Here is a 93,542-nt window from a genome sequence, read left to right on the forward strand (position 1 = left end):
GGGGCGGCGGCAGTCGTTCCACGCGCACCGGTGCGTACCCCGCGGTCCCACGCGGGGCCCACCCCCACCCGGTTCCTCGGGCGCCGGTGGGGAGGCCGCCGCCCCGGGATCCTTCAGGTGCTGGTGGCGCGGCCGGTGCGTGGTCCCTCGGGTGCCGGCAGGACGGCCGGTGTGTGGTCCGTCCGGTGTCGGTGGCGCGGTCGGTGCGTGATCCGCGCGGCGTCGGTGGCGGCCGGTGCGTGGTCCGTCCGGCGTCGTTGGGACGGCCGGTGCGTGGTCCGTCCGGCGTCGGTGGGAACGGCCGGTTCCGGGTCCGTCAGGCGCCGGGTGCCCGGTAGTCCACCTGCTGCCGGACGGCCTCGTCCACCTCCTCGGGCGACAGCAGGACGACCGTGCTCGTGCGGACCCCGCCCGCGGCCGAGACGACCATGCCCATGGCCGCGGCGGAGGTATTGCCCGGCAGCTCCGCCGTGACATAGACGTCGTCGTCGCCGAAGGCCCAGTACATCGTCTCGACCCGGCCCCCGAGGCCCTCGACCATGCGCCCGACGACGTCACGCCGCGCGCTCCCGCCCTCCTTGAGCAGACCCTTCAGTCCGTCCGGGGTCAGCTTCACCTTGAACAGGTACTTCGGCATGGGTTGGCCTTTCACTTCCGCCCGAAAAGTCACTTTGACTCCCTCATGTTCCTCCGGGCTCGGTGTTTCGTCGCGGCGACGGGGGCCTTAAGGGGGCATATGGGTCACTCTGGATATTTTGGTAAAAAAACCCGCACAGGGGCTTCTCTTCACGGCCAGAAGTCCTAGCCTGGAATCAGGCCTACGGGACGAGTGAGGGAGTCCGACCGGAGTTGGCCGACTCTGGCAGGAAGCTTCGGCTTCCGCTGGTGCCGACTGCGACGGTAGGGCTGAGAGGCCGGAAGGTCGAAGGACCGAGAGGTCCGGCGACCGGAAGGCGACCCCCAGAACCTGATCCGGACCATGCCGGCGAAGGGAACCCGTCTCGTAGGTCATTCCCGTGCGTCGGGGGTCATTCGCGTACGTCGGGCGCCGTCAGGTCGATCAGGCGGCACACCGTCTCGATGTCGATCTTGACCTGGGCGATGGAGGCGCGGCCCGACAGCCAGGTGATGAGGGCCGAGTGCCAGGTGTGCTCGATGACCCGGACCGCCGACAACTGCTCCGGAGTGGGGTGTTCCAGCCCCATCGCGTCCAGGATGATCGCCGTCGTCTGCCGCGAGACCTGGTCGACCTCCGGGCTCACGCTGCGGTCGGCGAAGGTGAGGGCCCGGACCATCGCGTCGGCCAGATGCGGTTCGCGCTGGAGGGCGCGGAAGGCCCGCATCAGCGTCTCCGCGACCCGCTCGGCCGCCGTCTCGCCCTGCGGGGGCTTCTTGCGCAGCGTGCCGTGCATGTGCTCCAGCTGGTCCTGCATGGTGGCGACCAGCAGGTGGATCTTGGAGGGGAAGTAGCGGTACAGCGTGCCGAGCGCCACCTGTGAGGACTCCGCGACCTCCCGCATCTGCACGGCGTCGAAGCCGCCCCGGCTGGCCAGTTGCGCGCTCGCGTGCAGGATGCGGCGACGGCGGGCCTCCTGCCGCTCCGTCAGGGGCGGGGAGCCGAGGGCTGCGGCTCTGGCATCCACCTTGGCCGGCTTGTTCACCTTGGCGCTCACCTTGGCTTCCGCGGGCATGGGTCGGGCCCGTTCCGTGACCGTCCGTGAGGACGAGTGATCAGACAGCATGGCACGGTGCCGGCCGTGGCGTGAATCACCTGATCCACTGCTCACAGGGCCCCTACCTGCCGGTAGATTCAGAGCCTCCGAACGATCAAGTCTGAAACTTGTTCTAGATTAGCGTCCCGGCGTAATCTCGCGGGACAGAGCAGTCAGAAGGGGGCCCAGAGTGACCGCTGAGGCCAGGGAGGCCGGGGCTCCGGAGGACCCCGCCGCCGACGGCTTGCGACCGCTCCACATCGCGCTCCTCACCTATAAAGGGAACCCGTTCTGCGGCGGCCAGGGCGTCTACGTCCGGCACCTCTCGCGCGAACTGGCCCGCCTCGGCCACCGGGTCGAGGTCATCGGCGCCCAGCCGTACCCCGTGCTCGACGAGGGCTGCGACGGGCTGAGCCTCACCGAGCTGCCCAGCCTCGACCTCTACCGCCAGCCGGATCCTTTCCGCACGCCGAAGCGTGACGAGTACCGCGGCTGGATCGACGCCCTCGAAGTCGCGACCATGTGGACCGGCGGCTTCCCCGAACCCCTGACGTTCTCGCTGCGCGCCCGCCGCCATCTGCGCGCCCGCCGCGGCGAGTTCGACGTCGTCCACGACAACCAGACCCTCGGATACGGGTTGCTGGGCGACGTGGGCGCGCCCCTGGTGACCACGATCCACCACCCCATCACCGTCGACCGGCAGTTGGAGCTGGACGCGGCCGAGGGCTGGAAGCGGCGCCTCTCGGTGCGCCGCTGGTACGGCTTCACGCGCATGCAGAAGCGCGTCGCGCGGCGGCTGCCGTCCGTCCTCACCGTCTCCGGCACGTCCCAGCAGGAGATCGTCGACCACCTCGGCGTCCGCCAGGACCGCATCCACGTCGTCCACATCGGCGCCGACACCGACCTGTTCTCGCCGGACCCCTCGGTGCCGGTCGTGCCCGGGCGGATCGTGACGACGTCCAGCGCGGACGTCCCGCTGAAGGGTCTGGTCCATCTCGTCGAGGCCCTCGCCAAGGTGCGCACCGAGCACCCCGGCGCCCACCTCGTCGTCGTCGGAAAGCGCCCGGCCGAGGGGCCCGTCGCCCAGGCGATGGAACGCTACGGCCTCGACGGCGCCGTCGAGTTCGTCAAGGGCATCTCCGACGCCGAACTCGTCGACCTGGTGCGCTCCGCCCAGGTCGCGTGCGTGCCGTCGCTCTACGAGGGCTTCTCCCTGCCGGCCGCCGAGGCCATGGCGACCGGGACGCCCCTGCTCGCCACGACCGGCGGCGCGATCCCCGAGGTCGCCGGCCGGGACGGGGAGACCTGCCTCGCGGTCCCGCCGGGCGACTCGCAGGCACTGGCGGCCGGGCTGGTCCGGCTGCTGGGCGACGCGGAGCTGCGCGCGCGGCTCGGAGCGGCCGGGCGGGAACGGGTCCTGCGGCACTTCACCTGGGCCAGGGCGGCGGAAGGCACGGTGGCGCGCTACCGCGAGGCGATCGCCCGCACCGGAGGTGACGCCGAGAGCCGCCCCGCGCCCCGGCCCTCCGCCGGCTCAGGCGTGGGCGGCGAACGCTCGGCGCCCCTGGTCCCCACAGCCACCACAGATGTAGAAGGCGTCAACTCCGAAAGCAGGGCCACGTGCTGACCGTCGACTTCTCCCGGTTCCCGCTCGCCCCGGGCGACCGAGTCCTGGACCTCGGCTGCGGTGCCGGCCGGCACGCGTTCGAGTGCTACCGGCGCGGCGCGCAGGTCGTGGCGCTGGACCAGAACGCCGAGGAGATCCGCGAGGTCGCCAAGTGGTTCGCGGCGATGAAGGAGGCAGGCGAGGCCCCCGAGGGCGCCACCGCCACGGCCATGGAGGGCGACGCCCTCGCCCTGCCCTTCCCCGACGAGTCCTTCGACGTCGTCATCATCTCCGAGGTGATGGAGCACATCCCGGACGACAAGGGCGTCCTCGCCGAGATGGTGCGCGTGCTCAAGCCCGGCGGGCGCATCGCCGTCACCGTCCCGCGCTACGGCCCCGAGAAGGTCTGCTGGACCCTGTCCGACGCCTACCACGAGGTCGAGGGCGGCCACATCCGCATCTACAAGGCGGACGAACTGCTGGAGAAGATCCGCGAGGCCGGCCTGGAGCCGTACGGCACCCACCACGCACACGCCCTGCACTCCCCGTACTGGTGGCTGAAGTGCGCGTTCGGCGTCGACAACGACAAGGCGCTGCCCGTGCGGGCGTACCACAAGCTGCTGGTCTGGGACATCATGAAGAAACCGCTGGCCACCCGGGTCGCCGAGCAGGCGCTGAACCCGCTGATCGGCAAGAGCTTCGTGGCGTACGCGACCAAGCCGCACCTGCCCAGCCTTTCCGGCACCGGGGCGGACGCCCAGTGACCACTCCCCGGACGGAACACCTGGTCCTGCCCGGGGTCCTCACCGCCCGGCAGGCCGCCGCGACCGTCGCCGGCATCCTGGCCGTACAGCGCGAGGACGGCGCGATCCCCTGGTTCCGGGGCCACCACCTCGACCCGTGGGACCACGTCGAGGCCGCGATGGCCCTCGACGCGGCCGGTGAACACGAGGCGGCCGAACGGGCCTACCTGTGGCTGGCCCGGCACCAGAACGAGGACGGCTCCTGGTACGCGGCCTACGCGGACGGGGACTTCGCCGACGTCACCGACCGGGGCCGGGAGACCAACTTCGTCGCCTACATAGCCGTCGGCGTCTGGCACCACCACCTCTCCACCGGCGACGACGCGTTCCTGGACCGGATGTGGCCGGTGGTGTACGCGGCGGTGGAGTTCGTGCTGCGGCTCCAGCAGCCGGGCGGGCAGATCGGCTGGCGGCGCGACGACGACGGCACGGACACGGCCGACGCCCTGCTGACGGGCAGCTCCTCCATCCACCACGCGCTGCGCTGCGCGCTGGCGATCGCCGAGCAGCGGGAAGAGGCCCAGCTGGACTGGGAGTTGGCGGCAGGCGCGCTGCGGCACGCGATACGCCGGCATCCGGAGCGGTTCCTCGACAAGAACCGTTACTCGATGGACTGGTACTACCCCGTGCTCGGCGGTGCCCTGACCGGTGTGGAGGCCAAGGCCCGCATCGAGGAGGACTGGGACCGGTTCGTCGTCCCGGGGCTGGGTGTGCGGTGCGTCGTGCCCAACCCGTGGGTGACGGGGGGTGAGTCCGCGGAACTCGCCCTGGCGCTCTGGGCGATGGGGGAGTCGGACCGGGCGCTGGAAGTGCTGCAGTCGATTCAGCATCTGCGCGATCCGGAGAGCGGGCTGTACTGGACGGGGTACGTCTTCGAGGACGACGCGATCTGGCCGCGGGAGTTGACGACGTGGACCGCGGGGTCGCTGTTGCTGGCCGTGGCGGCCTTGGGTGGCCATGAGGCCACGTGCCGGGTCTTCAGCGGTGAGGGTCTGCCTGTGGGGCTGGACTCGGAGTGTTGCGCCTGAGAGCTCGGGGGTTGGCGCTGTGTGGCGGGCGCGGGTTGTTCGTGGCTTGTCGCGCAGCTCCCCGCGCCCCTAGGGCATCAATGCCGGTGTACTCGATTGGCGATGGCGTGGCCCACGAACAGGTAGACCACCGCTGCCAGGCCATAGCCGGCGACCACTCGGGCCCAGGCCTCGTCGAACGTGAAGAGGTCGTGGGACCAACCCGCCAGCCAGCGGGCCGCGTCATGGACGAACTGGACGAAGTCGTTCGCCCGGTTGGCGTCCAGCAGGTACATCAGAATCCACAGGCCCAGGATGAGGGCCATGATGTCGGCGACGACGGCGATGACCGTGCCGGCCTGATTCGCACCGTTGCGATATCGAGGGGACATGCCCTCCGGGTTGCCCTTGAAGTCTGGATGAAACCCGTACGTGCGGAAATTCGCTCAGGCGTTCAACTCCGCGAGCACGCGCAGCGTCTCCCGGTCCGGCGCCAGCGCCAGCAGGTCCGTCACCGGGCCCTTGCGCCACAACTCCAGCCGTTCGGCGATGCGTTGGCGCGGACCGACCAGCGAGATCTCGTCGGCGAAGGCGTCCGGCACGGCCAGGACGGCCTCCTCCCGGCGGCCGGACAGGAACAACTCCTGGATCCGGCGGGCCTCCTCCTCGTACCCCATGCGGGCCATGAGGTCGGCGTGGAAGTTGCGGGCCGCGTGTCCCATGCCGCCGATGTAGAAGCCGAGCATGGCCTTGACGGGCAACAGGCCCTCGGCGACGTCGTCGCAGAGCCGGACCTGGGTCAGGGGGGCGACGAGGAAGCCGTCGGGAAGGTCGCGCAGCGCGGGGCCGTACACCTCCGGCCGCGTCGGCGACCAGTACAGCGGCAGCCAGCCGTCGGCGATCCGGGTCGTCTGGGCGACGTTCTTCGGTCCTTCCGCGCCGAGCAGGACCGGCAGGTGCGGGCGGAGGGGGTGGGTGATCGGCTTGAGGGGCTTGCCGAGGCCCGTGGCGTCGGGACCCCGGTAGGGATGGGCGTGGAAACGGCCGGCCAGTTCGACCGGCGCCTCGCGCCGCAGCACCTGCCGTACGACGTCGACGTACTCGCGGGTGGCGGTCAGCGGCGACTTCGGGAACGGGCGGCCGTACCAGCCCTCCACGACCTGCGGGCCGGAAAGGCCCAGGCCCAGCATCATGCGCCCGCCGGAGAGATGGTCGAGGGTGAGGGCGTGCATGGCGGTGGTGGTCGGCGGGCGGGCCGCCATCTGGGCGACCGCCGTGCCCACCTTGATGGTGGAGGTGTGGGCGGCGATCCAGGCCAGCGGGGTGAACGCGTCCGAGCCCCACGACTCGGCCGTCCACACCGAGTCGTAGCCCAGCCGCTCGGCCTCCTGCGCAAGCGGCACATGGCCGGGGGAGGGGCCGCGACCCCAGTAACCGAGGGCGAGACCGAGCCGCACACCTGCCTCCTGACGGCTTGTCAGCTACGTGGGCGACGACTGTACGACAACGGCCCCCCACCCGGAAGGGCGAGGGGCCGTACGTCGTTCAGGGCTCAGCCGCGCTGGATGCCCGACGTGTCCTGCAGGACACCGCGGCGGCCGTCCTGCGTCTGGGCGACCAGGGCCGCGCCGCGCTGCTCGACCGCCAGGTACCAGGTACCCGGGGCGAGTTCGGCGATCGGCGTCGGCGAACCGTCCTCGGCGAACAGCGGCCGAGGCACCGGCACCGCGAACCAGAACGGCGAGAAGTCCCCGGCCGGGGGCTGCGGCGCCTGGGCCTGCTGGGGCTGAGGCTGCCCGGCGTAGGGCTGCCCCGGCTGCCCGGGCCCGGGCTGTCCCGGCTGCGGGTGCCCGTAGCCACCCGGCTGCTGGGCGCCCGGGTAGCCGTAACCGCCGGGGGGCTGGGCGCCGTAGGGCTGCGGAGCGGCCGGGCGCGGGGCGGGGATGAGGGCGCCCTTGAGGGCCGGGACGAGGGGGGTGGCGATCGCGGCGGCGGCCAGGAGCAGCGTGGCGACGAGGGCGAGGGTCAGGCCGAGGCCGGCGCTGGGACCGTCGGAGGTGCTGCCCTCGAAGTTGTCGCCTCCGCCGGCCGGGTCGAAGACGTTGCCCAGTGCGCTCCACGCGGCGAACACCGTGAGGGCGACGCCGAGCTGGGCCAGGTCGAGGCCCGCGATCTTCGGGACCTGCGGCAGACTGCGGGTGACGATGACGAGCGCGGCGCCGATGATCCCCGCGAGAACGACACTGAGAACGACCGGCCCGCTTGCCCACAGACTGGGGAGGTCGGCGCTGTCAGGGACACCATCGAGCGAGTAGAGGTCGAGAAACGACGCGATGAACAGCAACACCGCTGCTCCGATCACCACGCCGTCGCCTCGAGTGAGGGAGCGGATATTCACTTCAGGTCCTTCGTAGGTCGTCTCATCGTCGGTAGAGGCGTCGCTGCCACCATGTCGCCGTCAGGCCCCGGTGTGAAGCGCGGGGGTGACCCCTCATCGTACGAACGGACCCTATCGTCCGCCCGACCAGGGTGTCCGACCGGAACGGCCCGCCGAGAGCTACCCGTGCAGGAAACTCACGATTCCCTCAGAGATCCCTTGCGCCGCCTTCTGCCGCCACGCGCCACTGGTCAGCAGCGCCGCGTCCTTGCTATCGCGCATGTTGCCGCACTCGATGAACACCTTGGGAACCGTTGACAGATTGAGACCGCCCAGGTCCCTACGCGTGACGAGTCCCGTGCCGTCGCCGATGTAGTTGGACGGCGCGCTGCCGGTGACGGCGACGAAGCGGCCCGCGACGCGCTCGCCGAGGTCGCGGGAGGGGGCGACGATCGCGCGGGTGTCGGCGGCGCCCGCGTGGACCGCGCCGGGCAGGATGACGTGGAAGCCGCGGTTGCCGGCGCCCGAGCCGTCCGCGTGGACCGAGACCACGGCGTCGGCCTTCGCCTCGTTGCCGATCCGGGCCCGCTCGTCCACGCACGGGCCGTACGGCCGGTCGCCGTCCTGGGTCAGCTTCACCGTGGCGCCCTGCTCTTCGAGGAGCGCGCGCATCCGGTGCGCCACGTCCAGAGTGAACTTCGCCTCGGTGTAACCGTCGTTGGTGGAGGTGCCCGTGGTGTCGCACTCCTTCCAGTTCGTCCCGATGTTCACCTTGCGGTTGATCTCGGAGGCGTGCTGGAAGTTCTCCGGGTTGTGCCCGGGGTCGATGACGACGACCTTTCCCTTGAGCGGGCCGGAGGCCGGGGCGGGCGCGGAGGTCGAGGACGCCGTCGGTTTCCGCGACGGCGAGGCGCTCGGATTCTTGGTGTCGTCGGTCGGTGTGCCCGACGCGGAGGACGCGGGGGGCGGGGAGGACCGCACGGTCGCCCGGCCCGAGCCGCCGTCGTCCCCCGAGCCGCCCACCGTCTCGTACACGAGCCAGCCGAGCAGTGCCCCGGGCACCAGCGCGGCGAGCGCGACGGTCAGGGGGCCGCGGCGGGGGCGGCGGGGCTGGGGAGGTTCGAAGTCCGGGCCTACGTACGACACGTGTGCCACCCTAGCGGCCGCCGCGGGGCGGCAGCGGGTCGAGGACGGCCGGCCGGGTGGCGGCTACTCCTCGTTCCCGCGGGGCTCCCCGTGCCGTACCGCCTCCTTCGCCCGTGCCTCGATCTCCTGGCGCGGGGTGTCCTCCTGCTTCGCGTACGCGGTCACCGCCGCCTGGACGTCGCGGGCGAGGTCGCGCCAGGCGCGCCAGGCGGTCTCCCAGGTGGTGGTCTGCTGGGCGCTCCACTTGGTCTGGGTGGGCGGGCCGTACGCGTCCTGCAGTTGCCGCACGCGGGCGTACGCCTCGTCCGCCGCGCGCTGCTTCTCCACGAGCTCTGCGAAGGTGTGTGCCACGCGCCCGGATCCTTGGGCAGCGGCGGTCGCCCACCGACACGCCACGCCGCCCGTGGGCCGACCGGGAAGGGGTGGAGGGGCCGCAGTTCACCCGCCCAGCCGTTCATGACAGGCCCTAGATGCCGGGGCCGGTGCGCCGCAGGACGCGCAGGGAGTTCGTCGCCGAGATCTCGGTGAACGCGCCGGAGGCGAGGGCCCGGAGGTAGACGCGGTACGGGGCCTGGCCGGTGAACTCGTCCTCCGGCTCGGGGAAGACGTCGTGGATGACGAGCAGGCCGCCCTCGGCCACGTGCGGGGCCCAGCCCTCGTAGTCGGCGGTGGCGTGCTCGTCGGTGTGGCCGCCGTCGATGAAGACGAATCCGACAGGGGTCTGCCAGATCGCCGCGATCTGCGGGGAGCGGCCGACCAGGGCGACCACGTGCTCCTCCAGGCCCGCCTTGTGCAGGGTGCGGCGGAACGTGGGCAGCGTGTCCATCAGGCCGAGCTCGGGGTCGACCGTCTCCGGGTCGTGGTATTCCCAGCCCGGCTGCTGCTCCTCGCTGCCCCGGTGGTGGTCGACGGTGAGCGCGGTGACGCCGGCCTCGCGGGCCGCGTCGGCGAGCAGGACCGTGGAGCGGCCGCAGTACGTACCGACCTCCAGCAGCGGCAGACCGAGCCGGCCGGCCTCCACCGCCGCCGCGTACAGGGCCAGACCCTCACCCACGGGCATGAAGCCCTTCGCCGCCTCGAAGGCGGCCAGGATCTCGGGCTCGGGGGCCGTGGGCATGGGGTTCCTCTCGGTCGTACGACGGTCCGGGCGCCCATGCTGCCGGACCCCCTGCCGGGGGGTGACAGGGGGTCCGGGTGGGCGGCGGGGTCAGACGGAGACCGTCTCGCCCGGCAGCGACAGGTCCAGGTCGACCGGCCGCTCGTCGCCCGTGTGGGTCGCCGACGAGGCGAGCGGGGCGTGGCCCGTGGCGCGGGCGGCGACGACGTAGGAGCCGCCGGCCGGGACGGTGAGGGCGTAGGCGCCGTCCTCGGCGGAGAGCGTCGAGCCCGCCTGGCGGCCCCGGCGGTCGATCAGCGTGACCTTGGCGCGGGCGACCGGGGTGCCGTCAGCGGCCAGGACGCGGCCGCGGAAGCCGCGCAGCACCGCTTCGGCGCGCTCCAGGTTGGCGTCCTCCTCGCTGCTGGCGCGCAGCTGCGGCTTGTCCGACGGGCGGCGGCCCGGCAGGAAGAGGGCCAGGAGCAGGCCCACGGCGACCGCGCCGGTCGCGATCAGGAAGGAGAGCCGGAAGCCGTGCATGGTCGGGATCTCGACGCCGCCGACGTTGTGCGCGGTGTTCGCCAGCACCATGCCGATGACGGCGCTCGACACGGACGTGCCGATGGAGCGCATCAGGGTGTTGAGACCGTTCGCGGCGCCCGTCTCCGAGGCCGGGACCGCGCCCACGATCAGCGCGGGCAGCGAGGAGTAGGCCAGGCCGATGCCCGCGCCCAGCAGGACCGAGATGACCAGGCTCTGCCAGGCGGCGCTCATCAGTCCGAGGCCCGCGCCGTAGCCGATCGCGATGATCAGCAGGCCGAGGATCAGGGTGACCTTGGGGCCGAACTTCGCGGACAGCCGGGCGTAGACGGGCGCGGTGAGCATCATCGTCAGGCCGAGCGGCGCGACGAGCAGGCCCGCGACGACCATCGACTGGCCGAGGCCGTAGCCGGTGGACTTCGGCAGCTGGAGCAGCTGGGGGAGGACCAGGGAGACGACGTAGAAGGAGACGCCGACCATGATCGAGGCGAGGTTGGTGAAGAGGACGGCCGGACGGGCCGTGGTGCGCAGGTCGACCAGCGGGGCCTTGACGCGCAGTTCCATCACGCCCCACAGGAGCAGGACGACCGCGGCGGCGGCGAACAGGCCGAGCGTGGTGCCGGAGGTCCAGCCCCAGTCGCTGCCCTTGGTGATCGGCAGCAGGAAGAGCACGAGGCCGGCGGAGAGGCCGATCGCGCCCGGCAGGTCGAAGGTGCCCTCGGCGCGCATCGGCGACTCGGGCACGACGAGCAGGGTGAGGGCGATGGCGAGGACGCCGAGGCCGGCGGCGCCGTAGAACAGGGCGTGCCAGTCGCTGTGCTGCGCGACCAGGGCGGCGGCGGGCAGGGCGAGGCCGCCGCCGACGCCTATGGAGGAGCTCATCAGGGCCATCGCCGAGCCGAGCTTCTCCCGGGGCAGCATGTCGCGCATCAGGCCGATGCCGAGCGGGATGGCGCCCATCGCGAAGCCCTGGAGCGTACGGCCGGCGATCATGAGCAGCAGGTCGCTGGTGAACGCGCTGACCAGGGCGCCGACGACCATGACCGCCAGACTCGTGATCAGCATGCGCCGCTTGCCGTAGAGGTCGCCGAGGCGGCCCATGATCGGGGTGGCCACCGCGCCCGAGAGGAGGGTCGAGGTCAGGACCCAGGTGGCGTCGCTGGGGGCGGTGTCCAGCAGTTGCGGCAGATCCTTGATGACCGGGACGAGCAGGGTCTGCATCACCGCGACAACGATGCCCGCGAAGGCGAGCACCGGGACCACGGGCCCGCGCGCTCTGCCGGCGGGACGGACTGTCGTCGTCTGCGTCATTGAGGGTGGCCTCCAGGCCGGGGGGTTCGGGTGTCACGTGATTACGTGGGATGTGAACCTCGTATGCGTAGGCAACTATTCCGTTGCTTCGGCACTCTAACGAAATCTTGACCTTCTCTTGGGATGGGCTCCTGGGATGCCGTGGCCCTAGGTCGAAATCCCGATGCAAGGAGCCTGGAGTGGTTGAGAGCATGACACCCATGCTCGAAGCCGCCGAAATGACCCGTACGCCACGCCGTACCGCGCCTCCCACCTGGCTGGTGATCGCGCTCACCTGCGCCGGGCAGTTCCTCGTCGTGCTGGACGTGTCCGTCGTCAACGTGGCGCTGCCGTCCATGCGGACCGGGCTCGGACTGAGCGAGCAGGGCCTGCAGTGGGTGGTGAACGCCTACGCCATCGCCTTCGCCGGGTTCATGCTGCTCGGCGGGCGGGCCGGAGACCTCTACGGCCGCAAGCGGATGTTCCTCGTCGGGCTCGGCCTGTTCACCCTGGCCTCGCTGGCGGGCGGACTGGCGCAGGACGACTGGCAGCTGCTGGTGGCGCGGGCCGCGCAGGGGCTCGGGGCGGCGGTGCTGGCGCCCTCGACGCTGACGATCCTCACCGCCTCGGTGCCGGAGGGCGCCGCCCGGGCCCGGGCCATCGGGACCTGGACGGCGGTCGGCGCCGGCGGCGGCGCGGCGGGCGGCCTGGTCGGCGGGCTGCTGGTGGAGACGCTGTCGTGGCGGTGGGTGCTGCTGATCAACGTGCCCGTGGGCGCGGTCGTGCTGTGCGGGGCCGCCTGGTTCCTCACCGAGGGCAGGGCCGGGGACGGGCGGCGGCTCGACCTGCCGGGCGCGCTGCTCATCACGGGCGGGCTCGGCACGCTCGCCTACGGCATCTCCCAGACGGAGGCGGCGGGCTGGACGGCGGAGGCCACGCTGCTGCCGCTGCTCGCCGGGCTCGCGCTGATCGGGCTGTTCCTCACCGTCGAGGCCCGGACGCGGAGCCCGCTGATGCCGCTCGGGCTGCTGCGGCTGCGGTCGGTGTCGTCGGCGAACGTGGCGATGTTCCTGTGCGGGTCCGCGATGTTCTGCATGTGGTTCTTCATGACCCTGTACGCGCAGAACGTCCTGGGCTACACCCCGCTGGAGGCCGGACTCGCCCTGGTCCCGAGCTCGCTGGCCGTCATCTTCGCCTCCAAGCTCGCGCCCCGGCTCATGCGGAGGATGGGCCCGCGGAACGTGGCGGCGCTGGGCACGCTGGTCGCCGTGGCCGGCTTCGCCTGGCAGTCGACGATGACCCCCGAGGGCGCGTACGCGACGACGATCCTGATCCCCGGAGTCCTGATGATGCTCGGCGCGGGACTGGCGGCGACCCCGCTGGCCTCCGTGGCCACGTCCGGCGCGCCGCCCGAGGAGGCCGGACTGGTGTCCGGCCTCGTCAACACCTCCCGCACGATGGGCGGTTCACTGGGCCTTGCGGTCCTGTCGACACTGGCGGCGACCCGATCGGCGGGCAGCGGGACACCGGCGGCGCTGACGGAGGGGTATGCGCTGGCGTTCCGGGTGGGGGCCGGGGTGCTGGCGGCGGGCGTGCTGCTCATGTGGGGCTGGCTGCCTCGGACGGCGGACGAGCGGTAGGACCGGCGAACCGGAGCGTGGCGTCGGTCCGGCTGAGCTCTCACAGCCAGCCCTGGCGGCGGCCTCGCGCAGGGCCTCCGTGCGGTTGCGGGTGCCCGTCTTGCCGATGGCGGAGGAGAGGTAGTTGCGGACGGCGGACTGCGAGAGGTGGAGTCGGGCGGCGATGTCCGTGACCGTCGCGCCGTCCGCGGAGGCCTGGGCCCTGTCGTCAAATTCCCGCCTGCCCCGCGACGCCATGCACGCTCCCCCATTGTCTTAAGGGTGTGGGAGGTGTCCCCACTCGCCGCACCGGGCGGCCACCCGCGTACAACCAGTACGAGGGCCTGCGCCCGGCAACTGTCAACAACGCTCGTGATCAATACACCTAGAGGGCGTCGCTCTCGCGTGCGGTGAGGGGGTTGGGGCCGGCGCTGAGCGCGGCCGTGGCGAGGGCCGGGTCGACGACCGTCTCGCCGGCCAGGACGCGGCGGATCGCGGCGGCGAGTTCCTCCACGGGGCCGTCCTTCACGAGGAAACCGGTGGCCCCGGTTTCCAGGGCGCGGCGCAGACAGCCGGGACGGCCGAACGTGGTGAGGATCAGCACCCGGCAGTCGGGCACCCGTGCGCGCAGTTCGGCGGCCGCGTCCAGCCGCTCTTTCCCGGGAGTTCGATGTCGAGGAGCGCGACGTCGGGGCGGTGGGCGAGCGCCGTGTCCAGGATCGCGTCACCGGCCCCCACCTGGGCGACGACCTCGATGTCGTCCTCCATGCCGAGCAGCAGCGCGAGGGCACCGCGCAGCATGCCCTGGTCCTCCGCGAGCAGCACGCGGAGGGGGCTGTCGGTCACGGGCCGAGGGGAGGGCGGGGCGCGTCGAGCACCGAGGCCAGCGTCTCGGTGAACGCCGTCGCCGAGTGGTCGGCGTGAGCACGGATGCGCGCCGCCACGGCGGCGGCGCCGCCGCCCTCGAGGAGCGGGACCAGCCGGTCGAGCCGGCCGCTGCTGTGCCGGTGTCCTTCCTGGGTGGACAGGTAGAAGTCCGTCGCGTCGTAGGCCATGTGGAAGACGTGCTTCTTCACATCGCTCAGCGTCAGGTAGTCGTCGTGGGTCTTGGGGGTCGGCTCGGGCGCGCCCACGCACACCGCGGGCGTGCCGGCGCCCCAGGCGTTGACGGCCAGGTGGTAGGTGTCCGTGATGACCAGGCGGTAGCGGGGCAGGACCCGCACCAGGTCGCCGATGGTGTGCCGCCCCGGGCGCTGCGCGATGTGACCGACCGGAGCGGGGACGTCCCGGTCGAACCAGGGCAGCCATTCCAGCGGGGCGCCCAGACGCTCGGACAGGTCCTGGCAGAAGGCGGGCAGCCACTCGGGGATCGGCGTCCGCGCACCGAGGAACACACCGATCGCACCGCCGTCCGGGACCGCCCGGGACCATTCCGTCGTCGCGAGGTGGTCGAGGTCGCCCGGGCGGGACAGCAGCGCCGCGTCCGAACCGAAGTGGTCGGTCGTACGGTCCCCGCGCAGATGCGCGATCTTCGCCGCCGAGAGCGGGTCCCGCACCCAGACGCGGCGGCTTCGCGTCACCAGGCGTGAGAACAGGGGGCCGTACTCCTTGTCCTCGTAGTCGGACTGGGAGTTGTGCAGGATCGTCCCGCCGTAGCTGAGGGTGCGCGCGAGGAGGTCGTCCGGCTGGTCCGCGAACAGCAGGGTGCGGTTGAGCAGGTTGCGGGCGGCCGCCCGGTCCTCGGCGAAACCGAAGTCGAGCAGGCGGTTCGTCGCGTCCTGCTCCAGGTAGTGCCGGGTGTGGAGGAAGTCGCCCCAGAAGACGACCGCGTCGTGATCCCGGAGCGAGTCGAGGTGCTCGGCGAGGGGGTGGAAGCGGAACGGCAGCTCTGTGCCTCGCGCGCACTCGCGCAGCGGCACGGTCTCCGGCGTGTGCAGGGTGTACCAGGTGGCGTCGGTCTCGGGGGCCATCCGCCGCCGCAGGGACTCGAACGCCAAGTCGACGGTCAGCATGCCGGTGTTGCGGTACCCGATGTTCGGCGCGGTGATGACGGCGACGCGTGCCATGTGCTCCATTTTCCCTAGCCGTTGCCGGCGCCGTCGACGCGTACGGGTCTATGGGCGGTACGTGTACGTGTGGCGCGCGCGGACCACCGGCCAACGTACACGTCCCCGCGGGCCGTTGCGCGTCCCGCCCCCTGGTCGCCGGGGCGGCGGTCAACCGGCCTCCGGGCCGGGTTGCGGGCCGGCCGCCGGTTCCCGGCCCGCCGCCTCGCCGCATGATCGCCGCCGTCACCATCGTCGAGATCCACGTGGCGTACGCGGTGTGGAGGCCGCCCCAGCCGTCGTGGAACCAGGACACCGCACCTGCCAGCACCGCCACCGCCGTACCGGCGGACCGCAGGTGTGACATGCGCAGGGCCGCGCCCGTCGCGAGGCCGAGCAGGGGGAAGAGCAGCAGCCAGGTGCCGCCGTAGCCGGCGGCGAGCGAGCAGGTCACGGCCGCCAGCAGGGCGAGGGCCACCTGCGTGGAGCGGGCCTCGCGCGTCTCCCTGCGGAACGCGCGGAACGCCACGTAGATGTAGAGCGAGTTGAAGGTGAGCAGCCCCAGCGCGCCGATCCACGGGTTCGGCGTCCGGTCCTGGAAGAGGTTGGAGAAGGCGCCCATCCCCAGCAGCAGCCACGGCAGCAGGGTGAACCCGCTGGGCGGCGGACCGGGGTGCTCGGGAAACTCGCCCCCTCTCCGGGCGGCCCCCCGGGACCGCCCGCACATGGCACCTGACCTTCTGTGTCCAGGACATGTCCCCGCCACCGATCAGACGTCCGCCGCGCCGCGGCGGTACGACAGTGGTCTGCGTGTCAGGGCAGAACGCTACGGATCCGCCGGGGCCGGGCGGCAGATGCGGTTGTACGGACTTCGGCAGGACAAATGTCATGGGCCGCGTCCCACCCGGAGCGGCGATCTGACACAGTGTCAGGAGGCTTCACAAGTGCGGGGGCCTGGGCTATACAGAGGGCGCAGGACTGGAACGCGTTCCAGTTCGGCCGCAGACGGCCTCGGCGCGGCCGACGGTGCGGACGGCCGTGCCGAGGTCTTTTGCCACGGTGGTCTTTCCCACGGTGGCCTTCCCACGGCGATCAGGAGCCCCATGCCCATCGACGCAGCCAAGGCGCTCGCCGCCGAACCCCGGACCGGCGAGCTCTCCTGGGACCACAAGGACGTGCAGCTCTACCACCTCGGCATCGGCGCGGGCCTCCCCGCCACCGACCCCGACGAGCTGCGCTACACCCTGGAGTCCCGGCTGCACGTCCTGCCGAGCTTCGCCACCGTCGCCGGTGCCGGATCCCCCGGCGTGATCAGCGGCCTGTCCATGCCCGGTGTCGACGTCGACCTCGCCCGCGTCCTCCACGGCGGGCAGAGCCTCCAGGTCCACCGCCCCATCCCGGCCCGGGGCCGCGCGACCGCCACCGGCCGGATCGCCGCCGTGTACGACAAGGGCAAGGCGGCCGTCCTCGTCATGCGCACCGAAGTCGGCGACGACGACGGCCCGTTGTGGACCAACGACGCGCAGATCTACGTCCGGGGAGAGGGCGGCTGGGGCGGCGACCGGGGTCCGTCCACCCGGCTCGATCCGCCCGCGGGCGAGCCGGACCGGGTCGTCGAACGGCACGTCCGCGAGGACCAGGCCCTGCTGTACCGGCTGTCCGGGGACTGGAACCCGCTGCACGCCGACCCCGAGTTCGCCAAGCGCGCCGGATTCGACCGGCCCATCCTGCACGGGCTGTGCACCTACGGCATGACGCTCAAGGCGGTCGTGGCCACGCTGCTCGACGGGGACGTGACCCGGGTCCGCTCGTACGCCACCCGGTTCGCCGGCGTCGTGTATCCGGGCGAGACGCTGCGCATCCGCATGTGGCGCCTGGACGGCGAGGTCCGGGTCGCCGTCAGTGCCGTCGAGAGGGACGACGCGCCCGTCCTCGCCGACACCGTCGTCGCACACACCTGAGTCCCACACGCCGTACGAGGGGAGCCGCACCATGCGCGCAGCCGTACTGCACGAGATCGGCCAGGACAAGCTGGAGGTCCTCGACGACGTCGAGGCGGTGGGGTTCGGCCCCGGCAAGGTGCGGATCCGGGTGCGCGCCGCGGGGCTGTGCCACTCGGACCTGTCCGCGATGAGCGGCGTGCTGCCGCAGCCCGGGCCGTTCGTGCCCGGGCACGAAGGGGCGGGCGAGATCCTCGAAGTCGGCGAAGGGGTCGGCCACTTGGCGGCCGGTGACCGGGTCGTCGTGTGCTGGCTGCCGGCCTGCGGCGCCTGCCCCGCCTGCAAGCGCGGACAGACCGAGCTGTGCCTGGCCGGGTTCATGAACGCGGGCACCCCCAACTTCAGGCGGCCCGCCGGGGACGTCTTCGGCATGGCCGGCACGGGCACCTTCACCGAGGAGGTCGTCGTCGACGCCGGGTGCGCGGTCCCGATACCCGACGACGTGCCCTTCGACATCGCCGCCCTCATCGGCTGCGGCGTGACGACCGGACTGGGCGCCGCGCTCAACACGGCCGACGTGGAGGCCGGTTCGTCGGTGGCGGTCATCGGGTGCGGCGGGGTCGGCATCTCCGTGATCCAGGGGGCCCGGCTGCGCGGGGCCGCCGAGATCGTCGCCGTCGACCCGGTCCAAACGCGGCGCGAGGCAGCCCTGCGGTTCGGCGCCACGAAGGCCGTCTCGCCCGACGAGTTGCCCGACGCCAAGCAGCAGATCACCGGCGGCGAGGGCTTCGACTACGTCTTCGAGGTCGTCGGCAAGTCCGCCACGGCGCGCGCCGCCTACGAGAACACCCGGCGCGGCGGCACCCTCGTCGTGGTCGGCGCGGGCGCCATGGACGACGTCCTCCAGCTGAACATGTTCGAGCTGTTCTTCGACGAGAAGCGCATCCTGCCGTCCATGTACGGCGGCGGGGACATCCTGCGCTCCTACGAACGCACCATCGCCCTGTGGCGCGCGGGCCGCGTCGACCTGGCGGGCCTGATCACCCACCGGGTCCCCTTCGCCGACATCAACGAGGCCCTGGACCAGATGCGGACCGGGACCGCCCTGCGCACGTGCATCGAGATGTGAGGAGGACACAGCCATGCCGCTGCCCCTGCCGCTGCCGTTGAAGGGACTGTCCGCGATCGTCACGGGCGCGGGCCGCGGGCTCGGCCGGGCCGAGGCGCTGGAACTTGCCCGGCTCGGCGCCGCCGTCGTCGTCAACGACTACGGGCGGCCCGGCCGCGACGGCACCGGCGAGGCATCGGCCGGGCCCGCCGAGGAGGTCGTCGCCGAGATACGGGCGGCCGGCGGGACCGCACTCGCGCACACCGGCGACGTCTCCGACTTCGAGCAGGCCCGCGGGCTCGTCGAGTCGGCCGTCGCCGCGTTCGGCAAGCTCGACATCCTCGTCAACAACGCGGGCATCCTGCGCGACCGCATGGTGTTCTCGATGGCCGAGGAGGAGTGGGACGCCGTCCTCCGCGTGCACCTCAAGGGGCACTTCAACACCACCCGGTTCGCCGCCGCCCACTGGCGGGAACGGTCCAAGCGGGCCGGGGAGCCGGTGTACGGGCGGATCGTGAACACCTCCTCCGAGGCGTTCCTCGCCGGTTCCGCCGGGCAGCCCAACTACGCCGCCGCCAAGGGCGGGATCGTCGGCCTGACCACCTCCACGGCCCTCGCCCTCGGCAAGTACGGCGTCACGGCCAACGCGATCTGCCCGCGCGCCCGCACCCGGATGACCGAGGACGTCTTCGCGGGCGTCGAACAGCCCCCCGGCAGCGGCCTCGACCCGCTCGCCCCCGAGCACGTCGCCCCGCTGGTCGGCTATCTGGCCTCACCCGCCGCGGGGCACGTGAACGGACAGCTCCTCGTGGTGCACGGCGGCATGGTGGCCGTCGTCGAACGGCCGCGGGTCGCCGCCCGGTTCGACAGCAAGCAGGACACCTTCACGTACGAGGAACTGGAGGCCGTCCTCGGGCCGTACTACGCGGACCGGCCGGCGGGGGAGACGTTCGCGGCGGCGGAGGTACTGGGGCTGAAACGCGGCTGAGAACGGAAACGGCCCCACCCGTCACAGAGAGGGTGGGGCCGTTCGCTCATCCGGACACTGACGTTCCGTCAGGCCGCGGTCTCGGTGCGTTCGGTCCGCTCGGTCTCCGCCACCGGCTTGCGGTGGCGGCCGCGCGGAGCCGTCTCGCCGACCTGCGTGGAGATCTCGCCGCGGTGCCGGCCGTGGCCGGCGGCGGTCTCCTGGACGTCGGCAGTGTGCAGCTGGTTGGTGCTGGCGTCGCTCATCGGATGGAATTCACCCCGTCAACATGATCTTTCAAACAGCCGGGCGAGTTTAACCGGCCCCCCGCACCCCGGATCCAGGCGGCCACGCCAACCGGCACTAGTTCGTTACAAGCCGTCCCAACGGCGCCTCTTGCAGCGGGACCGGGCGGGGGGCGGCGGGGGCCGGGGGCGGAGCGGGATCGGCTGGTGGAGTGGGTCGTGAGGGTTGTTCGGGTGGTGCGGGCTGTGCCGGCTGCGGAGGCGTCTCAGAGGTTTCCGCGGCCGGGGGCGCCGGTTCCGGGGGATGGCCTGTCACCGGGGACGCGCCGGGCTCGGGCGGTACGGCCGCGGGCGGGCTCACCTGTGCCACGCCGCACGGCACGGCCTCCGTCGCGTACGGCAGCCGCAGCACCCCGTCCGGCGTCCACAGGCCGGCGCCCACCAGCCACCCCTCGGGCGCCGGGAGGTGGTGCACGCGGCGCTCGGCCGGCCGCCACACGCCGACCCAACTGCCGCGCGGCCCGTCGACGCGCAGCGCCACCGCACAGGTCTCCGGCGTCAGCATCTGCCCCGGCTGGATCGCGAACGGCGTGACGGTGCAGTCCGGCAGCCGCAGGCACTCCGGGAAGCGCACCGGCAGGGTGCTGCCCAGGACACCCCAGCCCAGCCGATTCCGCCCCGGCGAGGGCGCGTCCGAGCGGATCAGCAGCAGCCCGCTGTCGTGGTCGGCGAGCAGCAGCCGGTCGTCGCTGTCGGCGGCGATCTGCAGCAGGGGCGACACCTCTCCGCCGCGCTCCAGGTCCACCACGACGGCCTTGGTGCGCCCGCCGGTCTCCCGGTCCAGGGCCAGCAGCCGCCCCGTACCGTCCAGCCAGACCCCTCCCGAGCAGCGGCCGGGCACTTCGGCCAGCCGCTCGGGCCCGAAGGCACCGCCCGCCACCAGCCACACCGTCGTCGCGCGCGGGCCGACGGACAGGGCGTACGCCCGCTCGCCGCCGGGGGCGGGCGGCAGCAGCCGCAGCCGGGCCGTGTCGTCCGGGCACTCCACCACGCCCAGGGGCACCTCGCCGGTGCCGGGCCCGGTCGGGTACAGCAGCGAGAAGGCGTGCCGCCCGGCCACCAGACGGTGGATGAGGACCCGCCCGTCACCCATCGGCTGCACCTCGGTGCCGGGTTCCTCCGGCTGGTTGCGGGGCAGGGGTACCGCGTACGGCTCGGGGCCGTCCAGGGTCCAGCGCTCGGGGAACCAGGAGTCGCCGGCCGACGCGAGGCGTGCGGCGTAGGCGCCGTCCGCGGTGAATGTGCATCCTGCCGGCGCGGCCTCGTCGTCCTCGTGTCCCACCGAAGGCTCGATCGCACACGCTGTCATCGTTCGGTCACCTCCAGTGACGAACGTAGTTTTCGCACGCGCAGCCGGGGAATCCGCAGGCACCCGACTTCACACATAAGGGTGTTCCAGGAACGATTCGCCTGAGGAGGAGGGGGCGATTGTGCTGAGCGGGGCGAGGGCGGGCGGGTAGCGGCGGTGGCGGTTCAACGGCACAGATCAGACGGGTAGCCTTGCACCCGTGCCCCGTCTGTCTGAAGTCATCGCCGAGCTGGAGAGCCTGTGGCCCGCCGAGCGGGCCGAGTCCTGGGACGCGGTCGGCACCGTCGCGGGCGACCCGGACCAGCAGGTCACGCGCGTGCTGTTCGCCGTCGACCCGGTCCAGGAGATCGTCGACGAGGCGGTGAAGCTGGGCGCCGACCTGCTCGTCACCCACCACCCGCTCTATCTGCGCGGCACGACGACGGTCGCGGCCTCCCACTTCAAGGGCCGTGTCGTCCACACGCTCATCAAGAACGACATCGCGCTGCACGTCGCCCACACCAACGCCGACAGCGCCGACCCCGGCGTCTCCGACGCCCTCGCGGGCGCCCTGGACCTCAGGGTCACCGGGCCGCTCGTACCGGACCCCACCGACCCCGAGGGCCGCCGGGGCCTGGGCCGCGTCTGCGTCCTGGACCACCCCCTGACCGTCCGCGAGTTCGCCGCCCGCGCCGCCGAGCGGCTGCCCGCCACCGCGCAGGGCATCCGGGTCGCCGGCGACCCCGAGGCGCTCGTCCGCACGGTCGCCGTCAGCGGCGGCTCCGGCGACAGCCTCTTCGACCACGTACGCGCGGCGGGCGTCGACGCCTTCCTCACGGCGGACCTGCGCCACCACCCCGTCTCCGAGGCCCGCGCCCACAGCCCCCTCGCGCTGCTCGACGCGGCGCACTGGGCCACCGAGTGGCCCTGGTGCGAGCTGGCCGCGAGCCAGCTCGACGAGATCTCCGACCGCCACGGATGGGACCTGCGCGTCCACGTCTCGAAGACGGTCACCGACCCGTGGACCGCCCACGCGGCCTCTACCACTTCTGACCCCCTGGGAGCCCCGAACTGAACGCCGAGCCCGCCGACCAGATCCGACTCCTCGACGTCCAGGACCTCGACGTCCGCCTCCAGCAGCTGGCCCACCGGCGGAGGTCGCTGCCCGAGCACGCCGAGATCGAGTCGCTGACCAAGGACCACACCCAGCTGCGCGACCTGCTCGTGGCCGCGCAGACCGAGGAGAGCGACACCGCACGCGAGCAGACCAAGGCCGAGCAGGACGTGGACCAGGTGCGCCAGCGTGCCGCCCGCGACCAGCAGCGCCTGGACTCCGGTGCCGTCACCTCCCCCAAGGACCTGGAGAACCTCCAGCGCGAGATCGCCTCGCTCGCCAAGCGGCAGGGTGATCTGGAGGACGTGGTGCTGGAGGTCATGGAGCGCCGGGAGTCCGCCCAGCAGCGGGTCGCCGAGCTGACCGAGCGGGTCGGCTCCGTCGAGGCGAAGATCGACGACGCGACCGCGCGCCGTGACGCGGCCTTCGAGGAGATCGACGGCGAGATCGCCACGGTCACCAAGGAGCGCGAGGTCATCGCCGGGTCGATCCCCGCCGACCTGCTCAAGCTCTACGAGAAGCTGCGCGAGCAGCAGGGCGGCGTCGGCGCGGCGAAGCTGTACGCGCGCAGCTGCCAGGGCTGTCGGCAGGAGCTCGCCATCACGGAGCTGAGCGAGATCCGCAGCGCGGCGCCCGACACGGTGATCCGCTGCGAGAACTGCCGCCGCATCCTGGTGCGCACGTCCGAGTCCGGTATCTAGGCCGCGGGGAGCCTGTCCGGTGCGGGAGTTCATCGTCGAGGCCGACGGCGGGTCGCGGGGCAACCCGGGGCCCGCGGGCTACGGGGCCGTGGTGAGCGACGCGGCGACCGGTGAGACGCTGCGGGAGGCCGCCGAGTACCTCGGCGTCGCCACGAACAACGTCGCTGAGTACCGCGGCCTCCTCGCCGGCCTGCGCGCCGCCCACGAGCTGGACCCGGCCGCGACGGTCCACGTCCGGATGGACTCCAAGCTCGTCATCGAGCAGATGTCGGGCCGCTGGAAGATCAAACACCCCGACATGAAGCCCCTGGCGGCGGACGCGGCCCGGATCTTCCCGCCCGGGCGCGTGACGTACGAGTGGATCCCACGCGAGCGCAACAAGCACGCGGACCGGCTGGCCAACGAGGCGATGGACGCCGGGGCCAGGGGAGAACAGTGGTCGGCCTCGACTTCGACGGCGGACCTCGACACGCCCGCAGCGACTGTCGCCCCGCCGGAACCGCAGGGCCCACCGGGGGACGCGACGGCGGGCGCCGCGAGGGCACGCGAAGCCCTGGTGGCCAGCAGGGCTCCGGAATCCGGACCTTCTTCTCCCGCACCGCGTTCCGTGCCCGGGGTGACGGAGCAGCCGGACGCCGACGCCGACGCCGGCAAGGCCAAGGCCGATGCCGACGCCCGTGCCGCCAAGGCCGTTGCCGCACCGGGGTGGGCGCCCGCCGACATGGGTGCTCCCGCCACCTTCGTGCTGCTGCGGCACGGGGAGACGCCGTTGACGCCGCAGAAGCGGTTCTCCGGCAGTGGGGGCTCCGACCCCGCCCTCTCCGACATCGGCAGGGACCAGGCCGAGCGAGCCGCCGCCCTGCTCGCCCGGCGGGGCACGATCCAGGCGATCGTGTCGTCGCCGCTGGCCCGTACCCGGGAGACCGCCGGGATCGTCGCCGCCCGGCTCGGGCTGGACGTCAGCGTCGACGACGGGCTGCGCGAGACGGACTTCGGCGCGTGGGAGGGCCTCACCTTCGCCGAGGTGCGCGAGCGCCACCCCGACGACCTGAACGCCTGGCTGGCCTCCCCGGACGCCGAACCCACCGGCGGCGGCGAGAGCTTCGCGGCCACCGCCACCCGGATCGCGGCCACCCGCGACAAGCTGGTCGCGGCGTACGCGGGCCGCACGGTCCTGCTCGTCACGCACGTGACCCCGATCAAGACACTCGTCCGCCTCGCCCTCGGCGCCCCGCCGGAGTCGCTGTTCCGGATGGAACTGTCGGCGGCGTCCCTGTCGGTCGTCGCGTACTACGCGGACGGCAACGCCAGCGTCCGGCTCCTCAACGACACGTCCCACCTGCGCTGAGCGCCGCCGCCTCACGGGCCAGCACCTCGATGCGGCCCCAGTCGCGCGCCGCGACCGCGTCCTGCGGCAGCATCCAGCTCCCGCCCACGCAGGCGACATTGGGCAGGCCCAGGTAGTCCGGGGCGGAGGCCGGGCCGATCCCGCCCGTGGGACAGAACCGGGCCTGGGGGAGCGGCCCCGCCAGCGACTTCAGATACGCCGTACCGCCCGCTGCCTCGGCCGGGAAGAACTTCATCTCCCGCACCCCGCGCTCCAGCAGCGCCACGACCTCCGAGGTGGTCGACACCCCCGGCAGGAACGGCACGCCGGAGCCCCGCATCGCCTCCAGCAGCACGTCCGTCCAGCCGGGACTGACCAGGAAGCGGGCGCCCGCGGCCACCGTGTCCGCGACCTGCTCGGCGGTGATCACCGTCCCGGCACCGACCACCGCCTCCGGCACCTGCCCGGCGATCCGGCGGATCGCCTCCAGCGCCGCCGGCGTCCGCAACGTCACCTCGATCGCCGGCAGCCCGCCGGCGACCAGCGCCCGCGCCAACGGCACGGCGTCACCGGCATCCTCGATGACGACGACGGGAACGACGGGCGCGAGGTCCAGCACGGAGGCGGGCAGGGGAGAGGACATGGCCGTATCCTGCCGCCGAGCCAACAGCATGCGCAAAGGGCATTGCGCATGCTGCAACCACGTCTCCGGCGACCGTTAGTGCACCTCGGTCACCAACACGTCCAGCGACCACGCCTGCCCCGCCTTCGCAGGGGCCTCCGCCTCCACGACGTACCCGAGATCCCGCAGCGCCTCCACCAGCTCGGCCGGACCCTTCGGAGCGGCCCCGGCGGTCAGCAGGCTGCGCACGATCCGCCCCTTCGTCGCCTTGTTGAAGTGGCTGACGACCTTCCGGGTCGGCGCGTGCAGCACCCGCACGGCCGCCGTCCGCCCGGCGACCTCGCCCTTCGGCTTCCACGCGGCGGCGTACGCGGCGGACCGCAGATCCAGCACCAGACCGTCCCCGGCCACCTCGGGAAGCACCGACGCCATCGGCGTACGCCAGTGCGCGCCCAGCGCACCGAGCCCCGGCAGCCTCACCCCCATCGAGCACCGGTAGGACGGAATCCGGTCCGTCACCCGGACCGCTCCCCACAGCCCGGAGAAGACCAGCAGCGACCGTGCGGCACGCCGCTTGGCCGCCGTGTCGAGGGTGGCCAGGCCGAGGGCGTCGTACAGCACGCCCGTGTAGATCTCCCCGGCCGGCCGGGTCCGCGCGGTGAGCAGGCCGGCGTTCTTGGCGACCTCGCCCCGCAGCCCCTCGCTCAGCCCGAGCACCTCGCGTGCCTTCTCCTCGTCGCCGGAGCACAGCTCGACCAGCTCGGCGAGGACGGCCTCCCGGGCGTCGGACAGCCCCGGCAGGGACAGCGACTCGGGCTTCAGCGGGGCACCGCGGCCGGAAGAGGCCTTGCCCTCGGACGGCGGCAGCAGGACGAGCACGGGTACTCCTTCGATCGAACTCCGCCGACAGCGTACGGGGAGCTCAGACGCGGGCCCGGCCGAGGGCGCCGCCGAGGGCCCGGACCAGGCCGTCGGCGTCGTCGGCGTGGAAGCGGACGATCCGCACCTCGCGGCGCCGGCCGAGGAACGTGACGTGGGTGACCGGCTCGGTCAGTTCGAGCGTGACGGTGGTCTGCGAGCCGACCTCCACGTCCAGTTCGCCGTCGGCCCGCTCGTGCGTCATCCGCAGCTCGCGCCGCACCGAGGCGATCCGCTCCAGCGGCACGCACAGGTCGACATGGACGTACCGCCGTATCCGGAGCCGGCCGGCGTCCGTATCCAGCACGTGCGGCCGTACGACGGACGAGGCGTGCAGCGCGACGACGAGCACGATGCCGTACACGTCCAGGAAGAGCAGCACGGCGTGCGCGGTCGGCCAGTCGCGCAGCAGCACGGACATCGCGACCGTCTCGACGAGACACACGAACCCGAACCCGAACATCATCGCGCCCTGCCCGCGCGCGTACCCGAAGACCTGCCCGCCGCGCGCCCCCTGCGTGCGCCGCGCCACCCACAGCACGAGACTCACGAGCAGCCGCGCCTCGTGCCGTACGACCAGCCGCGCGACCCTCACCGCCGCTCCTCGGCGAGGAGACGCAGCGTCCGGCGGAGCGCCTCCGCCTGGGCCGGGGCCAGGTCCTCGTAGAAGGCGCGCAGCACACTGTCGTCGCCGTCGAGATCCCCGATCTCCGGGAACAGCCCCGGCGGAATGCAGTCGGCGAGGGCCCGCGCCGCCCCGGCGACGCGTGGATCGTCCGGCTCCGCGTCGGCGAGCGCGTCGAGCAGGGCGTACACCTCGTCGGCCCGCGCCGCGGCGTCGGGCCGGCCGAACACCTCACCCAGCGACGACACGAGCTGCTGCCGCGCATCGTCCGGCATGACCGTCTCAAGGAACGCGATGATCTCGCGGTCCTTGGCCGCCATCGGCGAGTCCGACAGCTGCGCGGTCCCCGCGAACAGCGCGGCCAACTCGGGCGACACCGGCCCCTCGGCCGGCAGCCCGCCCTCCGCCTCCAGCAACGCCCGCAACCGCCCCCGCCGCTCCCGGATGGCCTCCTCCTGCCGCGCCAGATCCTCGTCCAGCTCGGTCAGCACCTCGACGAGGTCCTTGGCCGCGTCGTCCGCCAGCACATCCCGCACCTCCGCGAGCCCCAGCCCCAACTCGGTCAGCCGCCGGATCCGCGCCAGCACGACGGCGTGCCGCAGCCCGTACTCCCGATACCCGTTCGCCCGCCGCTCCGGCTCCGGCAACAGCCCCTGATGGTGGTAATGCCGCACGGCCCGCGTGGTGACACCGACGACGCCGGCGAGTTCTCCGATCCGCATGGGACCAGTAGAGACGTTGACGTTGCGGCAAGGTCAAGGACCGGCTGTGGCTTCTGACGGCGGTCGTGATCCTGTGCCACGATCGAGGGAACGGTTCCCGATCTGACGGACAGGTGATCGTGCGGCAAGTGATCAAGCAGTCCCGGACCGATATGGACTTCTCCGGGAACAAGGGGCTGACGTCGCCGAGCGGCGGCGCCTGTCCCAAGAACCACCTGGTGCCGGACGTCACCTTCGGCCCCATCGAACTTCTGCTCGTCGACCGGGACACCGCTCAGGTCGCGCTGTTCAGCGAACCCAAGCAGGACGACTACCGCGAGCATTGCGCCCGCCCCTTCGGTAAGCCGATCACTCTGCCCGAGCCGTTCGCTTTCGAACTGGACACCACGGACCTCCTCTGATCCCCTGTGAGCCGGGGGTACGAGATGAGCACACAGGGGCGGATACGGGAACAGGCCCGCTGGGCCAGGGCGCGGCTGGGGCGGGGCGGGCCGCCGCTGGACCTCCTCACCGCACACTTCGACCGGCACGTCTACGCCCCGCACGCCCACCGCGAGTTCACCATCGGCGTCACGGTCGGCGGCTCGGAGGTCATCGCGTACCGGGGCGGGCAGATCCACTCCTACCCGGGCTCGATCGTCGTCCTGGAACCCGGCGAGATGCACACCGGCGGACCGGCCGCCCGCGAGGGCTACGCCTACCAGGCCCTGTACGCCGAGCCGTCCCTCCTCACCGACGGCACGCTCGGCGGTACCCCGCACTTCCGCGACCCCGTCCTGCACGACCCCGAACTGGCCACCGCCCTGCGCGCCGCCCACACCGACCTCAGCGCCTGCCCCGACCCACTGGAGGCCGAGTCCCGGCTGCCCTGGCTGCTCACGGCCCTCGCCCGCCGGCACTCCTCGGCCCGGGCGAGCGAGGACACCGTCCCCGGCGCCGGCCACATCGCCAGAGCCGTACGCGACCGCCTCGCGGACGAACTGCTGGAGCCCCCGTCCCTGACCGCCCTCGCCACCGACCTCGGCCTCTCCCGCTACCAACTCCTCCGCGCCTTCCGCACGACGATGGGCGTACCGCCCTACGCCTGGCTCGCCCAGCACCGCGTGACCAAGGCCCGCGGCCTCCTGGAGAGCGGCCTGCGCCCCGCCGAGGTCGCCGGACTCGTCGGCTTCGCCGACCAGGCGCACCTCACCCGCTGGTTCCGCCGCGTGCTGGGCGTGACCCCGGCGGCGTACCGCAACAGCGTTCAAGACGCGCCGGGGTGAGGGCACCGAAACTCGCCGCATGACTGCACGCGGCTGGTTCCTGTTCTCCCTGATGGGAGTGGTCTGGGGCGTCCCCTACCTGATGATCAAGGTGGCGGTGGACGTCGTGTCCCCGTCCATGGTGGTGTTCACGCGCTGCGCGCTGGGCGCCGCGCTCCTGCTCCCGTTCGCGCTCCGCCAAGGCGGTCTCGGCCGTACCGTCCGGACCCACTGGAAGCCGATGCTGGCCTTCGCGGTCATCGAGATCATCGGCCCTTGGTGGACCCTGACCGACGCCGAACGCCATCTGTCCAGCTCCACCGCCGGACTCCTCATCGCGGGCGTGCCGATCGTCGCCCTCATCCTGGCCCGCTTCTTCGGCGACGAGGAACGCGTGGGCGCCCGCCGTGTCGCCGGACTCGCCCTCGGTCTCGCGGGCGTCACCGTCCTCACCCTGCCCCACCTCACCGGCGGCGACGCCCGCTCCCTGGCCGAGGTGCTGGTGACGGTCGTCGGCTATGCCACCGCCCCGCTGATAGCCGCCCGGCACCTCAAGGACGTCCCGACCCTCCAGCTGATCACCCCCTGCCTCACGCTCGCCGCCGTCGTCTACGCACCAGCCGCTTACCTGACCCGGCCCGCCACCATGCCCTCGGCCGAGGTCCTGGCCGCCCTCGCCGGCCTCGGCATCGTCTGCACCGCGATCGCGTTCGTGGCCTTCCTGGAGCTGATCAAGGAGATCGGCCCGACCCGGGCCGGCGTGATCACCTACGTCAACCCGGCGGTCGCCGTCGCCGCGGGCGCCCTCTTCCTGGACGAGGAACTGACCCTCGGCATCGGCGTCGCCTTCACCCTGATCCTGGCGGGCTCGGTGCTGGCCACGGCCGCGGCGCCGAAACGGGAGATCCGCCGGGTACCATGGTCCACACGGCAGACGAGCCGGGCGGACGGCCGCGTGGAGTCCCCCTGACGGGGAGCTCCCCGAGGAACGTCCGGGCTCCACAGGGCAGGGTGGTGGCTAACGGCCACCCGGGGTGACCCGCGGGACAGTGCCACAGAAAGCAAACCGCCGAGGGCTCCGGCCCTCGGTAAGGGTGAAACGGTGGTGTAAGAGACCACCAGTGCCTGGGGTGACTCAGGCAGCTAGGTAAACCCCACCCGGAGCAAGGTCAAGAGGAGCGCCGTGAAAAGCGCTCTGCGCGGACGCTCGAGGGCTGCCCGCCCGAGTCCGCGGGTAGACCGCACGAGGCCGGTGGCAACGCCGGCCCTAGATGGATGGCCGTCGCCCCGGCTCCCGCGAGGGAACCGGGGAACAGAACCCGGCGTACAGCCCGACTCGTCTGCCGCTACCTGCGGCTTTGCCTTGGAAAGGGCCTCTGATCTGGGACGGAGGCCCTTTCCGGTCTTTCGGGGGCTTGCCGCGTTACGCGGCGGAAAGTCCCTCGGAAGTCCCTCGGACAGGGCTGAAAGTCCCTGAAAAGTCCCTGGAACGGAGGGGCGGGCGAGGCCTCTGGGCTGGGCAGTCGCGTCAGCCGTCGGAGCATGACGTAGGGCTCGCAGCCCTCGGGATGGCCCTTGGGCTGGCGGGATTACGCGGCCTCGGCGTTGGTGGTCGTGTGGGGCCGTGCGGCCCATTCGGCGCGCGCTGCGGCGAGCCGGGGGTGCATCGCGCGAAGCTCTTCCAGCTGCCCGGCCACCGTCTCGATGAACTCGGCCAGCTGGTCGGGATCCATCGGACGGGTGTACATGTCGGCGGCCACTTCCACCAGAACGTGCGGGACGCGGTAGGCCGGGCTGACTGTTGAGTCCGGACTCACGGCGAGGTGCGCGCAGAGCAGCTGCCAGGACATGTAGTCCTCGTAGCCCTCGGTGTATTCGGCGTGGGCCACAGTGCCGTACAGCTGGTGGTGGACGTCGGCCGGGTGGCGCGTTCCATCCATGTCGTCGGTGTGATCCACCGTGCACCAGGACGGACACGTGACGGTGTGCCGGGTACCGTACCTGTCGTCGTACGTCCAAGTGCGGCCGGCCGTTGCCGCGGTTTCGATGGTCTGCCCGGACATCAGGCCAGCGATCTGTGTACGTGCTGCCCGGAGCTTCGCCAGGTGCACGCTCATATCGCTGATCAGTTCGTCTATCTCCCCGAGGCTGAGCGTCGGCCAGTCGCCGCCGGCCACGAAGTCCAGTCCGGGCGCTTCGTCGTTGACCTGGGACAGGTGGAACGCCATGATGCCGTCCCTGTGCCGTCCAGCGTACGGGCGGTGGGCGCCCATGGCGGTGAACGGGCCGTGGTGAAAGTGCTCGTTCGCGTCCTCGTGGTCCGCCGGGTCTCCCGTGCAGAAAGAGACGCCGTCGGGGCAGGAGGTCGTGTCCGAACCATTTGGCGGCTCGCCATTGGTGGAGGCATCCATCGTGTCCGCGAGGGCCTCAAGGGCATCGGCGAACCTACGGAGCTCCTTCGCCTTCGCGCGGGCCTCGATCGCGTCCGTGTCCGTCTCACCCAGACCTATGACCGGGTCGGAACCCGAGAGGTCCAGCAAACGCGCGTCCAGAAGCTCGCGGTCGTCATTGCCCATGACGACATGCCTGGCTCCGAAGTGGTCGTCGTGGACACCGGTCTCAGTGCACCAGTCCGGGTGGACGGCGCAGAGCTGGCCGTCATCCTTGAGGGCGGTGAACTCCTTGGTGCTGCTGCTGTCCGTCGTCGATACGGCGATGCTCACGTTCTCGTCCCTTGTCGTAGACGGGCCGGATTCGGATGCCTGGGGCAGGGTGCGGGTGTGACCGCTGGCTTCCTGCCTTCTGTTGCCTGGCTCCTCGTTGCTCAGCCTCGCTCAGCCCGCGCACACGTTCTCCGTCCTAGCAACATCTGTCCTCAGGGCTGCCGTTCGGCGGTAAACTACGCGCCTTTTGCGGCCCGTTAGGACGACGATGTCTCGTCACGAAGTACGGCTGATCACTAGCAGGAGACACGGCGTTCCGCTTCATGCGGAACTTCGCAACGGAACAGAGCTGGCTCTGGCTGGGAAGAGCCTGCACAGTGCGGCGGACGCACACTAGTTGCCGCGTTTGACGCGTCCTCGGATTGCGAGGGCGGCGAGACCGAGCAGGACGGGTTCGGTGAACCGGGACGTCATCTCGATGTAGTCGCCGGCCGTGGTGAGGTCCTGGCCGCTGGAGCGAAATACGACGGAGTTGAGGGTCAGTTTGAGGGCCTTCTCGAACCGTTGGCTCGTGTACCGGTCGTCGGTGGGGTTCTTCGGATCCTCTTTGTCGATCTCGAAGGTGACGGTTCCTCCGCCGGCCGGGACCACACCGGTCGCCCGCTGTTTGGGCGAGTTTTGGGGCAGGCCGAAGCCCATCATCAGGACGATGGTCGTCATCATGGCGAGGGCCAGCCAGCCGAGGGCTCGTGAAGCGCGCATGCCGTATCCGGACAGCAGCCAGTACGCCCACAGCAGCCCGCGCTCGCCGTGCGGGGTGTCGGTGCGGTCGTGGCGGCGCATCTCCATCTCGCCGTAGTAGAAGTCGGCGGCGCCGGGTTCGTTCTTGCCGTCCTCGAAGGCCTTGCGAAGTTGGCGGTAGAGGGCGGCGACGGTCTCCGGGGTGGGGGTGAGGCCCGGGTCGTGGTGGTGAGGGCCGGTACGCCAGTGCCGGGGCGAGGTCGGCGGGGCCGACTGGCCGGAGGATTGCGCACGCCAGTGGTGTTCCTCCGCCAGGGTGCGACGTCGTGTCCACCAGTGAGGCCATAGGAAGCGACGGTGGAGACCCGTCGGAGTGGGGGCGAAAGTGCAGCGGCCCTCCAACCGTAGCTGGTCCAAGTGGAAGGCCCCGGAGAACACGCAGTCGCTCAGGTCTACGTCGGTGAGGACCAGGTGGGCGGCGTCCAGTCCCTGCACCGACGTCACCGCAACCGTGGGCGGAAGGTCGGCGAGTGGGCTGTCGTCCGGCTCGAAGGAGCTGGGGTCGGCGATGACCGCCAGCGGGGCGTTCAGTACCGCGCTGGTGAGATCGACCGTCGCATAGCGCACTCGCCGCTTTGCGGTCTGCTCCCAGTGCGTTCGGGCACAGGTCAGGCGGCGTGCGACGACGCGGAGTGTGAACGGGACGGTGAACAGGGCCGTGGACAGGTCCACCCAGCCCCCGCAGACCAGGGGCCCCAGATCTGGGATGCCGGGGAATCGGGCGTTCGCGAACGAGACTCCCGTGCCGATGCGCGCCCCGTGAAACCACGCGCGACCATTGAACTGCGCTCCCTGGAACAGCGCGTCCTCGGCGAATCGTGTTCTGTCGAACCTCGCGCCACCGTCGAACCGAGCCGCCATGAACCGGGCACGGCCTGCGAACCTCGCTTCCACGAAGGCGGCCTCGCCGACGATTTCGACTTCGTCGAACTGAGCCTCTCCGCCGAACTGCGTGCCGACGAACTGAGCCTCACGGCCGCAGCGCACGGCACGAAAGATGGCGTCTCCGCCAATGCGCGTCCCGTTGAATCCGGCATCCTCGGCGAATCGGGTCGCGTGGAACGAGGCGTCGCTGAACTGCGCCAACTCAAAGTGCGCGGCATCCTCGAACTGTGCTTGGAAGAACCAGCCACCGTCGTTGAAACTCGCCGCGATGAACGCGGTGTAGCCGCCGAATCGCACCCCGTTGAAGCGGGCCGCACCACGGAACTGGGTGCCCTCGAAGCGGGCGTCACCGCTGAACTCCGTGCCGTCGAAGTCTGCCGTCCCGTCGAACTGCGCCGTCTCGAAGTGCGCAGCGCCGATACTGACCCTGCCGGTGCCGGCATCGCGTAGGGCGTCGAGGAGTTCTCCGAGGAGTGCGTCGCTGAACGGAGTTCCTCGATGATCGATGTCCGAGCCGGGCCCGAGAGTCGTGAAGTAGGCGGATCGCTCGGCGTCCGTGACATGGGCAAGGCAGGCATCGTGACTGGGGATTCGAACCCCAGGGCAACCTTCTAGGGCTGTCGCGGGGGCCGCACCCTGCCCGCACTGCGGCCAGGGTTCGTCGGGGGTGACAGTCATCGCAGCTTTCTTCCGATGCACCTGAAGGGCGCCCAGACTGTCACACCTGACCCGCGGCACGTGCGCAGCAGAGGGGTACGCCTGGGACAGGGGTGATCGGAGGCAGTCGCCCGTACGGCATGAGCGTGTTCGGTAATGTGACGCGGTGCACTTCACTACGGCGCCCAATGCGCGGGAATCAGCGCGTACTCGTCCAGGCATAGCGTGGCTCGGAGACGACAACTGGGATGACTACGGGTTCAAGACAGTCTTCCAATTGCGTTGCTACAACGGCATCCGCGGCGTCAACGTCGGTGCAGTGAAGATCGGCTCCTTCGGCATGGAGGCCGGCCGGACTTCCCTGCCCGGACGCTTCGAAGCCCTTGAGCCAGGGTTTTTCTCCCTGGGAGTGGATGAGAGCTATTACGCCACGCTCCGTGACGAGTTCGATGACGAAACGCGCCTGGCCATCTTCGCCGGACTGCGTGATGTCGCCTACGACGAAGAGCTGTTCGAACAAGCACGCAACGAACCCGTCATGCGGGAATCACTGCTGCGCGGCACAGATGCCGACACGGTCTGTACGCAGTACCGCAGGATCGCCAATGGCGGGCCCACACTCTCACGCTTCCACGTCCGCTACCGGCAGGAAGCGCTGTCCGGGAGCGCTCCGACACTCACCATCGAACTGACGGTAGACCCCGACAAAAACCCTCCCAGCAACATCCATGCGGTCATTGGAAGCAACGGCGTAGGCAAGACACGCCTGCTGCACAACATCGCCCAAACCACACTCGCCTCACACGGCAGGCGGCGCCGTAGTTCTCTGGAGGACAGGCTCGACCACCGCCAGCATCCCTTCACCAACGTCGTGTACGTATCGTTCAGTGCTTTCGACCCGATGGGCCCGCATCAGGTCATTAAGACGCCGTTTCTGATGGCGTGATCGCTCGTTGAGCCGTGCATGACGGATCTGGTGGAGCGGTTGGTGCCGGACGAGTTATGGGTGCTGTTCCGTCGGGTGGTCCCGCCGACGGAGGTCATACGCCCGCAGGGCGGCGGGCGACGTCGGGCCGGTGACCGCGAATGCCTGGCAGCGATCATCTTCGTGGCCACCTCGGGCTGCACTTGGAGGCAGCTGCCGCCGGTGTTCGGGCCGGCTTGGCCCACGGTCTACCGGCGCTTCGCCCAGTGGAGCCGGGATCGGGTGTGGGCCAGGCTGCACCGGGTGATCCTCGACGAACTCGGCGCTCGGGGAGAGCTGGACTGGTCGCGGTGCGCGATCTATTCCGTCAGCATTCGGGCGGCAAAAGGGGGCCACTGACCGGACCGAATCCGACCGACCGTGGCAAGCCGGGGTCGAAAATCCACCTCATCACCGACCGAAACGGCGTGCCGCTGTCGTTGGGCATCTCCGGCGCCAACATGCACGACAGCCTCGGCCTCAAGCCGCTCGTGCGCGGGATACCGCCCATCCGCTCCCACCGCGGCCCGCGCCGCCGACGTCCGGCCAAGCTCCACGCCGACAAGGGCTACGACTACAACCACCTGCGGAAATGGCTTCGCGAGCGTCACATCCGCCACCGCATCGCCCGCAAGGGCATCGAGTCGTCCGCGCGGCTCGGCCGACACCGCTGGGTCGTCGAGAGAACGGTCTCCTGGCTGGGCGGATGCCGAAGGCTGCACCGCCGTTACGAGCGAAAGGCCGAGCACTTCCTGGCCTTCGTCGGCATCGCAGCAGCCCTCATCAGCTACCGCCGACTCACCAACTGAAACGACGTTTTTTAATACAGCTCAGCGTTGGTGTGCCTGAGTGTATCCATCACCACAGGTGTGGTGCTATCGCTGGATCGGGTGAGCTGTCGGTCCGTGGTGATGCATCCGGTACACCGGTCTCTGACATCAGTCCAGCCCGGAGGTGCGTCCGTGACGTACCTGGTGGCGGTAATACCTGATCGCGCCCACGCCGCCAATAGTTAGAGCGAGAGCTCGGGCGACCTCGATCCCAAGACTGCCTGCCACCTGCAGATCACCTCCTGCAACGCTGCGGGCTGCGCTGAGTGCGTGATATCCCGGGACCCAATGCGCGACGGTTGTTAGCCAGGACGGATATGTAGATGGCGGGATAAAGAGTCCCAAGGCCAGGGAAAGGAACCAGACGGCTAGGTTGATGACGGTGAACACGTCCCTGACATAGAGCGCGAAGACTCCTAGAAGCATCCCCAGCGCTGAAGCCGACAGAGCCCCACACAATAGGCAGCCGAGCAAGACTAGCAATTCGTTAACCGACAGGCTCACATCGAGTAGCGCCATGCCCACGGGGAGGGCGAGGGCCCCTGCTACGGCCCCGAGGAAAGAGTAGGGTATGTGCCGCAAGAAGATCGCTGGCCCGAACCCTCTCGGACTGATCAGAAGGGCATGGAGCGTGCCATAGTAGCGTTCGCTCGTCACCGACATTACTCCGCCTGAAAGTGCCGCCATGTTCGCTGCGAGCATGGCACCGCCGATCAGGTAGAAGGTCCCGTCCTCGACATCTAGGAAGCGCCCGAAGAGTCCGTAGAATAGGAGGTCGAATACGGGCGTGAAGACGAACGCCAGAAGGAAGTCGGTAGGCCGAGCCCAGTTGAATAGGCCCCGAAACGAGAGTGAATTGATCGACAGTATCCCCACAGCCATGTCGGCATATCTTTCGAGCGCTCGATTTGGCGTGTGTCGGCTATCGTGGGCTACCATAGGTGCATACCTCCATGAGACCGAGAGGACCGAGCTGCAGCGGTAACAGCCATCCATCCGATGGCCCCATAGATGAGGCTTAGTAAAAAGCAGATTCCGATGGCTTGCAGGTCCCAAACGCCTCTCGTAGCTGCACGCAGGGCTTGTGCTCCGAAGGTCATAGGTAGGAGCTTGCTGATGAGCTGCACTGAAGAAGGAAGTGTGGATACGGGGATCAGCACGCCTGACAGAAGCCAAAGGGGCGCGATGACAGCCTCAGCCACGGACTCTGCCTTCCGTACCCGAACGAATACCGCGGCGACCATGAACCCAACCGCACTCATAGCAATGACCGCAATTCCAGCGGTGACGACTAGTTCGAAAACAATACTGCTAGCCACGCTCACGTCGAAAACAAAGTAGGCCCACGCGACTGTGCCGAGCATAGCCTCGAGCCCGAACAGAGATACTGCAATTGTCATGGAAGCGATTGAGCTCGGAAAATATCCGGGTGCAGCAAGCAAAAGCTCAAGTAGCCCAAGGCGTCGTTGCTCCTTGATCAGGCCACCAGCTCCATACATAACGGTGGTCCACATGCCCATGAGGCCTGCCCCCACCGTGATCGCCAATGGGTCGATCTTGTCTGGGCTGGCCTCCGCGATTAGGTGCGCGATCGTGGCATAAAAGATCGGCAGCAAGAAATTGAGAGTCGCATCTATCCGCGACCTCGAAAGGTAAAGCAGATAAAAACGGACATTGGATACAAAGGAGCGAAGAGGCGTGAGCGGGCGAGTCATAGGGCGCCCTTTTCGTGAGACTGGCTCACCAACGCAACGTACTTGTCCTCGAGAGTTGGCTCGCGAAGTTGTAGATCCAGCACCTCGGCTCTATCGTCTCGGGCGGCAGCCTCACGGACTACGCGTGATGCTTCAATCTTCGTATCCACGGCAAAGCGCACGGTGAGTAGTTCGCGATCGCTGAGCGGCTCTAGAAGGCAATTGACCACGGCAGGGTGCCCCCGTAGGACCCTGCACAGACCTTGACCGCTTCCCTTGATCTCCGCTCGCACGACAACGCCAGTGTTGGCAAGGGCCCCGAGGTCTTTGCTTGTCCCCTCGGCGATGATGCGTCCGCCCGTGATCACGGCTAGGCGGTCGCAGAGCTCCTCGGCCTCAAACATGTAATGCGTGGTGAGGAGGATCGTCTTACCCGAATTCTTCAGCTGCCGGACGATGTCGCGTACGTCTCGCGCAGCCAAGGGATCGAGCCCATTCGTTGGCTCGTCCAGGTAGATGATGTCTGGATTATGCAGGAGGCCCCTGGCTATGTGGAGTCGCTGCTTCATTCCTCGCGAGAATGTCTCGACACGGTCGTTCTGGCGGTCCGCGAGGTTGAGTATTTCGAGGAGTTCGCCGATGCGGGTGTACTGTTGCTTTAGGGGTATTTGATAGAGATTGGCGAAGTAGCGTAGGTTATCGCGAGCGCTGAGTCGATCGTAAAGACCCTTGTCGCCGCCGAATACGTAGCCAATCCTGCTCCGAACCTGCTGCGGATGCAGCACTGCGTCCAGGCCGTTCAAATATACTTCCCCGCTCGTCGGAGCCAGGAGAGTTGTCAGGATTTTGATGGTTGTCGTCTTGCCAGCTCCGTTGGGGCCAAGGAGTCCGAACAATTGCCCTCTTGGGATGTCGAGGTTTATGCCTCGGAGAGCCTCGAACTTCTGCACCTTCCGGTTCAGACGCCAGACCATTCCTTCCGCGATGTCGAACTCGCGACGAACATCCTTTACCAGTATCGCAGACATGATGTGACTTGCACCCTCCTATTGGGCTGCGAGGAGTCCCTGACCTCGGAACCAGCTTGTGAATTCACTGAAGGGATCGGATCCTTCTTTCATCAGCAGACCGATTCCCATAGCGAGCAGGCTGTGGACGCGGCTGATCCTAGCGTCGTGATCTGACGCCAGGTAGTGGCCGGCTGCCTGCTCCCAGCGAACCAAGACCTCCGTCACCGTCGAAGTGTTATGCATGTCTGTGAAATTGTGCCTTATGGGCATGAGCGGCCCCGCGCCATCTGCCATTGTGCTCAGGTAGAGCCAACTACCGAGAACGCCCACAAACGATCCAGCGATGTCTCGTTGGGATTGCGTAGCAAAGCGAGCCGCGATCCTACGGGGGTGTAATGGACCTTCACAGGCAACCCCGCAGGCGAGTGCAGACCAGACGACAGCAGCGGATCGCTCCTCGGTGACGTCATCCGGCGCGGTCGATTCAGCGGAGTCGACGATGACGGTTAGATGAGGTCCGATACGAAAGCTCGATTTCGATGGCAGAGAGAGCTGAATCTGACCTAGGGGATTGACCAGTTGTGACGGAGAAGGGCTAAGTAGTCTGCGCGCAATAACCTGAGGTCGTGGAGCCTTTGTGCGGTAGCCGAAAAGCCGAAGAGTCGCATGCGGGACCTTATTCAGTGCCTCGTTGAGGGCTGTCGTCCCCCACTCCCAGCGATCTGTCCACACGAGTTCGACGACCGTGCGGCCATGCAACACGGTCGGCACAGCGATGATGGACGGGCCACGGACGGTGGCGGAAATACGAAAGGCGTCGTCTGCGGCCTGCATCCAATTTCCGGCTTCCAGGCCCCGTCTGATTGCGTCGGCCGTGGACGGTCGCAGCCAGTTACCGGCGACTTGCTCGAGTTGGTTAAGCTCTGTAACCCCATCTGGCTCGACACGGTGGATGGATTGCTGCAGGGACGCCAACGCTGAGGCCACGTCGGATGCGTCGGGTTCAGCGGACAGTTCGCGACTCCTCTTCTTCCTGGGCGGTACGGAACTGGCGGAGTGACAGCACAGGCCCGAGGTCTTCCACGTCCACGGCGATGGGGGCTTGGTCGGGGACGTCAACCTGGGCCAGGGTGAGCTCGAGGGACTCGGCTACCGCCTCCATGACGCCCAGAAGGTGCCCCAGGTCGAGGAAAATCGTCGAGTATGCAGTGCTCGCTCGGTATCGCCACTGCACACGACGGGCCGCAAGATGGACGGCTATCCGTGCGTGATCAATCGGGACCTGGGAAACGGGATCGGCCGGCAGCCGTACGAGGGCGTGATCCACAGGATCGTACGCGAAGAGCACAGGACCCAACTCGCGCTGGGAATACAGAGTGACGGTGAGATCGAACGGGTGGGCCGCACCGTGCGAGGGAGCAACCCGCAGACTGCGGGGCAGTGGTCCAAGCGACGCCGGCTTGATGACAGCGTGGCTGTAGTAAAGGACGCTTCCCAAGACGTAGTGGGGGCGATCGGGTGCATCATGAACCGGATGTGGTAGGCGGACGCGCCGGAGCGTCGCAGGCCACTGCCTGTATGCAGCAGGCGGAGACTCAGCGGCAGCGAACTCCTCCATCTGTTGGAGGTCACTGCTCACGATGCTCGGATCCCGGTAGTCCGCAGGAACGGTGAGGTTGGCCAGCCGCCAGTCCTGCAGTGCCGGCCCACCACAAGGCGCGGACACGCGGGAAGAGACCGGCACCAAGATTCCCGCCCGTCGAAACGAATCTAGACAGCGACCGACTACCGCTTCCGGAATGCCTATCGCGGCCGCCACATCGGCGGCTGTCTCAGGGGTGACAGATCCCAACTCGATCAGTCGGCACAGAAAGTCCCAAAGAACCCCGTTGTTGATGCTCAGCTCCCGTGCACCGCCGAGGAAGGGGTCGTCGAGGAGCCAGCCATCCGCGTAACGCAGAAGGGATGCCGTTGGTGACACGGTCAGAGCGGATGCTGGTGCAGTCATTCTCAGCCTCCCAGGAATGCAGGGGTCAACCCGCTGGGTGCGCGCGTGCCTGGGGTAAATTTAGGCATTCCGGGACAAATTACTCGCAGTACGTGCAGGCCGAGTGCGTCAGTGAGTTCGTCGCCGGTGTCGACCGTCGCGACTGGTCGGTCGATGGCCTTGAGCAGGGAGTCGACCTCGTCCCGCTCCGTGGGGTCTGTGCCAGCTTCTGCCAGTTCGAGGCAGCCTGGGGATGTGGGGAAATCCCGCAGGAAGCGTGCCCGAAAGTCGTCGTCTATCAAGGTGTGGCCGATGGCAGCCCCGAAGACGAGCTGGCCGTCTCGGGCCACGGTCAACTGGGGAGCGGTGTGCATTTGGAACGCTTCTCTCCAGGCAGCACGTACGGCTGCGTCAGCGCCGAGTGCTGCGCCAGCACCGAAGGCAGCCCTGAAGCCTTCTTTGGTCTCGGTGAAGATGAGGCATCCCGCGACCTGCCAGCGCCCAAGCCGTACATGCCATGCCTCGCAATCGCTCTGAGGCAGGGCCAAGGTTGAAGCGTGCAGCAGCGCGGTGGCCACGAGACTGTGGTCGGAGCAGCGTCGGCTGCCCTGTTGCGTCCACCACTGATGGAGTCCCGCCCGCTCCACACACTCGCGAAGTCCATGAAAGATGGCGGACTCCTTCGAGGTGTGCGCTGACATGCCTGTCGAGTCCGTAGTGCATGGTGACCCGCCCCGCCATTGGGATGCGAGGACGGTGTCCTGTAGTGGTAGCCACAAGGCGGAGCCGTCCAATGTGTGCGCTGCTGCCCACCACGTCGGAGACTCAGCTGCTTCTAGAGGCAAAGTGGGACCCGGAGGCCGCCCAGCAAAAACGAGTTGCCCACGGGGTCGCCTGAGCGAGCAGCGTCGTTCGAGTGCTTCGATCCAGCCGAGAGTTAGGGCATCGTCTGCCGTGCTAGCCACACCGCCGCCGACCATGGCGGGATAGCCCCGGGTCCCGCCCGGGACAGTGAGGACGACGTCGGAGGACCACAATCCGGCGTCCGGGTCCTCGATCACTTGTTGCCCGATGAGCGGACCGTAAGGAGCATGGACGCTTACGCCTTCGGGAGGAGACGTGAGGGAAACCCGAAGCTCGTCCCCGCGGGGATGCTCAAGGCAGTCGGGATGCACCACGGAAGCAGGCGATAGGGCAGGGATCGTGACAGCGAAGGAGCCTGCTTCTGCTGCCCACAGTCCTTTGCACGAGGGGCACTCGGCTGAGGGAGACAGGAGGGAGGGAAGACCGCAGATACTCATTAGGCCAGAGCCATTGCGTAGAGCGGAAGGTGAAGCTGATCCGGCAAGGCAAACACACGCCGAACCACATCATCGAAAAAGCCACCAAGCGGGCAGTGTGAGATGGCACGGGCCTCGAAGGCCAACGCCAGGTTCTGAGACACGTGACCGGCTTCGAGTAGTGCGTACCGGTAGCCTCGCTCACCGTAGCGAGATCCGATTCCGTGCATGTCAGCAACCAAGATAAGGACCGCCTGCACCGTGTCCGCCCGCAGGACGGTCGTACGGAGGAGTTCCGGAATCTCTCCTACAGTGGACCCATCCACGTGAACGGCCTCTAGCGGGACCAACGTTCCCTCGACGGGGGCGAAACGGTAGGCGCCGGGATCCAGCCCTTCCACATCACTGGCGTAGCAGTAGGCAGACACCGCGTAGCACCCACCGGCGCTGGGATAAGGGCGCAGGCCGGAGTCAGCGGACGGTGCCATCGCGCTGCACAGGGCACCGGTCAGCGTGTCCCGCTCGAGCCGCGATGCTCGGACCCGCCTTGAGCGGCGCCCGCGCAGAATGCGGTCCAGGTGCTCGGCGTCGCCGGGCTGAGGTGACGCGAGCGTGACCTGGGTTCCCGCGTCTTGTTCGAAAGCCTCGCCGTCGCGCTGCAGATCAGCCGGCGTCGGTTCTGGATAGCTGCCGTAGGTGGACTGCTGATGGAAGTTCAGAGCAGCCTGCACGTAGTACTCAGTCGGGACGTCCATGGCCTGCGCTGCTATCCAGCCGAAACGAGGTAGAGGCTCGATTCCTCGAACCGGTTCGTCCCGATGAGGTTGTCCGCGAGCGTCGGCAGGTGAGCCGGAGTCGGAAAGCTCGTGAAGCCGAATGCCGTCAGCGCCACAAGATACCTCTGGGCAAACTGACCGACCAAGGTCAGCAAGGTTCGATATGCCCGAGGGTCGCCCTCGTAGCGCAGCATGTGCCGTTCCCACACTGCAGACAGGAGAAGCGCGCAGGAACCGCTGCTGGCCCGTTCCTGCCCGGTAAACGCGGTGCGCACTTCTTCGCGGAGATTCCCGGCCCGGACCAGCGATAGTCGGTGCCCGGCTGGATCGTAGTGGTAGAGACCAGCGGGTATTCCGACAACATCGAAGGCGACGAAGTAAGTTTCGAGGTCTGCGTAAGCGTTCTCAAGCAGAGCGGAGGGACGCGTTTGGTACTCGTCCTCGGCACGGCGGCGCATGGCCACCAGCGGCTTGTTGGTGTCCAGCAGTATGCGACTGACCTGCCCGGCGTCCATCTGCTGTCCTGACCAGGGGATGTGGGTGCGCCTCGATAGCAGAACATCGCCCAAATCCCTTTCAGGGTATTTGGTCGGCTGTGGAAGAACGACGACCTGATCAGTATGAACCTGCTTCCAGAACGTCGGAAGGCCGTGCCTTGCGATACGCTCACGTAGGAGGTCATCAGGATCGCGTGAATCGGCTGAGTCGATGACGTCGCTGTATTTCTGCCCCTCGGAGCGGCAGTGGAGAACCAATGCGTCCAGCCACCCGTACTTCTTCCACTGCCGCACTTCTGGCATCAGCGGGTGCTCATATTCTGCGTCCTGCAGTATTCTCATGGAGATGAGCTTAGCTACGGTCTTCTCGGCCGCCGCAGGGTCGCAGTCGAACACATCAGCGCAGACCTTGACCAGTTCGGACTCGGTTACGCTCCCTTGGATTCGCCCGAAGAGTGAGAGAAAACGTGTGTCCGATACGCTGACGGACTTGTTCTCCAGGAGAAGGTCACAGATGACCGGGCTTCCCAGACGTACACGCATGAAGTCGTTGAGCCGGTACAGGGTCATACTGATCAGTCCTCCCACCCTATAGCCATGAACGACATTGCCGGGTTCATGAGTCTGTCGTTTCCAAGCATCGCGGTGACTGCCTCTTCGTTCATCGAGAACGCGCGAAATGTGGTCAGCCCGAGAGTTCGCGAAACGAGAGAGGCGGTTTCGAGCACATGCCCTGCGTCGTAGTGCAGAACTCGATAGGAATTACTCTCGTGGTAGCGGTACATGCTGGCATGAACTCTTGTTGTCAGCAGGATGACCGCCGCCGGCGCGGCGATACGCCACCGAGGCACACCGACAATATTTACTGCCACCCAATCTTCATCCAGGTTCTCTCGGATGAGCTCGAGTTCATGATTCTTTACACCATAGTGGTAGACGCCACTCGCGAGGTCGGCCACATTGAGGGCCAAGACATAAGCCTCGGTAGGGTGCCGGCTTCCCCCGGAAGGGCTAGTCTTCGTTATGTGTTCGCCAGTTACGGGCAACTTCTTGGTGCCCGTCTGACCAAAACCGAACCACAAGATGCGGGAGAGCGTCGCGACATCCAGTGCGGCACCGGTTCGGGACTCCAAAGCCTCGTCCAGCGCAGTCGAAACTGAAGCCTTGAGCTCCCTCCCGGGATCCGGGAGCTTGGTCACCTCTTGTGAGACTGCCGGCATGTAGACGGCGGGTGGCACCTCCATGGAGGTGTACTCGCGCATCAAGGCAACATCCTGGCGTTGCCCGTCCTGATGACTGTAGTCAATGCGTGGAATGGCGTCTGTGGAGGCGTGATACATGAATGCATCGGCCCAGCCGTACTTGTCCCACAACTCCTTGCCACCGAAGAGGACTTTCTGCTCATCAGATTCGTCAGTGACCAGAATGGTGACCGATATCAGTCGATCGATTTCCGATCGGGCGATGGCTTCAGATGTTCCTGTCAAAGCGGCGATGCGTTCCGTTGCCTTTTCGACGGGGGTCCACTGGTCAAGTTCGCTGAGAAACGCCATCAGATTGCTGTCACGAAGCGTTCCGCTGCCGAACGAGCGTGCCTCGCGGGGGCTTCTGAGATAGACATCACCCGCGACGCTGCGTATCTGGATATCAAGCGCACATCGAACTTGCAACTTACCGCTTCCTTATCTGAGGCAGTTGTCGAACTCTTCAGCAATCCGGGAAGGTGAGAGACATGCGATCGGGCGCATGGAGCCTCTGGTAGTGGTCATCCAATGCCGCTGGTAGGGCGTAGTCCTCACCCTTTTTCGTGAACAACCTTTGGCGAATTTGAGCTGCCTTGTTCTTGAGCAGAACAGGCGCATCGTTGGCGACACGGGCCGCCGCTTCCCCGGAATAGATTTCGGTCAGAACTTCCCGAATCGCGGCGTGTGCTTCCTTCCACGCCAGGTAAATTTCACCGTCAACGACTCGGAGAGCATCTGCTGCATGAAGCGTTGCCCCCCAAAAGCAGCCGTGCTCTCCATCGAGGGACTTCCCGATGCCATTCGCCTCCGGGGCCAATGCGTTGCCCACCCGTATAGACCTCAGCAGGCGCTCGGCAACTATGAGTTCCTGCGCCAACGTGGCACGCTCGCCCAGCTCGCCTTCCAGGATGCCCAGCGCGATGAAGGCACTCATGTCCACGCGCATTTCTTCGATAGGCCCGTAGTCCATGCCGAGGTCAAGTTTGTGGCCCGGCTCAGCGAACAGCGGCATCGGGCCACTAGCGTGCATCATCTCGTGGAGTGTGAGCCAGAGCGTGAAGGCATCCTCGAGTTCCTCGTCCGAGGCGTCACACAGAGCAGAGGGCCGGAAATCGACGTGCAGGCCGTCAACCAGAGGCCTGGTAAGACGCTCGAACCGGGAACGGACGACGTTATGCAGAAGCAAGGACCTACGATTCTCTTGCTGACGCGCAGAATCTGTCCATCCGTCGAAGTAGAACGGAGTGAAGAGTGCGATTGCACTCGCACTGGCGTCTGCGAGGGGGCCGACTGCCGCGGTCAGGTCGTAGAACTCCACATGTCGGCCCATGAAGGAGCACGGGGCTCCGAACATTGCCTTACCGATCCGCTCGGTTGCTTGCTCCAACATGGAGACCGTCTCGGCGGAGTTAGGGCGCCGTTCCAGAAGGAAGAGCCCTGTCTTCGAAGGGCCGGCCTCCGCAGCACGCATCGGACCAAGATAGAAGTTTACCTGCTGGCCTTGTGAGCGGGCGAAAGCTTCCACCGCATCGTCCCAGGAGCCGTGGCGCAAACCTGTTGCGATGCCATTAAGTAGATCCTCAGAAACCCCTACGTGAAGCAGAGCGGATCGGGCGTGGGAAAAATCCTCCAAGACCTTTGCGTGCGGGGCACTCTCTCGGACAGCGGCGCACAGACGCAGCCATTCGGGGCGCTCGGCGAGTTCTCGGGATACCTGACCGCCGAGAGCGACATGAACTGAGTTACCTGGCGCCTGCTGGTCAATAAGCAAGGTATGCCTCCTGTGTCGACTCCAGTAACAGCCCCGGTGCAGCGCAAATATTGAGAGCTGCTCCAGTCAAGTGATATTCCGGTTTACTCTTGGTTAAGCCGGTAGCGCACCTCGAGTTCGGCAGGGTTCTCCCCGATAGGACACACTCGGGGATCGAGGCGCCATCCGGACTTCTCATAGAACCTTCGCGCACGCCCGTTCTGCTCGAAGACCCAGAGCGTTGCCTCGTTGATTCTCTGCTCGGCCCAACGGCGCTGCGTCGCCGACATCAGGGCCTGACCCACCCCTGCGGCCCAGAGAGTGGGGTACACGTAGAGGGCGTAGAGTTCCATGATGGAACCGCCCTTCAAGTCGTCATCACGCGCCGGCCCAAAGGATGAGAAGCCGACGATCCCATCGTTCAATTCGGCGACGAGGAGTTGTGCCCCGGTGCTAGGTGAAGATGAAATTTGTCCGCGCCAGAAATCCGCAGACTTGTCGACGTCCAGTGCCTCTAGCTCATTCGCGGACAGGATGTGCGCATAAGCCTCACGCCAGGTTGTCACCTGGATTTGGGCAACGTTGCGCGCATCACCGGCCTCCGCTGGCCTCACTGTTGGGGTCAGAGACGGCATGTCTGTGGTTCCATTCGCTGGCGATGCACTGGAGCACGGATGAAGAAAGGCGGGTCAGTGCCGCAGTTGCGGCACTGACCCGCCGCTGCCGCTTATTTAGCGGATGCAGCCCTGCTTCAGCATGGTCTGCGCCGGCTCGACCTCGGAAACCTCGATCTCGAAGATCGGGGCAGCGAGCTTCTCCGTGTCGATGTCGTTCGTGCTCACGCCGGTCTTGGCAGTCTCTTCGATCGGAGAGGGCATTCCAAACTCCTTACGTAGTAACTGAACTGACACGTGAAGGTTATGTTGCGTCGCCCCATGGAGCAAGATCTTTACTTTCGCTCGACGCGCCTGTTATAGGGAGGGTGCAAAGCTGGACATTCTATCGAAAGTGGAGTAAATATTGCGCCCGGTTTGACCTGTTGCTATTGGCGCGAGTGGATTGCCTGGTTGTAAATCTCGCTTGTCTCCGGCGCGTAATATTGGCTGATTCTCATCGCATGGCTCGATTCATTAACAGGGGGCGGCAGATGTGGTCGCTCAGGTCTGCCGCCGTCCTTTCAGCTCGGACGAAATCTCGGCCATCCACACCTCCGATCGGCATCGAACTCGCGACCATGAGCCCGCCGCCGGAGGAGTAGCAGGGGGACGGCCGCAAGGACGCCACAGACGCAGCGGAGGCCATCCGGGAGGCGCTGGCCGGTCTGGGCCTCCCCGATCGCGTCTGGCAGCGTGCGACCGATGGTGACCCACAGCGGCAAGCCCTATGTCCACCTGGGCATGGTCCGCGCGGACGTGGCCGAGCGGATGGCGGAAGCGATGCAGGCTTCCGCCAAGGCCGTTGAGTAGCGTCAGGTGCTGCCTTGTTGCTGCGAGAGCAACTTGGCGTACTCCTGAGTCTCCGAGGCGAGGGTCTCAGCCAGATTGCTCAGATAGAGCTTGGGGGGATCTCCCCGTCAGTGATGCTGTGCTTGATCGAAACACCAAGTCCGGAAAGGGCCTCAAGGTGGCCCTGCAACTCCTTGAGCAGCACTCGGTGCCTGTCGAGCTTGGTGGTCTCCTCCAAGAGGACTTCTGGCGAAACACCCTCCGCACTGAGCAAGTTGATGAACAGCACGGATGTGTGGGTTCTGACAGTCTCGTTGGCCGTTTGCAGGGCCTTCTTAAGTTCGGTGTGAGCCCTTCGGACACGCTTACGTTCGTTGTCCCGGGCCTTCTCGGCCTGCTTGCGCTCGTCCTCGCCACGCTGCAATTCGGCACGATGCTCGTCGTCGAGCCGGGCATGCCGGAGCTGCTGTGCCTTCTCGCGGTCGGCTTGTTTCACCTTGAACCGCTGGCGTAGATCACCGGCCCAGGCCTTCGCTGCCTCGACGCTGGCGATGCACCAAGCGGCTACCATGCCGCCCAGGAAGCCGAACAGCGCGCCGCCGAGCAGCGCCGCCCAGTCGATCAACTCAGGCCCCTCCCCCGTGTTCCTGCCTGTGGGGCTGGGGCGTAGCGCGGGTTGCGGGGCTTACTCCTGGCCTTGGCTTGAACCGGTCCGCGAAGTGTCCTGTCCGTCCCCTTGCTGGGCAGGGCCGTCCTGTGAGCGACCAGCCATCGGTGGACCCACCCCATACAGCGGAGTGCTGGACACAGACAGGACACTAGGCAGCGAGAGACGACCGGCATCGACCGGAACCAACAGTGACTCATCTGCACAGCTCAGCCGCCCTTTGGTGGCATCGCCCCAGGCAGGCCACGCACCGCAATAAGTACTGGCCCTACTGCTGTCCGCGAGGCACGGGAGCTTCATCATGATCGGGGCACTCTCAGGGCACATGAGGATGGGAATCGCCGCGCATCGATGAGAGCTCCTGAGAGTGGTTTGTGCAGGTCGAGCGCCCTTTCGGTGTATCGGTGCAGGTCACAGAGTTGCGCCCAGAAGAACCCGGCGTACGGCCCGACTCGTCTGCCGCTCCACATTTCCTCAGGCCAGAGACCATGCTCTCTGGATGAACACAAACGCCTGGGGCGAAGATGGGCCGCGCCGTGGGTTGCAATGCGCGATGGACTCTCGGTTCGTATGCAGCATGTGGTCGGCCCGGCCCCGGAGCGGCGAGCCGGCACAAGCGCACGGTTTGACGGCGGGCGTCCGGGCGTTGGCAGAGAAAACAGGCGCCGTAACGTGGTAACGCCGCTAAGACCACCGGTACGACCCCCAGTGCCGCCAGGTACCCTGAAACGCATCGTCAACGCGGCCCGACGGGCTTCCGCTCCACCCTGATGGAGTCTCGAAGGACACGCCCCCACCCGCACGAGTCTTTCGTGCTGCCCGGGGGAAGTCCTTGCTGTTCCGCGCGTCTGCTAAAACGGTCGCCGCCATGGCGCTCGACAGTTCGCTCTATCTCCACCTCACCGAGCAGTTCACCCACATGCACGGTTACCGGCCCTACCCCTCGGAGGCCCGGTCCTGGGAGCGGAGTATCCCCGCACTGGCCGCCGCACTCAATGACGCGGGCCTCGGTGACGTGGAGGTCATGCTCGAGTACGCGCTCCCGATGAACAGCAAGCGAGCCGACGCGGTTCTCGCCGGAATTCACCCACGCACGGGCGACCCCTCCTATGTCGTGGTGGAGCTCAAGCAGTGGAGCGATGTAGTCCCGGACGAGGACGACCCGCTCCTCTGCCACGTTCCGTCCTACCCTCAGCCGGTCCTCAACCCCATCGAGCAGGTGCGCCGTTACTGCGAGTACCTCGTCAACTTCAACGGCGCGGTCGCCGGCCACCTGGAGAGGGTCGGGGGAGTGGCCTTCCTGCACAACGCAACCGAGTTCGATGTGGGTGCACTGCGCGAGATCGAGTCCGACCAGTGGGGCCAGTTGTTCGCGGGCGACACCCGCGGTGGGTTCATCGACTACCTCCGTGGCCGGCTCAGCCCTGAGTATCCGGGCGCCGCATCCGCTGATGCGCTGCTCGCGGGCAAGACGGTCCCGTCGAAGCAGTTGATGGCGGTCGCAGCCCAAGAAGTTCGCGAGAGGGAGCAGTTCATCCTCCTCGACGAACAACAGGTCGCCTACCGTAAGGTCCTCAACGCGGTGCGTAAGGCCCAGCAATCGGACCACAAAGAGGTCGTGGTCATCACCGGTGGTCCTGGCACCGGCAAGAGCGTCATCGCGCTCTCCCTGCTCGGCGAGTTGTACCGGCGAGGCATTCCGGCTCTGCACGCGACCGGGTCCCAGTCCTTCACCAAGACGATGCGTAAGGTCGCGGGTGCCAGGAAGCGTGAAGTGCAGGACCTGTTCAAGTACTTCAACAGCTTCATGACAACGGAGAAGAACAGTCTCGACGTCCTGGTCTGTGATGAGGCCCACCGCATCCGTGAGACATCGGCCAATCGGTACACGCCGGCCGCGCGCCGGACCGGCAAGCGGCAGATCGACGAACTGATAGACGTGGCGAAAGTGCCCGTCTTCCTCCTCGACGAGCACCAGGTCGTGCGCCCGGGTGAGATGGGCACAGTGGAGGACATCCGAGCCGCAGCGGCACGCAGGGGGCTGAACTGCCCGGTCGTAAGGCTCGAGAGCCAGTTCCGCTGCGGCGGGAGCGACGCTTACCTGCGCTGGGTGGTGCGGCTCCTGGGCCTGGAGCCCGGCGGCCCGGTGGTGTGGGACCCAGATGACCGCATGCAACTGCTGTTGGCCGACAGTCCGGAGGAGATGGAGAGCTTCCTGGACGGCCGCCGCGGCCAGCGCTACAGCGCTCGCATGTCGGCCGGCTACTGCTGGCCGTGGTCACCGGAACCCAAACCGGGACAGCCCCTTCCGGCCGACGTGAAGATCGGCGACTGGGCGCGCCCCTGGAACTTGCGGGGCGACCGCTCTGTCTCCGGTGCACCACCGTCCGCCCTGTGGGCGACGGACCCGGCGGGCTTCGGGCAGATCGGTTGCGTCTACACCGCCCAGGGCTTCGAGTACGACTGGTCCGGGGTCATCATCGGTCCCGACCTGGTGTGGCGACGCGATCGATGGGTGACGGACCGTACGGCGTCCAAGGATCCGGTATTCAACCGTTCGACACCGGATGCCGATGTGGATCGTCTGATCCGCAACACGTACAAGGTACTGCTGACCCGTGGAATGGTCGGCACGGTCGTCTACTCCACGGATCGGGAGACACAGGAAAAACTTCGCGACCTGGTGGGTGCAGGGCGGCGCGTGGCTGTCACGGCGTGAACGACCAGCCTGGACCCGCAGCTTTTCGCCAACTTGCCGCTGACATGCCATGAGTCGTCGGGAGGTAGCTCACCTGAGCTGCCGCGCTCCCTAAGATCATCCGTACCAATTGCGGCCCGACGGGCTTCCTCTACGAGAGGACACGCCCCCACCCGCACGAGTCACTCGTGCCCTGGGGGAACCACCTCGTGTCCATGCTCCTGCTGAGGTTGTCTGCGCAGGACCTGCTCACACTGAACTCGAGACGCCGGATGGTGCCGCATCTCGCCGCCAGGTACCGGTACTTCCGAGGGCGCGATGTGTCCGAGTCTCGTCGAGTTGGCGCAGGACTTGGTTGAGGCGGAGCGGGGAAACGTCGAGATGGTCGTCGAGTGCGCGGCGACGGTCGACGAACCGCAGAAGGGGGAGCCGCACCTCATCGATGTCGTGCTCGTCGGCCGACACCCCGAGACGAGCCTGCCGTCCTTCCAGCTCGTCGAGCTGAAGCGATGGTCAATGGTGACGCGGGTGGAAGCCGCCACCGCGGAGCTTGTGTGTGTGCCGGGATACAAGAACCCCAAGAAGCACCCCGCGTTGCAGCTCAGAAACACCTATCGATTGTTCACTGGAGACCAGGGGCCGCTGCGTGGCATCACGGTCGAATGTGGCGGATTCGCGTACCTGCACAACGCCACCGATGACTCGGTTCGGCCGCTGCTCGATACGTTGGCACCGTCTGGAGCCTATGAGCGTGTGTACACCAAGGACAGCCGTGACCTGCTCCTTGCCGACCTGCGTCGCCATTTCGCGGAGGACGGCGCGGCTTCCGAGGCCGAGCAACTCCTGCGGTTCATGAATCTGCGCAACACGCCGCTTCTCGACGCGATGATCAGATCTCGCGGGGAGGACACGGTGTTCACCTTGCGGGGACAGCAGAAGAGGGTGGCGGCGAGTGTTATGCAACGAGCGGCCTTGGTTCTCGGGAATCCCGACCAGTCCGGCCCGCCGTCGGATGATGAACGGGCCGTGTTCATCGTGACGGGTGGCGCCGGTACAGGGAAGAGCGCGGTGGGTCTACAGCTCAGGGCCGACTTCGAGGCAGCCGGACGCACGGTGAAGTACGCCAGCGGCAGCCGTGCCTTCAACGGGGCGCTGCAAGAGCAGGTGGGCTATACCGACACGGAGTTCAGGAAGAGGTTCGCCTACTTCAGCAGCTTCGTGACACCTCCGGACCCTCCCCTGGACGTCCTCCTCTGCGACGAGGCGCATCGCATGAGAGAGCAAACCATCGACATCTACCAGCGAGAGGATAGATCGGGCAAGCAGCCTCAGGTGGACGATCTGCTCGATGCCTCCCGCCTCACGGTGTTCTTTCTCGACGAGAGCCAGTCCGTGCGACCCAAGGAAGTCGGAACGGTGAGCCTGATCGAGGAAGCCGCAAGAGCGCGAGGGATCACTCCACTCCGCTACGGGCTCAGGGAGGAATGGCGCTGCGGGGGCAGCGACGCCTACATTCGTTGGGTGCGGGCTGTCCTCGACATAGAGGGAGGAACCACCGAGTGGACCCCTGACGGTCTGATGCATGTCGAGGTTGCCGACAGCCCAGAGGAACTCGAGTACATCATCAGGGCCGAGGCGGAGGCAGGAGCGACAGCTCGCATGGTGGCCGGCTTCTGCTGGCCGTGGACCGAGCCGGTGGGCGAGGGGAAGGCCGCACGCTTGGAGTCAGACGTACGGATCGGTGACTGGCACCGGCCGTGGAACGCCAAGGGCGACTCGTTCCGCGAGAACGGAGCAGTGCCCCCGCACACGAAATGGTCGGTGCACCCGTTTGGCATCAACCAGATCGGCTGCGTTTACACGGCTCAGGGCCTCGAATGGGACTGGTGCGGGGTGATCCTCGGCGGGGACATGGTGAGGCGCGGTGACCACTGGGTCTACCGCAAGGGGCAGTGGTACAAGGACCCGGTGAGCAAGGTCAAACGTGTCAAAGTCGCAGGTTCGTTCGACATGAAGCTCCGGGAGGGGACGGGGAGTAAGGAAGAGAGGGAGGAGGAGTTCGAACGTTGTGTTCGCCACGCCTACCACGTGCTCATGACCAGGGCGAGCCGGGCGACGGTGCTCTACTCCACGGATGAGGAGACACAGGCGTACCTCAAGAGCTGCGTAGGCGACGTGCAGATACACGGCCTGCGGCCCACGTGGGAAAACCTCCCTGCCGAGGCACGAGTACCACATCTCCCCAGCCCGAAGAGGAAGGGCGTCGACACCTCTCTCGGGCAGGAACTGCTCTTCTGAAGGATCCTCGTCGTAGGGCTGACGCCAGACAAGCTGAAGTGTGGCGGGCTCGCCGGGCCCGCCACATGCCTGCCTCAGATGAGGTGGCGCGCTGCCGCCGACAGTGCCTCCCACACGAGGTTGGAGATCACGCTCGCGACGGCGCCGACCAGGATCTCGCGGATCCAAGGACGACGCGCAGGCTTGTACTCGACCGGTTCCATAAAGGCCCACTCCATGGTGTGAGTTCGGAATGGTAGGACCGCCCTACCGGGCACCCGCCTCATCCGTCACTCACGGCCAGTGGACTGGAACTTGGACTCCGCCTCGTACCCTCCGGGAAGGTGCGCAGCAGCAAAAGCCTATCGCACGGGGTGCATCCCTGACGGGCCCAACAACGGTGCACCATGCTGGACTTGAAGCCTCGAGTCTGTCCTGACGGTCTTCCTTGCAGGCGGATGAGACTCCACAGCCCCTTGGGCTCTCGCCGGTGTCCTGCTCGTCGGGGCGGCCTTCGTCCCGAGCCCGAGCGCCGTCGACAGCTCCACGGAGTTCCTCGGCTGGGTGATCCTCTTCGGAGCGGCCCAGCACCTCGTCACCTGCCTGCAGAAGCCGCTGTAGGGGCAACACACGCAAATCTCGCGACGGACCCACCGCCCTCCCCCGTAGAGGAGACGACAGAGAGATCATAGGGAGGGGAGCAGGACGTGGCAGGGCACAGGGGCAGGCGTGTCAGAGATGCGGTGGCAGCCGTGGCGGCGATGGCGGCGCTCACCGCGTCACAGGCGCCGGGGGCGGTGTCGGCGCGGGCAGCCGCACCGGCGGCCGGTCGGGCACTCGCCGAGGACGGACCGAGCGTGTCCGGCGACGCGCCGTACCGCACCGAGCTTCCGCCGTTGGGGACCGGGAAGCGTGCGCGTGGTGAGGCGGCGGCGCAGGAGGTGGGTGGCGCGCTGCCGGCGAGTGTGTTCGCCGCCTACCGGCGGGCCGAGGACCGGCTCGCGCGTGAGGCGCCCGGCTGCCGGCTGCGCTGGCAGCTGCTGGCGGCGATCGGGCAGGTGGAGTCGGGGCAGGCGCGCGGTGGCAGGGTGGCGTCGGACGGTACGACCCTGGCGCTGATCCTCGGGCCGCGGCTGGACGGCGTGGCCTTCGCGCTGATCCGGGACACCGACGGCGGCGCGCACGACGGGGACACTGCGTACGACCGCGCGGTCGGGCCGATGCAGTTCATCCCGTCGACCTGGGCCCGCTGGGGCGCGGACGGCAACGGAGACGGGCGTGCGGATCCGAACAACGTCTTCGACGCGGCACTCGCCGCCGGACGGTATCTGTGTGCCGGCGGCCGGGACCTGTCCGTTCCCGCCCAGTTGGATCGCGCGATCCTCGGTTACAACCACTCGGCGGCCTATCTGCGCACGGTCAGGGCCTGGTACGCGTACTTCCTGGAAGGGCACCGGGTGGTGCCGGACGGCTCTGCCGGGGCCTCCTCGGCGCGTCCCGAGCCGTCGCGGTCCTCTGCTGAGGTGACGGAGGCCTCGCCGACCCCCTCCGCCCGGTCGAGTGCCGCCCCGCCGTCTCGCACCCCGTCGGCCCCTGCCTCCCCGGCCCCGGCCAGTACCCGCCCGGGCACCGCACCCGAGAACCCGGCCGAGCCGCGACTCCCCGCCCCCGACCCGGACTTGGAGCTTCCCGGCGACGACCTGCTGCCCAGCGGCGCCCCACTCGCCAGTAACAGCGCGGACTCGATGACCGTCTCCCCCTCCACAACCGCCGATACTGGGCGGTAATGTCGCCCCCCGCCGGACAGCACGAGACCGGTGGGCGAGCGCGAAGGGGCCCTCATGGCGACGGACATGCCTGCGGACATGCCCGCAGAGACACCTGCAGTGGTGACCGCGGCCGACGAGCGGTGGCGGCGTATGTGGAGCCACCGTGAGCACCTGCTCAAGGTGGCCCGGCGCAGGTCGATGAGCGCCGAGGACGCCGAGGACGCGGTGCACGAGGCGATGCTGCGCGCCGCCGAGCGGCCCGACCTGGACGAGGAGCGGCTCGCGGCCTGGCTGACGACGGTGACGATGCGGCTGTGCGTCGACCGCTACCGGCAGGTGAACCGCGAGGCCGAGGTGCGTACCAGCCCGACGCTCATCGCCCCCGGCCCGGTGCCCGTCGAGGAGGCCGTGTGCGACCGGGCCGAGGCGAAGTGGCTGGCGGTGCGCAGTGGTGAGCTGCCCGCGCGGCAGGCCGAGGCGCTGCGGCTGAAGTCGGAGGACCTGGACGTCGGCCAGGTCGCCGTCCGGATGGGGCTGAGCTACCGGACCGTCGAGTCGTTGCTGGCCCGGGCCCGGCGGACGCTGCGGCAGTCGCTGGCCGCCACGCTCGGGTTCGCGCTGTTCCTGATCGGCTGGGGGCGGCCGCGCGGAGTCGGCAGGGCACAGGCCGTGGCGGTCGCCTCGACGGCTGCGTCCCTGGCGGTGGCGGGGTTCGTGCTGCCGTACGCCCTCGATGGCGGTGGGAGCGGGGGAGGCGGGGGCGGTGCGACGCCTCGGCCTGTGGCGGTCTCACCGGACGCGGACACGTTGCGGCCGGACAGTGGTGGCGGGGGCCGTCCGCCTCGGGGGAATGAGCCCACGGCTGCGGCAGCCGAGCAGGGAGCGGCTGAGTCCCCCGCCGCCGAATCGTTCCTCCCGTTGTCCGTGCCGTCGCTGCCGGATGCCCCCATCATTCAGGATGTTCCGGATGTTCCGGACGTCCCTGTGTCGTCGCTGCCCTCGCTGTCCGCGCCGGACGTCCCGCAGGTGCCCGACGTCCCCGAGCCCGACGTTCCCGACCTGCTGGTGGAGCCCTCCGCCGTGCCGACCGACACAGCGGTCCCGGAGATTCCGGAGGTTCCCGCCACGCCATCCGCATCCCTCCCCGAACCCACCGTGCCCCCACTCCCGTAGCACCTGGAAACCCACCCGGAAACGACCCGGAAACCGACCCGGGACCGACCCGGAAACCCACCCGGAACCGCCCCGGAAACCCGCTCGAAAAAAATCCGCCACTCGAGCGACGGACCCCCCGCCCCTCCCCGTAGAGCAGATGTCAGAGCTGCTGGAGCTGCTCCACGGGCTGAAGGGCGGACCGTATGGGTGTCGAGATCTGTGTGGAAGGGCTGACCAAGTCCTTCGGTCACCAGGTCATCTGGCAGGACGTCTCACTGACGCTGCCCGCCGGGGAGGTCTCCGTCATGCTCGGCCCCTCCGGCACGGGCAAGTCGGTGTTCCTCAAGACGCTCGTCGGCCTGCTCAAGCCGGAGCGCGGGTCCATCACGATCCAGGGCCGGGACATCACCAGGCTCCGCGAGCGCGACCTGTACGAGGTGCGCAAGCTCTTCGGCGTGCTGTTCCAGGACGGCGCGCTGTTCGGCTCGATGAACCTGTACGACAACATCGCCTTCCCGCTGCGCGAGCACACCCGTAAGTCCGAGAGCGACATCCGGCGCATCGTGCTGGAGAAGATGGACATGGTCGGGCTGATCGGGGCGGAGGGGAAGCTGCCCGGTGAGATCTCCGGCGGTATGCGGAAGCGGGCCGGGCTGGCCCGGGCCCTCGTCCTCGATCCGGAGATCATCCTCTTCGACGAGCCCGACTCCGGTCTCGACCCGGTCCGCGTCGCCTACCTCAACCAGCTCATCGTCGACCTCAACGCCCAGATCGACGCGACCTTCCTGATCGTCACGCACGACATCGCCTCGGCCCGCCAGGTGCCGGACAACATCGGGCTGCTGTTCCGCCGCGAGCTGGTGATGTTCGGGCCGCGGGAAAAGCTGCTGGCCAGCGACGAGCCCGTCGTACGGCAGTTCCTGAACGGCCGGATGCAGGGCCCGATCGGCATGGCGGAGGAGAAGGACGCGGCGCAGGTCGAGCAGGAGCTCGCGCAGATCGACGACAGCGGGGGCGTTCACGAGCCGCCGGCTCCCCGCCTGCTGCCGGGGCCGGGTATCGCCCGGCCACCTCGCTGGGAGGCCATCGCCCGGCGCGAGGCCGCGCTGCACCAGAAGGAGGTGGCCGGCGCATGAGTCTGTCTCCAACCGGAGCGCTGCGGCACTCGGGCAGTCTCTTCGCGATGGCGCTGGACGTCGTCCGGACGATCCCGCGACGGCCTTTCCAGGCGCGGGAGTTCATCCAGCAGACGTGGTTCGTCGCGAGCGTCACCATCCTGCCGACGGCCCTGGTGTCGATCCCCTTCGGAGCGGTGATCGCGCTGCAGATCGGCAGCCTGACACGGCAGCTCGGCGCCCAGTCCTTCTCGGGCGCCGCCTCCGTGCTCGCCGTGCTGCGCGAGGCCTCGCCGATCGTTACCGCGCTGCTGATCGCGGGCGCCGGCGGCACGGCGATCTGCGCCGACCTCGGGGCGCGGAAGATCCGCGACGAGATCGACGCGATGCAGGTGCTGGGCATCGACCCCATCCACCGGCTGGTCGTCCCCCGCGTGCTGGCGTCGATGCTGGTGGCGGTGTTGCTCAACGGCCTGGTGTCGGTGGTCGGCGTCGCGGGCGGCTACTTCTTCAACGTCGTTCTCCAGAACGGCACCCCGGGCGCCTACCTGGCCTCCTTCACCACCCTCGCCCAGCTCTCCGACCTGTGGGCGGCCGAGGTCAAGGCACTCGTCTTCGGCGCGATCGCCGGGATCGTCGCCTCCTACAAGGGCCTGACCGCGAAGGGCGGACCCAAGGGTGTGGGCGACGCGGTGAACCAGTCGGTGGTGATCACCTTCATGTTGCTGTTCGTGACCAACTTCGTGATGACCGCGGTGTACTTCCAGGTCGTCCCCCAGAGGGGTTAGCCGATGAAACTCATCGACCGCCCGCTGAAGTCCCTAGAGGAGCTGGGCGCCCAACTGTCCTTCTACGGCCGCTCGCTGGCCTGGACCGGCCGCACCCTGCGCCGCTACAAGAAGGAGATCCTCCGGCTGCTCGCCGAGGTGAGCTTCGGCCGGGGGGCGCTCGCCGTCGTGGGCGGCACGGTCGGCGTGATCGCCTTCCTGTCGTTCTTCACCGGCACGGAGGTCGGGCTTCAGGGATACGCGGCTCTGAACCAGCTCGGCACCTCCAACTTCGTCGCCTTCCTCTCGGCGTACTTCAACACCCGTGAGATCGCCCCGCTGGTGGCCGGGCTCGCGCTCTCCGCGACCGTCGGCGCCGGGTTCACCGCCCAGCTCGGCGCGATGCGGATCAGCGAGGAGACCGACGCGCTGGAGGTCATGGGTGTGCCCTCGCTGCCCTTCCTCGTGACGACCCGGATGATCGCCGGGTTCGTGGCCGTCGTCCCGCTGTACGTGATCGGCCTGCTCTCCTCGTACCTGGCCGCCCGCACCATCACCACCGGCTACTACGGGCAGTCCACGGGCACCTACGACCACTACTTCCAGCAGTACCTGCCCCCGGTGGACGTGCTGTGGTCCTTCGGCAAGGTGCTGGTCTTCGCCGTCCTGATCATCCTGGTGCACTGCTTCTACGGCTATTACGCGAGCGGCGGCCCGGCGGGCGTCGGCGTCGCGGTGGGCCGCGCGGTGCGGACCTCGATCGTGGCGATCAACGTCCTGGACTTCTTCCTGTCGCTGGCGATCTGGGGCGCCAGCACGACCGTTCGGATCGCGGGGTGAGCCGCCGTATGAGGGTGCTGAGACTGCGGTTGTACGGCGTCGTCTTCATCGCCGTACTCGCGCTGCTGCTGTCCCTGTCCGTCGCCGTCTACCGGCAGGCGTTCACGCCGGTCGTGCGGATCACGCTGGAGGCCGACAGCCTCGGCAACCAGCTCGATCCGCGCGCCGACGTCAAGCTGCGCGGGCTGCTGGTCGGCGAGGTGCGCGAGGTGCGGGCCGACGGGAGGAAGGCGACGCTCGACATCGCTCTGAAGCCGGAGAACGTCGCCCAGATCCCGTCCGACGTGCACGCGCGCCTGCTGCCCAAGACGCTGTTCGGCGAGAAGTACGTCGACCTGGTCGCACCGCGCGGCTCATCGGCGCGGCCCATTCGCGCCGGTGACGTCATCACCCAGGACCGCACCCGCGTCGGCATCGAGGTCCAGCAGCTGATGAACGACCTGCTGCCGCTGCTGCGGACCGTCCAGCCCGGCAAGCTCAACGCCACGCTCTCCGCCTTCGCCACCGCCCTCGAAGGCCGCGGCGACCGGATCGGCGACAACCTCACGCGAGTGGAGGCCTACCTGCGCCGCCTCAATCCGCACCTGCCGTCCCTGAAAGAGGACATCGCACGCTTCGCCGACGTCGCCGAGGTCTACGGCGACGCGGCGCCCGACCTGATGGAGATCCTGCGCAACACCGTCACCACCAGCCGCACGATCGTCGAGGAGAAGGACCGGCTGGCGGCGGCGCTGAAGTCCACGGCGACCGTCGCGGGCACGGCGGAAGACTTCCTCGACGCCAACGGCGACCGGCTGATCACCCTCGGCCGGGTCTCCCGCCCCACGCTGGAACTGTTCGCCCGCTACTCACCCCAGTACCCCTGTCTGCTGGCCGGCCTGGTCCGGCAGGAGAAGGCCTCCGAGGAGGCGTTCCGGGGCGGAAAGATGCACATCACGCTGGAGGTCGTACGGCCGCAGGGCGCGTACGAACCGGGTGAGGAACCGCGCTACGGCGAGCGGTCGGGCCCGAACTGCCGTGATCTGCCGCATCCTCCGGTGCCGGCGCCCGGCGCTCACCTCGACGACGGTTCGCAGAAGCCGGGCTCGTCCTCGGGCGGTCCGCTCGGCGTGTCCGCCACCCGGGCCGAGCAGCGGGCCGTCGGCTCGCTCGTGGCGCCGGCGCTGGGCGTACCCGCGGACGAGGTGCCTCCGGTCGCGACGCTGCTGTTCGGGCCGATGGCGCGCGGGACGGCGGTGAGCGTCGCATGAGCACCACGAGCGCCCGGCAGACCGCCGCCCCGCTGATCAAGTTCAGTCTCTTCGCGCTGGTGACGGTGGTGGCCACGGCCCTGCTCGCCGCCACCATCGTGAACATCTCCTTCACCCCCGAGCACGAGTACCGCGCGGTCTTCAGCGACGTCACGGGCCTGGAGGAGGGCGACGACATCCGGGTGGCGGGAGTGCGGGTCGGCGAGGTCGCGGGCATCCGGATCAAGGACCGGACGCTGGCCGAGGTCACCTTCACGGTCAGCCAGGACCGGCCGCTGCTCACGAGCACGGGCGCCGTCATCCGCTACCGCAACCTGGTCGGGCAGCGCTACGTCGCGCTGACCGAGGGCGCCGGCGACGGCACCCGGCTGCGCCCCGGCGGCACGATCCCGCTCGCGCGCACCCAGCCCGCCCTCGACCTGAACGCGCTGCTGAACGGCTTCAAGCCACTGTTCGCCGCGCTCAGCCCGAAGGACGTCAACCAGCTCGCCACCGAGATCATCAAGACCCTCCAGGGCGAGGGCGGCACCGTCAACAGCCTGCTGACGCACACGGCGTCGCTCACCACGACGCTGGCCGGCCGCGACAAGCTGATCGGCTCGGTGATCGACAACCTCAACACCGTGCTGAAGACGCTCGACAAGCGAGGTGCCCGCTTCTCCGGCCTGCTCAAGCAGCTGCGCCGGGTCATCTCGGGCCTGTCCGCCGACCGCAAGCCCATCGGCCAGTCGCTGGTGAGCATCGGCGATCTGACGGAGGCCACCTCGGGCCTGCTGAAGGACGCGCGTCCGCCGCTCAAGGACGACATCGCGGAACTGACCGACCTCACCGGGACGCTGAACGACAACGAGAAGACCGTGGAGGGCGTGCTGAAGAGGCTGCCGAACAAGCTCAACGAGCTGACGGGGACGGCGTCCTACGGCTCGTGGTTCAACTTCTACCTGTGCGACTTCGACGGCCGGATCGTGCTGCCGAAGACCAAGCAGGTGCTCACGCCCGAGATGCACGTGGCGAGGGCGAGGTGCGGGGCATGAGCCGCAAGCGCCGCCCGGAGCCGCTCGTCACAGTGCGCATCGACCCGCCGAAGCTGCCTCGCGTGCGACTGCCGAGGATACGGCTCCTGCCGCGCCGCACGCCGCGTCCGCAGCCCCTGGTCAAGGTGCGCATCGACCCGCCGAAGCTGCCGAGGATACGGCTGCGCCGTCCGCACCTCGGCCCCTTCCGTGAGCGCAACCCCATCGTCATCGGCGCCGTCGGACTCACCGTCCTCGCGCTGCTGACCGTGGCCGCGTTCAACGCCGACCGCCTGCCGGTGATCGGCGACGGAGAGACGTACAGCGCCGCCTTCGCGGAGGCGGGCGGTCTCAAGCCGGGCGACGAGGTGCGGATCGCCGGGGTCAAGGTCGGCAAGGTCGAGGAGGTCGACCTGGACGGCGACCACGTCAAGGTCACCTTCAAGATCAAGGACGAGCCGGCGTTCGGCACCCAGACCGGCGCGTCGATCCGGGTCAAGACGATCCTCGGCGCGAAGTACCTCGCCCTGCACCCCAAGGGGCGGGGCCGGTTGGAGCCCGGCAGCGAGATCCCGCTGCGGCGGACCGTCCCGGCGTACGACGTCGTGCAGGCGTTCAGCGATCTCACCACCACGACGGAGAAGGTCGACACCGAACAGCTGGCCAAGGCCCTGGACACCATCTCCACCACCTTCGAGGACTCACCGGAAGAGGTACGGGCGTCCATCAAGGGCCTGTCGAAGATCTCCCGGACGGTGGCCTCGCGCGACAAGGCCCTCGGGGAGCTCCTCGACCACGCCAACGGCGTGACGGGCGTACTCGCCGAAAGGTCGGGCGACTTCACCGCCCTGGTCGAGGACGGCGACAAGCTGTTCAAGGAGATCAACAAGCGGCGGGCGGCCATCCACAAGCTGCTGAAGACCTCCGCCGCGCTCGGCATCCAGCTCTCCGGCCTGGTCCAGGACAACGAGAAGGAGATCGGGCCCGCGCTCAAGGGCCTCAACACCGTGGTGAAGATGCTCGAACGCAACCAAGCCGGTCTGGAACGCAGCATCAAGCTCCTGGCCCCCTACGTACGGGTCTTCACCAACACCCTCGGCAACGGCCGCTGGTTCGACTCCTACGTCCAGAACCTGGTCGCCGCCCCGGTGGTGCCGCGGACGCGGACGGGAGGCGCGCGGTGAGCAACCGTCGGAAGAAGCCCCTGGCCGTGCTGACCGCCCTCGCCCTGGTCGCCGCGCTCAGCTACGTCCTGTGGCCGCGGACCGAGCCGGCCCGCGTCACGGCGTACTTCCCCCGCACCGTCGGCATCTACCCCGGCTCGGACGTCCGCGTGCTGGGCGTGCGGATCGGCGAGGTCAGGAAGATCACGCCGGAGGGTGGCCGGGTGCGGGTGGAGCTGGAGTACGACGCGGACCGCAAGGTCCCGGCGGACGCGCAGGCCGCGATCATCAACTCCTCGGTGGTCAGCGACCGTTACGTGCAGCTGCTGCCGGTGTACCGGAGCGGCCCGGTGCTGCGGGACGGGGACGAGATCCCCGAGTCGCGTACGGCCGTACCGGTCGAACTGGACCGCGTCTTCGACAGCCTGCACACCACGGCCGAGGCGCTCGGCCCCGAGGGCGCGAACAAGGACGGCGCCCTGTCACGGCTGCTCGGCGTCAGCGCCGACAACCTCGACGGCCAGGGGAAGAACCTCCACCGGACGGTCGAGGACCTCTCGGAGGCGGTCACGACTCTCTCCGACGGCCGTACGGACCTGTTCGGCACGGTCCGCAACCTCCAGGTGTTCACGGCGGCGCTGGCTGCGGACGACAAGAGCGTGCGCTCCTTCAACACCAGCCTCGCCAAGGTCGCCGAGCAACTCGCGGGCGAGCGCAAGGACCTGGCGGCCGCCCTGAAACACCTCGGCACCGCGCTCGGTGACGTGTCCGCCTTCGTGAAGAAGAACAAGAAGTCCCTGACGTCGAACGTGGAGGGCCTGAGCAAGGTGACCAAGGTGCTCGTCACCCAACGGGCGGCGCTGGAGGAGCTGCTGGAGGTCGCGCCGACGGGCATGTCGAACCTGAACAACGCCTACAACCCCTCCGCCGGCACCCTCGACACCCGCAACAACCCCGACCACCCGCAAGATCCCGCCTCCCTGCTGTGCTCGATCCTGAAGACGACCGGGGAGAAGACCGACTGCAAGGACCTGAGGGAGCTCTTCGACTCCCTGCCCGAAGTGCCCGAAGTACCCAAGGGCACCGCGGTCACCGGCACGGTCGACCGCACCCTCGGCGGAATACTGGGGGCCCGCGCATGAGGCCACCGCGCAAGGTCGGGGCCGTCGCATGGGCGGCCGTCGGAACGCTGCTGCTGTCCGGCTGCGAGTTCAACGGCTGGTACGACGTCCCGCTCCCCGGCGGAGCCGCCGCCGACGGCAACGCCTACCACGTCACCGTCGAGTTCCGCGACGTCCTCGACCTGGTCCCGCAGTCGGCGGTCAAGGTCGACAACGTCACCGTGGGCGCGGTGGAGAAGGTGGAGCTGGAGGGCTGGCACGCGAGGGCCCGCCTCCGGGTCGCCGACTCGGTGAAGCTGCCCGCCAACGCCGTGGCCGGGCTGCGGCAGACCAGCATGCTCGGCGAGAAGTACGTGGCGCTGGCCCCGCCGCCGGAAGGCACGCCGGTCGGCCGGCTCCGCGACGGTGACGTGATCCCCCTGTCCCGCAGCGGCCGCAACCCGGAGGTCGAGGAGGTGCTGTCCGCGCTGTCCGCCCTGCTCAACGGCGGCGGCGTGGCCCAGCTCAAGACGATCACCACGGAGCTGAACAAGGCCCTGGAGGGCCGGGAGAACCGGGTCAGGTCCCTGCTCAAGGAACTCGACACCTTCATCGGCGGCCTGGACGACCAGCGCCGGGACATCGTCCGCGCGCTGAAGGCCGTGGACCGGTTGGCCAAGCGGCTGGGCAAGGAGAAGAAGACGATCGCCGAGGCCGTCGACGCGATGCCGCCGGCGCTGAAGGTCCTGGCCGACCAGCGCCGCGACCTGACGAGGATGCTCACCGCCCTGTCGAAGCTGGGCAGGGCCGGCACCAAGGTGGTCAACGCCTCGCACGAGGACACGGTCGCCAACCTCAAGCGGCTGCGGCCGATCCTGCGACAGCTCAACAAGGCGGGCAGCGACCTGCCCAACTCCCTGGAGCTGCTGACGACGTACCCGTTCCCGCGCAACGTGGTGGACGCCATCAAGGGCGACTACGTCAACCTGCACATCACGGCGGACCTCGACCTGCCCGGGATCTACGGCAACCTGACGGACGAGCCGGGCGGCGGGAACGGCGGGGACACGCGGATACCGAAGCCTCCAGAGGCCCCGGACCTGCCGGACGTACCGGATCTCCCGGACGCGCCGGATCTCCCGGACGTGCCGAAGCCCACCGCGCTGCCGAGCGGTCCGAGCGTGCCGCCGCGCCCGTCGGCCCCCTCGGGCGGCGACGACCCGCTGTGCCCGCCGGTGTGCACCGCCGGTTACGGCTTCGGCGGCTACGGCTACGGCTCCGGCGGCCACCGCGCCCGGGGCGACTGGCCCGAGGGGATCGACCTCGAACTCGCCGAGCTGATGCTGAAGGGGGTCCAGCCGTGATCACCCGTACGGTCAAGACGCAACTGATCGCCTTCGCCGCCCTCACCGCCGTGGGGGTGTCGTACGTCGGCGCCGAGTACACGGGCCTGGTGGACGAGGTCCTGGACCGCGGCTACACGGTGCGGGCCGACTTCGCCGACTCCGGGGGCGTCTTCCCCGGCGCGGAGGTCACGTATCGCGGGGTGCCGGTGGGCAAGGTGGGCGCCCTGCGCCTGACCGGCCCGGACGGCGTCTCGGTCACGCTCGACATCGAGGACGGGGCGCCGCGCATCCCGGCGGACACGCTGGCCGTGGTGGCGAACCGTTCGGCGGTGGGCGAGCAGTACGTCGATCTCCAGCCCCGCACCTCCCGCGGCCCGTACCTGCTGGACGGCAGCACGATCCCGCGCGGGAGCACGCGGGTGCCGCTGTCGACGACGGACATGGTCCTCAGCCTGGACCGCCTGGTGAACTCGGTCGGCAAGGACGACCTGGGCGTCACGGTCGACGAGCTGGGCAAGGCCTTCGCCGGCACCGGCCCGAACCTGAGCCGCCTGGTGGACTCCGGCAACACCCTGGTCGAGTCGGCGTCCGAGGCGCTGCCGGAGACCATCGCCCTGATCGAGGACTCACGCAAGGTCCTGAAGACGCAGGCCGACCAGGGCTCGTCGATCAAGTCGTTCGCGCGTGATCTGGCGGCGCTCTCGGCCCAGTTGAAGGCCAGCGACGGTGACCTGCGCAAGCTGATCGGCAACGCGCGGCCGGCGGGGCAGGAGCTGAACGCGCTGCTGAAGTCGACCGGGCCGCAGCTGTCGGTCCTGCTGGCCAACCTGATCAGCGGCGGCCAGGTCACGCTGGCCCGCCTCCCCGGCGTCGAGCAGGCCCTGGTCACCTTCCCGCTGATGGTCGAGGGCAGCTACACGGTCGTCCCCGGCGACGGCACCACCCACTTCGGCCTGGTCCTGAACGCCGACGAACCGCCGGCCTGCACCCAGGGGTACGGCACGGCACGCCGCGACCCCGCGGACACCAGCACACGCGAGGCGAACACCGGCGCCCGCTGCACGCTCCCGCGCGGCAGCCAGTCGTCGGTACGGGGCGCGCAGAACGCCCCGGGCGCGTCGAGCACCGGCGGCGGCGCGAACCAGGCGACCTACGTGACCCCGTACGACCCGGAGACCGGCACCACCACCGGCCCGGACGGAAAGAACGTCGAGATCGGCTCGACGGGCGGCCAGCAGGCCGTGTTCGGAAAGGAGTCGTGGCAATGGCTGCTCGTTGGCCCCGTGGCATGAGGCCGGTGCGACCCGGAGTGCTGACGGCAGGGCTCGTCGCGGCGACCGTCGTCACCACGGCACTGTCACTCTGGATGGCCTTCGGCCTCTACCAGCAGCGCGAGGCGGACCAGCGACGCCAGGGCATCCTGGCCGCCGCCCGCCAGTCGGCGCTGAACTTCACCTCCCTCGACTACCGGCACTACGACCGCGACAGCGCGAACGTGCTGGCGGGCGCGACCGGCGAGTTCAAGAAGCAGTTCACGGCGCAGACGGACCAGTTGACGAAGCTGGTGGCCCAGAACAAGTCCGTGTCGCAGGGCCAGGTCCTGGAGGCGGGCATCGTCCGCTCCGACGAGGACTCGGCCCGGGTACTGGTGGTCGCCGACAGCAAGGTGAGCAACACCGCCGCGCCCGAGGGGGAGGCCCGCACGTACCGGCTCCAGCTCGACCTCGTGCACAAGGACGGCCGCTGGCTGACGTCCGACGTCGAGTTCGTCGGCTGACCCACGGGCCGATCCGCCGACCGGCAGACACCGACAAGCACCGACAGGCCCCGGCACGCACCGACGAGGAGCACGAGGAGTACCACCATGCCGAAGACGACCACCGGCCGCGCCCCCGGCCCCGGCACCCGCCGCACCATGACGGCGGCCGCCCGCGCCGCGGCGAAGCGCGCGGAGCGCGGCCACCGCGAGGCGGGCGCGGCGACGGCCGGCGACGAGGAGTCCCCGCGCCGGGCCGATCGGCCCCGCGCCGGACGCACCGTCCTCGTCGAGGCCCCGAAGGACGGCTGGGACGACCCGCCGGAGCCGTCACCGGAGTCGTTCGAGGAGAACGGGACTGTCGAAGAGGACGGGACTTTCGAGGAGGACGCGCCACAGGAGCGGAGCGAGCCCGGCCCCGGCGGCCGTCGGAGGCCGCTCACCTTGCTCTTGGCCGTCCTGCTCGTCGTCGGCGTTGTCGCGCTCGCCGCCCTGGGATGGCAGTACCGCGACGGCCGCCTGTCGGAGACGGCCCGGGCCGAGGCGCTCGCGGCCGCGCGAGAGGCGGCGCCGGTCGTCCTGTCGTACGACTACCGCCGCCTGGACAAGGACTTCTCCAGGGCCCGCGCCCACCTGACCGGCGACTTCCGCGACGAGTACGGCAAGACCACGAAGACCGTGGTCGCCCCGACGGCCCGGAAGTACCACGGCGTGGTGAAGGCCACGGTCGCCGCCCCCGGCTCCGGCGGCACCCCGGCCGCCTCCGTCGTCTCGGCGTCCCGCGACAAGGTCGTGGTGCTGCTTTTCGTCAACCAGGTCACCGAGAGCACCCAGGTGTCGGGGGCCCGAGTGGACCAGAACCGGGTGCGGATGACGATGGACCGCACGGGCGACGGGTGGAAGGTGAGCGCGGTGGACGCGCTGTGAAGGCAGCTCCGTCTCGGATCAGCCCGCTGCCGTGGCCAGTGCCCGCTCCCGCACCCCCTCCAGATGCCGCCCGAACACCTCCCGCGCCTCCGGCGTCAGCGTCCGCAGCGCCATCAGTGCCGTGATGGCGACGTCGCACAGCTCCGCCTGCACGTCGTCCCACGTGTGCGTCACGCCCTTGCGCGGGTTCTGGCCGGTCGCGCCGATGACCGCCTCGGAGACCTCGCCGACCTCCTCGGACAGTTTCAGGATGCGCAGCAGCACGCCCTCGCGGCCCTCGACCGGGCGGTGGGCGTCGAGCCACTCGGACAGGGTGTCGATGACGGCCCACAGGTCGGGCACGGGCGGCGTGTGATCACTCATGGGCGGCAGCCTGCCACGAGGGTCTGACAGTGCCCCCTGCCGCTGCTACTCCAGGTACTCCTCTTCGAACAACGCGTCCTGCTCGCCCTCCTTGGCCCTCCGCAGCCGCCGGGCCCGGGCCCCCACGATCAGCGCCGTCCCCGCCGCCGTCGCCGCGAACGCCGCCGGGATCATCCAGCCCCGGTTCACGGCGTGCCCGAGCGCGTGGTCCAGGGAGAGCCGGCCCGGGCCGGTGACGGCGAGGCCCGCGGCGGTGAGGCCCAGGGTCGCCGCGTACTCGTAGCCGCCGCCCTGGTTGAAGAAGCCGTTCGGCGTGTGCACCGCCGCGGCGCCCGCCATCGCACCGGCCGCCGCGGCCCCGGCCGCCGGTGTGGCGAGGCCCAGGGCCAGCAGCGTGCCGCCGCCGGTCTCGGCGAGGCCCGCCGCCGTCGCGCTCGCCTTGCCGGGGGCGTAGCCGACGGACTCCATGAACTGGCCGGTGCCCTCGATGCCGTGCCCGCCGAACCAGCCGAACAGCTTCTGCGTGCCGTGCGCGGCCAGCACACCGCCCGTCCCCAGCCGGAGCAGCAGCAGGCCCAGATCACGTCGGTCGTAACGCCTCACGTCGTCTCCCGGAGCAGACAGCAGGAACAGAACACTCCCCGTCGCGTTTCCACCGTCGCACCCCTGACACCCCCCGACACCCGGCGGACTCGCCCGGGACGCCGTTCGGGTGGCACCGGTGGCGTGGTCCGGTGGCCGGTACGAGGCTGACTGGCATGACGATTCAGACCACGCGTCTCAGCGACCCGGCCGTCCGCGCCTTCGTGACCGCCGTGAACAACCACGACCGCGAGGCCTTCATGGCGCTTCTCGCACCGGGCGTGACCATGGCGGACGACGGCTCCGACCGCGACCTCGCCGACTGGATCGACCGGGAGATCTTCTCCTCCCACGGCCACCTGGAGGTCGACAACGAGTCCAACGGCGGCCGTGCCCTCATCGCCCGCTACAGCAACGACACCTGGGGCGAGATGCGCACCCGGTGGACCTTCACCGTGGACGACGACGGCCGGATCTCCCGCTTCGAGACCGGACAGGCCTGAAAACCATCCCCGCCAGGGCCTTGTGTTCGCGTGCGCTCCAACTCCTAGCCTCCCGGTCATGGAAACCACACGGCCGCTCGGACGCAGCGGCATCGAGGTGAGCGCCCTCGGCTTCGGCTGCTGGGCGATCGGCGGGGAATGGCAGGACACGGACGGGCAGCCGCTCGGCTGGGGCAAGGTCGACGACGAGGAGTCGGTGCGGGCGGTGCGGCGCGCCCTCGACCTGGGCGTCACCTTCTTCGACACCGCCGACACCTACGGCGCCGGACACAGCGAACGCGTGCTCGGCCGGGCCCTCGGCAAGCGCAGGGCCGAGACGGTCGTCGCCACCAAGTGGGGCAACGTGTTCGACGAGGACACTCGCACCCGCACCGGCGGCGACGCCTCCTCGGCCCACCTGCGCCGCGCCCTGACCGCGTCCCTGGACCGGCTCGGCACCGACTACGTCGATCTCTACCAGTTCCACCTCTCCGACGCGGACACCGAGCAGGCCGCCGTGCTCCGGGACGCGTGCGAGGAGCTGGTCAGCGAGGGGCTGATACGGGCGTACGCCTGGAGCACCGACGACCCGGCACGCGCCGCCGTGTTCGCCGAGGGGCCGCACTGCGCCGCCGTCCAGCACACGCTCAACGTCCTCCAGGACGCCCCCGCGATGATCCGGCTGTGCGAGGAGGCGGGCCTGGCGAGCATCAACCGCAGTCCGCTCGCCATGGGGCTGCTCACCGGCAAACGCCGGGCCCGGCAGCCGTTGGAGGCCGGTGACATCCGCAGCAGGCCCCCGGCCTGGCTCCAGGGGTTCGGTGACGGGTCCGGCGCCGACCCGGAGTGGCTCGCCCGGATCGACGCCGTCAGGGACGTCCTCACCAGTGAGGGCCGCACGCTCGGCCAGGGCGCCCTGGCCTGGTTGTGGGCGCGCAGCCCGCACACGGTTCCCATCCCGGGCTTCCGTTCGGTCGCCCAGGCGGAGGAGAACGCGGCGGCGCTGGAGAAGGGGGCACTGACCGGCGAGCAGCTGGCCGAGGTCGACCGGCTGCTCGGGCGGTGACGGCCACGGCTGCCCGGGCGGTGACCGCCATGGCTCCTCGGCCGGTGACCGCCACGGCTGCCCGGGGCGGCGACCGCCCGGCGCCGGGCGGTGTCCGGGCCCATGCCGAGCAGCCGTGATCCTTGCGGGACCTTGGGCGAGTCTTTGAACGTTCCGTGCACGCCGAGGCGGTTTCACTTCGTAACGTCGCGGGATGTGTGACTCCGCCCGGCTGTCCAGACGTTCCGTACTCGCCCTGGCCGTGGCCGCCCCGGTGGCCGCCCCGGTGGCCGCCCCGCCGGCCGCCGCCGCACCGGCCCGGGCCTCCGGGCCCGTGCTCGGCGGCGACCGCCTCGGCGCCGACGCGGTGCAGGCGGGCAGCACCACCGGACTGCCCGCGCGGCTCACCGCCCGGTCCTGGCTGGTCGCCGACCAGGACAGCGGCGAGGTGCTGGCCGCCTACCGGGCGCACCGGCGGCTGCCGCCCGCGTCCACGCTGAAGATGCTGTTCGCCGACACGGTGCTCGACCGGTTCCCGCCCGGCACCCGGCACACCGTCACCGCCGCCGACCTCGCAGGCATCCCGGCGGGCTCCAGCCTTGTCGGCATCCGGGCCGGGACCACGTACACCGTGGGCCGGCTCTGGCAGGGCGTCTTCCTGCGCTCGGGGAACGACGCCGTGCACGTCCTCGCCCATATGAACGGCGGTGTGGCGAGGACCGTCGCCGACATGCGGGCCAAGGCGCGGGAACTCCAGGCCCTGGACACGCACGTGGTGAGCCCGGACGGCTTCGACCACCCGGGGCAGCTGTCCTCGGCGTACGACCTGACGCTCTTCGCCCGGTACGGACTGCGGGACCCCGGCTTCCGCGCCTACTGCCGCACGAGGACGGCCGACTTCCCGGCCGGGGGCGGCAAGACGTTCCAGATCCAGAACACCGACCGGCTGCTGGGTGGGGCGTGGGGCCTGCGGGCGTATCCGGGGCTGATCGGTGTGAAGAACGGCTACACCACCCACGCCGGCAACACCTTCACCGGCGCCGCCACACGGGCCGGGCGCACCCTGCTCGTCACCGTCATGCACCCCGCCGACAGGGTCGACGCCGTCTACGAGGAGGCCGCCGCCCTGCTCGACTGGGGTTTCGCGCAGAGTGCGTCGGCACGGGCGGTGGGCACGCTGGTCGAGCCGGTGAGCGCGGGGCGCGGGCCGGAGCCGTCACCCGGGCGCGGGAGCGCCGCCGCCGGTACGGTCGCGCGCGGGCCCTCGGCGGGGCGGCTGGTGGAAGGCGCCGGCACCGCGGTCGCGCTCCTGGCGGGCGGGGCCTGGGCGCTGCGCCGGCGCGGGGCGCGTCGGCCCGCGAAGGGACGGCACCGCGAATGACGTCCACCGGCCGTACGGCACCCCGCCTTTGACGCTTGCGGCAGTCGTTCCACGCGCACCGGTGCGTACCCCCGCGGTCCCACGCGGGGTCCACCCCCACCCGGTGCCGTGGAACGACTGCCGCCCCCCTCCTGGATGTGGCCGACGGAAGCTCTCTGCTCCAACTGTGAAGCTTTCGTGTAGGAGATTTGAGCATAAGTGCCCGACCGGCCGCAATGGTGCGGACGTTGGTATTCCGTTTGTGCAGGTTGACGAGTTGACGAATCCCCGTCCCCGGATCAGCCGCGCCCGATGTACGGCATCGCCGTGGCCAGTACGGTCGCGAACTGCACATTCGCCTCCAGCGGCAGCTCCGCCATGTGCCGCACCGTGCGGGCCACGTCGGCGACGTCCATCACCGGCTCCGGGGCGACCTCCCCGTTCGCTTGCAGGGCTCCCGTCTGCATACGGGCCGTCATGTCAGTGGCCGCGTTGCCGATGTCGATCTGCCCGACGGCGATCCGGTACGGCCGCCCGTCCAGCGACAGCGACTTGGTCAGACCGGTCAGCGCGTGCTTGGTCGCGGTGTAGGCCACCGAGTGCGGGCGGGGCGCGTGCGCGGAGATCGAGCCGTTGTTGATGATCCGCCCGCCCTGCGGCTCCTGCTCCTTCATCTGCCGGTACGCCGCCTGCGCACAGAGGAACGCCCCGTTGAGGTTGGTGTCCACCACGTGCCGCCACGCCTCGTAGGGCAGCTCCTCGACCGGCACACCGCCGGGCCCGAACGTGCCCGCGTTGTTGAACAGCAGGTCGACCCGACCGAAGCGCTCGACGGTGGCGGCGAACAGGGCGGCCACGTCCTCGGGCCGTGAGACGTCCGTCCGTACGGCCAGAGTCGCACCCCTGGGCACCAGGGCCGCCGTCTCCTCGAGCGCCTCGGCCCGCCGTCCCGCCAGCGCCACCGACCAGCCGGCACGGAGCAGTTCCACGGCGACCGCCCGGCCGATGCCGGAACCCGCCCCGGTCACCACCGCGATCGCATTTTCCTTGGCATTCATGGGCCCGCAGCGTACGGGAGGCCCCGCCATGCGGAACTCACCCATCCGTCACGCGAGTGCTGTGTACGTGTCAACCAGGTGTCGTCCCCGGCCACTCCAATGCCCCCTGCAGCCATTCGCCAGGGGAGGACCGGATGACACCCGCAGCACACCCGTCCCAGCACGCCCCCGAACTTCGCGCGGCCGCCCGGCACATCGGCCGCCGCCGCTTCCTCACCACCACCGGCGCCGCCGCCGCGCTGGCCTTCGCGACCAACCTGCCGTCCCCGGGAGTCGCGGCCGCCGCCGAACTCGACGCCGCGCGGATCACCGAGAACCCGTTCACGCTGGGCGTCGCCTCCGGCGACCCGCTGCCGGGTTCCGTCATCCTGTGGACCCGCCTCGCACCCGCCCCGTTCCAGGCCGACAGCGGACTGCCCGCCGAACGCGTCACCGTCCACTGGGAGCTCGCCCACGACGAGCGGTTCCGCCGCATCGCCCGGCGCGGCACCGCCACCGCGCACCCCGAGTTCCACCACACCGTCCACGTCGAGGTGGGCCACCTGGACGCCGGACGCGTCTACTACTACCGCTTCCGCACCGGCCGTTGGGTCAGCCCGACCGGCCGCACCCGCACCGCCCCGGACCCCGGCAGCCGCGTCCCGGAACTCACCCTCGCCGCCGTCTCCTGCCAGGCCTACCACGACGGCTACTACACGCCGTACGCCCATCTCGCCGCCGACGACGTCGACCTCGTCCTCCACCTCGGCGACTACCTCTACGAGTACGCCGTCAACTCCGTCGGCGGCCAGCGCAACCACGCCGACCGCACGCTGCCCGACCTGTTCAACCGCGAGACCCTGACCCTGATTGACTACCGCCTGCGGTACGCCCTCTACAAGTCCGACCCCGACCTGAGCGCCGCGCACGCCGCGCACCCCTTCGTCGTCACCTGGGACGACCACGAGACCGAGAACAACTACGCCGACGACATCCCCGAGAACAGCGTCCCGCCGGAGGAGTTCCTGCTGCGCCGCGCCTCCGCCTACCGCGCCTACTGGGAGAATCAGCCGCTGCGGCAGCCGCAGCGCCCTGCCGGACCCGACATGCGGCTCTACCGCCGCCTGCACTGGGGACGGCTGGCCCAGTTCGACGTCCTGGACACCCGCCAGTACCGCTCCGACCAGGCCTACGGCGACAAGGCGCACGTCCCCGGGCCCGAGTCCGACGACCCGGCGCGCACCATGACCGGGGCGACGCAGGAACGGTGGCTGCTCGACGGCTGGCGCTCCTCGCGGGCGCTGTGGAACGTCGTACCGCAGCAGGTGCTGTTCGCCCGGCGGCACATGGACGCCACCTCCCCGTCGCGGGTGTCGATGGACGCCTGGGACGGCTACAGCGCCTCACGCCGGCGTGTCCTCGACGGGGCGAAGGCCGCCGGCGTCGAGAACCTGATGGTGCTCAGCGGCGACGTGCACGCGGCGTACGCCTTCGACATCAAGGACGACTTCGACGACCGGAACTCCGCCACCCTCGGCACCGAGATCGTGGCGACGTCCATCTCCAGCGGCCGGGACGGCGCCGACAAGCCCGCCACCTGGGACACCTACATGTCCGCCAATCCGCACCTGAAGTTCTTCAACGGGCGGCGCGGCTACGTCACGGTCGCCCTGGGGCGGGAGGTGGCGCGGGCCGACTTCAAGACCGTGCCGTACGTGACCCGGCAGGGGGCGCCGGTCACGACGGCCGCGTCCTTCGTGACGGAGGTGGGGGAGCAGGGGCTCAAGCCGGCGTGAGCAGGGCTCAGGCCGGTGTGAGCTCGGCCGTGAGGTCCTCGTCCGGGGTCTCGCCCGGGTAGCGGACGCCGACGCGGTCCCGGATCGCGTCGAGCGTCCGCATCACGGCGAGCGTGCCGTCGAGCGGGACGAGCGGGGACTCGGTCTCACCGGCGCGCACGGCACGCATCACCTCGGACGCCTCGTGACGGAGGCTGTTGCGGGGACCGTCCGCCGGGTCGGCCGTGAACTCCTCGGGGTCACGGCCGTCCCGGTGCAGCACGAAGCGGTCCGGGAAGAAGAAACCGTCCGGAATGTCGATACGGCCCTGGGAGCCGGTGACCGAGGCGGAGGTCGCCGTGCCGCCGACGATGGAGCAGTGCACTGAACCGAGAGCGCCGCTCTCCCAGGAGAGCAGTGCTCCCGTCTGGAGATCGACGCCCTCATCGGAGAGCACCGCTCTCGCCGCGATGTCCGACGGCTCCCCGAGCAGCAGCTGCGCGAACGACACCGGATACACGCCGAGATCGAGCAGCGCGCCCCCGCCCAGCTCCGGGTTCCGCAGCCGGTGCGAGGGCGGGAACGGCCCCGCCAGCCCGAAGTCCGCCTGCACTGTGCGCACTTCACCGATCGCACCGTCGTCGACCAGCGCCTTCAGTCGCCGCACCATCGGGTTGCAGTACATCCACATCGCCTCCATCAGGAAGCGCCCGTGCTCCCGCGCCAGCGCGACGAGTTCCGCCGCCTCGCGCACGTTCAGCGTGAACGGCTTCTCGCACAGCACGTTCCGCCCGGCCGCCAGACACAGACCGGCGGCGGTCCGGTGCGCCGTGTGCGGTGTGGCGACGTAGACGACATCGATGTCCTCGTCCCGGGCGAGCGCGTCCCAGTCGCCGTACGCCCGCGGAATCCCGAACCGCTCCGCGAACGCCTTCGCCGACGCCTCCGACCGGGACGCCACCGCCACGACCTCGGCGTCCGGCAGGTCGATCAGGTCCGCGGTGAACGCGCCCGCGATCCCCCCGGTCGCCAGGATGCCCCACCGCACCGTGTCCGCCGTCATTCCCGCCCCGCCTTCACCTCGTAACCCGAGCAGCCCGTACGAGCTGAGAGCATAGGTGGCGATCGACTCGAAAAGGGAGGGACTCATGCCCGAGGGTGGGGCGTCCATATCGAACACCGCGCAAGGGGCCGCTGCCGGGACGGAGCGGCCCGACCTCACACCGCACCGCCGCACCGGGCTCCTGGTCACCTTCCTCCTCGGCAGCCTGACCGCCGTACCTCCACTGGCGATGGACATGTACCTCCCGGCCCTGCCGGAGGTCACCCGCGCCCTGCACGCGCCCGCCGCGACCGTGCAGCTCACCCTCACCACCTGCCTGGCCGGCATGGCGCTCGGTCAGCTCGTCGTCGGGCCGATGAGCGACCGCTGGGGACGCCGTCGCCCCCTCCTCGCCGGACTCGGCGTCTTCGTCGTCGCCACGGTGCTGTGCGCGCTCGCGCCCACCGTCGAACTCCTCGTCGCCTTCCGGCTGGCGCAGGGCCTCGCGGGCGCCGCCGCGATCGTCATCGCCCGGGCCGTCGTCCGCGACCTCTACGACGGCATGGCCATGGCCCGCTTCTTCTCCACCCTCATGCTGATCTCCGGGGTCGCCCCGATCGTGGCGCCGCTCATCGGCGGGCAGGTCCTGCGCGTGACGGACTGGCGGGGCGTGTTCGTCGTCCTCACGGTCATCGGCATCCTGATCGGGGTCCTGGTCTGGACGAGGCTGCCCGAGACCCTGCCGCCAGCGCAGCGCCACAGCGGCGGCGTCGGCGAGGCCCTGCGCGCGATGCGGGGCCTGCTCGCCGACCGCTCCTTCGCCGGCTACACCCTCACCGGCGGCTTCGCCTTCGCCGCCCTCTTCGCCTACATCTCCGCGTCCCCCTTCGTCATCCAGGAGATCTACGGCGCCTCCCCGCAGACGTTCAGCCTGCTGTTCGGCGTCAACTCGGTCGGACTGGTCCTCGTCGGCCAGATCAACGGCAAGATCCTGGTCGGCCGGGTCAGCCTGGACCGCGTCCTGGGGACCGGTCTGGCCATCGTCATCACGGCCGCGACCGCGCTGCTGCTGATGTCTTTGGGGGTGTTCGGCGAGGTCGGCCTCGCGCCCGTCGCCGTCGCGCTGTTCGTCCTGATGTCCGCGATGGGCATCACCCTGCCCAACACCCAGGCACTCGCCCTGATGCGCACCAAGCACGCCGCCGGCTCGGCCTCCGCCCTGCTCGGCACGTCGTCGTTCCTCATCGGCGCGATCGCGTCCCCGCTCGTCGGCGTCGCCGGGGAGGACACGGCCGTCCCGATGGCCGTCGTCCAACTGGCCGCCGCGCTGGTGGCACTGGTCTGCTTCGTGGGAATGTGCCGACCTTGGAAGACGGACGGGGAGATGGACGGCAAGACGGACGGGAAGACGGACAGCAAGACGGACGGGAAGACGGTCAGCAGGGGCGTGAGCGTGGAGGGAGCAGACAGCTGAGCGCACCAAGACTGCGCCACGGCACGCCGGAACGGGCCGGCCTCGACCCCGGGGAACTGCGTCACCTGGTCCGTGAGGTCCACGTCCTCACCACCGGGCAGCGCCCCTGGGCGCCGGGCGCGGTCCTGGTCGTCGGCCGCGGCCCCGTGATCGCGGTCGAGGAGGCGGTCGGCTGGGCCGTCCGCTACTCGGCCTACGACGAGGACACCGACACCGGTGTGGAACTGCCCGTCGAGGACCGGGTCCCGATGACCGTCGGCACACCCTTCGACCTCGCGTCCCTGACCAAACTGTTCACAGCCGTGGCCACCGTGCAGCAGATCGAGCGCGGCACCCTGGGCATCGACGCGCGGGTGGGGGCGTACCTGCCCGACTTCACGGGGGCCGCCCGGCACGGCATCACCGTACGGCAGCTGCTCACCCACACCTCCGGGCTGCGGCCCGAACTCCCGCTGTACGACTGCGCGGACGACGCCGAGCGGCTGGCCGTGCTGCGGGCGGAGGCGCCGGTCGAGGCCCCGGGCACGTACCGCTACTCCGACCTGAACATGCTGCTCCTCCAGCACCTCCTGGAACGCCTCACCGGCCGCACGCTCGACGTCCTCTTCCGGGACGGCATCACCCGGCCGCTGGGCATGACGGCGACGGAGTTCGGTCCGTGCCCCGGGGCGGCGGCAACCGAGGACCAGCGGCGGCCATGGGCCAAGGCGGACCGGGGGATGCTGCGGGGCGAGGTGCACGACGAGAACGCCTGGGCGCTCGGGGGAGTGGCGGGCCACGCGGGCCTGTTCTCCACGGGCCGTGACCTCGCGGTCTTCTGCCGCACCCTCCTCGCCGGCGGCTCCCACGGCCCCGCCCGCATCCTCGGCCCCGACTTCGTCGAACTCCTCTTCACCCCGCCAGGCCTGGGCTTCTCCCTCGACCAGCCGTGGTTCATGGGCGACCTGGCGGGACGCGGCGCGGCGGGCCACACGGGCTTCACGGGCACGTCCCTCGTCCTCGACCCGGCGACGGACACGTTCCTGATCCTCCTCACCAACGCGGTCCATCCCCGCCGCCGCCATCCGGACAGCGCGCCGAGGGCAGCGGCGGGGTCGCGGGTGGCGCGGGCGGTGCGGGGGAGGTGAGAGGGGGAGCGCTGCGTGCCGGACGGATGGCGGACAGTACGTTGAATCCAGCGGCATCGAGATCGTGGACGGCACCCGGGAAAGTGCAGGAGCATGCGCAGGTAGAGGGTGTAGGAACCGTTGCGGGTGGTTCGAGCGTTTTGGCTTCATGGCAGGGGTGGTGTTTCTACGCTTGGTTGCTTCGGAGCCGCATCGAAGAGGGGGAGCACGTGGGTGCTGAGGTTGTGCAGTTGGTGGAGCAGGCGGGCCCGTATCTGACGGCTGCGGTGGGGGCGTACGGGGCGGCGGTGCTGACGCGGGCGCAGGATGTTGCCGCTGATGCCACGGTGGGTCTCGGGCAGCGGATTCTCCAACTGGTCTGGAGGCATCGTGACGAGGCGGGCCGGGCCGAGTTGGAGCGCGTGGTGGAAGAGGCCGCCGACGAACAGGACGACACCTACTCCGCAGCGGTGCTGAGCAGGCTCCTCAGGCGCGCGTTGGAGAAGGATCCCGGACTGCGGGAGGAGTTGTCGGCCCTGCTGCCCGCCCCGGCCGCGGGCACGGTCACCATCACGGCGTCCGGTGAGCGGTCGATCGCCGCTCAGCACATCGGCACCGCGATCACCGGTGACGGTCACATCCCGCCACGGCCGTGACGACGGACGACGCCACAGCTGGGCTGCAGATCGAGGCTGGTGGTGAACGGGCGATCGGGGCCCAGCGCATCAGAGACGCCTACACCGGCGATCTGAACGTCCTGCCGGCCGAAGCGTTACACGCGCCCGACAAGGTCACCGCGGCCCCGGGCACCTCGAACCTGCCCCCGGCCTCTCTCTGCCTGGGCCGGGATGAAGAGCTGAGCCGGCTGCGCCGTGTCCTGACGGGTCGGGGGGAGGGAGCGATCACGCAGGGCGGGGCGGTGCACGGGCTGGGTGGGGTCGGCAAGAGCACGCTCGCCCTGCGCTACGCCCACCGCCACCGCGGCGACTACACCCTGATCTGGTGGATCAACGCCGCGTCCCCCGACGAGATCGAGACCTCCCTCACCGAGCTCACCAAGGCACTGGTCCCCGACTGGGCGGCCTCGGCCGAGCGCGGGGCACAGGTGTCGTGGGCGAGGCAGTGGCTGGCCTGGCACCGGGGATGGCTGCTGATCTACGACAACGTCGAGGACCCCGCCGACCTCGCCCCCTACACCGGCGCACTGCACCAGGGCCACCACCTGGCCACCAGCCGCCGCACCACCGGCTGGCCCGACAGCACCGCCACACTCTGCCTTGGCAGTCTCGGCGCCGACGACGCCACCACTCTGCTGTGCAATCTGGTGTTCAGGGAAATCCCGCCCACACCACAGCAGCAACTGACCGCCCGCGCGCTCGTGGCGGATCTGGGGTGCCTGCCGCTGGCGATCAAACAGGCCGGCGCCTACCTCGCCCAGAACCGAGGGATCAGCCTGGACGCCTATCGGCGCCGTCTGGGCACCAAGCTCGACAAGACCGCCCACGGCATCGACGCCGAACGCACCATCACCCACGTTTGGAACGTCACCCTCCAGACCTTGGAGGCCAAGCATCCGCTGGCCGTGGAGGTGCTGCACACCGCCGCCTGGCTCGCCCCCGACGACATCCCCCACGCCCTGCTCACTCCGGCCGACGCCGACCCGGACGACATCGCGGAAGCCATCGGCACCCTCGCCGCCTACAGCATGGTCACCGACACCGGCACCGCTGTCACCGTGCACCGCCTGGTCCAGACCGTCCTGCGCACTGCCCAACCCGCAGACCACACCCAGCCACCTCGACACCTGCAAGGACGCGACCGCGCCGAACAAGCAGTCCTCCACCAACTGACCCCGCTCCCAGGGCAGGACACCACCGACAGCCAGTGGGACACCCACACCCCCCACCTGGTCACCCTCGCCGCCACCACCCCACCCGGACATCACGACGCCCGCCTGACCGACGCGTATGTCATGGCAGCTAATCGTCTCCACCGTCAAAGCCACACAGCCCGCACCATTCCCCTGCTGGAGGCCACCCTCGCCCAGCGCGAGGAGGCCTTGGGTGAGATCCACCCCGACACCCTGACCAGTCGCAACAACCTCGCTACCGCCTACCAGGTGGTGGGGGACTTGGGGCGGGCCATCCCCCTGTACGAGGTCACCCTCGCCCAGAGCGAGCAGGTTCTGGGTGACACTCACCCCGACACGCTGACCAGTCGCAACAACCTTGCCTACGCCTACCAGGCGGTGGGGGACCTGGGGCGGGCCATCCCCCTGCACGAGGTCACCCTCGCCCAGAGCGAGCAGGTTCTGGGTGACACTCACCCCGACACGCTGACCAGTCGCAACAACCTTGCCTACGCCTACCGAGCGGTGGGGGACCTGGAGCGGGCCATCCCCCTGTACGAGGTCACCCTCGGCCAGCGCGAGCAGGCCTTGGGTGACACTCACCCGGACACCCTGACCAGTCGCAACAACCTTGCCTACGCCTACCGAGCGGTGGGGGACCTGGAGCGGGCCACGCTCCTGTTCGAGACCACCCTCGCCCAGCGCGAGCGGGTCCTGGGCGACACCCACCCCCAGACCCTGACCAGTCGCAACAACCTAGCCAGCGCCTACCACGGGGTGGGGGACCTGGAGCGGGCCATCCCCCTGTTCGAGACCACCCTCGCCCAACGTGAGCAGGTTCTGGGCGACACTCACCCCGACACCTTGACCAGTCGCAACAACCTTGCCTACGCCTACCACGGGGTGGGGGACCTGGAGCGGGCCATCCCCCTGTTCGAGACCACCCTCGCCCAGCGCGAGCAGGTTCTGGGCGACACTCACCCCGACACCCTGAGCAGTCGCAACAACCTTGCCTACGCCTACCACGGGGTGGGGGACCTGGAGCGGGCCATCCCCCTGTTCGAGACCACCCTCGCCCAATACGAGCAGGTCCTGGGCGACACCCACCCCGACACCTTGACCAGTCGCAACAACCTCGCCAGCGCCCGGAAAGCCGCGGCAGCCGGCTGACCGCAAGAAGCCGCAGCGCCTCAACCACCCCCACCCCGCTCCCGCACCGCGATCCGCGCCAGCTTCGTCAGCATCATGCCGTTGCGGACCGCGACGACGTAATCCACGGGGAGTCCGTGCATCCGGGTGCAGGGCCTCCGGAGGGGGTGCCAGTCGAGGGTGAAGAGGGTGTGCTCGCCCCAGGGGAGCAGCCTCATGGCGATGCGGGCCGCGCCGAAGGGGTCCGCTTTCGCCTCCAGTTCCAGGCGGTGGGGCGGTTCGCAGACGCGGACGACGCAGGTGTCGTCGAGGGTGAGGGAGCCGGCGCCGACGCGGACGCTCCTGGACAGCCGTGAGCTCGACGCGAGGACTTCGAGAACTTGGGTTCCAGCGTCATGCCGACCGCCCCACGTGCACAGTCCGACCGGTCCGGACGGGTGAGTCCCCGGGCCCGGGGCCTCGTAGAATCGCCGCGTGAACGCCCCCGCACCCCCGGCCGAAACCCTCCGCGCCGCCCTCGCCGGTCTGCTCGACGGGCTGCCGCCCCGGCAGGCCGCGCAGGCGGTCGAGCGGCTGATCGCCAGCTACCGCGGGGCCACCCCGACCGACGCGCCGATCCTGCGGGACCGGGCGGATGTGGCCGCCTACGCCGCCTACCGGATGCCCGCGACCTTCGAGGCCGTGCGGTCGGCGCTGGAGGCGTTCGCCGAGGCCGCGCCCGCGTGGGTGCCCGGATCGCACACCGACGTCGGTGGCGGAACCGGTGCCGCCGCCTGGGCCGTGAGCGCGACCTGGGGCGGGGAGCGGCCTGTCACCGTGCTGGACTGGGCCGAGCCCGCGCTCGCCCTGGGGCGGGAGATCGCCGCGGCCGACCCGGCCCTGCGGGACGTACGGTGGCAGCGCTCTCGGATCGGAGCGGCGCTCACCCTGGAGAGCACTGATCTCGTCACCGTCTCCTACGTCCTCAACGAGCTGACCGCCCCGGACCGCATCGCCCTCGTCGACGCCGCCGCGACCGCGGCCCAGGCTGTGGTGATCGTCGAGCCCGGCACCCCCGATGGCTACGCCCGCGTCATCGAGGCCCGCGACCGGCTGGTCGGCGCCGGTTTCCACGTCGCCGCGCCCTGCCCGCACAGTGCCGCCTGCCCCATCGCCCCGGGCACGGACTGGTGCCACTTCTCCGCCCGGGTCAGCCGTTCCTCCCTGCACCGCCAGGTCAAGGGCGGCTCCCTCCCCTACGAGGACGAGAAGTTCAGCTACGTCGCCGCCGCCCGGTTCTCCGTGACCCCGGCACCCTCCCGTGTCGTGCGGCGCCCGCAGATCCGCAAGGGCCAGGTCCTCCTCGACCTGTGCCAGACCGAGCCGTCCCTGCACCGGACCACCGTCACCAAACGCCACGGCGACCTGTACAAGGCGGCCCGGGACGCGGACTGGGGCGACGCCTGGCCTCCGGCGCCCTGACCGGAGCCGGTCATCCTTGACCGGCCCAACGGGACAACGCCTCCTCCGCCGACGCCCGGTCGGCGGGGGACAGGTCGGCGATGTCGGCGCCGTGATTGCCGCCCGGTACCCACAGAACCTGTGAGTCGGCCCCGCCCGGCTGGAAGTGCTCGGCCACGGAGGGGTCCTGGGTGCCGTAGACGAACAGCAGCCGGCTGCCGCGGCGGCGGACCCAGCGGTCGATGTCCGGCATGGCCTCCGGGTCGAAGCGCATCGGGATGTCCCTCGGGACAAAACTGCGTGCCTCGATGGCGTCCGGGTGCCGCAACAGATCCGCCAGGTGGGCCGTGGGGACGCTGCCGTACCCCAGCTGCGTGCCGATCTGGTACCAGTACGGGACGTAGTGCTGCGCCGTCCTGTCGGCGTACAGGGACAGGCCGGCGGTGTCGTCGAGCCACGCGTACAGCTCGTCGGCCCTCGCCTCCGGGCCCGGAAGCGCGGCGATGTCGGCCGCTGTCCCGCGCTGCCAGAACATGAACGGTGCGCGCAGCACGGCGATTTCGAGCGCCTTGTCGGCGCCGCCGACGATGCGGAAGGTGTCGCCGGCGGCAGCAGCCCAGGCCTCGTAGCGGGCGACCATGTCCGCCCGGTTCAGCAGGATGCGCCGCTGGACGGCCTCGATGGCCTCGCGGGCGGCGGGGGTGCCGACCGTCCCCAGGAAGCGGACGTAGGCGGAGTCCTCGCGGTCGTCGACGTTGTTCGGGGCTCCGTAGACCACCGTGCCGTCCACGTCGTGGGGATGGAAGCGGCGGTGGTAGACGCTCGCCATACCGCCCTTGCTGCCACCGGTGGAGACCCACGCGCCGGAGTAGAGCCGGCGGAAGAGCCGGACGACGCGGTGGTGGTCGTCGGCGGCCTGGCGGATCGTGAGGTGCGCGTAGCCGGGGCCGGCCGGGCGTGAGGTGCCGAAGTAGCGGTGTTCGACCTGGAGTTGGTTGCCGCCCAGCAGGACCGTCGCTTCCGTGCGCCGGGGTGCGAGCACCGCTTGGTAGCCCGTGCTGAACAGCACGGTGGGCCGGTCGGCGGCGGTGTGCAGCAGCGTGAGGCGCTGCTCGAAGGCGCCGGCCGCGGGGTTCGTGTGGTCGACCGGCTGGCGCAGGCCCAGGACGAAGTGCCGGTAGCCCGGTTCGGCGTCCTGCCGCTCCTCGATCAGCCGCAGTCCGGGCAGTGCCCGCAGCGCGTCCGCGATGTCGCCGGTGCCGGGACGGGCCGCTCCGGCCGCCGCCCGCGCGGGCAGGGCCGCCGTCGCGGCGAGGCCCGCCGCCGAGACGGCCGTCGCCGCCGAGGTGAGCAGTCGTCGTCTCGTCCACACGCGCATCGTGAGTCCTCCCGGGTGTCCGTCGGTCGCGGTTGCTCGGCCGCGGTTCGTCTGCCGCGGTTGCTCGGCCGCTTCAGTACATCCGCCGGACGTCCCGGGAGGATCCCGCGCGCGAGGGGACCGTCTCCCCCGGGCGGGGGAGGCTCACGACGATGTGTCGGTCGTACGGTCCTCCTGTCGTGCCTGCTGCTGTCGTTTCTCCTGAAGCTTGCGCAGCAACTCGCGCTTCTGCGCCTGGGGATCGAGGCCGCCGCCGATCCGGCTGCCCCGGCCGCCGCCGCGCAGTGCCTTGCGGCCGAGCTTCTGACGCGATCCGCCGACACCCAGCAGGTTTCCGGCTCCGCCTCGGGTCATGTGGGGCTCCTTTTCCATTCCTCTTCCGCGACGAGACGGTTCGTCTCGTGCATGGTGCTCCACTGTCCGCGAGACGCTCCGTCTTGTCAACCTGATAAATTCGAGCCATGGCCGCACACAAGTCCGCACAGTCCGCCCCCGGAAAGCCCGCCCCCGACGCCTCCCGGCGCAGCGAGAAGTCCCGTCGCGCCATCTACGACGCCGCCCTCGCGCTCGTCGTGGAAGTCGGTTATCCGAAGACCACCATCGAGGGCATCGCCGCCCGCGCCGGCGTCGGGAAGCAGACGATCTACCGCTGGTGGCCGTCGAAGGCGGATGTGCTGATGGAGGCGTTCCTGGACCTGGGTGAGCAGTCCCTGCGGGAAGCGGGACCGGAGCCGTACGCCTTCCCCGACACCGGCGACCTCGCCGCCGACGTCAAGGGTGTCCTGCGCGCCACCGTCGACCAGTTGCGCGACCCGAGGTTCGAGGCGCCGTCCCGCGCGCTGGCCGCCGAGGGCGTCGTCAACGAGCAACTCGGGCGCGAACTCGTCGCCAAGCTGATGCAGCCCTCACTCGACCTCTACATCGGCCGGCTGCGCGCCGCCCAGGAGGCCGGGCAGGTGCGGCCCGACATCGACCCGCGCATCGCCCTGGAGTTCTTCATCTCCCCGCTGGCCCAGCGTTGGCTCCAGCACACGGGCCCGATCTCCTACGAGTACACCGACACCCTCGTCGACTACGCCCTTCACGGCCTCGCGCCGCGCTGAGGACCCTGCCGGGCGGCCCGCGCGAGGCGTCCCGGCGCGTCCGTGATCACCCCGTCGCAGCCCAGCGCCAGCACCCGGTCCCGCTGCGCGTCCGTCACCACCGTGTGCGCCCACACCCGCCGGATCCCCGACCGCACCGCCCGCACGAGATCCGCGTCACGCGCCCGGTGGTCCACGTCCAGCAGGTCCACGTACGACCGCCAGCGCTCCGGGCGGTCCGTGCGCAGCTGCCGCGCCGAGCGCCACAACTGCGTGAGCAGGCCCAGGCGGTGGACGCGCCGGGCCACCTCGGGGTCGTTGGAGTTCACGAACACCGAGCGGGTCAGGCCCCGGGCCCGGATCAGCCCGGCCAGCCGGTCCAGGCTCCGCGGGTCCTTCGCCTCCAGCATCAGCACGATCCGCCCGCCGAAACGATCCAGTACCTCGGCGACGGTCGGCGGCCGTTCCGAGCGCCAGCTGCCGGGCAGCGCGTCCTTCGGGCGCAGCCGGACGCCCTGCCACTCCCGGGCGTCGAGGCCGCGCACCTCGCCGCCCAGGTAGGTGGTGCGGTTCAGGGTCTCGTCGTGGAACACCACGGGCGTCCCGTCGCGCAGCAGCCGCGTGTCGAAGTCCAGCACCTGCGCCGTACCGCGCTCGTAGGCGGCCGCCAGCCCCGTCATGCTGTTCTCGGGAACCTCGCGGGCGCCGCCGCGGTGGGCGACGTACGTGATCCGGGGGAGCGCCGCCACGGTCAGCGGGCCGGTGCCCCACTCCAGCGGGCGGATGCCCGCCGGTCCCGTCAGGGTCAGCGAGACCACCGAAACCGCGGAGGCGAGGCCCGTCAGCGCGATCCTTGTGACCATGGCGACCACGGTAGGGCGCCATGTCAGGGCAAAGCGGGCAATGACACCCGATCAGGGTGCGGAGTACCTCTCGCCCTACGGGCATATGACTCGCCCCACCGGTACCCGTCTCGCCCCACCGGTACCCGTCTCGACCCACAGGTACCCGTCTCGACCCTCCTGCCCCGGATGTGGGCACTGGCCCCCCGGCGCGCGGCAAGATGGGACCATAAGGCATGCTGTTCCGCACGACAGCGAGGCGAGGGGATAGATGAGCGCGGAGTACGGCGGCAGGACCGGCCTACAGGGCAAACTCACCCAGTGGCTGCGCGCCGGGCGCCGGCCCAAGGAGACCGCCGGTGACGGCGGCCGGGAGGCCCTGCTGCTCGCCGCCGCCGGAGCGGGGCTGCCGCTCGCGCCCGCCGCCCACCCGGCCGGATACCGCTGCTCCTGCGAACGTGTCGGCTGTCCCACCCCGGCCCGGCACCCGGTGTCCTTCGCCTGGCAGACGCAGTCGACCACCGACCGCGCCCAGATCGAACGCTGGGCCCGCCACCAGCCGCAGGCCAACTTCATCACCGCGACCGGCATGGTGCACGACGTCCTCGACGTGCCCCTGGATGCCGGTCGCAGTGCGTTGGAGCGGCTGCTCGCCGCCGGTGTCGAGGTCGGGCCCGTCGCCGAGAGCGACGACGGACGCATGCTGTTCTTCACCCTCACGCGCGGGACGCCCGAGGACGAGGACGAGTGGTGGCCGTGCGAACTGGACTGCCACCCCGAGACGATGGACGAGCACCCCGGGCTGCGGTGGCACTGCCGCGGCTCCTACGTCCTCGTACCGCCGGCGCGGCTGCCCGGTGAGGACCAGACGGTGCACTGGGTGCGCGGGCCCGAGCATCCGCTGCCGGATCCGCTGAGCCTGCTGGAGACGCTGACCGAGGCCTGTGCCCGGTACGTCGGTGAGGACGCCGACCACGCCGGGGCGGCCTGGCCGCTGCGGCACTGAGCCGACCGGCGCTGTTCCGGTTCCGTCTCCGTCAGTTCTTCCTTTACGGTCTCCGTCCGCTCTTCCGTCCGCTTTTACGAGCCCTCCGCCGACGTCATTCCCTGGATCCGGCCGAGGATCGTCACCTGTCCGCTGCCGCTGCCCTTCGGCGGGTCCAGGGCCACCTCGTTGGAGACGAACTCCATCAGGAGGGACTGCTTGACCTCGCCGTCCGTCAGCGCGAGGACGTCCTTGTTGGGGATGGGGAACGTCGTGCCCGCGTAGGCCGTCTGCTTCTCGTAGTGCCGTGTCGTGAAGAACACCAGTGCGCCGCCGTCCGCCGTGCGCAGGGCGAGGGGCTGGTAGTCGCCGTTCGTCAGCGGCTCGTCGATGTACTGGGTGACCAGGCCCGGTTTCTTGGCGTTCTTCGCTCGCAGGGCGCGCCACTGGCTGGTGTGGGAGCCGTCGGCGAAGGTGTCTCCGCCGTTCTTGAGATAGGTCGTGTAGTTCTGGCTCAGGTCCCGGGGGGCGGCGGCCAGGCCGGTCGAGTTCACGGGGACGGACTCGGCCCAGCCGTCCGCGTCCTTCTTGAACTGCGGGACCTTGCCCGGTGCGACGAGGGTGAGATACGCGACCTGGAAGGGGTCGTCCAGGCTGCTGCGGGTGAACACGAGCAGCCAGCGGGCGGCGCCGCCCTTGTTGCCGGCCGCGTCGACGAGGAACCAGCGGGGCCAGCCGGCCTTCTTGGGGATCGTGTACTTCGCGTCCGTCAGCTTCAGGGGCGTGTGGTTCGGGTTGCCGTCCGGGTTGTTCGTCTTGCCGGCCTTCAGGCGCGCCGAGTCGATGTCGGCCAGGGCGCCGGTGGTGTGGTCGGCGTCCAGGGAGGCGTCGTAGGCCTTGTCGGCCTCGTTGTACGCGGTCGTGAACTCCTGGAGGGCCTTGGCGGCTTCGGCGCGGGTGGTGGACGGGAGGATCTCCCGTTCGCCGTGCACCACGACGCATCCGCTCGCCGTCAACGACAAAGCGGTCACCGAGGCTGCTATGAGGGCGCTCCGGGCGGGCCTGCGGAGCGTTCGAGGGTCGCGATCCCTGCTCATCGGGTTCCTTCACCTTCCCCTTTCCGGAGGCGAACCCTACCGGGTGCCTCCGGCGGTTGGGCGGGGGGTCTGCGCCTGCGGCGGGCTGGTGGGTCGGGGCCGCGCCCGGGGGGTGTCCGTCCTCGGAACGGCGCGATGGGGTCGGATACCGACTGACCGTCCGTTTGTGCGCCAACCGCTGCGGACGGACACCCCCGACGCGTCCCCTTCTCGCCGTGCGCGGGTGCGGTCCCGCCTAACTGCGGGCAGTCGTGCCTCCCCCAGTGCCTTAAGGGCCTGGGAGGTGCCCCCAGGCGGCACGGGTGGGCGCAGCGGCACCTCGTCGCGCCGAGTTGCGCAGCGCCCCGGCCTCAGCAGCGTCAGACCTTGTCGCGCACCGGTGTCGTGGTGGTCCGGCGGCGTACGAATCCCGTCGGCGCAAGGAACAGGGCCAGGGTCGGGATCAAGTACAGCAGCCAGACCACCACCTGGAGCACGGTCGGGTCCGGCTGGAAGTTGAACACGCCCTTGAGCAACGTGCCGTACCAACTGTCCGGCGGAATCGTGCCGGAGATGTCGAAGGCCTTGTCGCCCAGGCCGGGCAGGAAGCGGGCCTCCTGCAAGTCGTGGAAGCCGTACGCCAGTACGCCCGCGGCCACGACGACGAGCATGCCGCCGGTCCAGGTGAAGAACCGGGCGAGATTGATGCGCAGGGCGCCTCGGTAGAACAGCCAGCCCAGCAGGACCGCCGTCAACAGGCCGAGGGCGACGCCGAGAAGGGGGCGCGGGCTGCCGTCGCTCGCCGCGTGGACCGACGCCCAGACGAACAGGGCCGTCTCCAGGCCCTCGCGGCCCACGGCCAGGAACGCCGTGGCGACCAGTGCCCCCGTGCCCAGGGTGAGGGCCGCGTCCAGCTTGCCGTGCAGTTCGGACTTCAGGTGCCGGGCGGTGCGCCGCATCCAGAACACCATCCACGTCACCAGGGCGACCGCGAGGATCGACAGGGACCCGCCCAGCGCTTCCTGCGCCTCGAACGTCAGCTCCTGCGAGCCGAATTCGAGCGCGCAGCCGAAGCCGAGCGCGAGGGCGACCGCGATGCCGATGCCGATCCAGATCGGGCGCAGGGCGTCCCTGCGGTCCGTCTTGACCAGGTAGGCGATGAGGATGCAGACGACGAGGCTCGCCTCCAGGCCCTCGCGCAGACCGATCAGGTAGTTGGAGAACAACGGGCTCAGGCCTCCTTGGAGAACAGCGTCCGGCCCCACCAGTCGTCCTTGTCACGGACGCCCGGCGGGATGGCGAAGAGCGCCGAACCCACGTGCTGGATGTACTCGTTGAGCGCGTCCGTGGCCAGGTTGCGCTGGATCGGGATGAAGCCCTCGCGGACGTCCCGCTGGTAGGCCAGGAAGAACAGGCCCGCGTCCAGGCGGCCCAGTCCGTCCGTGCCGTCGGTGAAGGAGTAGCCGCGGCGCAGGATCGTCGCCCCGTGGTTGGCGTCGGGATGCGCGAGCCGGACGTGCGCGTCGGGCTTCATGGCCTTCAGGAACGGCTCGTCGCGCTCCTTCGCCTTGCCGACCGGGGCGCCTTCACCCTTGTCCCGGCCGAAGATGTCCTCCTGCTCCTGGAGCGAGGTGCGGTCCCAGGTCTCGATGTGCATGCGGATGCGGCGTGCGACGAGGTAGGAGCCGCCCCGCATCCAGGCCGGGTCGTCCTGGTCGTCCACCCAGACGAACTTCTTCAGCCGGTCCGTCTCCGTGCCCGCGATGTTGCGGGTGCCGTCCTTGAAGCCCATCAGGTTGCGCGGAGTCTGGGCCTCGGGTGTCGTCGACGACGTCTTGCCGAAGCCGAGCTGCGACCAGCGGATGACGACCTTGCCGAAGCCGATGCGGGCCAGGTTGCGGACGGCGTGGACCGCGACCTGGGGGTCGTCGGCGCAGGCCTGGACGCACAGGTCGCCCCCGCTGCGGTTCTTGTCCAGGTTGTCGCCGGCGAACTTCGGCAGGTCCACCAGGGCGGCGGGCCGTTGTTCCGCCAGGCCGAACTTCTCGAAGAGACTCGGGCCGAAGCCGATCGTGAGGGTCAGGCGGGAGGGCTTGAGGTCCAGAGCCTCGCCGGTGTCGTCCGGGGGCGCTTCGGGGAGGCCGCCGAAGCCGCCCTCGCCCACCGGGTGCCCGGCCGTCATACGGCGGGCGGCTTCCGTCCAGTCCTTCAGCAGCTGGACGAACTCCGCCCGGTCGTCGGTCGTCACGTCGAACGCGGCGAAGTGCAGCCGGTCCTGGACCGGGGTGGCGATGCCCGCCTGGTGCGCGCCGTGGAAGGGGATCGCGGTTCCGGTGTCCGGCGCGGGGTCGTCGTCGGTGCGGGCCATCGCCACCGCTCCGCCCGCCGCGGCGGCGCCGAGGGCCAGTCCCGCCCCGCCCCAGCCGAGCAGGGCGCGCCGGGAGGGGGAGTGGGAGGGGGTGTCGTTGTCCGTCATGCGGGCGGCCCCTCTACTTCGCGACTGCGGCGGCGAGCTTCGACAGGGGCTCCGCCAGCGCGTTGACCGCGTCCGAGAGCTCCTTGCGGTCGGCCTTGCCGACCTTGTCGTACGAGGTGAAGTCATACGACGCCGTGTCGGGGCGGTACTTGTCGAGCAGCGTGTTCAGGGTGGCGAACTGCTTGTCCAGTTCCGTGGTGAGGGCCTTGTCGTTCTCCTGCGCGACCGGCTTCAGCAGCTCGTACGACTTCTGCGCGCCCTCGACGTTGGCCTTGAAGTCGACCAGGTCGGTGTGCGAGTACCGCTCCTCCTCGCCGGTGACCTTGCCGGTGGCGACCTCGTCGAGGAGTTCCTTGGCGCCGTTGGCCATCGAGGTCGGGGTGATCTCGGCCTTGCCGACCCGGTCCTGCCAGTCCTTCAGGTCGGTGATGAGCCGGTCGGCGAGCTCCTTCTCCCGGTCGCCGATCTTCTTGTCCTGCCAGAGGGCCTTCTCCAGGCGGTGCCAGCCCGTCCAGTCCTCGGCGGGGTCCTGGCCGTCCTCCAGGCCGTCCTCGCGGACGTCGACCTTCGGGTCGATGTCGCCGAAGGACTCGGCGACCGGCTCGGTGCGCTCCCAGCCGATACGAGAGGGTGCGTAGGCCTTCTTCGCGGCTTCCAGGTCGCCGTCCTTGACGGCCCGGGCGAAGGTCTCGGCCTTGGGCAGGGTCTCGTCGGCCTGCTCCTGCGTGTAGGCGCGGTAGGCCGCCACGGCCTCGTCCAGGCGCGGGTCGCGCTTGACCGCCTTGCCGCCGGTGGCCTTGACGGCCTGTCGGATGCCCTTGCCCTTCATCCCGGGCTTGCAGGCGATCCGGTAGTCGCCTGCCTTCACCTCGGCGGTGACCCGCTGCTTGGTGCCGGGGCCTATGTTCTCCCGCTCGGTGACCACACGGTCGTCGGGGAAGAGCACGTAGACCTCGGTGACCTTGGAACCCTTGTTCTCCACGGCCAGTTCGACGTGCCCGGCGGGGAACTCCTTCTTCGACACCTCGCACTTGTCGTCCGTGGCCGTCACGTGCACCACATGGTCGCCGTCCTCGGCGTTGCTCTTCTCCGTACAGCCGGTGACAGCGGTCAGAGCCGCCGCTGCGGCGATCACGACGGATACAGGACTGGCGGGTCGCATGAAGGCTCCAGGGGACGGGGAAGGTGAGGCTCACCTAAGCTAGATGAGAATTACTTAAGTGGCTCAAAAACGCTGCCATGGTGTGGTCAAGGCGAGGTCAAAAGTCCCGCTTCGGGAGGATCGGGAGTGCGTGGCGGCCGGCGTCCCCGAGACTGTCCCCATGACGCGGGCGCACAGGGCCGCCGGCCGGTGCTGCTCGGCCGCGTGGACGGCCCGAACGAAGGCCTCTTCCTGCACCACCTCCCCGGCTACCGCTCACCGCCGCCGCCCGTCCGCGCCGACCTGACCCGCTCGAACGCGGACCTGCCGCGCCAGTACGCCCGATGGCTCGAGGACTCCCCGCACGGCCCCCTGTATGACGCACGCCGGCTCCTCGGCCCCCGGTGCGTCTTCCCGCCCTACGTGTGACCCGCGACTTCATGCGCGGATGCCCGGCTGCCACCACGACTGGTGCGCCGGCGGCTGGCAGGGAGTCGTGCCTCTGAGCCCTCTTTCGCCGCCGGACGCGCCCCGGGTGAAGGCCTACCGGCGACGGGCCCGCGAGGGCACCCTGGCGCCGGTGCTCCTGTGGTTCGTGACCCCGCTCGACGGCTGGCTGATCCTCGACGGCCACGACCGGGCCGTCGCCGCGCTGGCGGAGGGCTCGGACCCCGACTGCGTGGTGCTGGCCCGAGCCGTCGACGACGATGTCTGGCGGCGGCAGCTGCGGGCCATGACCGACGAGCACGAGCGCCGTACGGCGGAACTGGCGCGCCGCCCCGGAACGGAGGACCTGAGGCACCGCCTGGCCCAGGGCCTCGGTGCCGTTCTCGCGGACCTGCCCTACGAAGCGGCCCGCACCGTCGCCTGGCCCCTTCCGGGCGGTCCGGCCGCCTGGGACGACCTGGCCGCCCGGGCGATGTTTGAATGCCCCCGTGACTGACTACGACGTGCTCCGCGTCTTCTGTGGGCCGGACGGTGGATACGGCAATGAACTCGGTGTCGTGCGCGAGGGCTCGGTGCTGCCCGAGCGGAGCGAGCGGCAGGAGTTCGCCGCGAAGCTCGCGTTCAGCGAGACCGTGTTCGTCGACGACCCCGAGCGCGGGGTGATCGACATCTACACGCCCACCCTGCGCCTGCCCTTCGCCGGGCACCCGTGTGTCGGGACGGCCTGGCTGCTCGACGTGCCCGAACTGGTCACACCCGCCGGGGTGGTCGGTGCCCGGCAGGACGGGGAGTTCTGCTGGATCGAGGCGCGGGCGGAGTGGGTGCCGCAGCGCACCCTGCGGCAGTACGGCAGCGCCGCCGAGGTCGACGACCTGACCGTGCCGCCGCCGGGGGAGTGGGTGTACGCCTGGGCGTGGCAGGACGAGTCCGCCGGACGGGTGCGGGCCCGGGCCTTCCCCGGACGCGGCGACGGGATCGACGAGGACGAGGCGACCGGGGCGGCGGCCCTGCTGCTCACCGACCGGCTCGGCCGCGCCCTCAACATCACCCAGGGCGCGGGCTCCCAGATCCTCACCGCACCCCAGCCGGGCGGCTGGACCGAGGTCGGCGGCCGGGTGCATCTCGAACGCTGACCCGGGCGACGCGCGTCTGTACGGGTGGAACAGCGTGTGCGCGCGGTACCGAACGGGGGCCTCTGGGCCTGACCACTCATCCTTCTCGAGAGGAGCCCCAGTGCGCATCCGATCCGCCCTGGCCGCAGTAGCCCTGACCGCCGCCCTCAGTGCCGCAGGCGCGGCGACGGCCCACGCCGACGACGACGGCCAGCGCCACCGCCACGGCTACGACCACATCCCGTGCAGCCCGTACTTCGGCGAGATCGAGGCCGAGACCGCTGAACTGGAGTGGGGCGGCGCCGTCTGCCACAAGGGCGTCTTCGACGTCTGAGCCGGCGGCCGACCGACGGCAGCGGGTCCCCCTCGCCCTGGGCGAGGGGACCCGCCGCGGTCACGGCAGGGTGAGGATCTCCGCGCCCGACTCCGTCACCACCAGCGTGTGCTCGAACTGGGCCGTCCGCTTCCGGTCCTTCGTCACGACCGTCCAGCCGTCGTCCCACATGTCGTACTCGTGCGTCCCGAGCGTCAGCATCGGCTCGATCGTGAACGTCATCCCCGGCTGGATGACCGTCGTCGCGTGCGGGCTGTCGTAGTGCGGGATGATCAGGCCCGAGTGGAACGACGAGTTGATGCCGTGGCCGGTGAAGTCCCGGACCACCCCGTAGCCGAAGCGCTTGGCGTACGACTCGATGACCCGGCCGATGACGTTGATCTGCCGGCCCGGCTTGACCGCCTTGATCGCCCGGTTGAGGGACTCCCGGGTCCGCTCCACCAGCAGCCGTGACTCCTCGTCGACCTCACCGACCAGGTAGGTGGCGTTGTTGTCGCCGTGCACGCCGCCGATGTACGCCGTCACGTCCAGGTTGACGATGTCGCCGTCGCGCAGGACGGTCGAGTCCGGGATGCCGTGGCAGATGACCTCGTTGACGCTGGTGCACAGCGACTTCGGAAAGCCCCGGTAGCCGAGCGTCGAGGGGTAGGCGCCGTGGTCGCACATGTACTCGTGCGCCACCCTGTCCAGCTCGTCGGTGGTCACCCCGGGGGCGATCAGCTTCGCGGCCTCCGCCATCGCCCGGGCCGCGATCCGGCCGGCGAGCCGCATCGCCTCGATCGTCTCGGGCGTCTGCACCTCCGGTCCGGTGTACGGCGTCGGCGCGGGCTTGCCGACGTACTCGGGGCGACGGATGTTTCCGGGCACGGGACGGGTGGGGGACAGCTCCCCCGGTACGAGCAGCGACTGGCCAGACATGCCAGCGAGTCTAACCAGCGGCCATGGGGGAACATGACGGTGGCGAGAGGAGCTGGTCATGGCCCTGTTCAAGAAGCGGACGGTCGGCAAACCGGGTGAGTGGTACTACTGCCTCGAACACAAGAAGGTCGAGGAGGGGCCGGAGTGCCCCAACAAGGACCGGTTCGGGCCGTACGCCTCCCGCACGGAAGCCGAACACGCGATGGAGACCGCCCGCGCACGCAACCTCCAGTGGGAGAACGACCCCAAGTGGCACGACGCCCCGGCGGGCGGCCGCGACGACGAGTAGGCGCATCCCGGCGGCTGTGCGCACCTCGCCCGGCCGCACCGACGGAACGACGGCCCCACCGCCCTACCAGCGCGCCGGCGGTGGGGCCGTCAGGTGTTCCGCCAGTCTCGCCACCCTGTCCCGGAAGCGGCGCCGGCCGCGCGGTGTCGGCACGGCGTTCTCCCCGGCCGCCGCGCTGACCAGGTGCTGCACGGTGTCCAGGTCCAGCTCCGATGGGAGAACGACCCCAAGTGGCACGACGCCCCGGCGGGCGGCCGCGACGACGAGTAGGCGCATCCCGGCGGCTGTGCGCACCTCGCCCGGCCGCACC

Annotated in this window: 88 protein-coding genes, 1 other RNA gene and 7 pseudogenes; 48 read left to right on the forward strand and 48 right to left on the reverse strand. The window is 69.7% G+C overall.

The genetic code is table 11. From position 1 onward, the window contains the following. Positions 1-316: 316 nt before the first annotated feature. Both ABZ192_RS11205 and ABZ192_RS11210 read right to left on the reverse strand, forming a co-directional pair. Positions 317-637 carry a GYD domain-containing protein gene (locus ABZ192_RS11205; protein WP_356924240.1) on the reverse strand — a complete coding sequence of 107 codons (321 nt, stop codon included), beginning with the start codon at positions 635-637 and terminating at the stop codon, positions 317-319. Between the two features lie 391 nt (positions 638-1,028). Next, a complete protein-coding gene (locus tag ABZ192_RS11210) occupies positions 1,029-1,691 on the reverse strand; it encodes a TetR family transcriptional regulator (RefSeq protein ID WP_356924241.1) in 663 nt (220 codons plus the stop codon). A gap of 211 nt (positions 1,692-1,902) precedes the next feature. Here ABZ192_RS11210 and ABZ192_RS11215 point away from each other — a divergent pair, with 211 nt between their 5' ends. Genes ABZ192_RS11215 through ABZ192_RS11225 form a run of 3 tightly spaced genes read left to right on the forward strand, consistent with a single transcriptional unit; the run spans position 1,903 to position 5,149 of the window. After that, positions 1,903-3,339 carry a glycosyltransferase family 4 protein gene (locus ABZ192_RS11215; protein ID WP_356924242.1) on the forward strand — a complete coding sequence of 479 codons (1,437 nt, stop codon included), beginning with the start codon at positions 1,903-1,905 and terminating at the stop codon, positions 3,337-3,339. After that, a complete protein-coding gene (locus ABZ192_RS11220; protein ID WP_356924243.1) occupies positions 3,333-4,082 on the forward strand; it encodes a class I SAM-dependent methyltransferase in 750 nt (249 codons plus the stop codon). Before ABZ192_RS11215 ends, ABZ192_RS11220 begins: the two co-directional genes overlap by 7 nt. Then, positions 4,079-5,149, forward strand: coding sequence for a prenyltransferase (locus ABZ192_RS11225; protein ID WP_356924244.1), 1,071 nt, complete (start codon positions 4,079-4,081; stop codon positions 5,147-5,149). Before ABZ192_RS11220 ends, ABZ192_RS11225 begins: the two co-directional genes overlap by 4 nt. 77 nt (positions 5,150-5,226) lie before the next feature. Here the strand turns inward: ABZ192_RS11225 and ABZ192_RS11230 are convergent, their stop codons facing one another. The 7 genes from ABZ192_RS11230 to ABZ192_RS11260 form a co-directional block, all read right to left on the reverse strand. Continuing rightward, on the reverse strand, positions 5,227-5,520 hold the full coding sequence (locus tag ABZ192_RS11230; RefSeq protein WP_354735227.1) for a hypothetical protein: 294 nt from the start codon (positions 5,518-5,520) through the stop codon (positions 5,227-5,229). Positions 5,521-5,574: 54 nt separating this feature from the next. Continuing rightward, positions 5,575-6,585: an LLM class F420-dependent oxidoreductase gene (locus tag ABZ192_RS11235; protein WP_356924245.1), complete on the reverse strand. Its 1,011-nt coding sequence runs from the start codon at positions 6,583-6,585 to the stop codon at positions 5,575-5,577. A 95-nt stretch (positions 6,586-6,680) separates the two neighbouring features. Then, complete coding sequence (locus ABZ192_RS11240) at positions 6,681-7,526, reverse strand: hypothetical protein (RefSeq protein WP_356924246.1); 846 nt, start codon at positions 7,524-7,526, stop codon at positions 6,681-6,683. A 159-nt stretch (positions 7,527-7,685) separates the two neighbouring features. Then, positions 7,686-8,651 carry an N-acetylmuramoyl-L-alanine amidase gene (locus ABZ192_RS11245; RefSeq protein ID WP_356924247.1) on the reverse strand — a complete coding sequence of 322 codons (966 nt, stop codon included), beginning with the start codon at positions 8,649-8,651 and terminating at the stop codon, positions 7,686-7,688. A gap of 63 nt (positions 8,652-8,714) precedes the next feature. Next, entirely contained in the window at positions 8,715-9,002 is a 288-nt protein-coding gene (locus ABZ192_RS11250) for a hypothetical protein (protein WP_356924248.1), read from the reverse strand. Positions 9,003-9,117: 115 nt separating this feature from the next. Further along, the gene (locus ABZ192_RS11255; protein ID WP_356924249.1) at positions 9,118-9,768 is read right to left on the reverse strand and encodes a class I SAM-dependent methyltransferase; all 651 of its coding nucleotides are present in this window, start codon (positions 9,766-9,768) and stop codon (positions 9,118-9,120) included. 90 nt (positions 9,769-9,858) lie between these two features. Continuing rightward, positions 9,859-11,598 carry an MFS transporter gene (locus ABZ192_RS11260; RefSeq protein WP_356924250.1) on the reverse strand — a complete coding sequence of 580 codons (1,740 nt, stop codon included), beginning with the start codon at positions 11,596-11,598 and terminating at the stop codon, positions 9,859-9,861. 191 nt (positions 11,599-11,789) lie between these two features. Between ABZ192_RS11260 and ABZ192_RS11265 the strand changes: the two genes are divergently transcribed. Beyond that, positions 11,790-13,217, forward strand: a complete 1,428-nt coding sequence (locus tag ABZ192_RS11265) for an MFS transporter (protein WP_356924426.1) — start codon at positions 11,790-11,792, stop codon at positions 13,215-13,217. 40 nt (positions 13,218-13,257) lie between these two features. On the opposite strand, the pseudogene ABZ192_RS11270 reads toward ABZ192_RS11265, so the two are convergent. The 3 genes and pseudogenes from ABZ192_RS11270 to ABZ192_RS11280 form a co-directional block, all read right to left on the reverse strand. Continuing rightward, positions 13,258-13,412 (reverse strand): annotated as a pseudogene (locus ABZ192_RS11270) (LuxR C-terminal-related transcriptional regulator); the annotation flags it as partial. 172 nt (positions 13,413-13,584) lie between these two features. After that, positions 13,585-13,997 (reverse strand): annotated as a pseudogene (locus ABZ192_RS11275) (response regulator); the annotation flags it as partial. Positions 13,998-14,038: 41 nt separating this feature from the next. Further along, positions 14,039-15,262, reverse strand: a complete 1,224-nt coding sequence (locus ABZ192_RS11280) for a hypothetical protein (protein ID WP_356924251.1) — start codon at positions 15,260-15,262, stop codon at positions 14,039-14,041. A 212-nt stretch (positions 15,263-15,474) separates the two neighbouring features. Here ABZ192_RS11280 and ABZ192_RS11285 point away from each other — a divergent pair, with 212 nt between their 5' ends. From ABZ192_RS11285 to ABZ192_RS11300, 4 genes are all read left to right on the forward strand, one after another. Continuing rightward, positions 15,475-15,672 (forward strand): hypothetical protein, encoded by a 198-nt coding sequence (locus tag ABZ192_RS11285; RefSeq protein WP_356924252.1) that lies wholly within the window; start codon positions 15,475-15,477, stop codon positions 15,670-15,672. A 672-nt stretch (positions 15,673-16,344) separates the two neighbouring features. After that, positions 16,345-17,202 (forward strand): MaoC/PaaZ C-terminal domain-containing protein, encoded by an 858-nt coding sequence (locus ABZ192_RS11290; protein WP_356924253.1) that lies wholly within the window; start codon positions 16,345-16,347, stop codon positions 17,200-17,202. A gap of 31 nt (positions 17,203-17,233) precedes the next feature. After that, positions 17,234-18,310 (forward strand): Zn-dependent alcohol dehydrogenase, encoded by a 1,077-nt coding sequence (locus tag ABZ192_RS11295; RefSeq protein WP_356924254.1) that lies wholly within the window; start codon positions 17,234-17,236, stop codon positions 18,308-18,310. A gap of 19 nt (positions 18,311-18,329) precedes the next feature. Continuing rightward, the gene (locus ABZ192_RS11300; protein WP_356924427.1) at positions 18,330-19,277 is read left to right on the forward strand and encodes a 3-oxoacyl-ACP reductase; all 948 of its coding nucleotides are present in this window, start codon (positions 18,330-18,332) and stop codon (positions 19,275-19,277) included. Positions 19,278-19,345: 68 nt separating this feature from the next. Here the strand turns inward: ABZ192_RS11300 and ABZ192_RS11305 are convergent, their stop codons facing one another. Together ABZ192_RS11305 and ABZ192_RS11310 are read right to left on the reverse strand one after the other, a co-directional pair. Then, complete coding sequence (locus ABZ192_RS11305) at positions 19,346-19,522, reverse strand: hypothetical protein (protein WP_086565458.1); 177 nt, start codon at positions 19,520-19,522, stop codon at positions 19,346-19,348. A gap of 97 nt (positions 19,523-19,619) precedes the next feature. Beyond that, entirely contained in the window at positions 19,620-20,870 is a 1,251-nt protein-coding gene (locus ABZ192_RS11310; protein WP_356924255.1) for a hypothetical protein, read from the reverse strand. A 199-nt stretch (positions 20,871-21,069) separates the two neighbouring features. Here ABZ192_RS11310 and ABZ192_RS11315 point away from each other — a divergent pair, with 199 nt between their 5' ends. From ABZ192_RS11315 to ABZ192_RS11325, 3 genes are read left to right on the forward strand one after another with little or no spacing between them, the layout of a single operon-like run. Continuing rightward, a complete protein-coding gene (locus ABZ192_RS11315; RefSeq protein ID WP_356924256.1) occupies positions 21,070-21,924 on the forward strand; it encodes a Nif3-like dinuclear metal center hexameric protein in 855 nt (284 codons plus the stop codon). Beyond that, complete coding sequence (locus ABZ192_RS11320) at positions 21,921-22,664, forward strand: C4-type zinc ribbon domain-containing protein (RefSeq protein WP_356924428.1); 744 nt, start codon at positions 21,921-21,923, stop codon at positions 22,662-22,664. Before ABZ192_RS11315 ends, ABZ192_RS11320 begins: the two co-directional genes overlap by 4 nt. A 19-nt stretch (positions 22,665-22,683) precedes the next feature. Next, entirely contained in the window at positions 22,684-24,012 is a 1,329-nt protein-coding gene (locus tag ABZ192_RS11325; protein WP_356924257.1) for a bifunctional RNase H/acid phosphatase, read from the forward strand. Here ABZ192_RS11325 and ABZ192_RS11330 read toward each other — a convergent pair. The 4 genes from ABZ192_RS11330 to ABZ192_RS11345 form a co-directional block, all read right to left on the reverse strand. Continuing rightward, positions 23,987-24,634, reverse strand: coding sequence for a bifunctional 4-hydroxy-2-oxoglutarate aldolase/2-dehydro-3-deoxy-phosphogluconate aldolase (locus ABZ192_RS11330; protein ID WP_356924258.1), 648 nt, complete (start codon positions 24,632-24,634; stop codon positions 23,987-23,989). The genes ABZ192_RS11325 and ABZ192_RS11330 overlap by 26 nt on opposite strands. A gap of 75 nt (positions 24,635-24,709) precedes the next feature. Continuing rightward, positions 24,710-25,492: a peroxide stress protein YaaA gene (gene yaaA, locus ABZ192_RS11335; protein WP_356924259.1), complete on the reverse strand. Its 783-nt coding sequence runs from the start codon at positions 25,490-25,492 to the stop codon at positions 24,710-24,712. A gap of 43 nt (positions 25,493-25,535) precedes the next feature. After that, positions 25,536-26,126 carry a hypothetical protein gene (locus ABZ192_RS11340; RefSeq protein ID WP_356924260.1) on the reverse strand — a complete coding sequence of 197 codons (591 nt, stop codon included), beginning with the start codon at positions 26,124-26,126 and terminating at the stop codon, positions 25,536-25,538. Then, complete coding sequence (locus ABZ192_RS11345; protein ID WP_356924261.1) at positions 26,123-26,878, reverse strand: MerR family transcriptional regulator; 756 nt, start codon at positions 26,876-26,878, stop codon at positions 26,123-26,125. The genes ABZ192_RS11340 and ABZ192_RS11345 overlap by 4 nt, the downstream gene beginning before the upstream one ends. 113 nt (positions 26,879-26,991) lie before the next feature. On the opposite strand from ABZ192_RS11345, the pseudogene ABZ192_RS11350 reads away from it, so the two are divergent. The 4 genes and pseudogenes from ABZ192_RS11350 to rnpB form a co-directional block, all read left to right on the forward strand. Continuing rightward, a pseudogene (locus tag ABZ192_RS11350) lies at positions 26,992-27,279 on the forward strand (Uma2 family endonuclease); the annotation flags it as partial. Between the two features lie 24 nt (positions 27,280-27,303). Further along, positions 27,304-28,143, forward strand: a complete 840-nt coding sequence (locus tag ABZ192_RS11355) for an AraC family transcriptional regulator (protein WP_356924262.1) — start codon at positions 27,304-27,306, stop codon at positions 28,141-28,143. Positions 28,144-28,225: 82 nt separating this feature from the next. Then, positions 28,226-28,942, forward strand: a pseudogene (locus ABZ192_RS11360) (DMT family transporter); the annotation flags it as partial. Between the two features lie 115 nt (positions 28,943-29,057). After that, an RNA gene (gene rnpB, locus ABZ192_RS11365) (RNase P RNA component class A) lies at positions 29,058-29,465 on the forward strand. 246 nt (positions 29,466-29,711) lie between these two features. Here the strand turns inward: rnpB and ABZ192_RS11370 are convergent. The 3 genes and pseudogenes from ABZ192_RS11370 to ABZ192_RS11380 all read right to left on the reverse strand — a co-directional run. Continuing rightward, on the reverse strand, positions 29,712-30,845 hold the full coding sequence (locus ABZ192_RS11370) for a hypothetical protein (protein WP_356924263.1): 1,134 nt from the start codon (positions 30,843-30,845) through the stop codon (positions 29,712-29,714). 333 nt (positions 30,846-31,178) lie between these two features. Further along, positions 31,179-32,258 carry a hypothetical protein gene (locus ABZ192_RS11375; RefSeq protein ID WP_356924430.1) on the reverse strand — a complete coding sequence of 360 codons (1,080 nt, stop codon included), beginning with the start codon at positions 32,256-32,258 and terminating at the stop codon, positions 31,179-31,181. Positions 32,259-32,354: 96 nt separating this feature from the next. Further along, a pseudogene (locus tag ABZ192_RS11380) lies at positions 32,355-33,350 on the reverse strand (pentapeptide repeat-containing protein); the annotation flags it as partial. On the opposite strand from ABZ192_RS11380, the gene ABZ192_RS11385 reads away from it, so the two are divergent. Both ABZ192_RS11385 and ABZ192_RS11390 read left to right on the forward strand, forming a co-directional pair. After that, positions 33,295-34,074 (forward strand): hypothetical protein, encoded by a 780-nt coding sequence (locus ABZ192_RS11385; RefSeq protein WP_356924431.1) that lies wholly within the window; start codon positions 33,295-33,297, stop codon positions 34,072-34,074. The pseudogene ABZ192_RS11380 and the gene ABZ192_RS11385 sit on opposite strands and share 56 nt — an antisense overlap. Before the next feature lie 18 nt (positions 34,075-34,092). After that, positions 34,093-34,901, forward strand: a protein-coding gene (locus ABZ192_RS11390) for an IS5 family transposase (protein ID WP_356924264.1) whose coding sequence is annotated in 2 segments (ribosomal slippage) — positions 34,093-34,440 and positions 34,443-34,901 — 807 coding nt in all. Because the reading frame shifts where the segments join, the coding sequence is not laid out codon by codon here. A 129-nt stretch (positions 34,902-35,030) separates the two neighbouring features. Here ABZ192_RS11390 and ABZ192_RS11395 read toward each other — a convergent pair. The 12 genes from ABZ192_RS11395 to ABZ192_RS11450 all read right to left on the reverse strand — a co-directional run bounded on the left by ABZ192_RS11395 (position 35,031) and on the right by ABZ192_RS11450 (position 47,230). Next, positions 35,031-35,804: an ABC transporter permease gene (locus ABZ192_RS11395; protein ID WP_356924265.1), complete on the reverse strand. Its 774-nt coding sequence runs from the start codon at positions 35,802-35,804 to the stop codon at positions 35,031-35,033. Between the two features lie 50 nt (positions 35,805-35,854). Continuing rightward, positions 35,855-36,637: an ABC transporter permease gene (locus ABZ192_RS11400; RefSeq protein ID WP_356924266.1), complete on the reverse strand. Its 783-nt coding sequence runs from the start codon at positions 36,635-36,637 to the stop codon at positions 35,855-35,857. Continuing rightward, complete coding sequence (locus ABZ192_RS11405; protein ID WP_356924267.1) at positions 36,634-37,644, reverse strand: ABC transporter ATP-binding protein; 1,011 nt, start codon at positions 37,642-37,644, stop codon at positions 36,634-36,636. The genes ABZ192_RS11400 and ABZ192_RS11405 overlap by 4 nt, the downstream gene beginning before the upstream one ends. Before the next feature lie 985 nt (positions 37,645-38,629). Continuing rightward, entirely contained in the window at positions 38,630-39,607 is a 978-nt protein-coding gene (locus ABZ192_RS11410; RefSeq protein ID WP_356924268.1) for a hypothetical protein, read from the reverse strand. A 29-nt stretch (positions 39,608-39,636) separates the two neighbouring features. Continuing rightward, positions 39,637-40,914: a YcaO-like family protein gene (locus ABZ192_RS11415; RefSeq protein ID WP_356924269.1), complete on the reverse strand. Its 1,278-nt coding sequence runs from the start codon at positions 40,912-40,914 to the stop codon at positions 39,637-39,639. Continuing rightward, a complete protein-coding gene (locus ABZ192_RS11420) occupies positions 40,914-41,648 on the reverse strand; it encodes a SagB/ThcOx family dehydrogenase (RefSeq protein WP_356924270.1) in 735 nt (244 codons plus the stop codon). The genes ABZ192_RS11415 and ABZ192_RS11420 overlap by 1 nt, the downstream gene beginning before the upstream one ends. 11 nt (positions 41,649-41,659) lie before the next feature. Continuing rightward, a complete protein-coding gene (locus ABZ192_RS11425; protein ID WP_356924271.1) occupies positions 41,660-42,736 on the reverse strand; it encodes a SagB/ThcOx family dehydrogenase in 1,077 nt (358 codons plus the stop codon). Positions 42,737-42,741: 5 nt separating this feature from the next. Next, positions 42,742-43,836 carry a SagB family peptide dehydrogenase gene (locus ABZ192_RS11430; protein ID WP_356924272.1) on the reverse strand — a complete coding sequence of 365 codons (1,095 nt, stop codon included), beginning with the start codon at positions 43,834-43,836 and terminating at the stop codon, positions 42,742-42,744. Positions 43,837-43,873: 37 nt separating this feature from the next. Further along, a complete protein-coding gene (locus tag ABZ192_RS11435; protein WP_356924273.1) occupies positions 43,874-45,181 on the reverse strand; it encodes a hypothetical protein in 1,308 nt (435 codons plus the stop codon). 83 nt (positions 45,182-45,264) lie between these two features. Further along, positions 45,265-45,795: a GNAT family N-acetyltransferase gene (locus ABZ192_RS11440; protein WP_356924274.1), complete on the reverse strand. Its 531-nt coding sequence runs from the start codon at positions 45,793-45,795 to the stop codon at positions 45,265-45,267. Positions 45,796-45,891: 96 nt separating this feature from the next. Next, complete coding sequence (locus ABZ192_RS11445; RefSeq protein WP_344010295.1) at positions 45,892-46,038, reverse strand: hypothetical protein; 147 nt, start codon at positions 46,036-46,038, stop codon at positions 45,892-45,894. 667 nt (positions 46,039-46,705) lie between these two features. Continuing rightward, positions 46,706-47,230 (reverse strand): hypothetical protein, encoded by a 525-nt coding sequence (locus tag ABZ192_RS11450; RefSeq protein WP_356924275.1) that lies wholly within the window; start codon positions 47,228-47,230, stop codon positions 46,706-46,708. Positions 47,231-48,104: 874 nt separating this feature from the next. Here ABZ192_RS11450 and ABZ192_RS11455 point away from each other — a divergent pair. Both ABZ192_RS11455 and ABZ192_RS11460 read left to right on the forward strand, forming a co-directional pair. Further along, positions 48,105-49,991: a DUF2075 domain-containing protein gene (locus tag ABZ192_RS11455; RefSeq protein ID WP_356924276.1), complete on the forward strand. Its 1,887-nt coding sequence runs from the start codon at positions 48,105-48,107 to the stop codon at positions 49,989-49,991. 318 nt (positions 49,992-50,309) lie between these two features. Continuing rightward, complete coding sequence (locus ABZ192_RS11460) at positions 50,310-52,268, forward strand: DUF2075 domain-containing protein (RefSeq protein ID WP_356924277.1); 1,959 nt, start codon at positions 50,310-50,312, stop codon at positions 52,266-52,268. 74 nt (positions 52,269-52,342) lie between these two features. On the opposite strand, the gene ABZ192_RS11465 is transcribed toward ABZ192_RS11460, so the two are convergent. After that, positions 52,343-52,471, reverse strand: coding sequence for a DUF6408 family protein (locus tag ABZ192_RS11465; protein ID WP_257027711.1), 129 nt, complete (start codon positions 52,469-52,471; stop codon positions 52,343-52,345). Between the two features lie 519 nt (positions 52,472-52,990). On the opposite strand from ABZ192_RS11465, the gene ABZ192_RS11470 reads away from it, so the two are divergent. The 13 genes from ABZ192_RS11470 (at position 52,991) to ABZ192_RS11530 (ending at position 66,448) form a co-directional block, all read left to right on the forward strand. Further along, a complete protein-coding gene (locus ABZ192_RS11470) occupies positions 52,991-54,034 on the forward strand; it encodes a lytic murein transglycosylase (RefSeq protein ID WP_356924278.1) in 1,044 nt (347 codons plus the stop codon). A gap of 54 nt (positions 54,035-54,088) precedes the next feature. Continuing rightward, a complete protein-coding gene (locus tag ABZ192_RS11475; RefSeq protein WP_356924279.1) occupies positions 54,089-55,189 on the forward strand; it encodes a sigma-70 family RNA polymerase sigma factor in 1,101 nt (366 codons plus the stop codon). Positions 55,190-55,374: 185 nt separating this feature from the next. Continuing rightward, complete coding sequence (locus ABZ192_RS11480; protein WP_356924280.1) at positions 55,375-56,307, forward strand: ABC transporter ATP-binding protein; 933 nt, start codon at positions 55,375-55,377, stop codon at positions 56,305-56,307. Further along, on the forward strand, positions 56,304-57,074 hold the full coding sequence (locus tag ABZ192_RS11485; RefSeq protein WP_356924281.1) for an ABC transporter permease: 771 nt from the start codon (positions 56,304-56,306) through the stop codon (positions 57,072-57,074). Before ABZ192_RS11480 ends, ABZ192_RS11485 begins: the two co-directional genes overlap by 4 nt. A gap of 3 nt (positions 57,075-57,077) precedes the next feature. Next, the gene (locus ABZ192_RS11490) at positions 57,078-57,893 is read left to right on the forward strand and encodes an ABC transporter permease (protein WP_356924282.1); all 816 of its coding nucleotides are present in this window, start codon (positions 57,078-57,080) and stop codon (positions 57,891-57,893) included. An 8-nt stretch (positions 57,894-57,901) separates the two neighbouring features. After that, positions 57,902-59,143 (forward strand): MCE family protein, encoded by a 1,242-nt coding sequence (locus tag ABZ192_RS11495; RefSeq protein WP_356924283.1) that lies wholly within the window; start codon positions 57,902-57,904, stop codon positions 59,141-59,143. Then, a complete protein-coding gene (locus ABZ192_RS11500; protein ID WP_356924284.1) occupies positions 59,140-60,177 on the forward strand; it encodes an MlaD family protein in 1,038 nt (345 codons plus the stop codon). The genes ABZ192_RS11495 and ABZ192_RS11500 overlap by 4 nt, the downstream gene beginning before the upstream one ends. Beyond that, on the forward strand, positions 60,174-61,340 hold the full coding sequence (locus tag ABZ192_RS11505; protein WP_356924285.1) for an MCE family protein: 1,167 nt from the start codon (positions 60,174-60,176) through the stop codon (positions 61,338-61,340). The genes ABZ192_RS11500 and ABZ192_RS11505 overlap by 4 nt, the downstream gene beginning before the upstream one ends. Continuing rightward, on the forward strand, positions 61,337-62,461 hold the full coding sequence (locus ABZ192_RS11510; RefSeq protein ID WP_356924286.1) for an MCE family protein: 1,125 nt from the start codon (positions 61,337-61,339) through the stop codon (positions 62,459-62,461). The genes ABZ192_RS11505 and ABZ192_RS11510 overlap by 4 nt, the downstream gene beginning before the upstream one ends. Continuing rightward, entirely contained in the window at positions 62,458-63,783 is a 1,326-nt protein-coding gene (locus tag ABZ192_RS11515) for an MCE family protein (protein ID WP_356924287.1), read from the forward strand. The genes ABZ192_RS11510 and ABZ192_RS11515 overlap by 4 nt, the downstream gene beginning before the upstream one ends. Next, a complete protein-coding gene (locus ABZ192_RS11520) occupies positions 63,780-65,057 on the forward strand; it encodes an MlaD family protein (protein ID WP_356924288.1) in 1,278 nt (425 codons plus the stop codon). Before ABZ192_RS11515 ends, ABZ192_RS11520 begins: the two co-directional genes overlap by 4 nt. Next, a complete protein-coding gene (locus ABZ192_RS11525) occupies positions 65,054-65,542 on the forward strand; it encodes a hypothetical protein (protein ID WP_356924289.1) in 489 nt (162 codons plus the stop codon). Before ABZ192_RS11520 ends, ABZ192_RS11525 begins: the two co-directional genes overlap by 4 nt. An 87-nt stretch (positions 65,543-65,629) precedes the next feature. After that, the gene (locus ABZ192_RS11530; RefSeq protein ID WP_356924290.1) at positions 65,630-66,448 is read left to right on the forward strand and encodes a hypothetical protein; all 819 of its coding nucleotides are present in this window, start codon (positions 65,630-65,632) and stop codon (positions 66,446-66,448) included. 18 nt (positions 66,449-66,466) lie between these two features. Here ABZ192_RS11530 and ABZ192_RS11535 read toward each other — a convergent pair whose 3' ends face one another. Beyond that, entirely contained in the window at positions 66,467-66,811 is a 345-nt protein-coding gene (locus ABZ192_RS11535) for a MazG-like family protein (protein WP_356924291.1), read from the reverse strand. Between the two features lie 45 nt (positions 66,812-66,856). Then, complete coding sequence (locus ABZ192_RS11540) at positions 66,857-67,414, reverse strand: DoxX family protein (RefSeq protein WP_356924292.1); 558 nt, start codon at positions 67,412-67,414, stop codon at positions 66,857-66,859. A gap of 155 nt (positions 67,415-67,569) precedes the next feature. On the opposite strand from ABZ192_RS11540, the gene ABZ192_RS11545 reads away from it, so the two are divergent. The 3 genes from ABZ192_RS11545 (at position 67,570) to ABZ192_RS11555 (ending at position 70,301) form a co-directional block, all read left to right on the forward strand. Next, positions 67,570-67,896: a nuclear transport factor 2 family protein gene (locus tag ABZ192_RS11545; RefSeq protein WP_356924293.1), complete on the forward strand. Its 327-nt coding sequence runs from the start codon at positions 67,570-67,572 to the stop codon at positions 67,894-67,896. Between the two features lie 58 nt (positions 67,897-67,954). Then, positions 67,955-68,941, forward strand: a complete 987-nt coding sequence (locus ABZ192_RS11550) for an aldo/keto reductase (protein ID WP_356924294.1) — start codon at positions 67,955-67,957, stop codon at positions 68,939-68,941. A gap of 193 nt (positions 68,942-69,134) precedes the next feature. Continuing rightward, a complete protein-coding gene (locus ABZ192_RS11555; RefSeq protein ID WP_356924295.1) occupies positions 69,135-70,301 on the forward strand; it encodes a serine hydrolase in 1,167 nt (388 codons plus the stop codon). A gap of 278 nt (positions 70,302-70,579) precedes the next feature. Here ABZ192_RS11555 and ABZ192_RS11560 read toward each other — a convergent pair whose 3' ends face one another. Further along, on the reverse strand, positions 70,580-71,338 hold the full coding sequence (locus ABZ192_RS11560) for an SDR family oxidoreductase (protein ID WP_356924296.1): 759 nt from the start codon (positions 71,336-71,338) through the stop codon (positions 70,580-70,582). A gap of 134 nt (positions 71,339-71,472) precedes the next feature. Here ABZ192_RS11560 and ABZ192_RS11565 point away from each other — a divergent pair, with 134 nt between their 5' ends. After that, positions 71,473-73,113, forward strand: a complete 1,641-nt coding sequence (locus tag ABZ192_RS11565; RefSeq protein ID WP_356924297.1) for an alkaline phosphatase D family protein — start codon at positions 71,473-71,475, stop codon at positions 73,111-73,113. A 7-nt stretch (positions 73,114-73,120) separates the two neighbouring features. Here the strand turns inward: ABZ192_RS11565 and ABZ192_RS11570 are convergent, their stop codons facing one another. After that, complete coding sequence (locus ABZ192_RS11570; protein ID WP_356924298.1) at positions 73,121-74,155, reverse strand: Gfo/Idh/MocA family oxidoreductase; 1,035 nt, start codon at positions 74,153-74,155, stop codon at positions 73,121-73,123. A gap of 85 nt (positions 74,156-74,240) precedes the next feature. Between ABZ192_RS11570 and ABZ192_RS11575 the strand changes: the two genes are divergently transcribed. From ABZ192_RS11575 to ABZ192_RS11590, 4 genes are all read left to right on the forward strand, one after another. Then, on the forward strand, positions 74,241-75,608 hold the full coding sequence (locus tag ABZ192_RS11575) for a multidrug effflux MFS transporter (RefSeq protein ID WP_356924299.1): 1,368 nt from the start codon (positions 74,241-74,243) through the stop codon (positions 75,606-75,608). Next, positions 75,605-76,735: a serine hydrolase domain-containing protein gene (locus ABZ192_RS11580; protein ID WP_356924429.1), complete on the forward strand. Its 1,131-nt coding sequence runs from the start codon at positions 75,605-75,607 to the stop codon at positions 76,733-76,735. Before ABZ192_RS11575 ends, ABZ192_RS11580 begins: the two co-directional genes overlap by 4 nt. 209 nt (positions 76,736-76,944) lie before the next feature. Next, positions 76,945-77,370 carry a hypothetical protein gene (locus ABZ192_RS11585; protein ID WP_356924300.1) on the forward strand — a complete coding sequence of 142 codons (426 nt, stop codon included), beginning with the start codon at positions 76,945-76,947 and terminating at the stop codon, positions 77,368-77,370. Next, positions 77,367-79,733 (forward strand): tetratricopeptide repeat protein, encoded by a 2,367-nt coding sequence (locus tag ABZ192_RS11590; protein ID WP_356924301.1) that lies wholly within the window; start codon positions 77,367-77,369, stop codon positions 79,731-79,733. Before ABZ192_RS11585 ends, ABZ192_RS11590 begins: the two co-directional genes overlap by 4 nt. A gap of 20 nt (positions 79,734-79,753) precedes the next feature. On the opposite strand, the pseudogene ABZ192_RS11595 reads toward ABZ192_RS11590, so the two are convergent. Beyond that, positions 79,754-80,050 (reverse strand): annotated as a pseudogene (locus ABZ192_RS11595) (SRPBCC family protein); the annotation flags it as partial. A gap of 136 nt (positions 80,051-80,186) precedes the next feature. Here ABZ192_RS11595 and ABZ192_RS11600 point away from each other — a divergent pair. Beyond that, a complete protein-coding gene (locus ABZ192_RS11600; protein ID WP_356924302.1) occupies positions 80,187-81,173 on the forward strand; it encodes a small ribosomal subunit Rsm22 family protein in 987 nt (328 codons plus the stop codon). Positions 81,174-81,183: 10 nt separating this feature from the next. Here the strand turns inward: ABZ192_RS11600 and ABZ192_RS11605 are convergent, their stop codons facing one another. Then, positions 81,184-82,530, reverse strand: coding sequence for a S28 family serine protease (locus tag ABZ192_RS11605; protein ID WP_356924303.1), 1,347 nt, complete (start codon positions 82,528-82,530; stop codon positions 81,184-81,186). A gap of 144 nt (positions 82,531-82,674) precedes the next feature. After that, positions 82,675-82,884 carry a DUF6243 family protein gene (locus tag ABZ192_RS11610; RefSeq protein ID WP_356924304.1) on the reverse strand — a complete coding sequence of 70 codons (210 nt, stop codon included), beginning with the start codon at positions 82,882-82,884 and terminating at the stop codon, positions 82,675-82,677. 107 nt (positions 82,885-82,991) lie between these two features. On the opposite strand from ABZ192_RS11610, the gene ABZ192_RS11615 reads away from it, so the two are divergent. Next, complete coding sequence (locus tag ABZ192_RS11615; protein WP_356924305.1) at positions 82,992-83,633, forward strand: TetR/AcrR family transcriptional regulator; 642 nt, start codon at positions 82,992-82,994, stop codon at positions 83,631-83,633. Here ABZ192_RS11615 and ABZ192_RS11620 read toward each other — a convergent pair. Then, positions 83,612-84,475 carry a glycerophosphodiester phosphodiesterase gene (locus tag ABZ192_RS11620; RefSeq protein WP_356924306.1) on the reverse strand — a complete coding sequence of 288 codons (864 nt, stop codon included), beginning with the start codon at positions 84,473-84,475 and terminating at the stop codon, positions 83,612-83,614. The genes ABZ192_RS11615 and ABZ192_RS11620 overlap by 22 nt on opposite strands. Before the next feature lie 250 nt (positions 84,476-84,725). On the opposite strand from ABZ192_RS11620, the gene ABZ192_RS11625 reads away from it, so the two are divergent. Beyond that, a complete protein-coding gene (locus ABZ192_RS11625) occupies positions 84,726-85,460 on the forward strand; it encodes a bifunctional DNA primase/polymerase (RefSeq protein ID WP_356924307.1) in 735 nt (244 codons plus the stop codon). 74 nt (positions 85,461-85,534) lie between these two features. Here ABZ192_RS11625 and ABZ192_RS11630 read toward each other — a convergent pair whose 3' ends face one another. The 4 genes from ABZ192_RS11630 to efeO form a co-directional block, all read right to left on the reverse strand. Then, on the reverse strand, positions 85,535-86,536 hold the full coding sequence (locus tag ABZ192_RS11630; RefSeq protein ID WP_356924308.1) for a hypothetical protein: 1,002 nt from the start codon (positions 86,534-86,536) through the stop codon (positions 85,535-85,537). A gap of 359 nt (positions 86,537-86,895) precedes the next feature. Continuing rightward, complete coding sequence (gene efeU / locus ABZ192_RS11635) at positions 86,896-87,741, reverse strand: iron uptake transporter permease EfeU (protein WP_356924309.1); 846 nt, start codon at positions 87,739-87,741, stop codon at positions 86,896-86,898. Positions 87,742-87,746: 5 nt separating this feature from the next. Then, positions 87,747-88,991, reverse strand: coding sequence for an iron uptake transporter deferrochelatase/peroxidase subunit (gene efeB / locus ABZ192_RS11640; protein WP_356924310.1), 1,245 nt, complete (start codon positions 88,989-88,991; stop codon positions 87,747-87,749). A gap of 13 nt (positions 88,992-89,004) precedes the next feature. After that, the gene (gene efeO, locus ABZ192_RS11645) at positions 89,005-90,153 is read right to left on the reverse strand and encodes an iron uptake system protein EfeO (protein WP_356924311.1); all 1,149 of its coding nucleotides are present in this window, start codon (positions 90,151-90,153) and stop codon (positions 89,005-89,007) included. Between the two features lie 204 nt (positions 90,154-90,357). On the opposite strand from efeO, the gene ABZ192_RS11650 reads away from it, so the two are divergent. The 4 genes from ABZ192_RS11650 (at position 90,358) to ABZ192_RS11665 (ending at position 92,025) form a co-directional block, all read left to right on the forward strand. Beyond that, the gene (locus tag ABZ192_RS11650; protein ID WP_356924312.1) at positions 90,358-90,561 is read left to right on the forward strand and encodes a hypothetical protein; all 204 of its coding nucleotides are present in this window, start codon (positions 90,358-90,360) and stop codon (positions 90,559-90,561) included. A gap of 67 nt (positions 90,562-90,628) precedes the next feature. Then, positions 90,629-91,075: a hypothetical protein gene (locus ABZ192_RS11655; protein ID WP_356924313.1), complete on the forward strand. Its 447-nt coding sequence runs from the start codon at positions 90,629-90,631 to the stop codon at positions 91,073-91,075. After that, positions 91,068-91,712: a PhzF family phenazine biosynthesis protein gene (locus ABZ192_RS11660; protein WP_356924314.1), complete on the forward strand. Its 645-nt coding sequence runs from the start codon at positions 91,068-91,070 to the stop codon at positions 91,710-91,712. Before ABZ192_RS11655 ends, ABZ192_RS11660 begins: the two co-directional genes overlap by 8 nt. 100 nt (positions 91,713-91,812) lie before the next feature. After that, the gene (locus tag ABZ192_RS11665; RefSeq protein ID WP_356924315.1) at positions 91,813-92,025 is read left to right on the forward strand and encodes a hypothetical protein; all 213 of its coding nucleotides are present in this window, start codon (positions 91,813-91,815) and stop codon (positions 92,023-92,025) included. Positions 92,026-92,085: 60 nt separating this feature from the next. Here the strand turns inward: ABZ192_RS11665 and map are convergent, their stop codons facing one another. Continuing rightward, on the reverse strand, positions 92,086-92,943 hold the full coding sequence (gene map, locus ABZ192_RS11670; protein WP_356924316.1) for a type I methionyl aminopeptidase: 858 nt from the start codon (positions 92,941-92,943) through the stop codon (positions 92,086-92,088). A gap of 58 nt (positions 92,944-93,001) precedes the next feature. On the opposite strand from map, the gene ABZ192_RS11675 reads away from it, so the two are divergent. Continuing rightward, a complete protein-coding gene (locus ABZ192_RS11675; RefSeq protein ID WP_355856951.1) occupies positions 93,002-93,232 on the forward strand; it encodes a hypothetical protein in 231 nt (76 codons plus the stop codon). A gap of 63 nt (positions 93,233-93,295) precedes the next feature. On the opposite strand, the pseudogene ABZ192_RS11680 reads toward ABZ192_RS11675, so the two are convergent. Continuing rightward, positions 93,296-93,542, reverse strand: a pseudogene (locus ABZ192_RS11680) (hypothetical protein); the annotation flags it as partial.

It is taken from the genome of Streptomyces sp. NPDC006235 (assembly GCF_040613735.1).
GTDB lineage: Bacteria > Actinomycetota > Actinomycetes > Streptomycetales > Streptomycetaceae > Streptomyces.

Coding starts and splice junctions, on each gene's coding strand:
- ABZ192_RS11205 (WP_356924240.1), bottom strand. CDS start 637: ATGCCGAAGTACCTGTTCAAGGTGAAGCTGACCCCGGACGGACTGAAG.
- ABZ192_RS11210 (WP_356924241.1), bottom strand. CDS start 1,691: ATGCCCGCGGAAGCCAAGGTGAGCGCCAAGGTGAACAAGCCGGCCAAG.
- ABZ192_RS11230 (WP_354735227.1), bottom strand. CDS start 5,520: ATGTCCCCTCGATATCGCAACGGTGCGAATCAGGCCGGCACGGTCATC.
- ABZ192_RS11255 (WP_356924249.1), bottom strand. CDS start 9,768: ATGCCCACGGCCCCCGAGCCCGAGATCCTGGCCGCCTTCGAGGCGGCG.
- ABZ192_RS11260 (WP_356924250.1), bottom strand. CDS start 11,598: ATGACGCAGACGACGACAGTCCGTCCCGCCGGCAGAGCGCGCGGGCCC.
- ABZ192_RS11265 (WP_356924426.1), top strand. CDS start 11,790: ATGACACCCATGCTCGAAGCCGCCGAAATGACCCGTACGCCACGCCGT.
- ABZ192_RS11280 (WP_356924251.1), bottom strand. CDS start 15,262: ATGGCACGCGTCGCCGTCATCACCGCGCCGAACATCGGGTACCGCAAC.
- ABZ192_RS11285 (WP_356924252.1), top strand. CDS start 15,475: ATGATCGCCGCCGTCACCATCGTCGAGATCCACGTGGCGTACGCGGTG.
- ABZ192_RS11290 (WP_356924253.1), top strand. CDS start 16,345: ATGCCCATCGACGCAGCCAAGGCGCTCGCCGCCGAACCCCGGACCGGC.
- ABZ192_RS11295 (WP_356924254.1), top strand. CDS start 17,234: ATGCGCGCAGCCGTACTGCACGAGATCGGCCAGGACAAGCTGGAGGTC.
- ABZ192_RS11305 (WP_086565458.1), bottom strand. CDS start 19,522: ATGAGCGACGCCAGCACCAACCAGCTGCACACTGCCGACGTCCAGGAG.
- ABZ192_RS11310 (WP_356924255.1), bottom strand. CDS start 20,870: ATGACAGCGTGTGCGATCGAGCCTTCGGTGGGACACGAGGACGACGAG.
- ABZ192_RS11330 (WP_356924258.1), bottom strand. CDS start 24,634: ATGTCCTCTCCCCTGCCCGCCTCCGTGCTGGACCTCGCGCCCGTCGTT.
- ABZ192_RS11345 (WP_356924261.1), bottom strand. CDS start 26,878: ATGCGGATCGGAGAACTCGCCGGCGTCGTCGGTGTCACCACGCGGGCC.
- ABZ192_RS11355 (WP_356924262.1), top strand. CDS start 27,304: ATGAGCACACAGGGGCGGATACGGGAACAGGCCCGCTGGGCCAGGGCG.
- ABZ192_RS11395 (WP_356924265.1), bottom strand. CDS start 35,804: ATGGCTGTGGGGATACTGTCGATCAATTCACTCTCGTTTCGGGGCCTA.
- ABZ192_RS11400 (WP_356924266.1), bottom strand. CDS start 36,637: ATGACTCGCCCGCTCACGCCTCTTCGCTCCTTTGTATCCAATGTCCGT.
- ABZ192_RS11405 (WP_356924267.1), bottom strand. CDS start 37,644: ATGTCTGCGATACTGGTAAAGGATGTTCGTCGCGAGTTCGACATCGCG.
- ABZ192_RS11415 (WP_356924269.1), bottom strand. CDS start 40,914: ATGAGTATCTGCGGTCTTCCCTCCCTCCTGTCTCCCTCAGCCGAGTGC.
- ABZ192_RS11420 (WP_356924270.1), bottom strand. CDS start 41,648: ATGGACGTCCCGACTGAGTACTACGTGCAGGCTGCTCTGAACTTCCAT.
- ABZ192_RS11425 (WP_356924271.1), bottom strand. CDS start 42,736: ATGACCCTGTACCGGCTCAACGACTTCATGCGTGTACGTCTGGGAAGC.
- ABZ192_RS11440 (WP_356924274.1), bottom strand. CDS start 45,795: ATGCCGTCTCTGACCCCAACAGTGAGGCCAGCGGAGGCCGGTGATGCG.
- ABZ192_RS11445 (WP_344010295.1), bottom strand. CDS start 46,038: ATGCCCTCTCCGATCGAAGAGACTGCCAAGACCGGCGTGAGCACGAAC.
- ABZ192_RS11465 (WP_257027711.1), bottom strand. CDS start 52,471: ATGGAACCGGTCGAGTACAAGCCTGCGCGTCGTCCTTGGATCCGCGAG.
- ABZ192_RS11475 (WP_356924279.1), top strand. CDS start 54,089: ATGGCGACGGACATGCCTGCGGACATGCCCGCAGAGACACCTGCAGTG.
- ABZ192_RS11480 (WP_356924280.1), top strand. CDS start 55,375: ATGGGTGTCGAGATCTGTGTGGAAGGGCTGACCAAGTCCTTCGGTCAC.
- ABZ192_RS11485 (WP_356924281.1), top strand. CDS start 56,304: ATGAGTCTGTCTCCAACCGGAGCGCTGCGGCACTCGGGCAGTCTCTTC.
- ABZ192_RS11490 (WP_356924282.1), top strand. CDS start 57,078: ATGAAACTCATCGACCGCCCGCTGAAGTCCCTAGAGGAGCTGGGCGCC.
- ABZ192_RS11495 (WP_356924283.1), top strand. CDS start 57,902: ATGAGGGTGCTGAGACTGCGGTTGTACGGCGTCGTCTTCATCGCCGTA.
- ABZ192_RS11500 (WP_356924284.1), top strand. CDS start 59,140: ATGAGCACCACGAGCGCCCGGCAGACCGCCGCCCCGCTGATCAAGTTC.
- ABZ192_RS11505 (WP_356924285.1), top strand. CDS start 60,174: ATGAGCCGCAAGCGCCGCCCGGAGCCGCTCGTCACAGTGCGCATCGAC.
- ABZ192_RS11515 (WP_356924287.1), top strand. CDS start 62,458: ATGAGGCCACCGCGCAAGGTCGGGGCCGTCGCATGGGCGGCCGTCGGA.
- ABZ192_RS11525 (WP_356924289.1), top strand. CDS start 65,054: ATGAGGCCGGTGCGACCCGGAGTGCTGACGGCAGGGCTCGTCGCGGCG.
- ABZ192_RS11530 (WP_356924290.1), top strand. CDS start 65,630: ATGCCGAAGACGACCACCGGCCGCGCCCCCGGCCCCGGCACCCGCCGC.
- ABZ192_RS11535 (WP_356924291.1), bottom strand. CDS start 66,811: ATGAGTGATCACACGCCGCCCGTGCCCGACCTGTGGGCCGTCATCGAC.
- ABZ192_RS11545 (WP_356924293.1), top strand. CDS start 67,570: ATGACGATTCAGACCACGCGTCTCAGCGACCCGGCCGTCCGCGCCTTC.
- ABZ192_RS11550 (WP_356924294.1), top strand. CDS start 67,955: ATGGAAACCACACGGCCGCTCGGACGCAGCGGCATCGAGGTGAGCGCC.
- ABZ192_RS11555 (WP_356924295.1), top strand. CDS start 69,135: ATGTGTGACTCCGCCCGGCTGTCCAGACGTTCCGTACTCGCCCTGGCC.
- ABZ192_RS11560 (WP_356924296.1), bottom strand. CDS start 71,338: ATGAATGCCAAGGAAAATGCGATCGCGGTGGTGACCGGGGCGGGTTCC.
- ABZ192_RS11565 (WP_356924297.1), top strand. CDS start 71,473: ATGACACCCGCAGCACACCCGTCCCAGCACGCCCCCGAACTTCGCGCG.
- ABZ192_RS11570 (WP_356924298.1), bottom strand. CDS start 74,155: ATGACGGCGGACACGGTGCGGTGGGGCATCCTGGCGACCGGGGGGATC.
- ABZ192_RS11575 (WP_356924299.1), top strand. CDS start 74,241: ATGCCCGAGGGTGGGGCGTCCATATCGAACACCGCGCAAGGGGCCGCT.
- ABZ192_RS11605 (WP_356924303.1), bottom strand. CDS start 82,530: ATGCGCGTGTGGACGAGACGACGACTGCTCACCTCGGCGGCGACGGCC.
- ABZ192_RS11610 (WP_356924304.1), bottom strand. CDS start 82,884: ATGACCCGAGGCGGAGCCGGAAACCTGCTGGGTGTCGGCGGATCGCGT.
- ABZ192_RS11615 (WP_356924305.1), top strand. CDS start 82,992: ATGGCCGCACACAAGTCCGCACAGTCCGCCCCCGGAAAGCCCGCCCCC.
- ABZ192_RS11620 (WP_356924306.1), bottom strand. CDS start 84,475: ATGGTCACAAGGATCGCGCTGACGGGCCTCGCCTCCGCGGTTTCGGTG.
- ABZ192_RS11625 (WP_356924307.1), top strand. CDS start 84,726: ATGAGCGCGGAGTACGGCGGCAGGACCGGCCTACAGGGCAAACTCACC.
- ABZ192_RS11630 (WP_356924308.1), bottom strand. CDS start 86,536: ATGAGCAGGGATCGCGACCCTCGAACGCTCCGCAGGCCCGCCCGGAGC.
- efeB (WP_356924310.1), bottom strand. CDS start 88,991: ATGACGGACAACGACACCCCCTCCCACTCCCCCTCCCGGCGCGCCCTG.
- efeO (WP_356924311.1), bottom strand. CDS start 90,153: ATGCGACCCGCCAGTCCTGTATCCGTCGTGATCGCCGCAGCGGCGGCT.
- map (WP_356924316.1), bottom strand. CDS start 92,943: ATGTCTGGCCAGTCGCTGCTCGTACCGGGGGAGCTGTCCCCCACCCGT.
- ABZ192_RS11675 (WP_355856951.1), top strand. CDS start 93,002: ATGGCCCTGTTCAAGAAGCGGACGGTCGGCAAACCGGGTGAGTGGTAC.